The organism is Nocardia brasiliensis NBRC 14402 (assembly GCF_000308475.2).
In the GTDB taxonomy this organism is placed as follows: Bacteria; Actinomycetota; Actinomycetes; order Mycobacteriales; family Mycobacteriaceae; genus Nocardia; species Nocardia brasiliensis.
Map to the genome: position 1 here is coordinate 1 of NZ_BAFT02000068.1, position 115,343 is coordinate 115,343.

The window sequence follows — 115,343 nt, forward strand, 5'->3', positions numbered from 1 at the left end:
AGTTGTGCGTCCGCCGCCCTGTCGGCCAGCTTCGCACTCCCCAGTTACGACCAGTTGGTTCCCGCGGGCACGGTCTACCTTGCGCGGCGCAGGCGGTGAGTAGTCATGAAAGGGGTGCCGAAGAATGGGTTTTCGCTACCCGCCGCCCCACTCGGCCTGCTCGTGAAGTGAGGGGACGGCCGCCGCATCGTGTCCGCCGCGCCCCCAGTCGCGTGGCTGCCGCCCTCGCCAGCGTCGCACTCCCCAGTCGCGACCACTTGGCTCCCGCGGCCCCCGCCTGCCCCGCGCGCGCAGGCGGCGAGGTATTCATGAAAGGGTTGGCCGAACAGGGGTTTTCGCGACCCGACGGCCCCCCGGCCCGACGCCGAGTTGTGGAACGGGGATGTCCGTCGCCTCGAGCCCGCCGCGCCCCCTGTCGCGGCCGCCGTCCCCAGCCCCGTGCCGCCACGGCCGTACCTAGCACCCCGGACACCACTGAGAGACCGCCCGGTCCGAACCAAGCGACAGATAGCCCCCCGCCGCCGTTCACGCACCCCTTCCGTGTTCACGCACCCGCTGTGCCACGCCACAGCGGGTGCGTGAACACAGAACCCGTGCGTGAACACAGAACCCGTGCGTGAACACAGAACCCGTGCGTGAACACAGAACCCGTGCGTGAACACAGAACCCGTGCGTGAACGGCGGATCAGGGCGCGTGTCTGACTACACGCGCTGCAGGCGTCGGGGTGGGGTGATCAGCGGTTTTGCAAGCCGGTGAGTGCTGCCTGGAGGGTGGAGTGGACGGCGAACACCTGGTCGAGGTTGGTCATGCGGAGTTGTCTGCTGGTGGCGGGGCCGTCGGCGACGACCGCGATCGCGGTGGCCGAGCCGGCCCGCTGGTGGGTAGCCACCAGGACGGCCATCCCGGCCGAGGCCAGGAAGCTGACGGCCGTCAGGTCGATGATCAAAGCCGCGGGTTTGCCGTCGAGAATGGCCTCGATCGAGCTTTCCAGCGCCGGTGCGGTCGCCAGATCGACCTCACCGGCCACGGTCAGCACCGTCGCACCGTCCTGCGAGGCGACGGTGGTGGTCATCGTGTCCGCCACGGGGTACGCGTCTCCGGATGTATTACTCACGCGATCACAACACACAAGTAGCGGCGAATTCGCAACCTCGGCGTGTCCATAGCTGTCAACCCTACCGTAGGACGCATACCGAAGTTGCCGTTGTGGCGCTATCGGATTCGCCCATCTGGGCTGGCGCTGCCGCGGATCACCCGTGCTGACCGAGCGCCGGATGCGGCATCCGCCACCCCGCGGCCAGCCGGGACGGATACAGGCCGGCCCCGCCGCCGAAGAACTCACAGAACTTCATGATGAGCGGATCCCAGCCCACCGGATCGACGTACGCGGTGCCGGGGATGATCAGTTCCTCGGCCACGTGGGCACGGACCACCCGCACGGTGTGGGCGATCGCGCCGGTATCGACCCCGAACGGCACAGCCGAGACCAGCTCACATTCGAGCTGGATCGGGCACTCGGCCACCCGTGGCGCGCGCACCCGGTCCGCGGCGACCTCGGTGAGCCCCGCCGCGCCGAACTTGTCCGGTTCGTAGCGATACCCCTTCTCGATCCGATGCGCGGTCAGCTCGGGCGCACCGGTCAGCAGTGCCAGCCGATCCACCGCCCGCACCAGCGTCGCGGACGGCAGGTTCAGCACGCACTCGTGCTCGCGCACCATGTTCTGGGTGGTGCGCGACGACGTGCTCATCCCGAGCATGCAGTGGTCGCCGAGCCACCACGCCGACGACATCGGCGCGAGATTGCCTGTCCCATCGGGGTTTCGGGTGCCGACCAAGACCACCGGCGTCCCGAAATACAACACCTTCAGATCAACGACTCGATGCATCCCGTCACCCTCCCGCGCCGTGGCCCCCGGTGCTGGCGGCAAACGGACACCGCACCCCCGCAGCCTTCGGGTTCGGGGCACGCTGCGGCGACCGACGTAGGTCGAGTTTTCAGTTGGTGATGCGGGGGTGGGTGCCGCGCAGCGGGTTGGCTACGGGAAAGGTGATGGCGGGCAGGGTGACCGACATGCGGACGTGGGTGCCGGGGCCGGTGTGGTCGATGTCGAGTTCTTCGGTGAGGGCGCGCATCATGTCGATGCCGCGACCGCGGTAGCCGGGGTCGGCGGCGCGCGGTTTCCAGCTGCCGGTGTCGGTCACGGTGATCACGACGGTCTCGACGTTGCAGGTGGCGGTGAGGACGACGCGGTCGGCCTCGGCGGCGGGGTCGCGGGGCGGTACCAGGGCGGCGCGGCCCATGGACAGGTCCGTGCCGGCGGGCCGGCCGCTGGGCGGCGCGCCGTTGCGGTAGGCGTGCTCGATGCTGTTGCTGCACGCCTCGTTCGCGGCGGCGACGAGATCCGAGGCCAGATCGTGCGGGACCGCGGCGGCCGCCAGCCACGCTTTGAGCGTACGGCGCAGTGCCGCAAGCTCATCCGGGTGCGCGGGCACCTCCAGCCGCAGCGGCGCGGGCGGTTGCCGATACACGACCATGGCGACGTCGTCGTCGTAGCCCGCGGCGGGCCGCAGCCGGGACAGCACCGCGTCGGCCACCTCGCGCGGCAGTTTGGCCGCGGTGCCCGCGAGCACGTCGGCGATCTTGGCGAAGCTGTCGTCGATGTCGATGCCGCGCTGTTCGACCAGCCCGTCGGTGAACAGCACCAGGGTCGAACCCGGGGTCAACGCGGTGGTCGCCTCCGGTCGCCGTGGCGGATCGAAGGTGGCCAGCGGCACCGAGCGGCCACCTTCCAGCAGGCGGCCGACGGTGTCGACGTCGGCGAGGATCGGCGGCATGTGCCCGGCGCTGCTGTAGCGGACCAGTCCGCGCACCGGGTCGAGCACGGCGGCGCACACGGTGGTGCACATCGCGCCGGGGATCCGCCCGGCCACCGTGTCGAGTTCGGCGAGCAACTGCGCGGGGCCGGCCCCGCGCAACAGCAAAGCCCGTGCGGCCGAACGCAATTGGCCCATCACGACGGCGGCGGACAACCCGCGGCCGACGCAGTCGCCGACCACGACGCCGATGGTGCCGTCGCGCAGTGGAACCACGTCGTACCAGTCGCCGCCGATCTCCAGCGGGGGCAGCGCGGGTTCGTAGTGCACCGAGAACCGGGGCGGCAGTTCGATCGGCCCCAGCATGGCCCGTTGCAACGTCAACGAGGTCGAGCGGGCCTGGTCGAAGTTGCGCGCCCGCTGCACGGCGAGGCTGAGGTGGCCGATGAGCAGGGAGAACAGCGTCCAATCGGCGGCGCTGATCGCGCGCGGCGCAGCGAAGCGCAACCAGATCGCGGCGTCCCCGGTTTCGCCGAGCGGGGCGACGATCCCCTCGGAACTCTCGGTGCCTTCGGGGATGGCGAACAGGCTGCGGCCCGGCCGCCGTCTGGCTCGATCCAGCAAAGCTTGTGCGCGCGCGTCGAGTTCGGTCCGTTCGGGTCCGTCCGGTGCGCCTTCGCCGCCGGAGACGTACACCTCGGGCGCGCCCTGCCGGTTCGGCCACACCGCGACCACCGCGGTCTGCGCGCCGACCGTGCGCCGCAATTCGTCCAGGCCGACCGCGAGCACCTCGACCACGCTGGTCGCCGCGCCGACGGCCGTGGCGAGCCGGGAGGCCGCCTGGTCGCGTGCCTGCGCGTCGTGCTCGGCGGTGACGTCGCGGATGGTGCCGACGAAGATCCGTTCGTTGTTCTCCGGTTTGACCAGCGTGCTGGTGCTCACCGCGAGCCAGACCGAGCGACCGTCGCGATGCCGCACCGGAATGACGAAACGCTGTGCCGCCGTGCCCAGATCGGGATAGCGCGGGCCCTCCGAGATCGACCACGGATGCGGCAGCGGATAGGGCACATCGGCGGCGCCGTACCCGGTCAGCGCGCCGAACGCGGAGTTGACCTCGACGATGGTGCCCTGCGCGTCGGCCACGAAGAAGCCGTCCTGCAGCGACTCGACCAGTGCGGTGCGGAAGGCGTCGCGCCCGGCGAGATCGTCTGCGCGCGAACGCTGTTGCTCGTAGCGGCCGACGCCGTCCAGGTAGCCGCGGGTCGCGATGTCCAGTGCCGCAAGGGTTTGCAGCAGGAACTCGAGCCCGGCCTCCTCGAGCCGGTTCTCCTTTGTCGCCGCGGCTTTCTCGGCGGCCTGCACCACCCGGAAATGATGTTCGGTGAGGTCGAGCAGGCTGACGCCCTCGACCAGCGCCCGCCTGCCGAGTTCGTAGCCCTCGGCGAGACTGTCCTGCGCGGTCGAATCGAGATGTCGCCGTAGCGCTTTCGCGTAGGCGTCGAGGAATTCGGCCAGCAGGGCGGTCATGTCGACGCCTCGCTGCGCACAGTCGAAGTAGCGGTATGGCTCATGTCGTCGGTCCGTGGGCTGCGCCGCGGTGCCGCGCGGCGAGTACCAGCGCGTCGTCGGTGTCCTTGGCGTGTCTGGCCAGGATGTCTGCGGTGATCTCCGCGGTGGATTTGGACAGGTCGATGCCCTCGGCGGACTCGCTGACGATGCCGTCGGTGGACATCAGCAGCAGATCGCCAGGCCGAACCTGGATGGTCTGCGGTTGCAGGTTCTGCGGTAACCGGTAGCCGACGATGCCCGCGGTCAGCAATACCGTGGCGCGCACGGTGAGCCCGCCGGGGCTCACGGTGAGCACCCGCGACTCGACATTCCCGACGCCGAGCCAGCGCACTGTGTCGCTGGGATCGAACAGTGCGAGCGAGACCGCCGCGCCGCGGGTGTCGGCCATGGCCCGATGACAGAGCACCATCAGCACGTCCAGCGGTTCGGCGCGGTTCTCGGCGAGCACCTGGGTGGCCCGATCGGCAGCGTCGGCGGCCGGTGCGCCGTGCCCCAGGCCGTCGAGCACCGCGAAAAGGACTGCGCCGCCGCCGGTGTCCAGCACGACGCTGCGGTCCCCGGAGACCCGCTGGCCCGGCAGCGCGCGACCGGCCACCGCCCACTCGATTCGGCCGATGAACCCATCGTCATGCACCGTTGGGTACCCACTTCCACATCTCGACCAACGTGCCGCGGCCGGGTGCGGAGTCGATGGTGAGCCGGTCCATCAGTCTGCGGGCGCCGGGGAGACCGAGGCCCAGTCCGCGACCGGTGGAATAGCCGTCTTCGAGTGCGCGGGGAATGTCGATGATGCCGGGGCCCTGGTCTTCGGCCTGCACCACCAGCGCCTGCCTGCCTTCTCGTTCGTCCACCGTCAGGCGGATCTCGCCGCTGCCGGCGTAACTGGTGATGTTGCGGGCGATTTCGGAGATCGCCGTTGAGATCATGGTGCGGTCTGTCAGAGAGAATCCGAGCTTGGCGGCCAGTTCGTGTCCGGCCTGACGTGCGATCACGATGTCGCCCGACACTCTGACCGCGATCACCAGGTTCTCAGCGGCCACTGTCACGACCGTCTCGCTGGCGTCGGGTGGTGGTCTTGCGGTTCAACCAGGCCAGGCCCTCTTCCAGATCGAGGGCGGTGTGCATGTCTTCGAACGTGAGCCCGAGTTGCACCATGGCGAACGCGACTTCCGGTTGCAGCCCGACGATCACCGTTTCGGCGCCGCGCAGCTGCGTCATGTGCGCGATGGTACGCAACGATCTCGCCGCGAAGGAATCCATGATGTCGATCGCGGTGACGTCGACGATGATGCCGTGTGCACGGTATTTGCTGACCTGTTTCATCAGGTCGTCCTGCAGCCGTTCGGTATCGGCGTCGGTCAGCGCGGACTGGACCGAAGCGATGAGATAGGTGCCCTGTTTGAGAATCGGTACCGGCATCTGCCCGCCCTGATCTAGCGGCCGTCGCGTTCGGTGACCCGCTCGGCGACCCGGGAAACCTCGTAGCCCAGCAGACGTTCCGCTTCCTCGATACCGCCCTGGAGGTCGCCGACCGCGTTCATCTTGGACAGGTCCAAACCGATGGTCACCAGAGTGAGCGCGATCTCCGAGGACAGACCGGTGATGATCACGTTCGCGCCCATCAGGCCGGACGCGTCCACGGTCTGCACCAGGTGGTTGGCCACGGTGGAGTCGATCTGCGGGACACCGGTGATGTCGATGACGACGACCTTGGCGCGATTGGCCCGGATGGCGCGCAGTAGCTGCTCGGTGAGCTGGCGGGCGCGCTGGCTGTCGAGCACACCGATGATCGGGAGAATGAGCAGCTGTTCACGCACCTGCAGCACAGGGGTGGACAACTCGCGGATCGCCTCCTGCTGCTGCCGGATGACGCGCTCGCGCTCCTGCACGAAGGACACGCCCACGGTGTTGGCGATGCGGTTGGCGGCCGGTTCGTAGGCGTCGAGCACCGCGTTGAGCAGTTGGAAGTCCGCCTGGTACTTCTCGAACAGTGAGCGGGCCAGCACGTCACGCAGCAGCAGCACGATGCCGAGCACCTCGTCGGTTTCGACGCCTCTCGGAATGATGCGCTCGGACAGATCGCGCGCGTAGGCCTGCAGCGCCTCGACGCTACCGGTCTCGAGCACCTCGACGTAGTTGTCGTAGACGGAGGTCGCCTCGGAGAAGATCTCCTCCGGGGTCATCGCGGTGAGCAGTTGGGCGTCGGTGATGCGCCGTGCCCATTCCTCACGCAGTGCGGTGCGGTTCTGGCGCAGGTGTTCGACCAGCTGCGGCAGCAGATTGTCGACCGGTCCTGCGCGCAGCGAATCCGCCGAAAGGCTCATGGACACCTCGGACATGGAAACTCCTGCCCCTTTCGACGGTTGAAGTCGGGATCGTCGTGCGTATCGGTCGTCGGACCGACACCGAGCCTAGTCATACCCCATGGCAGTCGCTGACGAAACCTGCCGGTTGTTCTCCTGTGATTCACGGTGGGGCGGCGAAACCCTGCTCCAGACCGAGTAGCGCCTCGTCCAGATAGACGGTGAGGTCCGCGTCGGCGCGCGCGAGCCAGGCGTCGAAGGCCGCCCGGGCCGCCGCCAGTGTGGTGCGGCCGACCGCCATCGGGATCAGCGCGTCCTCGGGCCGGCCGAGCCGGCGCGCGGCGAACGCGCTGACGGCGCGCTCCCAGGCGTCGTAGTGCGCGCCCGCGGTCGCGGCCAGCGCCGGAATCGTGGCGACCAGCTGCATGCGGGTGCGCAGCTCCGGGACGTCCTCGGCCCGATAGCGATTGGCGTCCACGACAACTCGGCGCACCGCGGTCATCATCGGAACATCGTCGGGCACGGTGGCGAACGCCGAGCGCAGAGCGGCGACTTCGTCATCGAACTGGTACCAGAGCACCTCGGCCTTGGTGGGGAAGTAACGGAAGAAGGTGCGGCCGCTGATACCGGCGGCGGCCGCGATCTGTTCGACGGTGGTTTCGTCGAAGCCCTGTGCGCTGAACAACCGCATGGCGATCAGTTCCAGCTCGCGTTTGGTGGTGCCGCGGGGGCGGCCTCGGGAGTTCCGGGCGGTCACGGCTATTGATTATGTCAGTGACTGACGATAATCTCGCGGCATGTTCCAGAGTGTCGCAGGACACACCGGCGGCGCGACCGCGCCCGGTGTCGAGCGCGGCCGCCTCGATGCGCCGGACACCCGGCCCGCGGCAGATCTGACCTGGCCGGAAGCTGGTGAACGCGCTGCTGCCGGAGCCATTCTCGCGGTCGCAGTCGGGGCGACCGAACAGCACGGTCCGCACCTGCCGCTGTCCACCGACACCGATATCGCCGCGGCGCTGTGCCTGCGCCTGGCCACCCGGCGACCGGATGTGCTTGTCGCGCCGCCCGTTCCGTACGGCGCGAGCGGCGAGCACGCGGACTTCCCCGGTACGCTGTCGATCGGCCAAGCCGCGCTGGAACTGCTGATCGTCGAGCTGTGCCGCTCGGCCACCGACACTTTCGATCGCATCCTGCTGGTGAACTGGCACGGCGGCAATCTCGAACCGCTGCGGCGAGCCGAGACCCTGCTGCGCGCGGAATCTCGCGACGTGCGCGTGTATCTGCCGCGCTATCAAGGCGATCTGCACGCGGGCCGCTCCGAAACCGCCGTACAACTCGCGCTGACGCCGGATCGGGTGTCGCTCGACCGCGCCGCCGCGGGTGACCGCAGGCCGCTGCCGGAACTGCTTCCCCTGCTGCGTGACTCGGGTGTGCGGGCGATCAGCCCCAACGGTGTGCTCGGCGATCCCGCCGGTGCAAACGCCGCCGAGGGGGCCGCGCTACTCGACCAGCTGACATCCGACCTGCTCGACCGAACCCGGCTGTGGTGGCCGGATTCCGCCTGAAAGGACCTGACCATGAACCCGTGGTTCGAAACCGTTGCCGAGGCGCAGCGGCGTGCGAAGAAGCGGCTGCCGAAATCGGTATACGGCGCGCTGATCGCCGGATCCGAACGCGGCCAGACCATCGAGGACAACCAGCTCGCGTTCACCGAACTCGGGTTCGCGCCGCACGTCGCGGGGCCGATCGGCACCCGCGACCAGTCGACCACCGTACTGGGACAGCAGCTTTCGATGCCGGTCATGATCTCGCCGACCGGCGTGCAGGCGGTGCACCCCGACGGTGAGGTGGCGGTCGCCCGTGCGGCAGCGGCCCGCGGTATCGCGATGGGGCTCAGCTCGTTCGCCAGCAAGCCGATCGAAGAGGTGATCGCGGCCAACCCCGCGACCTTCTTCCAGTTGTATTGGTGCGGCGGCAAAGACGAGATCGTGCAGCGGATGGCGCGCGCGAAGGCGGCCGGTGCGGTGGGCCTGATCCTGACCCTGGACTGGTCGTTCTCGCACGGCCGGGACTGGGGGAGCCCGGTGATTCCGGAAAAGCTCGATCTGCGCACCATGCTGAAGTTCGCGCCGCAGACCCTCGCCCGGCCGCGCTGGTTGGCGACTTATCTGAAGTCCGGGCACATCCCCGATCTCACCGCGCCGAACATGGCGATCGGCGACGCGGCGGCCCCCGGCTTCTTCGGCGCCTACGGCGAATGGATGGGCACCCCGCCGCCGGACTGGGCGGACGTGCGCTGGATCTGCGAGCAGTGGGACGGTCCGGTGATGCTCAAGGGCGTGATCCGGGTCGACGACGCGCTGCGCGCGGTCGACGCCGGCGTCGACGCGATCTCGGTGTCCAATCACGGCGGCAACAACCTCGACGGCACGCCGGCCTCGATCCGGGCGCTGCCGGCGGTCGCCGCCGCGGTCGGCGATCAGATCGAGGTGGTGCTCGACGGCGGCATCCGGCGCGGCAGCGACGTGGTCAAGGCGGTGGCGCTCGGGGCGCGCGCGGTGCTGATCGGCCGCGGCTATCTGTGGGGCCTGGCCGCCAATGGTCAAGCGGGCGTGGAGAACGTCTTGGACATCTTGCGCGGCGGCATCGATTCGGCGCTGCTCGGCCTGCGCAAGACGAGCGTCACCGAACTGGGGCGCGACGATCTGGTGGTGCCGGACGGATTCGAGCGGGCGCTCGGGGTGCCGGTCGAGTCCGGTACGGCCACAACGAATTCGAGTGCGGCCAGTCCGGTCGCCGTGGGCTGAGCGGTCAGTTCTCGCTCGCCGAGCTGCGATGGTGCGCGAGCAGGGTGTCGTAGATATCGGCGAGCGCGGCCAGCTGCTGGCGGTCCAGCACGTCGATCATGTGCCTGCGCACGCTGCTCACGTGCGCGGGCGCGGCGCCGGTCAGCACCTCGGCGCCGCGCTGGGTGAGCCGCGCCGCGGTGCGGCGCGCGTCGTCGGGGATGGGTTCGCGAACGACCAACCCGCGCTTCTCCATTCGGGTGATCTGATGCGAGAGCCTGCTCTGTGACCATTCCAGTTTCAGCGCCAGGTCGGCGAAGGTGCACCGGTGATCCGGGGTGCCGCTGAGGAAGGCCAGCACCGAGTACTCGACGTAGGTGAGGTTGGACTCTCGCGTCGAGTCCCGCCCGACCGCCGCGGCGATGAGGTCGCGGGTGCGCACGAAGCCCACCCATGCGCGCATTTCGACGTCATCGAGCCAATGGGGATCGGTCACGATAGCGCTCCAAACTCTGGCGTGTCATACATTGTCGCGCGCCGTTGTACGTTCGCGTGACGGTTTGCGTGGCGACCGGACGGTCGGACGTCCGAGCGTTTTGTGTGAGACGACAGGTAGCACTACCGGGGTTGAACGTGCAACCTTTTGTGCCAACTGAACGAACGCGAGCAGCCTGGTTGTTCGCGGTGATAAGGCTTGCCTAAGCCGGGGTGGGATGCGGCCGGATGGATAGGCTCGCTCTGCTCGTGACCAGCCGTGGCTACTCGGCCCGGCCCACCTCGAAGGAGTGCGTCTCGTGACCGCGCCGGACTTCCGCTACTCAGACCTGCTGCCGATCGGCCCCGACGACACGTCGTACCGGCTGCTCACCACCGAGGGCGTGCGCACCTTCGAAGCCGGCGGCCGGACCTTCCTGCAGGTGGAACCCGAGGCGCTGCGCCTGCTCACCGCCGAGGCGATGCACGACATCAGCCACTATCTGCGCCCCGCCCACCTCGGCCAGCTGCGCAAGATCATCGACGACCCGGAAGCCAGCGGCAACGACCGCTTCGTCGCGCTCGACCTGCTCAAGAACGTGAACATCTCCGCGGGCGGCATCCTGCCGATGTGCCAGGACACCGGCACCGCGATCGTGATGGGCAAGAAGTCCGAGGGCGTGCTCACCGGCGTGGACGACGCCGAATGGATCAGCCGCGGCGTGTTCGACGCCTACACCAAGCTGAACCTGCGCTACTCCCAGCTCGCCCCGATGACCATGTGGGACGAGAAGAACACCGGTAACAACCTGCCCGCGCAGATCGAGTTGTATTCCGCGCCGGGCGATCCCGCGCATCCGGCGTACAAGTTCCTGTTCATGGCCAAGGGCGGCGGCTCGGCGAACAAGTCGTTCCTGTACCAGGAAACGAAGGCCGTGCTGAACCCCACCCGGATGCTGGAGTTCCTGGACGAGAAGATCCGTTCGCTCGGCACCGCGGCCTGCCCGCCCTATCACCTCGCGGTCGTGATCGGCGGTACCAGCGCCGAATTCGCGTTGAAGACGGCGAAATACGCCTCCGCGCACTACCTGGACAACCTGCCCACCGAGGGTTCGCTGGCCGCACACGGCTTCCGCGATCTGGAGCTGGAGGAGGAGGTCTTCAAGCTGACCCAATCCTTCGGCATCGGTGCGCAATTCGGCGGCAAGTACTTCTGCCACGATGTGCGCGTGGTCCGGCTGCCCCGGCACGGCGCCAGCTGCCCGGTGGCCATCGCGGTGTCCTGCTCGGCGGACCGGCAGGCGCTGGCCAAGATCACCGCGGAGGGCGTGTTCCTCGAACAGCTCGAACGCGAACCCGCGCACTACCTGCCGGAGCAGACCGATTCGATCCTCGGCGGCGACGTGGTGCGGGTCGACCTGAACCGCCCGATGTCCGAGATCCGGGCCGAGCTGTCGAAATACCCGGTGAAGACCCGGCTTTCGCTCACCGGGCCGCTCGTGGTCGCCCGCGACATCGCGCACGCCAAGATCAAGGAGCGGCTCGACGCCGGCGAGCCGATGCCGGAGTACCTGCGCGAGATGGCCGTCTACTACGCCGGTCCCGCGAAGACCCCCGAGGGCTATGCCTCCGGGTCGTTCGGGCCGACCACCGCGGGCCGGATGGACTCCTACGTCGATCAGTTCCAGGCCGCGGGCGGCTCATTCGTCATGCTGGCCAAGGGAAATCGCTCCGCGCAGGTCACCAAGGCGTGCAAGGAGCACGGCGGTTTCTACCTCGGCTCGATCGGCGGCCCCGCCGCGCGCCTCGCGCTCGACTGCATCAAATCGGTCGAGGTGCTGGAGTACCCGGAACTGGGCATGGAAGCGGTCTGGAAGATCGAGGTCGAAGACTTCCCGGCGTTCATCGTCGTCGACGACAAGGGCAACGACTTCTTCGCCGAGACCCAGAAGCCGATCGCGCTGCGGGTGCGCACCCGCAGCGCCGAACGCGTTTAGCTGGTCAGCTGGTCGCGCGCCGATAGGTCAGGGCGGCGCGCAACCGGCCGAGCCGGCGCGGCTGCACGTTGACCCGGGCGAGGTCGCCCTCGTAGTGGGCGAGCACGCGATGGTCCATCACGGCCCGCCACAGCGGTGGCACGGCGGCGAGCACGATCATGGTCGCGTAGCCGGCCGGTAGCTGTGGCGCCTGCGCCGAGCTGCGCAGGGTCTGGTACCGCCGGCCCGGGTTGGCGTGGTGGTCGCTGTGCCGCTGCAGATGGAACAGGAAAATATTCGTGACGAGCCGGTCGCTGTTCCAGCTGTCGCGCGGGGAGCAGCGCGCGTAGTTGCCGTTCGGGCGTCGTTCGCGCAGCAGGCCGTAGTGCTCGACGTAGTTCACCGTCTCCAGCAGCGCGATGCCGATCACCGCCTGCAGGGCCAGCCACGGCAGCACCGCGAGGCCGAACGCCGCGATCAGCCCGCCGAACAGCACCGCGGTCATCGACCAGGCCTGCAGGATGTGGTTGTCCACGTGCCACCAGCCCTTGTCCTTGCGCGCGAGGCGCTCGCGCTCCAGCCGGACCGCCGAGCGGAAACCGCCGGATACGCTGCGCGGCAGGAACTCCCAGAGGGTCTCACCGAATCGGGCGCTGGCCGGGTCCTCCGGCGTGGCCACCCGGACGTGGTGGCCGCGATTGTGCTCGACGAAGAAGTGCCCGTAACCCGATTGCGCGAGTGCGATCTTCGCCAGCCAGCGCTCCAGATGCTCCACCCGATGGCCCAATTCGTGCGCGGCGTTGATGCCGATACCGCTGACGAAGCCGAGCGTGGCGGCCAGGCCGAGTTTGTCGGCGACGCCTAGTTCGGGACCGGTCCACAGGTAGCAGGCAATGCCGAGCCCGGTGAGCTGAATCGGCAGGAAGAGGTAGGTGCACCACCGGTAATACCGGTCGTTGGAGAGCAATTCGTAGTCTTCGTCGCGCGGGTTGTCGCCGTCCTCGCCGACCACCCAGTCCAGCACCGGGATCACGATCAGCACGATGATCGGGCCGATCCACCAGAAAACGGTCGCCCCGGTGTGCAGCACGAGCTGAGAGGGGAGCAGCGCGCACGACGGCGCGATCAGGCCGAGAACCCACAGCGGGCGCTTCGAATCCTGACCTCGTGGGGGTCGACGATTGATCTTCATTCCTCTTCCGGTAACACTCCGGCGAACCGCGCGGCCGGAACCTGCTGCGCCTCGCCGCTATTCACGGATAACCCTGGTGCCTTTGACAGAAGAGTCGCCGCGAATATGTAAGTCGTTACGAGAGCGAAGTGAGTGTATTCCTAATCGGTGCGCGCCGCGACCACCACCCACCCACGGCTGGGAAGCGTTTCCTTTGCTAATTAGCAAACAGTGGGCATCCTCGGGCTTGCCTTTCCGCGGCCCGTGCCCCGTCCCGGGGAACGGGTTATGGTCGGAGCGGAAGGGAGGAACTCGGTTGCACGTCGCGATCTTCGCCGACGTATCGCTCGGCACGGTCGGTGGGTCGCACTCCGCGCTGGTCGCGCAGTGGAAGTCGTTGCGGCGGCTGGGACATCGGGTCACGGTCTTCGCACCGGCCGTCGATGCCGCCGCCGCGGACCCGGATCTCGTTGTGTTGGAAGGCGTTTCCGGTTGGCGCTCGGACGGATCGGTGCTGGTGGTGCCGAACGGTGCGAACGCCGGATTGATCGACGCGGCCTTCGCCGAGCGTGGTCCGGTCGACGTGGTGCATGTGCTCACGGCGTCCGGTGCCGGGATCGCCGGGCTGCAGGCCGCGCGCAGGCACGGCATTCCGCTGGTGCAAACGCTGCGGCGGCACGACGAGGCACTGGTCGAACGGTATTCCGTGCTGCGCTTGGTGACCGCATCGATCCGGCGGCACCTGCGTGGCGGCCACCGCGCCGCGCAGCCGCTGTCGGGCCGGGCGCAGGCCGCCGACCGGGTGGTGACGCCGTCGCGACGGCTGGCGCGCACGCTGGTCGCGGCGGGCGTGCGTCGCCCGATTCACGTGGTGCCCAACGGCATCGATGACGAACTGCTGGACGCCGCACCGGACCCGCACTTCACGCTGCCCGATCCGAACGCGGAATCCGCTGCCGCGCAACAACCCCTGCGCGTTCTCTGGTGCGGCCGGTTCGCGCTGGAGAAGCGGCCGCTCGCCGCGCTGGAGGCCGTGCGCCTGGCGCTGGACGCCGCACCAGGCGGGTGCACGCTGGACATGTACGGCGCCGGACCGCTGCTGGATCGGGCCTGGTCGTTCGTCGAACGGCACGGCCTGCGTGACCGGGTCCGGTTGCACGGCGAGGTCGGCCGGGCCGAATGCCTGGCGGCCATGCGCACCCACGACGTGCTGCTGTCCTCGTCGTTCGGCGCGGACTCCCAGCACATGGTGGTGCAGGAGGCCGTCGCCGTCGGCCTTCCTCTTCTCTACTGCGACCCGGACTTGGACGAGGCCGTGCCGGACGGCGGGGGAGTGCGCGCCCTCGGGCCGTCGATCCTGGCGCTCGCCGAAGCGCTCGGCAGGCTCGCGAACACGCCGGAACGGCTGGCCGAGATGCGGAAGGTCCTGGTCGGTTGTGCCGATGGGGTGCGGCAGTCGAATTACACGGCCGAACTCGTCTCGATCTATCGCCAAGCGATCGAGCAGGGTGCCGGATCGTGGCGGGAAACCGCGCGGGACACGACGCCGGCCACGGTCTTCGCCTGTCCGCTGTGGGTAGCCGCGGACCCGCTCATCGCGTGGCCCGGCGACGCCCGCTGACGGCTTATCTGGGCGTTCGACCTGGCTAGCGGCTTTTCGCGGACATCGCAGTGTCACCCCGATCGCCGGGGGCCGGGCGGCCGATTCGCGAGGCACCCTTAGCGATGTACGTCGTTGATTCCAGGTGCTCGAGCGCAACTGCCACTGAGGTCGAGGAGGGCAATGAGTACGTTCAGGACGGTCACGAGGACACTGCGTCTCTCGCAATCCGCCAGCCGCAGGCTGGCCGCACGCGCGGCCCGCGAAGGGACAACTTCCGCCGCGCTACTCGATCGCCTCATCCGGGAGGGCGTCGACCAGCTCGATCATCCCGGCATCATCTTCCGGGGACCCATGAGCGATCGGCGCGCGGCGCTGGTCGCGGGGCCCGATGTCTGGGAAGTCGTTGCGCGCCTACAGGAACTGGACGGTCCGGTCGAGCGGCGCATCGAAGTGCTCAGTGCCCGATCGAGTCTGCACGCGGGCAAGATCAAGATTGCCATCGCCTACGCGCGCGACCATGGCGGCGAGATCATCGAACGGATCGGCCGCAATCGGGCGGCCGCCGAGGTCATCCGGCGTGCCACGCCCGCGCGGGCGCCCGCCGTCGATCGCGAGCACCTCTCGCTGGTCACTCCGCTGCCCGAGTGATTCGGCCCAATTGTCCGGTGCCGTAGTCGAATTGTCCGTTGTAGTGGCTGTTCACATCGATGGGGAGAGAACTGTGCACACCCCGCCGGGTTGTGCACAACCCCCTCCGCCTGTGAGCGCCGGTCCCGCCGCATCCCTCCGGGGACGCCACCCGCGGCCGGATCGCCCCCGCCCGCCCAGATCGCCGGAACGGTACGTTCGTCAATCCCGCTCGAACACCGCGTATTTCGCGAATCGGACAGGGCTCAGCCGCCTTCGAGGTGTGATCCACAACACTGGAGCGGATTGTGGACAACCCGTGTTCCTTGTGGATTAAAAGATTGCCGCGCAACAGGATTCGGGTATAACGGTGCCATGTCCAATGACTATGACCCCAGGTTCCGGCCCGGTGCCGGTCGCTCGCCCGCGATTGCCGGATTCGCTGCTCGAGCTGGCGGGGGCGATCCGATTCCACCGCCGAGGAGTGGGATCGACTGTATGATTCCGGGTATGAAGGCCCGGATGACATTGAGTCTCGAACAGGCCACCGCCGACTACATCACCCGGCAGGCGGCGGCGGCGGGCGGGAATGTCTCGGCCTGGGTCGAGCGCCATTTCCGGGAGCAAGCGGTGCGCGAATCCGTAGCCTCCTATGTCGAATGGGATGCCGGGCATCCGGGTTACGCGGAGGCTGCCGCGGAAGAGGCCGAGGCGGCCGCACGCGAAGCCGGTCTCGCGTGAACCGGGGCGAAGTCTGGAACTACGAACCGATCATCAACCGCCCTGGTGCGTCGACTCGCAGGTTGATCATCAGCGCCGCGCCGATCAATGAGAATCCGCAGCTGAAGGTCGTGTTGACCTTGCATGTGCTCGATTCCGATCCGGGTGGGCTGCTGGCCGTGGAAGTGGGTTCGCACGGATGGGCCTCCGCGCTGCACCCGGAAGCGACTGTGCGCCGACGCCTCGACGAGTGTGTCGGTGTCGCGGACGCGGAGACCATGGATCGGGTTTCGGCCGCGTTGCGCGCCGCGCAGGATCTCTGAGTCGACTCGGTGGTTCCGGGCAGGCGGGCCCGGAGGCACTACCATCGCCGGCATGGTGTTGCGGAGTGGTGTGCGCAGGCGGGTGCTGGTCGGATTGCCGGTGGCGGTGTTGCCGTTGGTGGGGGTGCCGCAGGCGGTGGCGGGGCCGGGGGTGGCGATCGATCAGCGGGAGGCGTCGGGGTCGGCGGCGGGGACCGAGGGGTTGGAACCGCGTTTGGCGTTGGCGTACACGTTGGCCGAAGGCGAGGCGCACGCGCAAGGCGTACCGCTGTCGATCACCTCCGGATATCGCTCGCGTGACGAACAGCAGTGGCTGTGGAACGACGGTTTGGCGAAATACGGCAGTCCCGACGAGGCGCGACGCTGGGTGTTGCCGCCCGAGGAGTCGACGCATGTCTCCGGCCGCGCGATCGACGTCGGCCCGCAGGAGGGCGCGCACTGGCTGGAGGTGAACGGAAACACGTGGGGCCTGTGCCGCATGTTCGACAACGAATGGTGGCACTTCGAACTGGCCACCACCCCCGGCGGCGTGTGCCCGCCGACGAAACCGGACGCGAGCGTGCACTGACCGCGCGCTGACGTCCGTCCACGAGTGACCCGGCCCGACAGGGCTGGGTCACAGTCGTCTGTGCATCTGCCTCATTGTGGCGTGGCCCACGTCCGAGTACGCTCTGGAATTCGAGACCGAAGGGTTTCACTACCAGATGTTCCGGCGACGTGGCCGGAGGGGATGAGGAGCCTCGATGCGGAGGATTGCCACCCGGATTCGTTCGGGGGTCGTGATTGCGGCGGCCATGCTGACGGTGCTCGGGTGGGTGGCGCCGGTAGCCACGGCCGACCCGGGACCTACCGCGCAGGTCGTATTCAACAAGCCCGGTCCGCACCCGGTCGCGACGGCGGTCCGCACGAATCCCTGTCAGGAATCGGTCTACGGCATGTTCCAGCACATCGTCGTGCACATGCTGGGCAACCGCGACGACATGACCTGCACTCAGGCCTTCCCGAACGGACTCGAATCGCCGATCGGCGTGAACACCTATTATCCGGCCGATATCGCGGACCTGCCGAACGCTCCGCTGCTGGTCTTCACCTCCGGCTTCGACGCGAACCCCGGCATGTACGACGCGCTGGCCAAACAGTGGGCGAGCCACGGATTCGTCGTGGTGATCCCGTACGAGTTCTTCAACTCGCTGATATACGTGCCCGCGCTCGGGGTGGCGAGCGCCGTGGTGGCCGACCGCGACCCGAATTCGCCGCTGTATCAAAAGGTCGACCTGAGCCGGACGATCTTCGCGGGCCACTCGGGCGGCGGCCAGGCGGCCTTGCAGGCGGGCACCGTGTTCCCGAGTATCGCCGCCGCGATCGATCCGGCCATGCGCGTGCGCGGCGTGCTCGCCGTGCAACCGGGCCCGCTCGCGGTGGGTGCGCTGGTGTCGGTGCCGACGCTGTTCCTCACCGGCTACAACGATTTCGTGGTGCCCGATTTCGCCTGGGTGCGCTGGTGGCAGTACAACCTGACCTTCAACGCCCCGGCCTGGATCGCCAATGCCCGTGGCGTGAGCCATTTTTCACCGGTCGACGGACTGGACAACTATCTGTCCGCCGGTACCGCGGTGGCCTGGCTGCGCTATCTGGCCTTCGGCGACGAGCTCGCCCGGCAGTATTTCGTCGGTCCCGACTGGCGACTGCCCGCGGACAAGACCTATTTCAGCGTCGAACGCAACGCGCTCGCGAACGCGGTGCAGTGATCCGGAAAGAAACAGGAGTGGGACGAGGATGAAACTCCGTCGGGGATGGCCGAGCGGACTCGTGTGCATTGCGCTGGTCGCGGCCGCACTGGTGTGCCCGCGGGCGGCGGCCGCGCCGGCCGCCGAGCTGTCGTGCGCCGAACCCGCCGCGGGACAGACGGCGCAACGGGCTGATCCGGCGGCCGCGGGCGTCGATCCGGCCGCACTGGACGCCGCGCTGGATTTCGGGTCCGCCAAGGGGGCGTTCGCGATGCAGGTGTATCGGCACGGCTGCCTGATCGGCGACCGCACCGGCACCGGGAATCTGCCGATGCCGCTGGCCAGTTCGTCGAAAGGCGTCGCCTCGGTCGCTGTCGGCCGGGCGATCACGCTCGGCTACTTCGGCTTGGACGATCCGCTCGGCAAGTTCTTCCCGCACGCCGATGCCGCCCATGCCGCGCTCACCGTGCGTCAGGTGCTGAATCAGACGACGGGGCTGCGGTTCACCTGGGCCGCGGACATCGCGGGCATCGCCACCGACGAGGTGTCGCAGACCTTGCAGACCCCGTTCGAGTTCGCGCCCGGCACCACCTTCCAGTACGCGCAGGCGGTGCTCGTGCTGTTGCCGAAGATCGTGGAGATCACGACGGGCCTGGACTTCCAGGACTTCGTGCAGCGAGAAGTCATGCAGCCGTTGGGCATCGACCGCGATCAGTGGGTGTGGCTGCGCGATCGCAGCGGGAACACCGCCGTCAACGGCGGTCTCGCGATGCGCGCCGACGACCTGGCCCGCCTGGCGCTGCTGATGTTGCACGAGGGGCGCTGGGGCGCAACGCAACTCATCGATCCGGACTACATCCGGCAGGCCCGGCAGCCGACCGAGGCCAACGGCGGCTACGGTTTCCTGTTCTGGCTCAACGCCGGTGATTCGTACAAGACCGCGACGGTGCCCACCGCCAAGGTGTTCGAGCACCCGATGTTCCCGGGCGCGCCCCGTGACCTGTACGCCTTCGTCGGGGCGCTCGGCCAGTTCGCGGTGATGATTCCCAGCCGCGACATGGTGATCGTCCGGCTCGGCATCCCGGGCGGTATCGACACCGGCAATGTGCAGACTTCCCTTGCCGCCGAATCCAATCCAGATAACAAGGAGTTCCTGCGCCGGGTGGTCGCGTCCGTCGCCGATCAACCCGCCGAGCCGTTCGACGATCCCTACCGCTACGGCGACCATTTCGGCCCGATCATCAGCGATCTCGACGACCTGGCTTTCTGGGTCGATCCCGAACACCTGGCGCAGATCCTGCTCGGCGTCGGACCGTACGCGCCGTCGAACTGCAACGTCGCCTGGTGCAACGGAAAGATCCTGCCGCAGGACATCTTCGCGGCCGTGCTCGATTCCACCGGCCAGCTCGTCGCCGCGCTGCTCGGCCTCGGGCACGGGCCGCGCTGACCTAGCTGACCGGAGTGAGTTCCAGCCCGCCCTCGATGGTGGTATGGGTACGGCGGCGGTTCGGCGAACCGAGGGCGGCGGTGAGATCGGTGCCGTCGTGCTCGGCGAGCAGTTCGCCGCTGTCCCAGACCAAGAGCGTGGCGCTCACCGTGTTCTCGGCGGCGGCGTGCGCGAGATCGTAGTGGGCGCAGCCGGGCACGTGCGGGTAGGTGATCCACAGGTCATAGCCGGTCATGAACAGGTCGAGGTCGAATTGCACACTGAGGCCGAGCAATTCGCTGCGGCCGTTGTCGTCGACACCGGCGAAGGCCTCGTCCAGCGCGAGTAGGCGCGGCGCCTGCGGATCGGCCGAATCCAGCATCACGTGCGCCGCGGCGAACAGCGGTAGGTGCAGCGAGACCGACTGCTCACCGCCGGACAGCGCGCTGTGCCTGGCCACCGTCAGCTTGTCCTCGCTGCCGTCGGCGGAGATGAGGGTGAACGAGAACACCCGCCAGGTGCGGTAATCCAGCGTCGCCGCCAGGATCTCGGGGTACGAACGTTCCGGGTGCGCGGCACGCGCGGCGCGGATCTCCGACGCGAAATGCGCTCGGATCGTGGCCAATTCGTCCGCGCCGAGCACCGAGGCGTCCCGGTCGAGCAGTTTGCACATGGCGCGCGCGGGATCGGAGAGCGTATCGGCGAGCACCCAGTGCACGCCGATGGTGTTGCCCGAGGACATCCGTCGCTGCTTCATCTCCGCGCCCATCTTGGCGATGAGTTCGCGGGCGTCGCTGGTGCGTTCGTAGATCTGCTGGGCGAGCCCGGTGAGCAGCGCGTCCTCCAGGATGCGGCGCTCGGCGTCGGTGAGCAGCAGTTCCTGATCCTTGCGCGCGCTGTCGATGCGGGCGGCGAAATCGGCGAGGGCCGACATACCGTCGTCGTCCTGCACCTGCACCACGGTGAGCCCGTCGGCGGCATCCCATTGCAGGCGATAGTCCCGCCCCGAACCGGCCAGCGCGGCATCGAACTCCTGGAGCGCCGCGGTGACCGCGCTGCGGGTCGACTTGCGGGTCGCCTCGCTGGCGCGCACGGACGCCGTTGCGGTGCTGAGGTTCTCGAACAGTTCGGCGACCTCTTCGGGCAGCACCTGCGGCTCGGCCTCCGGTCCGGCCTGCGCGATCCGGTACAGCAGCTGCTCCGGGGTGGACCAGGCGGCGTCGCTGCTGGGCCAGCGGCCGTCCGCCGGTGCGCCGAGCAACCGCAGCAGGTCCGGCCGGGCATACGGGGCAAGGGCTTTCACGTCGGCGAGCACCTCGGTGAGGGCGGTGCCGAGCGATTCGTGCGCGGTCCGGTAGGCGGCCTCGGCGTCGCCGATCGCCTCGATCGCCTCGTTGGCGGCCTTGCGCGCGGCCTTCTGCTCGGCCTTGGTCGCCTCGATCTTCGCGCGGGCCTTCGCCAGTTCCTGATCGATATCGGCGGCGCCCGCCCCCAGCGCCTCGCGCAGGGTTTCCAGCTTGCGCAGCTGCTCCTGATAGCCGGACTTGGCCGCCTCGGCCTCCTCGGCGAAGGCTTCGGCGAGATCCTTGGCCTCGGCGTAGCGGTCGGCCCCCTCGCGTTCGCGTTCGCGTTCCCGCTCGTGCTCGGTGCGCAGCCGGAGTAGACCGGTGCCGGTGTTCTCGAAATGCCGGATGGCGGCGGCGAGCGCGTCGAGTTCGCGCGGGTCGCGTGGCGTCCGGTGTTTGACGGCGGCCGCGCGCAACTTCTTCTCCACCGCCGTGACCTCGGCGACCGCCTGGTCGAGGTCGCGTTCGGCCTGCGCGGCGGCCTCGGTGCGCGAGCGCATCATGCCCGCGGTCTCCGAGACCGCCCGCAGGGCCGTGGCGACCGCGGTGGCGCGCGGTAAAGCCTTACCCGCCGCGGAGATTCGCGCGAGTTCCGCCGTGGCGGCGGCCTCGTCGTTCGTGGCCGCCTGTTCGGCCGCGGCCGCGGCCTCGAGCGCGGCGGCGAGTTCGGTCAGCCGCAGCTCGCGCCTGCGCGCGCGGGCGGTGGCGCCGATGAATTCGGCATCGGTCTTGTGGTGCCTGCCGAGCTGCACGCCCTGCCGGAAGCCGCCCGCGGTGCTCACCGCGAGGCCGCCCGCCGGGTCGCCCTTGCCCTCGTGCAGCGCGATGGAGGCGAGCACGTCGGCGACGGCCTGGTGCGGCACCGTCAGCGCGTCCGAATCCTCCTCGACGACAAGGACATCGGCGAGCGTGCGGCCCTTCGGCCGGTCCGCGTCGGGCAGCGGGACGAGGAACTGATCCGAGTCGTACTGCGCGGGCGGCTCGGCGCACACCCAGCCGTCCAGGAGATCGGCGGCATGCAGCGCGGCCTCGATGCCCGCGGCGGCCGCGGGCGGCACATCGTCGGCGAACCGGACCAGCCGCCACAGCGGTGCGCCGGGGCGGTCCGCGGTGCTGCGCGCCCGCGCGGCGAAAGCCGGTGGCGCGTCATCGCTTTGCGCGGCCACGCGGTCGCGTTCGGCGGTCAGCTCGGCGATCTGCGCGGCCGCCGTCGCCGCCCGGCCCCGGGCCTCCTGGCGCCGGTTGCGGATCTCGTCCAGCAGCGGTTCGCCGCGTTCGGCGAGCACCTCCGCGACCGTCGCCTCCTCCGAACCGGCCTGCGCCAGTGCGGTGTCGAGGGCCTCGAACAAGCCGTCCTTGATGGGGGAGTACACGTCGCGGTGCTCGTCCCACCAACTGCGCAGCGCCGCTGCGGCTTCGGTGCGGGCGAGCACGACCGCAGCCTCGGCATGCGCGACCTCGGCAGCGGCCGCTTCGCTCAATTCGCGGGCGCGTTCGGCCAGGCGTTCGGCCCGGGTGCGTTCGGCGGCCGCCTTTTCCATCAGCCCGAGTGTCTGCCGGACCTGGCGCACGTCGGCGTCGCGCTCCTCGGCATGCGACCGGACCGCGGTGGTGAGCTGGTCGGCCCGTGCAGCCTCCGACAGCGGCGTCCAGGCGATGCCCGCTTCCTCTGCGGCGGAACGCAATTCGTCCTCACCGCGGGACAGCGCGGCGGCCGCGCTGTGCACCGCGGTGCGGGCCCGCTCGGCCTCCTGCGCCCGCTGGTCCAGGGTCTGGCGCGCTTTGAGCGCCTTGTCGCCGTGCACGCCCGCCGAGGTCTCCAGCCGGCGGACCGCGTCGGCCAGGTCGTCGAGCTGCTGCTTGCCCTCGTAGGCGCTGGAGCGTTGCAGGTTCTCCCGGTCGCCGAGGGCCTCCTCGTAGGCGCGGTCCGCGTCCTCGGCCCGGGTCTCGGCGGTGGCGCGTTCGGCCTCGCGACGTTCCCGCAGCGCGGTCGCGGCGAACAGCGCGGTGCTCGCGTGGGTCACCGCGTCGAGCCGGGTGCGCAGCTGGTCTACGTCGGTCTTGGCCTGCACCGCAAGGTATTTGCGGTAGACCTCGACGAAGGTCCGGGTAGCGCTGTCTGCGTGTACCAGGCCCTCCAGGGTGCGCCCGACCTCCTCCATATCGCTGAACGAGCGGGCCGCGTCCAGGATCAGTTGCTCGTCGAGCGGGCGCAGACCGTCGGTCAGCGCCTGCGAAAGCCCGCGCGGATCCAAGTTTTTGGCCAGCTGCGGGCGGCGCAGCGTGAGGATCAGATTGATCAGCTGGTCATAGCGCTGGGTGCCGAGCCCGAACATGCGGGCGTCGATGGCATTGCGGTACTCGACCGGGCGGTCGACGATGGCGTCGGTGCCGATCTGCTCGGCGAGTTGTTTGCGGGTGAGCGGCCGGTCGTCGGGACCGATCAGTGAGAAGTCCACGCCGACCCGGCCGTCGGCCACGAAGTACCAGCGGGTGACCTTGTCCGAGGAACGGGTGGCGCGCATGCCGATGCCGATGGTCACGGCCTCCGGGTCGTCCCAGTTGCCGCGCGCGAACTCCATCCAGACGTACGAGTACGCCGATTCCTGCTTGCGGTACAGCAGATTCGACTTCATCGTGCGTTCTTCACCGGCGAACGGGTTGAGCCGGCGCGCCTCGATCCGGCCGTCCAGCACGAACGGGAACAGCACCTCGAGCGCCTTGGTCTTACCGGACCCGTTGGGGCCGCGCAGCACCAATCTGCCGTCGGCGAAGCAGTATTCCTGGTCGCGGTAGTCCCACAGGTTGATGATCCCGGCGCGGGTCGGGATGAACCGCACTCCGCCGTGAATGAGCGACATCGCCTCAGTTCCCTTCCGTGCCAGTGCTGTCGGACCCGTAGGTGTCGGCCGCGGTGACGAACAGTTCCTCGGTGCGCTTGGTGCGGACGGTGACCACTGCGCCGCGATAGCGCGCCAGGGCGGGCAGGACCAGCAGCCCGTCCTCGATCGAACGGACCAGGCGCAGCCGTTCGAGCAGCGCGACCACCTCGGTGGTCAGCCCCGGCACGTCGGCCTGCCACTGGGCGGCGAAGGTGGCGCCGTAGCGATCGGCGAGCGCCTGCATGGTCTCGCGCACCCAGGCCGATTCGACCAGCGGATAGGTCGCCTCGAACGACTCGTCGCGCTCGCTCTCCGCCGCCGAATCATCCTGCGCCAGATGGTCTTCGAACACGCTGCGCAGTTCGGCGAGCGGCGCGAAGACGGTGGACTCCGGGATCGCGCCGTCCAGTTGTGCGGCGAGCGCCTCGCCCGCGTCGGGCGGCGCGGGCCGCCGGTCGAGCGGATTGTCGATATCGAGCACGCGGTCGGCGATCTCGCCCGCCAGCAGCAAGCCGACCTGGGCCAGCGTGCCGGTGCTCGGGAAGCGGATATCGGAGAGCCGGCCGGAGGTATCGATCAAGGCCACGCCCTCGGCCCGGCGTTCGGCCCGCAGTCCGGTGAACAGTTCGACATCGGCCACGATCCGGTCGTGTCCGAGCACCGGGCGTTCGGCGGGAGCGAGGTCCTCGAGATACACCACGGGGCGCTCGACGAGCGCGCGGCGCACCCGCCTGGCCAGGTCCGCAGCGGTGGGCGCGTGCGTCGCGCCCGCACCCTCCTCGGTGAGCAGCCCGCGCACGCTGTGCAGATGTTGCAGCGCGCGCGGCGGCCGGAACAGCGCGAACACCACGGGCCGGTCGATGTCGTAGAGCGCCTCGCCCGCCTCCGGATCGCTGGCCCAGCCGCCCGCGTCACCGTCGGCCAGGGTGAGCGCGCCGCGATGGGTCAGCCAGCCGACCGCGTCCACGAAGGCGTCCCGATCGGCGGCCCGGTCGGTGGACAGTTCCAATCCTTCGACCCGGCCCGCGTACGCGGCGACCTGATCGGCCAACTCCGACAACGTGGTCTGATCGCCTGCCCGGCCCAGCGCGGCCAGCGAGAGCGCGAGATAGGCGTAGCGCCTGCGATCGAACACCCGGTCGGCGGGCGTGCGCGCGGGCTTGCCCGCGTCGAGCCGATCGATGATCGGGAACACCCGGGCCGTGGTCTCGGTGACCTCGAGCCGGTAGCCGAACAGTTCGGCCAGGTCCTCGCGCAATTCCGTGGCCCAGCGCCGGATCAGCGGCAGCGCGATCCGGTCCGGATAGGTCCTGGTCACCAGATGATTGGCGAGGATGACCCGGGCGGCGCGCTGGTAGTTGTCCAGCGCGAGCGAGTCGATCTTGCGTCCGTGCATCATGAGCGCTCCAGTGTGTCACGCAGATTCCGGCCGGCCCGCGGCGTGCCGTCTCGGCGCGCGGCGGGGGTCGGCGCCGTGGTGTTCATCGAGCGTTCCGGTTCGCGCGGGTCCGCGTCGTCTCGCGCACCTCCAGCCTGCGGTTGTTCAGGTGCAGCAGTCCGTGCGCGGTGCGCACCACCGTGGAACCGGGATGCTCGGACACGGTCAGGGTCACGCCGCTGTCGGATCCCGTCGTCCCCGCGACCCGCCCGCTCACCGGCACCCACGCGGTGGACGCGGCATCCAGCAGGCGCAACAGTACTTCGGTCTCGCGCTCGTCGAGCACCCGGTTGTGCACGTCGGCACCGGCCAGGGATTTGGCCGCCTCGGCGCGGGCGCGCTGCGCGTCCAGCTGAGCCTCGCGCAGTCGTCGAATTCCCGCGTCGTTGCGATGGATTCGGGCGGGCGCGCCGGCCGAGGGCGGCCGTCCGGTCTCGGCCAGGGTGCGCGAGATCTCCAGCGGTGGCGCCTCCCACCAGGAACGCAGCGCCGGGATGACGTCCGCGTCCGGATGTTCCATCGCGAGATGCCGTGGCCTGCCCAGTCCGAAAACCGCGTCGAACAGGGCGTGCGCGCTGTCCGCGCTCGGCGCGGCCGTGAACCAGCCCGCGAGGTGCCGCAGGGCGGACTCCCGGCTCACCCCGCCGCGCCGGGTCTCGGTGACCCGCCGCAGCAGCGAGAGCACCGCCGCGATCGCGCTCATGGTGGCCTCGCGCAACCGCTCGGCCTCGGTCGTGCCCACCGACTCGCCCGCACCGGAGGCGACGAACCAGGTCCGCAACCCGTCCCAGCGCGCCTGCCAATCCGCCTGTCGCTCGGCCGGACTCAGCAGTACCCGCTCGTCGCACCCGGCGGCACGCTCGATCAGGTCCTCGACGCCGGTCTCCTCGATCTCGGCGATCGCGGCGGCCAGGCGCGGCGTGAACCGGGCCAGGTCGAGGCTGAATTCGCGCATGTGCGCGAGCAGCGCGTCCTTGTGCGCGAGAAACGATTCCGGCGTGATCTCGGTGGTGCGCACCAGATCGCCGAGGGAGAGATAGAAGTGTGCGGCGCGCGCTGCCATATCGGTGAGCGCGGCGTCGAGGCGGCGCAGCGTGCGGTAGACCCGTTCGGCGTCGCCGTCCCGGTTCGCCGCGGCGAGGGTGTGCAGATCGGCGAGCAGTTCGGGCAGCACCAGACGCGACAGCGAGGCCTCGTCGAGCCGGGCGTTGAGCACGCCGGCCACGGCGCGATAGGCCTGGAATCCGGCCTGGGAGAACTGATAGACGAAGTGCCGGTTGCGATATTCGGCCAGCGTGGCGGCGCGGGTGCCGTCGTAGCTGCGCTCCAGCACGCCCCACTGATGCAATTGGTCGAGCAGCGGGCCGATCTCCGCGGCGGTCAGGCGCGGTGCGGCCGGACGGTCGCCCTGGACATCCGACCAGGCGGCAGCGCTCGCGGGACCTTCGTCGGCGGCGTTCTCGGCAGCGCGATTGTCCTCAGTTGGTTGCTGGCGCACGACGTCAGCGGGTTCCGGCGGGGTGGTCGCGGGATCGGCGGTGAGCGTCGCGGTGGTATCGGTCCCGACGGTTCCGCGCGCGGTGACGCCGGACGTGGTGGCCGCGGGTGCGGACGATGCGCCGAGCTGGCCCGGGGTGCGCGGCGCCTGACCGTTGCGCTCGATCCACTCCGCCACATCATCGGCGTGCAGCAACACCACGTACGCGGCGCGGGCGCTGTCGAATGCGCGCAGCACCCACAGATAATCGGTGCGGCGCTCTGCGGTGGCGAAAGAGAACAGCCGCAGCCGGTCGTCCCAGAGGACGGAGGTGGCGTTCGCGGCGCCGTCGGCGGAGTCGGTCACCGGGAACAGGGTAGTAGCGGGCCGGTCGCCCACGGCACGAACGGGGCCGGTTCGGCGTGGCCATGTCCGGTTTGCCGCATGTTCGCCGCTGAATTCGGCTGTGCCGGTGCGCTCCCGGTCACTCCGTCGAGAGCGATCGCAGCTGGTCCAGGTACACGCGGGTGCGCGGATCGCCCGGGTAGCGGGCGATGATCTCGCGTGCCGCCTCGCCCGCGATCCACATCAGCGAGGGCAGCGAACGGCGTTTACCCGCGAACGCGCGCAGCCCTTCGTCGACCGCGAGTTCCAGATCGCGATTGCGGACCGCGACCACCGCGAGGGTCAGGTGCGCCTCGGACACCCGCATGGGATTACGGACGGTGCCGTCGGCCCGGGTCGAGTTGCGGATGACCTCGTTGGCGTAGGTCTCGGCGAGCCGATCCTCCCCCGCGACGCGGCAGCAATCCATCGCGTAGAAGTCGAACTTCTGCGGATCGACGACGAAATGGTTGTCCAGGTTGATCGGATGATCTAGTCGCTGCAAAATTGCCCGGCCCTCGTCGAGCGCCGTCTCGACCTCGTGCCGATCACCAAGGCGGGCCCAGGCTTTCGCTCGTTGCGCGGCCAGCTGCACCCCGACGCCCAGGTTCCGGCTGGCCTCGAGCGCCTGGTCGACGGCGTCGATCGCGCCCCGGTAGTTACCCTGGGTCAGTGCGAACCAGGCGGCCATTTCCGCACTCCAGCCGGTGATTTCGGCGTTCTCCGCCTCTTGTCCGAGCGAGTACGCGGCGCGGCGGGTGGCCTCGGCGGCGGTCCGGCGGCCCAGGTCGTAGTCGACGCACCCGACGAGCAGCGCGACCCATCCGGCGAGCACCAGGATGTCGCGGTGCTGGGCGAGAGTCAGTCGGCCGTCCAGGAGTGCGGTGATCCGGCGCAACCAGCTCGTACCCTCGGCGTGCAGCTCGTGCGGATCGGCGTAGGAGTACTCGCAGCACAGGCGCTCGGCGGTGATCCGGATGGCGTCGAGGGTGGCGGGGGAGACGTCGGACATGCGGAGTCTGCCGATGAACTCGAGGGTGTCCATGCCGGTTGCCGAGAGCACCTCGTCGTCGCGATTCGGCCTGGCTTTGGGGAAGAACGCCGCCGTGACGGTGTCGAAGGCGGCGGCGATGATGGGGGCGTAGAAATCATCCGGTCGCGACTCGCCCGATTCCCAACGGCGCCAGTTACGCAGCAGTGTACTGTCGGTCGGCAAGTTGTGAGATGACTTGGCGCGCATCACGCGGACGGCATCGGCCTGTGACCACCCCCGCGCATCGCGTTCGGAGCGCATCCGGACTGCCCAGACGGGTCGATCGTCTCCAGCGGCCACGACAGTAGTATCGCACCAGTTAACGCTCGGTGGCCGAGATAGGGCATATAGGTGTCAGTGGGTTGACATCTGCATTCGCAGTTTGGCGTTGTGCATGCTGGACATGGGAGCGGAAAGTTTGCCGGACCCGTTTCGTCCGACACAGATGCAATTGCATCTGTCCTTGCACGGCAAAGTGCTACACAATGAGATGATCCACATGAGAACAGCGGTACCCAATCCAACGGAGGTTCGGGTGGAAGCGTTGATCTATGGATACGTGCGTGACGATCTGGCCGATGGCCACAGCGAAGAGCTCGAGGATGCGATGAACACCCTCGCCCGCGAGGAAGGGCTCTGCTTCGCCGCAACGTTCCATGAATCGACTTCCGGTGACGGCACGGCATTCGTCGAGCTGACCCAGGAACTCAAGCGAGCCGACGCGCACCACGTCGTGGTCCCGTCGCTCGATCATCTTGCCGGCCAGACGATCCCGCGCGACATACTGCTCGCGAAGCTGGCGCAAGAGGCCGCGGCCCAGGTCTGGACCATCGAGACCTGAAGAGCCCGACGGCATCGCTGATCGCCGCAGCGCCACCCGCGCTCGAGCCGGTCTCCACGCCGTCAGGCCTGCGCAACCACCCTCGTCGCGACCACACCGGCCGCCAGCGAGCCGAGCAGCGCCCACCAGGATGCTGCCCGACCAGTGGAACAACCTGCCGCACGGCAGATCCCGAACAACGAGCTGATCCTCGGCACCGCCGTCGACGGCGCGCGTACCCGGATCCCGTGCAGCCGGATCGGCAGCAGCCCGGCCGCCGCCGTCGTTCCCGATCGGGAACGCCGAAAGTGCCAGGCCCCCAAGTCAACCGGCCGCTGTCGGCCAGCGGGCCCGCCACTGCCCCGGTCGCCTCGCGACCGTGCAGCCGATGGCGGGCAACCACGTGATACAGCCGAACGCCTCGGGCAGCCGGCGGTGTCATCGTCCTGCGGCGAGGAATCTTGTTGAGCAGCAGTACATTCTGCGAGCTGCCGCGAAAGGCATTGGCTGACCGGGGGACCGCTGAGGGTCAGAGGCCGAAGCTGCCCGGGCCGCGGCGGCGCAGATATTTTTCGAACTCGGCGGCGATGGCATCGCCGTCGATCTTGGCCATGGCCTCGTTCACGTCGACGGCGGCGTCGCCGCGTTCCTCGAGCGAGCGGACGTATTCGCTCACCTCGTCGTCGCCCTCGGTCATCTCGTTGACCGCGGTCTCCCAGTCTTCGGCCTGCTTGGGCAGTTCGCCGAGCGGCACCTCGATATCGAGCACGTCCTCGACCCGGTGCAGCAGCGCGATGGTGGCCTTGGGGTTGGGCGGCTGGGACACGTAGTGCGGCACCGCGGCCCAGAACGACACCGCGGGCACGCCCGCTTTCACGCATTGATCCTGCAGCACGCCGGTGATGCCGGTCGGCCCCTCGTAGCGGGTCTGTTCCAGGTTGAACCGCTCCGCCGCCTCTTTGCTGTAGGCGGATCCGGTGACCGGAACGGGACGGGTGTGCGGGGTGTCGGCGAGCAGCGCACCGAGAATGACGACGGTCTGCACGCCGAGCTGTTCGATGAATTCCAGCAGATCCGCGCAGAAGCTGCGCCAGCGCATATTGGGTTCGATGCCGCGCAGCAGCACGATATCGCGGTCGCTGCCGGGCGGCGAGCACACCGAGAGCATGGTCGAGGGCCACTGGATTTCCCTGGTCACGCCGTCGACCTGGCGTACGGTCGGCCGGTTGACCTGATAGTCGTAGTAGTCCTCGGAGTCGAGTTCGGCTAGCGGCTCGGCGTCCCAGATCAGTTCCAGATGCTCTACGGCGCCGCTCGCGGCATCGCCCGCGTCGTTCCAGCCTTCGAAGGCGGCGACCAGCACCGGATCCCGCAACGTCGGCAGTTCCGGATCGGGAGTTTCACTGGGGTTCACTCGGTCAGCATAGTGGGCAGCGCGCGGCGAAGTCCGGCATCGAATCGCGGATGGGGACGGCGCGGCGTGGGAGTGTGGCAGGGCAGACAAAGATGCGGCAGGCTGTGGTGTCGCAGCCGACCATTACCCTTGATCACATGTCTGCGTCCATTCCCGCCGAGTTCGACACCACGCTACTCGACACGCTGCGCCGTCGTGTCGTGATCGGTGACGGTGCGATGGGCACGATGTTGCAGGCGGCCGACCTGACCCTGGACGACTTCCTGGGCCTCGAGGGCTGCAACGAGATCCTCAACGAAACTCGCCCCGACGTGCTGCGCCATATTCATCGCGCGTACTTCGAGGCGGGCGCGGACGCGGTCGAGACCAACACCTTCGGCTGCAACCTGCCGAACCTGGCGGACTACGACATCGCCGACCGGATCCGGGACCTGTCCGAGCGCGGCACCCGCCTGGCCCGCGAGGTGGCCGACGAGATGGGCCCGTCGTCGGACGGGACGCCGCGCTATGTGCTCGGCTCGATGGGTCCGGGTACCAAGCTGCCCACGCTGGGCCATGCTCCTTATACCGTGCTGCGCGACGCCTACACCGAGGCGGCGCTCGGCATGCTCGACGGTGGCGCGGACGCCATCCTGGTCGAGACCTGCCAGGACCTGTTGCAGGTCAAGGCGGCGATCACCGGCAGCCGGGCGGCGATGCGCCGGGCCGGGCGCCGGATCCCGATCATCACCCACGTCACCGTGGAGACCACCGGCACCATGCTGGTCGGCAGCGAGATCGGCGCGGCACTCACCGCGCTCGAACCGCTCGGCATCGACATGATCGGCCTGAACTGCGCGACCGGTCCCGCCGAGATGAGCGAGCACCTGCGCCACCTGTCCCGGCACGCGCAGGTGCCGGTGTCGGTGATGCCGAACGCGGGCCTGCCGGTGCTGGGCGCGAACGGCGCCGAGTACCCGCTGACGCCCGAGGAGCTGGCGGTCGCGCTCAGCGGTTTCGTCTCCGAGTTCGGGCTCGCCCTGGTCGGCGGCTGCTGCGGCACCACCCCCGAGCATATCCGGCAGGTCACCGCCGCGGTGCGCGAGATCGAGCCGAAGTTGCCGCCGATCGACCAGCGCCGCCACCCGGAGCACGAGCCGAGCGTCGCCAGCATGTACACGGCGGTGCCGTTCGAGCAGGACGCCTCGATCATGATGATCGGCGAGCGCACGAACGCCAACGGCTCCAAGGCGTTCCGGGAGGCGATGCTCGCCGAGGACTGGCAGAAGTGCCTCGACATCGCCAAGGACCAGACCCGCGACGGCGCGCACATGCTCGACCTGTGCGTCGACTACGTGGGCCGCGACGGCGCCAAGGATATGGAGGCGCTCGCGAGCCGGCTGGCCACCTCCTCGACCTTGCCGATCATGCTCGACTCCACCGAGACCCCGGTGCTGCAGGCCGGCCTGGAACATCTCGGCGGTCGCTGCGCGGTGAACTCGGTGAACTACGAGGACGGCGCGGGCCCCGAATCGCGCTTCCAGCAGACCATGGCCTTGGTCGCCGAGCACGGCGCGGCCGTGGTCGCGCTCACCATCGATGAGGAGGGCCAGGCCCGCACCGCCGCGAAGAAGGTGGAGATCGCCGAACGCCTGATCGCCGACATCACCGGCAACTGGGGACTGCTGGAAAGCGACATCATCATCGACACGCTCACCTTCACCCTGGGCACCGGCCAGGAGGAGTCGCGCAAGGACGGCGTCGAAACCATCGAGGCCATCCGGGAATTGAAGCGCAGGCACCCGGATGTGCAGACCACCCTTGGCCTTTCGAACATCTCCTTCGGCCTGAATCCCGCCGCGCGGCAGGTGCTGAACTCGGTGTTCATGCACGAATGCGTCGAGGCCGGACTGGATTCGGCGATCGTGCACGCCTCGAAGATCCTGCCGATGGCGCGCATTCCCGACGAGCAGCGCGAAACCGCGCTCGACCTCGTCTACGACCGGCGCACCGAGGACTACGACCCGCTGCAGAAGCTGATGGCGCTGTTCGAGGGCGTCTCGGCGTCCTCGTCCAAGGCCTCGCGCGCGGAGGAGCTGGCGGCGTTGCCGCTGTTCGAGCGGCTGGAGCGGCGCATCGTCGACGGCGAGAAGGCCGGGATGGACGCCGATCTGGACGAGGCGATGACGCAGGTGCCGCCGTTGCAGATCATCAACGAGACGCTGCTCGCGGGCATGAAGACCGTCGGTGAGCTGTTCGGGTCGGGCCAGATGCAGTTGCCGTTCGTGTTGCAGTCGGCCGAAGTGATGAAGACCGCGGTCGCCTATCTCGAGCCGCACATGGAGGCCACCGACGACAGCGGCAAGGGCCGGATCGTGCTCGCCACCGTCAAGGGCGACGTGCACGACATCGGCAAGAACCTGGTCGACATCATCCTGTCCAACAACGGCTACGAGGTGGTGAACCTCGGGATCAAGCAGCCGATCGCGACCATCCTCGACGCGGCCGTGGATAAGAAGGCCGACGTCATCGGCATGTCCGGGCTGCTGGTGAAGTCGACGGTGGTGATGAAGGAGAACCTGCAGGAGCTCAACTCCAAGGGTGTCGCCGAACAATTCCCGGTGCTGCTCGGCGGCGCGGCGCTGACCCGCGGTTACGTGGAGAACGACCTCACCGACGTGTACGAGGGCGATGTGCACTACGCCCGCGACGCGTTCGAGGGCCTGCGGCTGATGGACGACATCATGACCCGCAAGCGCGGCGGCGGTCCCGACCCGGACAGCCCGGAGGCGATCGCCGAACGCGAGAAGGCCGCCGAGCGCAAGGCTCGCCACGAACGGTCCAAGCGGATCGCCGAGCAGCGCAAGGCCGTCGAGGTGCCGATCGAGGTGCCCGAGCGCTCCGATGTCGCGGCCGACGTGCCGGTGCCGGTGCCGCCGTTCTGGGGTACGCGCGTGGTGAAAGGCTTGGCTCTGCAGGAATACTCGGGCCTGCTCGACGAGCGGGCGCTGTTCCTCGGGCAGTGGGGTTTGCGCGGCCAGCGCGGCGGCGACGGGCCCAGCTACGAGGAACTGGTGGAGACCGAGGGCAGGCCGCGGCTGCGCGCCTGGCTGGACCGGCTCAGCACCGAGGGCGTGCTGCAGCACGCCGCCGTGGTCTACGGCTACTTCCCCGCGGTGTCCGAGGGCGACGACGTGATCGTGCTCACCGAGCCCGAACCCGATGCGCCGCAACGGTATCGGTTCACCTTCCCGCGCCAGCAGCGAGACCGGTTCCTGTGCATCGCCGACTTCATCCGCTCGCGCGAGCGGGCGAAGGAGACCGGACAGGTCGACGTGCTGCCCTTCCAGCTCGTCACGATGGGGCAGCCGATCGCCGATTTCGCGAACGAACTCTTCGCGGGCGACAGCTACCGCGACTATCTCGAGGTGCACGGCATCGGCGTGCAGCTCACCGAGGCGCTGGCCGAGTACTGGCACCGCCGGGTCCGCGAGGAACTGACCCTGGAGGGGCACGCGGTGGCCGATTCCGATCCGACCGACGTGCTGGAGTACTTCAAGCTCGGCTACCGCGGCGCGCGCTACTCCTTCGGCTACGGCGCCTGCCCGGATCTGGAGGATCGCGCCAAGCTGGTGGACCTGCTCGAGGCCGCCCGCATCGGCGTCGTGCTGTCGGAGGAACTCCAGCTGCATCCCGAGCAGTCCACCGACGCGTTCGTGCTGCTGCACCCGGAGGCGAAGTACTTCAACGCCTGACCCGCGACCCGCGCGGCTTCAGCAGGTGAAGTCCGTCCGCAGTGATCGTGGTCACGGTGGCGGAACACTGTTCGCGTCTCGACAGGGCCTTGGCTACCTGCCCATATGTCATGATGCGGGGAGATTCCGACGCGCCGACGGCATTTCGGCTCCCGGCGTGGCGGGTCGCTGACCTGGGGGATCGCCCGGGCGTTCGCGGTGAGGTGGATGTGTGTCGGGTGGGTATGCCATTGTCGGAAGCGTTGCAACTGCATCCGGGGCAGTCGGCGGATGCGTAGCCATCGCTGTTTACGGGTGCAAAGTACTTCGGCGCGTAGCAATTTCGGACATCTCCGAGCGTTGCGCGCCGGTGCGGTACAGGCTCGGGGCGTAAGCAGGAAGGCACAACACCATGACGGCGGACCGATTGATCGCGGGACGGTATCGACTCACGGATCCGATCGGCACAGGTGCCATGGGGGTTGTCTGGCGCGGCACGGATGTCCGGCTGCGCCGGACGGTCGCGGTGAAGCAGCTCATCCTCGCGCCTGGGCTGACCCGCTCGGCGGCGCTGGAGGCGAAGTTGCGCGCCATGCGCGAGGGCCGCATCGCCGCCCGGCTGCATCATCCGAACGCGATCACCGTCTTCGACGTCGCCGAGGAAGACGGCCAGCCGTGGCTGGTGATGGAGTACATGAACGCGCCGAGCCTGGCGGCCAAGCTCTCCGGCAAGCGCACGCTGGCGCCCACCGAGGTGGCCAAGATCGGCGCGCAGGCCGCGGGGGCGCTGGCCGCCGCGCACGAAGCGGGCATCATGCACCGCGACGTGAAGCCGGCGAACCTGCTCGTCGGTGACGACGGCACGGTCAAGATCACCGATTTCGGCATCTCCCGCGCGGTCGGCGATGTCACGGTGACCGCCACCGGCTTCCTCGCGGGCACGCCGGCCTACCTCGCGCCCGAGGTGGCGCGCGGCGAGAACCCGGAACCGGCCTCGGACGTATTCGCCCTCGGCTCAACGTTATACGCGGCGGTCGAGGGCCTGCCGCCGTTCGGCGAGGGGGACAACCCGCTTGCCGTGCTGCACGCCGTCGCGCGCGCGGAGATCGCGGAGCCGAAGGACGCGGGCGCGCTCGGCCCGGTGCTGATGCGGCTGCTCGCGCCCACCATCGATGCCCGCCCGACCATGCGCGAGGCGCAGCAGGCGCTGGAAGCCGTTGCGGAGGGCCGAGTTCCGACGCTCGGTCCGCCGCCTTCGACGAAGGTCATGCCCGCCCCAGGCGGGGACGGCGCGACCACCGTGCTGCCGCGCCCCGGTGCCGACAACGCGAACGCGACCGCGGCCACCACCGTGGTGCCCGCCGCCGCGCTGACGAATCCGCCTGTCGCCGAGTCCGTTTCCGTGCAGCCGCCGATTCCGCCCGGCCGGGCCGGCGCCACGCTGCCCGCCGGTTCGGGTGCTATGCCGGAACGCAACCGGGCGCTGCTGCTCGGCGCGGGCGCGTTCGTCGCGGTGCTCGTCGTGATCGGTCTGGTCGCCCTCCTGGTGCGAGGCAACGGCACCGACGGCGGCACCGCGGCCCCGCCCGGACCCAGCAGCGCGGCCCCGGCCGTCGCGGGCCCGCCGCCCGCCACCGACGCGCCCGCACCCCAACCGCAGCAGCCGCAGGAGCCGGCGCCCACCACCGAACCGACGCCCACCTCGAGCACCGGCCCGAGCCCCACGCCCACGCCGTCTTCGGCCCCGCCGTCTTCGTCGGCCAAGCCGCCGACCACCACGGTCACCGCGACCCCCTTCGGCCCGCCGACCCCGGAGAAGGTCGCGCAATTCGTGCAGGGCTACTACGGCATGCTGCCCGGCAATCCCAGCGCCGCGTGGTCCCAGCTCGCGCCGTCGTACCAGGGCGTGGCCGGTGGTTACAACGAGTACGTCCGCTGGTGGGGCACGATCAGCTCGATCACCGTCCGTTCGGTGACGCCGAACGGCGAGAACCGTGCCGTCGCGTCGCTCGTCTATGTGAAGAAGAGCGGGGAGACGGTGAACGAGACCCGCTGGTTCCAGGTCTCCTCGGAAAACGGCCGCATGCTGATCACCGCCTCGGGTACGTGAGCGGGCCGCTCGGGGCGTGGTAGAGGCCACAACTCGGCAACTGGCCACGGTGGTGGTTCGGGGGCGACGGTTATCGTGGCTACGGCCTGATCGGTAATCGGACGAGGAGATGTGTGACCGCGCGACCAGCTGCTGTTTTGTGGGATATGGACGGCACGCTCCTGGATTCGGAGAAACTCTGGGACGTCGGCGTGCGGGAGCTGGCCACCGAACTCGGGCACGAGATGACCGACGAGATCCGGCATGCGCTGATCGGCGCGTCCGGGGACGACGCGATGCGGATCATCTTCACCAGTCTCGATATCGATCCGACGCCGGTCGCCGTGCAGGAGGCCGCCGAATTCCTCGATCGGCGGGTGGCCGAGCTGATGACCGGGCCGATTCCGTGGCGGCCCGGTGCCAAGGACGCGCTCGCACTGGTGCGTGCGGCCGGTCTTCCTTCCGCCCTCGTCACCAATACCAAGCGGTCGCTCGCCGAGTTCGGACTGGACACGCTGGGCCGCGATTTCTTCGACCTCTCGGTGTGCGGTGACGAGGTGTCGCGCGGCAAACCGGAACCGGATGTCTATCTGCGCGCCGCCGAACTGCTCGGGGTCGAGCCGCGACACTGTGTGGCCGTGGAGGATTCGCCGACCGGTGTCCGGGCGGCGCACGCGGCGGGGTGCGCGGTGCTCGTGGTGCCCTGTGAGATCGCGGTTCCGGACGGACCGGGACGGATGTTCCGCGATTCGCTCGTGGGACTTACCGTCGCCGATCTGGAACGCGCTTTGTTGCTGCGCGACTGAGCATTTCGGTGCCGCAGCGGCCTCGTCGGGGAACGCGACGGCGGGTGAAACCGGCCCGCGGCGCTCGGAGTCGATCATGGTCGGCGCGCGACACACCCGAGCGCGTTTGCCGAGAGTTACTGTGCCGCAACGGTAGTGCGCCCAGCTGATACCTGTGACCGCGATCACCGGCAATCTCGGCGAATCTCGGGCGTGTCGTCCGCTCGCTCTACCAGAATGTCGCCATGGCAGCCACGGGTGTGCTCGACGAGATCGTTGATACCGCTCGGTATCCACTGGCGGATGCGGCGGACCCGGGCCGGCAGGCTGCGGTGGCAGCGGCGCGGGCGGAACTGGCCGCGAGCGGATGTACCGTACTGCGCGGTTTCATTCGGCCGGAACTCACCGAGACCCTGCGCGCGCAGGGCGCGGCGATGGCCCCGCACGCCTATTACGAAGTAGAGCGGGTCAATGCCTACAACATCCCGCTGGACACCGAACTGCCCGACGATCATCCCGGCCGGATCGTGCTGGAACGCGGCAACGCCTTCGTGCCGCGCGACCGCATCCCCGGCGACGCGCTGATCCATCGGCTCTACGTCGACGCACGGTTCCAGCGCTTCGTCGCCGACTGCTTCGACCTGGCCGAACTGCACGAGTTCGCCGACCCGCTGGCCGGCCTGTGCCTGAACGTCGTCGCGCCGGGCATGTCGCACCCGTGGCATTTCGACACCAACGAATTCACCGTCAGCATGCTCACCCAACCCGCGGAGGCGGGCGGGATCTTCGAGTACTGCCCGAACATTCGTACGCCGGAGGCCGAGCGGCTCGACGATGTGCGTGCGGTGCTCACCGGCTCGGGCGCATCGCTGATCCAGCGGCTCGAGCTGCGCCCCGGCGATCTGCAACTGTTCCGCGGCCGCTTCTCACTGCACCGGGTCTCGCCCGTCGACGGTGCGGCACAGCGGCATTCGGCGATCTTCGCCTACACCGACCGGCCCGGGGTGATCGGCACGGTGGAGCGCACCCGGCAACTCTTCGGTCGAGTACTTCCCGACCATCTGGCCGCCGCGGCCGACGTCGTCCGCGGTGACCGATTGCTCGACTGAGCCGAACGGCCCGATCGTCCACGTCGATCGGGAAACACCGCTCGACCCGAGAGGAACGACTGTGGCAGTGCCGTTACACACGACCGGGAAAGCCTCCTTCGACGATATCTACGAACGTCCCGATCCCCGCGACTACTACGCCCGCATGTCCGACCTCGACTATCGCATTCCCGAACTGGCGAAACCGATTTTCCAGCAACAGATCCGGGAGTACCGCGCGTCTGCGCGGGTGGCCACGCCCACGGTGCTCGACATCGGCTGCTCCTACGGCGTCAACGCCGCGCTGCTGCGCTTCGACACCACAATGCACGACCTCACCGAGCACTATCGCACCGCCGACGGCGACCGTGCGGCGCTGATCGCCCGCGATCGCGCGGAACTCGGCACCGCCGACGGTCTGCCCGATGTCCGCTTCCTGGGCATGGACGCCTCCGCGCCCGCGCTCGGCTACGCCGAGCAGGCGGGACTGCTGCACGACACCGTGCACGCCGATCTGGAATCCGGTGAGCCCACCGACGAGCAGCGCGAGCTGCTGGCGAGCGCGGACCTCATCATCTCCACCGGCTGTATCGGCTACGTCACCGAGAAAACTCTGGCCCGAGTCGCCACCGCCCATCCGCGCCGCCGCCCCTGGATGGCACACTTCGTGCTGCGCATGTTCGACTTCGCGCCGATCGCCGCCGAACTCGCGGCGCTCGGCTACCGGACCGAGCAGGCGCCCGGGCTGTTCGAGCAGCGCAGGTTCGCCTCCGTCGCGGAACAGACCCAGGTGCTGAACACTTTGTCCGCCAAAGGGATCGACACTACCGACCGGGAAACCGAAGGCTGGCTCTACGCCGGCCTGTATCTATCGCGACCGTTGCCGAAGCACCACGCCGACACCGAGGACCAGCATTGACCGAACGCACCTTCGCCGCCGACGACACCCTGCCCCGGGTGCCCCTGCCGACGCTGGAGGCCAGCTGCCACCGCTTTCTGGAGTGGTGCGCACCGCTGCTCACCGCCGATGAACTGGCCACCACCGAGGCAGCGGTCGCCGACCTGCTGCGCCCGGACAGCCCCGCGCGCACGCTGCACGCGGCGCTGGCCGAATACGACGCCACGCCCGGCGTCGGCAGCTGGCTGGACCTGTTCTGGCCGTCGCGCTACCTGGGCCGGCGCGATCGGATCGCGCTGAACGCGAACTTCTTCTTCCTGTTCCGGGAGGAGACCACGCTGGCCACCTCGACCGGTGCGAACCAGGTAGCGCGGGCGGCGGGGATCATCAGCGCCGCAGTCGATTACAAGCTCGCGCTGGACCGGGAAGCGATCCCGCCGGTGCTGCAGCGCGGGCAGGCGCTGTCCATGTGGCAGAACAAGTACCTGTTCTCCGAGACCCGGATTCCCGGCGCCGAACAGGACAGTGTGCGCGTCCCGTACAGCGCCGAATGGCCGGGGCCCTCGACCGCCAAGCACGTGGTGGTCTTCTTCCGCGGCAGCATGTTCCGGATGGACGTGCTCGGCGCCGACGGCGCGCCCTACTCGCTCGACGATCTCGCCGACGGCCTGCGCGAGGTGCTCAAGGCCGGCGCCCGCTCGACCCGAACCGATTCCGCGGTAGGGCATCTCACCACCAAGGCCCGCGCCGAATGGGCGGCGAGCAGGCAGTCGCTGCTCGCCGAACCGGCGAACGCGGCGGCCCTCGACACCATCGAGACCGCGCTGTTCTGCGTCTGCCTGGAGGATTTCGCGCCGCGCGACGAGCTGCACGCGTGCGATCAACTGCTGCACGGCGACAGCGCGAACCGCTGGTTCGACAAGTCGGTGTCGTTCATCGTCTTCGGCGACGGCCAGGCGGGCATCAACATCGAGCACTGCGGGCTGGACGGCACCACCATCCTGTCCTTCGTGGACGCGATGCTGGAGACCTCGGCGCAGGAGCACGCCGCCCGATCCGGCGCGCGGGCCCAGGGTTTACCGGCCGTCGAGCCGATCGAGTTCGTGCTGGACGCGGCACAGCGTAACGACATCGCCGCCGCGGGCGCCGATTTCGCGCGGTACGCCGCCGACAACGCCACGCAGACCGTCTCTTTCACCGATTTCGGTACCACGCGGGCCAAGCAGCTCGGCATCTCGCCGGACGCGTTCGCGCAGTTGAGCTATCAGCTCGCGCACCGGCGCAGCAAGGGAATCACCGGCGCCACTTACGAATCCATCGCCACCCGGCAGTACCGCAACGGCCGCACCGAGGCGATGCGGGTGATCACGCCGGAGATGGTGGCGTTCGTGGACGCGATGCAGGACGAGTCCGCCGATCGGGACGCGCGGCTCGCGGCGGCGCGGACCGCGGCCTCCGCGCACGTGGCCAGGGCCAAGCAGTGCCAGGCCGGTGACGCGCCGGAACAGCACCTGTGGGAATTGCAGTGGATCCAGCGTCGGCGCGGCGCGGAACTCGGTGTCACCGAGCCGATTCCGCTCTACGACAGCCCCGGCTGGACGATCATGCGTGACGACTACCTGAGCACCAGCTCGGCCCCGTCGGTCAACATCCGCTACTTCGGTTTCGGCTCGACCAGCCCGCGCTGTATCGGTGTCGCCTACGTCCTGCTGCCCGACCGCTGGAACCTCTACCTCGCCACCCCCACCGCGGTCGCCGACCAGATGCACGCCTTCGCCGACCACCTCCGCACCGCCGTCGCCGATCTGGAGGCACTGCTCAGCCCGAGCTGATCGGTCTCGACCCGGAACGCCGGAATCCAGCAAGGCGCCGACTGCGGTGCTCAGCTCGGTTCCGGCGTTCGTCGTCCGGCGCCGCGTCGGTCACTCGAGAGCCGACGTCATCTCGGCGCTGCGGCGGCCGGTTCAGTCAGCCGCGGTTCCGCGCACCGTTTCTAACCTTCCGCACCCCGACTCGCCGTGCGACACAACGTGTTTCGCGACGAAAGGGTGCGGGATCTCGGAACATCGGCTCAGACGTCGTCGATGTGCCGCCGCGCCGCGCGGGCCAACGCGGTGTCGGCTTCGTCGGCGATCCTGGTCAGTACGTCGGCGGCCGGTTCGATCGCAGTGATCAGGTCGACGCCCTCGCCGGCCCACACCGGGATCGCGGCGGGGTCGTCGCGGCGGACGGCGTCGAGGTAGACGTCTTGGGCGGCGGTGTCGGCGCGCAGTTCGTCCTCGCGGTCCTGCCAGCGGTCGAAGAACGGATTGCGCAGCATGCGTGCGGTGTACTTCGCGGGCCAGGGGGAGCGACGGGCGATATCGAACACCCGGTTGCGGGAGGTGTCGTCACCGCGTGCGGCCACAATCGCCTTCGCCTCCGCGGCGGAGAGTATTGCCTCGTGGGTCGCCTCGAACCGCGTGCCGATCATCGCGCCGGCCGCCCCTAACGTGAGCGCGGCGGCCAGACCGCGACCGTCCGCGATACCGCCCGCGGCCAGCACCGGAATGGGATGCACCAGGTCGGCGACGGTCGGCACCATGGTCAGTGTCGAGCGTCCCGCGCCGTGCCCGCCGGCTTCGCCGCCCTGCGCGACGATCACGTCCGCGCCGACGTCCGCGGCCCGCCGCGCCTCGTCGTGGTCGGTGACCTGCACCAGCAACGCCGCGCCCGCGGCGCGCACCGTCTCGACGAACGGCGTCGGGTCGCCGAACGAGAGCAGCACCGCTCGCGGCCGGTACTCGGCGAGCGCCCAGCGCAGCGTCGCGTCGTCGATCGCCCAGCTCAGGAACCCGATACCCCACGCCGAGCGCGCCTGCTCCGCCACGATCGCCAGCTCACGTTCGAGCCATGCCCGATCCCCGCTGCCGACCAGCCCCAGACCGCCGGCATTGGATACCGAAGCCGCCAACGCACCGCCGGCCACACCGCCCATGGGCGCCAACACCATCGGATGCCGCAAATCGAACATTTCCGTCAACGCAGTCCGCAACCCCATACCCCCATCATCCCCACCCGCGTCGCGTGCGGTCGTCGAGGGGGAACTGGTGGCGGCAACGCCCGAGTGCGCTACGCCACCAGTTCCCCCTCGCCGAAGCGGGGCTGGCAACGGCCCCGCACACCGGTCTGAAAGAATGACTTATCGTGAAGAACTTCGAATCCCTGTTCGCCGAGCTGCAGGATCGTGCGGTCAACCGCCCCGAGGGGTCCGGCACCGTGGCCGCGTTGGACGCCGGCGTGCATAGCCAGGGTAAGAAGGTGCTCGAGGAGGCCGGCGAGGTCTGGCTGGCCGCCGAGCACGAGAGCGACGAGTCGCTCGCCGAGGAGATCTCGCAGCTGCTGTACTGGGTTCAGGTGCTGATGGTGGGTCGTGGGCTGAAGCTCGAAGACGTGTACCGACATCTGTGACGGCCGTCTTGTTCCGCAGTCTCTCTCCGTGAAAGGACCTCAACCATGCTGCGCGTCGCAGTCCCCAACAAAGGCGCCCTGTCCGAAGCCGCCACCTCCATCCTGGCCGAGGCCGGTTACCGCAAACGCACCGATGCCCGCGACCTGACCGTGCTCGACCCGGCCAATCAGGTGGAGTTCTTCTTCCTGCGGCCCAAAGACATCGCCATCTACGTCGGCTCCGGCGAACTCGATCTGGGCATCACCGGTCGTGACCTCGCCCTCGACTCCGGCGCGCCGGTCAGCGAGCGGCTCGCCCTCGGTTTCGGGCGCTCCACCTTCCGGTACGCGGCGCCCGCCGGGCAGGACTGGAAGGTCGAGGACCTCTACGACAAGCGCATCGCCACCTCGTACCCGAATCTCGTGCTCGCCGATCTGCAGCGCCGCGGCATCCAGGCCGAGGTGATCCGCCTCGACGGCGCGGTGGAGATCTCGATCCAGCTCGGTGTCGCCGACGCCATCGCCGATGTGGTCGGCTCGGGTCGCACCCTGCGTCAGCACAACCTGATCGCGTTCGGCGAATCGCTCTGCGATTCCGAGGGGGTGCTGATCGAGCGCACCGGCTCGGACCAGCAGGAGAAGGCGCGTAACCAGCTCATCGCGCGCATCCAGGGCGTCGTCTTCGGCCAGCAGTACATCATGCTGGACTACGACTGCCCGAAGGAACTGCTCGACGCGGCCGTGGCGATCACTCCCGGGCTGGAATCGCCGACGGTGTCGCCGCTGGCGGACGAGAACTGGGTCGCGATCCGCGCCATGGTGCCGCGTAAGCAGGGCAACGAGGTGATGGACCAGCTCGCCGAGCTGGGCGCGAAGGCCATCCTCGCCTTCGACATTCGCTCCTGCCGCGCCTTCTGAGACCCCTCCCGTACCCGTCCCGTCCCGTCCCGTACCCGTCCCGGCCGGGACGGGTACGGGACGGGTACGGATTATCGGCGTCTGGTTTGTGATGTCGGATACCGCAGCGCGGGCAGGCATTACGGCCGAGCAGGACGAGAGCGGAACGGACGCCGCGTCTTCGGCCGCGGTGCGCTCGGAAACGGCGGCATTGCAAGCGGTTTCGCGGCCCACCGGCACGGCGATCGTGGCGGGCATCGCGGTGGTCCTCGTGCTCGGCGCGCTGACCCGCTACTTCGACACCCAGGTCCCGCGGTGGGCGGTGGGCACGCCGCTGCAGCGGGTGGCGAAGTCGATCGAGTTCCCGGTGTACGCCATCGCGATCGGCCTGCTCGGCAACTCGCGCTGCGCGACCGGCTTTCGGCCGGGTTCCGCACCGAATTCTTCATCAAGACCGGTGTGGTGCTGCTCGGCGCCTCGATCAACCTGAAGATCCTGGTGACCGCGGCGGGGCCGTCGATCCTGCAGGCTGTTGCCGATCACCGTGGTGTTCGGGTTCACCTGGTGGCTGGGCGGGCGGCTCGGGCTCGACGACAAGCTGCGGGCGCTGCTGTCCTCCGCGGTGTCGATCTGCGGCGTGAGCGCGGCCATCGCGGCGGCGGGTGCGGTGCAGGCGCGGCGCGAGCAGATCGCTTACGCGGCCTCGCTGGTGATCATCTTCGCGCTGCCGTCGATCTTCCTGCTGCCGTGGCTCGCGGACGTGCTGGGACTGTCCGACGCGGTGGCGGGCGCGTGGATCGGCGGCAACATCGACACCACGGCGGCGGTCGCGGCCTCCGGCGCCATCGCGGGGGAGCAGGCGCTGCAGATCGCCACCATCGTGAAGACCACGCAGCACGCGCTGATCGGCCTGATTCCAGTTCGCGCGCCCGGGTGTGGGGGATCGCGGTTACCGCGTCCGGCCTATTCCCCTCGACTTCACGAAATGTTCACGATGTGTCGGCAACACTGTGCGGTGTGTCGGGCGAAATACACGGAGAGAACGTCGGAGCGCGGTGGCGGATGCCGACGATGAGCTATGGGAAGGCGTCGATGGAAGCGGAGACCGAGCGGGCCGTCGGCATCGAGTACGGCAGGCCGGAATCCGTCGTCGGCGCGCCGGTGTGGCCGCGGGTGCGCAACATCCTGATCCTGGCCGGTGATGTGGTGGGCGTCGTCGTCCTGATCGTCGCGGTGGCGCTGATCGGATCACACGGCACCGCACTGGATTTCATGACGATCTTCACCGGCCACTGAACGGTCAGTCGGCGACGGCGTCGGCGAGGGTCTCGGCGGGGGACTCGTTCGCTCCGCCGTCCGGCCAGCCCGGGTAGGGCGGTGGGGTGCCGCCGAATTCGGGGCACAGCGGTTTGTAATCGCAGTACGCGCACAGCCAGCCGGGGTTCGGCTGGAACTCCCCGGTGCGGCCGGCCTCGCGGATGGCCTGCCACAGCGCGGACAGGGTGCGTTCGAAGCGCAACAGCTCCGCCTCGTCCGGCGCGTAGGTGAGGATCTGCTCGTCGGCCAGGTAGATCAGGCGCAACTGGGCGGGCACGATGCCGCGGGTGCGCAGCACCACCAGCGCGTAGAACTTGAGCTGGAACAGCGCCCTGGTCTCCTGGGTCGGCCCGGGGGAGCGGCCGGTCTTGTAGTCGACCACGCGCAGTTGTCCGGCGGGCGCCACATCGATGCGATCGACGAAGCCGCGCAACAGAACTCCGTCGTCGAGTTCCACCTCCACGCGAGCTTCCCGTGACTCCGGGTCGAAGCGCGTCGGGTCCTCCAGGCGGTAATAGGTCTGCACCAGGGCGCGCACCTCACCGAGAAATCCGTCCAGCTCGGCGTCGGTGATCAGCGTGGCCACCTCGGGATGATCCGCCGAGATCCGGGACCAGGCGGGGACCACGAGCGTGTCCGCGCGCTCCGGTCGCCGCTCGGGCGCGGGCAACCCGTACAGATCCTCCAGCACCGCGTGCACCATGGTGCCGCGCACCGCGTGCCGCGTCGGCGCCTCGGGGATCCGGTCGATCGCGCGGTAGCGGTACTTCAGCGGGCACTGCTTGAAATCCATTGCCCGCGAAGGCGACAGCGCGGGACGCGAACGACTCGCCGGTGCGCCAGGGGTGAGCGGCGGTGTGCCGTCGACAGGGGGCCTGGACACGGGCGAGCTCATACCTGGCAGGCTATCCGGCGGCACCGACAAGCCGGTGCGCGACCAGCAGAGCGTTGCTCTTCAGCGAACGGAGATACATGACGGCCAGACGGACCGGGCCATTCACCACCGGTGACCGGGTACAGCTGACCGATGCCAAAGGCCGCCTGTACACGGTGGTCTTGGAGCCGGGCAAGGAATTCCACACCCATCGCGGCGGTATCAAGCACGACAGCTTGATCGGCGCCGACGAAGGCTCGGTGGTGAATTCGACCAACGGCACTCCGTATTTGGCCTTGCGCCCCCTGCTGATCGATTACGTGCTGTCGATGCCGCGCGGCGCCGCCGTGATCTACCCGAAGGACGCGGCGCAGATCGTGCACGAGGGCGATATGTTCCCCGGCGCGCGGGTATTGGAGGCCGGCGCCGGTTCCGGCGCGCTCACCTGCTCATTGTTGCGTGCGGTCGGCCCGCAGGGTGAGGTCGTTTCCTACGAAATCCGCGAGGATCACGCCGAGCACGCCATCCGCAATGTCGAGACTTTCTACGGCGAACGCCCGGCTAACTGGTCGCTGACCGTCGGGGATGTGGCCGATTACGACGGTGCGCCCGTCGATCGCGCGGTGCTCGACATGCTCGCGCCTTGGGATGCGCTACCGGCAGTGTCGAAGGCCCTGGTCCCCGGCGGCGTGCTGATCGTTTATGTGGCGACCGTCACGCAATTGTCCAAGGTCGTCGAGGCGCTGCGCGAACAGGAGTGCTGGACCGAGCCGCGCTCGTGGGAGTCGATGGTGCGCGGCTGGCATGTGGTCGGCCTGGCGGTGCGCCCGGAGCATCGCATGCAGGGCCATACCGCCTTCCTGGTGAGCGCACGCCGCCTCGCGGAGGGCACGGTGACCCCCAAGCCGCAGCGCCGCCCGTCCAAGGGCTGACGCGCGCGCTGAGACCGCCTTCACCGCGACCGGAAGATCCCCCTTCGATCGGTATCCCTACCCGGTGAGCCGACCGATCGAAGGTCGCGGCGTGCGGCGAAGGCGGTCGCGTCGATCAGGCCGGGACGCAGGGCGCCTGGGCGAAGCCCAGCAGCAGGCAGCCGCTGGCGTCGGAGAGCTTCCAGGTGCCGCCGACGTTCTCCCACGTGAGTGGCATCGCGGGCGCGGCGCCGTGCGGCGAGGTGATGGTCACCTGCGCGGTGGCGGTGCTGCCCTGGGTTGTGACATCGGCCACTGCGTAGGTCAGGGTGCCGTATCCGGCCAAAGCCTTGTTCATCTGATCGATGTTCGCCGTACGCTTTTCGCCGTCGACGATGAGCTTGGCCTTGTCCGCGGTGGGTACCGCGGGATCGGACAATTCGACGAGCACGGCCTGCAACGAGTCGGCGGTCGGCGCGCCCGCCGCGGCGCTCGGCGCGGCACTGCTCGAGGCCACCACGCTGGAGGAAGAGGACTTGGTATCGGATTTGCCGTCATCGGAGCCGCAGCCCGACAGCCCGGCGGTAACGGCGAGCGCGGCCGCAGCGGTAGCAACAGAAACGCGCAGAATTCTGGTGGAAGGGAGCAATTTCAGCAACCTTTCGGCTCGGTCGGCGAGCGGGCTCACCGAGTTCGGGTTAGGGCAGGCTAACATGGTCATCCGGCGGTCGATCGCAGCCCAGATGTGATCACGACGAAACCATGTCGGAAAGCGAGAACGGTTCGCGCCCGGTAGCGTTGATAGACCGGGACTGGGAGGAGCAGCACATGAGCCCCATCGAGAATTCGGATTCGGCGGCCTGGAGAGAGCTCGAGGCAGTACGTGCCGAGGCCGCTGCGCTCCGAAGGCAACTCGCCGATTCGCCGGATCGCGCACGGGAATTGGAAGCCCGCATCGATTCGCTGACCATTCGCAACACGAAGCTGATGGACACCCTCAAGGAGGCGCGCCAGCAGCTGGTCGCGTTGCGTGAGGAAGTCGATCGGCTGGGTCAGCCGCCGAGCGGCTACGGCATCCTGATCGGCGTGTACGACGATCAAACGGTCGACGTGTTCACTTCGGGTCGCAAGATGCGGTTGACCTGTTCGCCGAACATCGAGACCTCGACCCTCGAATACGGTCAGACCGTCCGCCTCAACGAGGCGCTCACGGTGGTCGAGGCCGGCGTCTACGACGCGGTCGGCGAGATCGGCACCCTGCGCGAGATCCTCGACGACGGTCGCCGCGCGCTGGTGGTCGGCCACGCCGACGAGGAGCGCGTGGTCTGGCTGGCGGGTCCGCTGGCCAAGGTCGCCGAGATGGACGATCTGGAAGACCCCGACTCCCCGATTCGCAAACTGCGCCCCGGTGATTCGCTGCTGGTGGACACCAAGGCCGGCTTCGCGTTCGAGCGCATCCCCAAGGCCGAGGTCGAAGACCTTGTGCTGGAAGAGGTTCCGGATGTCGACTACGGCGACATCGGTGGCCTCGGCCGGCAGATCGAGCAGATCCGCGACGCGGTCGAACTGCCCTTCCTGCACAAGGATCTGTTCCGGGAGTACGCGTTGCGCCCGCCCAAGGGCGTGCTGCTCTACGGTCCGCCCGGTTGCGGTAAGACGCTCATCGCCAAGGCGGTGGCCAACTCGCTGGCCAAGAAGATCGCCGAGGCGCGTGGTGAGGATGCCAAGGAAGCCAAGTCGTTCTTCCTGAACATCAAGGGCCCCGAGCTGCTGAACAAGTTCGTCGGCGAGACCGAGCGCCACATCCGGATCATCTTCCAGCGGGCGCGCGAGAAGGCGTCCGAGGGCACGCCGGTGATCGTGTTCTTCGACGAGATGGATTCCATCTTCCGCACCCGCGGTTCGGGCGTGTCCTCCGATGTGGAGACCACGGTCGTGCCGCAGCTGCTCTCGGAGATCGACGGTGTCGAGGGCCTCGAGAACGTCATCGTGATCGGCGCCTCCAACCGCGAGGACATGATCGACCCCGCGATCCTGCGGCCCGGCCGGCTCGACGTGAAGATCAAGATCGAGCGTCCGGACGCCGAATCGGCCCAGGACATCTTCTCGAAGTACCTGGTCGAGGATCTGCCGCTGCACGCCGACGACGTCGCCGAGTTCGGCGGCGACAAGGCGATGTGCATCCGCGCCATGATCGATCGGGTGGTCGAGCGGATGTACGCCGAGAGCGAGGACAACCGCTTCCTGGAGGTCACCTACGCCAACGGTGACAAGGAGGTCCTGTACTTCAAGGACTTCAACTCCGGCGCCATGATCCAGAACATCGTGGACCGGTCCAAGAAGTACGCCATCAAGTCCGTCCTCGACACTGGCAACCCGGGCCTGCGCATCCAGCATCTCTACGATTCGATCGTGGACGAGTTCTCCGAGAACGAGGACCTGCCCAACACCACGAATCCCGATGACTGGGCCCGCATCTCGGGCAAGAAGGGCGAACGCATCGTCTACATCCGCACCCTGGTGACCGGCAAGAACGCCAGCGCCAGTCGCGCGATCGACACCGAGTCCAACACCGGCCAGTACCTGTAGGACACCCACGAAAAAGCCGCGCTCCCCTTGGGAGCGCGGCTTTTTCTTTCATGCCGTCAGCGGAGGCGGACGTTGGTGACGATGCCGAAGAGGCCGATGTTGGGGCTGCCTTTGCCGAGGCAGGAGACGGAGACGCCTTCGGCCAGGTTGCCGAAGGCGTATTGGGTGTAGGGGCCGATGACGGGCTGGAAGCCGTAGGTGAGGTGGAAACCGTTGCAGTCCAGGTCGACCACGCCCCAGCGGGCGGGGTCGCCGGGGCAGGTGACGGTGGCGCCGGTCAGTTGCCGGTCGAAGGCGCAGCCCTGGGCGTTCGCGGTGCCGGTTCCGGTGGCGACGGTGACGGCTGCGGCACCGAGGGCGACGCCGAAGACGGCGGCCAAGCCGCGCTGGCGCTTGTTCATATGTCCTCCTTGGTCGGAATGACCTGATCATGGCCGGTGGTCGCGGCGGGGGAGTCCTCCGAACGGACGACTGCGGGTCGGAGATCGGGGCAGACTTGGGCGCATGACCAAGGAGATGAATCTGTCGGCGATCGTCGAGACGACCTCGGGCCCGGTGCGGGGCATCGCCGAAGGTGGCGTGACGGCGTATCGGGGTGTGCCCTATGCCGAGGCGAAACGGTTCGGCACGCCGGAACGGGCCGCTTGGACAGGCGTGCTGACGGCGGACGAATTCGGCCCGGCCGCACCGCAACTCGCCTCCCGGCTGGAACGGGTGATGGGTCCGTTCGAGGTGCCGCAGGCCGAGGATTGCCTGTCGCTCAACGTGTGGGCCCCACCCGGCGACGGCCATCCCGTGCTGGTGTTCCTGCACGGCGGCGGATTCTCCAGCGGCGCAGGCAGTCTCGACTGGTACGGCGGCGCGGAGTTCGCGGCCCGCGGCGAGGTCGTCGTGGTGACGGTGAACTATCGCCTCGGTGTCCTCGGCTATCTGCGCCTGCCCGGCATCAGCGACGGCAACCTCGGGCTGCTCGATCAGGTCGCCGCCCTCACCTGGGTGCGCGAGAACATCGCCGCGTTCGGCGGCGATCCGGATCGGGTGACGGCCGCGGGCCAGTCGGCGGGTGCGATCTCGCTGGTGGCGTTGCTCTCGGGCGAACCGGGCCGCGGGCTGTTCCAGCAGGCCATCTTGCAGAGCACGCCGCTCGGCATGGTGCCGGCGACACCGGAGGAAGCCGAGCAGACGGGCGTGAAACTGTTGCAGGAGTTGAACATCGAGGCCGCCCAACTCGACGCGGTCCCGGTGGCCGACCTGCTCGCCGCGCAGTTCGCGGTCGCGAGCCGAGCCCCGTCGGGGATCCTGCCGCCGTTCCAGCTGACGGGTGACGGGACGCTGGTCGCCGCCGACCCGGTGGCTGCCGTCGGTCGCGAGGTGGACATCCCGATCCTGCTGGGCACGACGCGCGACGAGGGGGCGGCCTTCCTCCCCGACGATCGCGACGCCATGGCGGCGGCGACGGAACACGTCTTCGCCGGTCCGGCCAGGCAGCTGGCTGCGACGCTCGAGGCGCGCGGCGTGGCGCCGTGGCTGTTCCGGTTCGACTGGCAGCCGGCCGACAGCCCGTTCGGCGCCTGCCACTGCCTCGAGCTGCCGTTCCTGCTCGGCGACGCGGCGGCGTGGCGGGCCGCGCCCATGCTGCGGGGCGAGCGTCCGCAGCAGCTGGTGGACGAGATGCGGGACAGCTGGCTCGCTTTCGTCACGACGGGTGATCCGGGCTGGTCGCGCGGCGACACCCGGCACTTCACTGGCTGACCGTGTTAATATCTGGCCGTGCGGTCAGAAAATAGTACGGACGGCCAGCGAAAGTCGTTCATCGAGGAGGCGCGGCGCCGGCAGATCATCGCGTCGGCGGTGGAGGTGATCTCCGAGGTCGGGTACGGCAGCGCGTCGCTGGCGCGGATCGCGGAGCATGCCGGGATCTCGAAGGGGGTCATCTCCTACCACTTCGCGGGCAAAGACGAGCTGATGACGCAGCTGGTGGTGCAGCTGTACGTGTCCGGTGCCGAGCACATCGGCCCGCGGGTCGAGGCGGCGGTCGGGCGGCGGAACAAATTGCTGGCCTACATCGAATCCAATCTGGCTTTCATCGACGCCAACCGGACCTACGTCGCGGCGCTGACCGATGTCGTCTGGAACCTGCGTGACGCGCACGGCAGCCCGAAGTTCGCCTCGGCCGAAGGGGAACGCGAGATCATCACCCCGCTGATCGACCTCATGCTCGAGGGGCAGCAGGCCGGTGAGTTCGGCGAGTTCGACGCCGTGGCAATGGCGAAGTCCATTCGCGACGCCATCGACGGCGCGGCCGGCCGGACGATCCGGGAGTCCGGCTTCGATATGACCGCGTATGCCGCGCACATGTGCCGGCTGTTCGACCTGGCTACCCGGAAGGTGGGTGACCATGACTGATGTTGCGCAAGAACGAACGTCGCGCGTGGATGCGCGAGATCCGCTGCCGCCGTTCGCGTTCGCCGGCGTCGGGGTGATCGCGCTCGCCTCGACAGTCGGGCTGATCGCCGCGCTGAACCGGTACGGATTCTTCGGTGACGAACTGTATTTCGTGTCCGCCGGGCGCAGGCTCGCCTTCGGCTATGCCGATCAGGGGCCGCTGCTGCCCGCGATCGCCCGGCTGATGGATCTGCTCGCGCCGGGATCGGTGACAGCGCAGCGTATTCCGGCGCTGCTCGTCACCATCGCCGCGATCGTCATCAGTGCGCAGATCGCCAGGGAGTTCGGCGGCTCCCGCACGGCGCAGACGCTGACCGCCGCCGCCTATGCGACGTCGCCGTTCCTGCTGGTGCAGGGCACGCAACTGGCCACCAACACGATCGACACCGCGCTGTGGGTGCTGATCAGCTGGCTGCTCATCCGCTGGGTGCGCACCAGGCAGGACGCGCTGCTGCTGGGGGCATCGCTGGCGACCGCGCTGGACATGCAGGTGAAGTGGTTGATCCCGTTCTTCTGGATCGCCGTCGCGATCGGCGTGCTGTGCTATGGGCCTCGCGAATTGCTTCGGCGGCCCGCGCTGTGGCTGGGTGCGGCGCTGGTCCTGCTGGTCAGCATGCCGAGCCTGCTCTGGCAGGCGAGCCACGACTGGCCGCAGCTGCGCCTCGGCGCGGTGATCGCCGAGGAGCAGGCCACCATCGGCGGTCGCTACACCTGGTTGCCGCTGGCGCTCGTCATGGCCGGACTGCTCGGCGCCGTGCTGCTGATCTACGGAATCGTGGTCCTGTTCCGCTGGGAACCATTGCGGCCGTACCGGTTTCTGGCGCTGATGCCGATCGTGCTGGCCGTGGTGTTCATCGTCACCGACGGCAGGCCGTACTACGCGGTCGGGTGCTATGCCGCGATCATGGCGGCGGGTGCGGTGCACTGGACCGAGCACCGGGCGCGCTGGCGCACCTTCGTCACGGTTCCCCTGGTCGTGGTCTCCGCGGTGATCGTGTACTTCTCGCTGCCGTTCACGCCGGAGTCCGAAATCGAACCGGCGAAGAGCGACGCCGACGTCGGCCTGAACCTCTCGATCTACGGCCGGATCGGCTGGCCCGAACTCGCCGCCGACGTCGCGACCGCGTTCCGGTCGCTGCCCGAGCCGGTCCGCGCGGACACCGTTCTCATTGCCGACTCCTATTGGCAGGCAAGCGCTCTCGACGTGTTCGGCGAAGCGGACGGACTTCCCGCGGTCTACAGCCCCAACCGCGGATTCGGCTACTTCGGCACCCCGCCCGACACGGCGACCACGGTCCTCTGGGTGGGCGGCGAGGAAGCCGACCTGCACGCCCTGTTCGGCTCGGTGACGCCGATCGGCCGCGCGGACGCCCGCCTCGGCATCCCGGGCCTCACCCGGGACGCGACGATCTGGCGCTGCGAGCAGCCGCGTCGTCCGTGGTCGGAACAGTGGCCGGAGATGTTGCGGCTGAACTGATCTCGCGCCTGGCATCGGGCTCGGCGAAATTCGGTGGCGGCGCACGCCGGCGCTCTGTCACGCTTCGTCCATGGTCGACAAGGTCTTCACCGACACACGGCTGGCGGCGTTGTACGACCTGTTCAGTCCGGCCGACGGGCGGGCCGATTTCGAGTTCTACCTGCCGTTGGTCATGAGCGCGCGGTCCGTGCTCGACCTCGGCTGCGGCACGGGCACGCTGCTGCACCGGGCGCGCGCGGCCGGGCACACCGGGCGGCTCTGCGGCGTGGACCCGGCCCCGGGGATGCTCGAGGTGGCACGGTCGCGCGCCGATATCGAATGGGTGCTCGGGGATATCGCGGCCGTGCGGGACCGGGACCGGCAGTTCGACCTCGTGGTGATGACCGGGCACGCGTTCCAGGCCCTGGTGGACGACGACGAACTGCGGTCCACCGTCGCGACCGTCGCCGCGGTGCTGCGGGAGACCGGAAGCTTCGTCTTCGAAACTCGCAATCCCGCTGTGCGGGAATGGGAAACGTGGGATCGCCGATATTCGGGGGAGGTCACCGACGACAGCGGCGCGGTCGTGCGGTGCGTGTGCGAGGTGCTGGAACCGGTGGCGGGCGATCTCGTTTCGTTCACCCACACCTTCAGCAGCGCGGGGTGGGCGCGGCCGGAGGTCAGCCATTCCACCTTGCGGTTTCTCGATTCGGCAGGGTTGGCGGAGCTGCTGTGCGGTGCGGGATTGATCGTCGCCGAACAGTTCGGGGACTGGGATCGGCGGTCGCCGGCCCCCGACTGCCCGGAGATCATCACCGTTGCGCGACATCCTCGATCGCAGGCGTGACCCGGTCACCGACTTTCCGCCGTTGCAGCCCGGCAAACCTGCCGTCGCGCCCGGGTATTTCGACTGGATCCGCAACTCGACCTACACCGAATACCGGAAGCGCTGGAGCATCCGCGAGCGCTACCCGAACATGCAGGTGCCGGTGCTGCACATCGGACCACAGGTGCCGGACATGACAGTGGCGGCGCCCCGGGGGACGCCGCCACTGCTGTCTTAGTTACGAGTGGTGGCTACGGATTTCAGCACGACATTACTGACCGGTGCACCGTCCGAACCGCCCTGCGCGCCCGCGGCGGCCACCGACGTCAGGACGTCCATGCCGGCGGTGACGTGGCCGAACGGGGTGTAGTTCGGCGGCAGCTGGCTGTCCTGGTAGACGAGGAAGAACTGGCTGCCGTTGGTGTTCGGGCCCGCGTTCGCCATCGCGACCGTTCCGGCGGGATAGGTTGCGCCCGCGAGATTCTCGTCCGGGAACTCGTAGCCGGGGCCGCCCCTGCCGGTGCCCTGCGGGTCACCGCATTGCAGCACGTAGATGCCTGCCGTGGTGAGGCGATGGCACTTGGTGTTGTCGAAGTACTGCTCGTTGGACAGGAACGCGAACGAGTTGACCGTGCGCGGTGCGCGCGCAGGGTCAAGCGTGAGTTGCACGTTGCCGCAGGTCGTGTCGAGGTTCGCCGTGTAGGTCGCACCGGTGTCGATGGTCATGCCGGGCTCGGCGGGCCACTGCTTGCCGTTCGGCGCCACACCCGCATCCGCGCATTGCGCGGGTTGCTGCGTCCGGACGCTCCAGGTCTGCGCGGACACACCACCGCTGGCGAACGCCGCCAGCGCGGCGGCGACCGCTGCCACGCCGACCATTCGTAGGACCCCACGCGGTACCCCGAACCGCCAACCGTGCTTTCCGCTGTCGCTCTGCCGCCCCTGGACTTCGCTGCTCACCGCTAGAAATCTCCTTCGATCGGGTTGCGCACCGGACGATGCCGTGCCGAATCATTCCATCTCCCCGCCCAGAACGGGCCTGGACGGTGGTGATCGGCCGGAAAACATCCGACGACACCCACCCCAACAGTGGTCGCAGGGCCCGGCCCGGCCGGATGTGCACACGACGCTGACGGCGTCACCTGCACCGGGTTTCCCGCGCGGGGGTCGGGGGTTTCAGGGGCGGCGGATGCGGCGGTAGGTGGGGGCGGCGGTGGTGGCGGCCGCGAGTTCGGTGGCCAGCCAGTCCATGTCGGCGTCGGTGAGTGTCGCGGTGGTGATGCGGAGATGGTCGGTGGGCGGGAGTGGGCCGACCATGAAGGGGCCGCCGGGGGCCGCCTTGATACCGGCGGCGGCCAGCGAGATCATGGCGGCGTTCTCGTCGGCGACCGGCAGCCACAGGTTGATGCCGTCGGCGCGGGCGACGGGGACACCGCGCCTGGCCAGGGCGCGGCGCAATTCGGTCGAGCGCCTGCGGTATTCGGTGCGGGCCGCGGTGACCGTGTGAACCGCGTGCTCGTCGTCGAGCATGCTGAGCAGCACCCGCTGTAGCAGCCGGCTCGTCCAGCCCGCACCGAGCATGCGGCGTTCGATCACCGGATCGAGCAGTTCGGCGGGCCCGCCCACGGCGGCCAGGCGCAGATCGGCGCCATGTGATTTCGAGTACGAGCGGATGTGCACGGTGCGGCCGGGGAGCCTGCCGCCGAGCGATCGCAGTGGGGCGGCGGCGATTCCGGCGGAGTGGTCGTCTTCGAGCACCAGGGTGCCGTTACCTTGCAACACGTCGGCGAGTTCGCGGATGCGCCGCGCGGTGATCGAGACACCCGTGGGGTTCTGCGCCCGCGGTTGCAGGATCAGCGTCGTCGCCCCATGTGTGGCGACCGCACGATCGAGTTCGCCGGGCAGCAGCCCGGATTCGTCCATCCGCACCGGTATCGGCCGCGCCCCGAGCCCGGCCAGCAGATCGAGAAACGGTGGGAAACAAGGATCTTCGACCGCGACCGCATCGCCGAGCCGCACATGCGCAGTCAATATCCGGTCGACCGCGTCCAGCGCACCGTCGAGGATCGCGAACCGTTCGGCCCGAAACGGCCAGTCCGCCCGCACCTTCGCCGCCAGCTCGGGCAGGACCGCTTCACCGAGATAGTCGGCCCCGAGATCGCTCGCCCCGTCCCGGGTGAGCCGCCGCAACGCCGCGCCGAGGTCGGGCAGCAGTTCCGGATCCGGCGTGCCCCGCGACAGATCGACCCGAAAAGCGCTGTAGGACGGCGGATGCAAGCGCTGATACCGCCCGCCGGTCATCGCGGCGGGCCCACTGCTCGCCGTGCTCACGAACGTCCCCGCCCGCCCCCGCGCGACGATCACCCCCGCGGCCGCCAGCGCCCGCCAAGCCTGATTCACCGTCGCGGGTGAAACCTTCCACTCCCGCGCCACCTCCCGCACCGTAGGCAGCCGCGCCCCCGGCCCCAACTCCCCGGACCGGATCAACCGGCTCACCGCCGCCGCGATCCCCGCCGCCGACCGATCCGTCAAGTCCGCAATGAACGCCCCCTCACCCACCACCGGCTCAACGCTCACACCCACCCCCTCCCAACCCCGTCCCCCCGCCAACACCCACACGACACCCCGAAACGCGCACTGCCCCAAGGTCCCGCGCACGTATCGCCCTCCCGCGCGCGTGCCGGTCGAATGACACACACGCGGCGTGCCAACAAATGCGCGGCGATCCGAGAGGTGCGCACCGGAGCACGAAGTGTGCGGTAGTGGTCGAACCGCGTCCGCAGCTTCGGAAGGCTCGTTGCCGCCAGGGATCTGGGCACGCTGGTGCCGGAGTGGGCGCCTCGCAAGCCCGGCCCCGCCAGTCCTCCGGCTCCGGCCGAGGTGCACAGCAAGCCAGACGCACCCTTTCTGCGGCTTCGCACCCCTTGCGGCCTGCCACAGCGGGTGCGAAGCCGCAGAAAGGGTGCGTCATCCTTCGAACGGCGTCGCGGCTGCCGCCGCCCGCCAACTGGCGCATCGCACGTCGCCGATCCGCCAACTGGTGCATGGCACGTCGCCGACCCGTCAACTGGCGCACGGCACGTCGCCGACCCGCCGACCGCCACACCGCACCTCCCTGAACGCGAACCCGCGTGCGGAACCGTGGGGGGTGTGGAGGGCGGGTTCGGCTTGCTCACATGGTCATTCTGCGTCGGGGGCGGGGGCCGAGGGGCAAGGTTTACGGCAACGAAATTGTTTCCGCAATTCTGTAACACAACCGAATTGGTCGGGAGTGAAGTATAACAAAGCATGGGAATCGTTCGAGCGGCGCTCGTCCAGACCAACTGGACCGGCGACAAAGAGTCCATGATCAAAGCGCACGAGGATTACGCACGGCAGGCGGCCGCGCAGGGCGCGAAGGTGATCTGCTTCCAGGAGTTGTTCTACGGCCCGTACTTCTGCCAGTTGCAGGACGCGAAGTTCTACGAGTACGCGGAGTCGGTGCCGGGCCCGACCACGGACCGATTCGCCGCGCTGGCAAGGGAATTGGGCATGGTAATGGTCCTGCCGGTGTACGAGCAGGAACAGCCGGGCCTGCTGTACAACACCGCGGCGGTGATCGACGCCGACGGCACGTATCTCGGCAAGTACCGTAAACATCATATTCCGCATGTCAATGGGTTCTGGGAGAAGTTCTACTTCCGTCCGGGCAATGTGGGCTGGCCGGTGTTCGACACCGCGGTCGGCAAGGTCGGCGTCTATATCTGTTACGACCGGCATTTCCCGGAGGGCTGGCGCGCGCTGGGTCTGGCGGGCGCCGAGATCGTGTTCAATCCGTCGGCGACCTCGCGTGGTTTGTCGGCCTACCTGTGGAAGCTGGAGCAGCCCGCGTCGGCGGTGGCGAACGAGTACTACATCGGCGCGATCAACCGGGTCGGCATCGAGGAGTACGGCGACGACGATTTCTACGGCACCAGCTATTTCGTCGATCCGGAGGGCAAGTTCGTCGGGGAGGTCGCCTCCGATACCGACCCGGAGCTGGTCATCCGTGATCTCGACCTGGACCTGATCAAGACGGTGCGCGACCGGTGGGCGTTCTATCGCGACCGCAGGCCCGACGCCTATGGCCCGCTGGTGGCGCCCTGAGGCCGGTGACGCTCCCATGACGCTGACATTCATCCACGGCGGCACGGTGGTCTCGGCCACCGGTTCGCAACTGCTCGATGTGCTGGTGGACGGCGAAACCATCGCCGCCGTACTGCAACCCGGCACCACGACCCTCGGCGCGGACCTCGCCGCGACCGCCGATGTCGTCCTCGACGCGACCGGCAAGTACGTGATTCCCGGTGGCGTGGACGGGCATACGCACATGCAGATGCCGTTCGGCGGCACCGAGGCCTCGGACACGTTCGAGACCGGCACCCGTGCGGCCGCCTGGGGCGGCACCACCACGATCGTCGATTTCGTGGTGCAGACGCCGGGGGAGCGGTTGCAGGACACGCTCGGCGCCTGGCATCAGAAGGCGGGCGGCAAGTGCGCCGTCGACTACGGCTTCCACCAGATCATCGGCGAGGTGAACGACGAATCCCTGAAGGGGATGAGCGAACTGGTGTCGGAGGGCGTCACCAGTTTCAAGCTGTTCATGGCCTATCCGGGCGTCTTCTATTCCACCGACGGCCAGATCCTGCGCGCGATGCAGGCGGCGGGCGATCTCGGCGCGCTGCTGATGATGCACGCGGAGAACGGGATCGCCATCGACGTGCTGGTCGAGCAGGCCATCGCCCGCGGCGACACCGCCCCGTACTTCCACGGGACCAGCCGGCCGTGGCAGATGGAGGAGGAGGCCACCCATCGCGCGATCATGTTGGCGCAGTTGACCGGTGCGCCGCTGTATGTGGTGCACGTGTCGGCGAAGCAGGCGCTGGAGCAGATCGCGACCGCACGCGGCAACGGCCAGAACGTGTTCGGCGAGACGTGCCCGCAATATCTGTACCTGTCGCTCGAAGAGCAGTTGGGCGCACCGGGTTTCGAGGGCGCCAAGTGGGTGTGCTCGACGCCGCTGCGGGCCAGGGCGGAGGGTCATCAGGACGAGCTGTGGCGCTACCTGCGCACCGGCGACGTGACCACGGTCAGCACCGATCACTGCCCGTTCTGCATGAAGGACCAGAAAGAAATGGGCGTCGGCGATTTCAGCAAGATCCCGAACGGGATCGGCGGGGTCGAGCACCGGATGGATCTGATGTTCCAGGGCGTCAAGAGCGGCCGGATCTCGCTGGAACGCTGGGTCGAGGTCTGCTGCACCACGCCCGCGCGCATGTTCGGCATGTATCCGCGCAAGGGCGTGATCAGCCCGGGTGCGGACGCCGACATCGTGATCTACGACCCGAACGGGCACACCAGCATCGGGCTCGGCAAGACCCATCACATGAACATGGATTATTCGGCGTACGAGGGCTTCGAGATCGACGGTCACGTCGATACCGTGCTGTCGCGCGGCCGGGTGATCGTCGACGCCGGCGAGTATCGGGGCAGCGCCGGGCACGGCCGGTTCGTCAAACGCGCGCTGTCGCAGAACCTGATCTGATTCCGCGGCTGGCCCCGCCCAGCCGCATCCGACTTCGAAACGGAGAGTGCCGCATGGACATCGGTGTGGTGCTGCAATGCACGCCGCCCGCCTCCCGGGTGGTCGAACTGGCCCGGCAAGCCGAGACGCACGGCTTCTCCCACGTCTGGACCTTCGACTCCCATCTGCTGTGGCAGGAGCCCTACGTCATCTACAGCCAGATCCTGGCGGCCACCAGGAAGGTCGTCGTCGGCCCGATGGTGACCAACCCGGCCACCAGGGACTGGACCGTGACCGCGTCCACCTTCGCCACGCTGAACGACATGTTCGGCAACCGCACCGTCTGCGGGATCGGCCGCGGCGATTCGGCGGTCCGCACGCTCGGCGGCAAACCGAGCAACCTGGCGACGCTGCGCGAAGCCATCGAGGTGATCCGGGAACTCGGCAACGGGCGCAGCGCCCGAGTGGACGACACCATCGTGCGTTTCCCCTGGGCGGCGAGTTCCCGGCTCGAGGTGTGGGTGGCCGGATATGGTCCGCGCGCACTGGATCTCACCGGCGAGGTGGCCGACGGGTTCATCCTGCAGCTGGCCGACCCGGATATCACCGCGTGGACCATCGCCCGGGTGCGCGCCGCCGCCGAACGGGCCGGTCGCGATCCGGACGCGGTGCGGATCTGTGTCGCCGCACCGGCTTACGTCACCGACGGGTCGGCGGCCGCGCTGGCGCACGCTCGCGAGCAGTGCCGATGGTTCGGCGGTATGGTCGGCAACCATGTGGCCGATATCGTCGCGAAATACGGTACGGGCAGCGATGTTCCGGCCGCGCTCACCGAATACATCGCGGGCAGGCAGGGGTACGACTACAACCAGCACGGGCGCGCGGGCAACACGCACGCGGAGTTCGTCCCCGATGCCATCGTGGACCGTTTCTGCCTGCTCGGCACGCCCGACGATCAGCTGGCCCGGCTGCGCGAACTGGAGAAACTCGGCGTCGATCAGTTCGCGGTGTATCTGCAGCACGATGCGAAGACGGCCACGCTCGAGGCCTACGGCGAATCGGTGCTGCCCCGGCTGGTGCACCCGGTGACCGCCACGGAGGGCGCTTGATGTCGCCGTGGTCCGCTGAGCGGTCCGCGGGCTACCCGGTGCGCGCCGGTTCGAGTACATCTGCGGTGCGGGTGATCGGCGTCGGCGGAGTGGCGCACCGGTGCGGTGGCTGCGGCCACCGGTCCGGCCGGGGATCGGTGCCGTCCGGCGGCGGTCTTCGTCCCGGCCGGTCGGGCGGCCGTTGCGCGGGGACGGCGGTACGAAGGCGCGCGGTGCCGACGGGAATGTACGGGTTGCCGTCCCTGATCGGTGACCGGCGGATCGGGTCGGGCCGAAACCGGCTGCGCGAGTACATGAGCGAGGTTCGATGAGGGGTCGTTGGGTGCGGGCCGGCTATGCGGCAGCGGTGTTCTTACTGGTCGTCGGGGTATGGGAGCTGGTCAAGTTCGCGGTGCCCGAACGCGGGGTGAGCATCGGCGAGCAGCGGATCCTGCCGCGCACGGGTGACGGTGCGTTGCCGCACGTGTGGTCGGTGGTGACGGTGCTCGGCGAGCGCGACGGCGCGGGCACAGTAGGCGAAACATTATTGCGCACAGCGGGATTCACGCTGGGACTGGCGTTGCTCGCGCTGGCGATCGGGGCGGTGGTCGGGGTGCTGCTCGCGGTGCTGATGCAGCGCTTCGCCTGGGTCGAGCGCGGGCTGCTGCCCTACATCATTGTGTCGCAGACGGTTCCGCTGATCGCCCTGGCGCCGCTGGTAGCGGGCTGGGGCGGCAAGATCGTGATCGCGGGCGAGCCGTGGCGGCCGTGGATGAGCATCGCGGTGATCGCGTCCTATCTGGCCTTCTTCCCGGTGGCGGTCGGCATGCTGCGCGGCTTGCAGGCTCCGTCGAAGGCGTCGGTGGAGCTGCTGCACAGTTATTCGGCCGGCTGGTGGGAGACGCTGGTGCGCTTGCGTTTTCCCGCCGCCGTACCGCATCTGCTGCCCGCGCTGCGGTTGGCCGCGGCGGCCTCGGTGATCGGCGCGGTCGTCGCCGAGATCTCCACCGGCACCGCGGGCGGCATCGGCCGCCAGATCATCGTGTTCGCCCAGCAGGCCACCGGTGATGCCGCGCGGCTGTACGCGGCCGTGCTGGCCGCGGCCCTGCTCGGCGTCGTGATCACCGCCGTCGTCGGCCTCGCCGAATGGACGCTGCGCCGCTACAGCCGGCCGCCCGGTTCGGTCGACGCCGCGAAGACCGGCCGATGATCGGCCCGCACTCTCATCACCGCCTGCACGGATGGGCAGGCAGCTTTTCAGGAGGTATCCATTGACCGCCAAAGCAAGACCGGCCGTCGCCACCGCGGCGCCGGAACCGGCGGACGAGCAGGTGGGTGCCGCCGATCTCGCCGGACCGGCCACCCAGCGGCTCGCCGCGGTCGAACTCGGGCACGTGGGCAAGATCTTCGCGGCGGGCTCGGTCACCGCGCTCTCGGACGTCTCGCTGACGGTGGCCGCGGGTGAATTCGTTTCGCTGATCGGCCCGTCCGGCTGCGGTAAGTCGACCCTGCTGCGGATCGTCGCCGACCTGGAGCAGCCGACCAGCGGCACCGTGACCGTGCACGGCAAGAGCGCGCGGCAGGCCCGGTTGGATCAGGACTACGGCATCGCGTTCCAGCAGTCCGGCTTGCTCGACTGGCGCACCGTGCAGGCCAATGTCGAACTGCCGCTCGAATTGCACAAGGTGCCGCGCGCTGAACGCCGTTCGCGCAGTGCGGAACTGCTCGAGATGGCCGGGCTGAGCGAGTTCGCCAAGCGCTATCCCGCCGAGCTGTCCGGGGGCATGCAGCAGCGGGTCGCGATCGTGCGGGCGCTGGCGCCCAAGCCGTCGCTGCTGCTGATGGACGAACCGTTCGGCGCGCTCGACGAGATGACGCGCGAGCGGATGCAGACCGAGTTGCTGCGGATCGCGGGCGAGACCGAGGCGGCGGTGGTGTTCGTGACGCATTCCATCCCGGAGGCGGTGTTCCTGTCCGATCGGGTGGTGGTGATGTCGCCGCGGCCGGGGCGGATCACCGAGATCGTGCCGACCGGCGGCTGGGGCCGTCGCGACGCCGCCGAGGCCGCCGACGACGTGCGTTCCAGCGCGGCGTTTTTCGAGGCGGTGGCCGCGGTACGGGAGGCGCTGCGCGGCGGGTCGGGCGATACCGGTGCCGTCGCGGGGCGGGACGTGCGATGACGTCCTGGAAGTCGCTGCTGCCGTGGCGAATGGTGCTGCCGCCGTTGCTGTTCGGCGTCGCCGGATTGCTGCTGTGGCAACTGCTCACCACCGTGGCCGGGGTGCCCTCGTTCCTGTTGCCCGCGCCGAGCGCGATCGCGAGCGAGTTCACCGGGAATTTCGACCGCATCCGCGACGCGTCGACCGCGACCGGCACCAACGCGCTGCTCGGTCTGCTGGCCGGCGCCGTGCTCGGCATCGTCGCCGCCATGTTCGCCGTGCGGTTCCAGCTGGTGGACGGCCTGCTCACGCCGCTCGCCGCCGCGGCGGCCGCGGTGCCGATCGTCGCCCTTGCGCCGCTGCTGAATTCGATGTACTCGACCACGACCGACACCCCGCGCCGGATGGTCGTCACCATCGTCGTGTTCTTCCCGATGTTCGTCAGCACGGCGCGCGGCCTGCGTCAGGTGCCGCAGGTGCACACCGACCTGATGACCTCGTACGCGGCGGGCGGCTGGCAGGTCACCCGCACGGTCCGGCTGCCCGCGGCGCTGCCGCACCTGTTCACCGGGCTGCGCATCGCCGCGCCCGGCGCGGTGATCGCGGCCGTCATCGCCGAGTATTTCGGCGGCCTGCAGAACGGGCTCGGCAGCCGGATCACCTCGGCCGCCGCCAATACCGCCTATCCACGCGCATGGGCCTACGTGGTCGGCGCCATGCTCGTCGGCCTGCTGTTCCTCGCCGCCGTACTGGTCCTCGAACAACTCACCCGTAAACCCCGCACCACCCTCTGGAGAACCCGATGACCCGATCCACCAAGCGATTCCGTGCCTGTCTCGCGCTGGTCACGCTGGCCGCGGCCGCGCTGACCGGCTGCAGTACCACCGACGGCGGCTCGACCACCACGGCCGACGGCCGCACCAAGGTCCGGCTCCAGTTGCAGTGGTTCAAGCAGGGCCAGTTCGCCGGCTATCTGGCCGCGGTCGATCAGGGCTTCTACCAAGAGCAGGGCTTGTCGGTCGAAATCCTGGACGGCGGAACGGATATCGTGCCGCAGACCGTGCTGGCGCAGGGACAGGCCGACTACGCGATCGCCTGGGTGCCCAAGGCGCTCGCCTCCCGCGAGGCGGGGGCGGGCATCACCGAGGTCGCGCAGATCTTCCAGCGCTCGGGCACCAAACAGGTGTCGTTCAAGTCGGAGAACATCGCGGGCCCCGCCGCGCTGCGCGGCAAGACGGTCGGAAACTGGGGCTACGGCAACGAGTTCGAGCTGTTCGCGGGCATGACCAAGGCGGGCATCGACCCGGCGAAGGACGTCAAACTGGTGCAGCAGCAGTTCGACATGAACGCCTTCCTCGCCAAGGACATCGCCGCCGCCCAGGCCATGTCGTACAACGAGTACGCCCAGCTGCTGGAGACGAAGAACCCGGCGACCGGAAAGCTCTACACCGCAGACGATTTCACCACCATCGACTGGAACGAGCAGGGCGTCGCGATGCTGCAGGACGCCATCTGGGCCAACACCGAGAAGCTGCAGGACCCGAAATACCAGGAGCAGACCACGAAATTCGTCGCGGCGTCGCTGAAGGGCTGGGCCTTCTGCCGCGACAACGTCGACAAGTGCCGCGACATCACCGTCGCCGCGGGCAGCACCCTGGGCGCCTCCCATCAGCAGTGGCAGATCAACGAGGTGAACAAGCTGATCTGGCCCTCGCCCGCCGGCATCGGCATGGTGGACAAGGCCGCGTGGGATCGCACGGTGCAGATCGCCAAGGACACCAAGAACCAGGAGGGTGTCACGGTCCTGAAGCAGGATCCGGACGCGAGCGCGTACACGAACGAATACGTCACCAAGGCACTGGAACTGCTGAAGTCCGGTGGCACCGACGTGACCGGCGCGGGCTACGCGCCGAGCCCGGTCACGCTGAACGAAGGAGGCAAATAACTTGGTAGATCACGTCTTCTATCCGTGGAGCGCACAGGCCGAGCTGAATCCGGTGCCGATCACGGGTGCCTCCGGCGCGTATTTCTGGGACGACCAGGGCAACCGCTACCTCGACTTCTGCTCGCAGATGGTCAATGTCAATATCGGGCACCAGCATCCGGACATCGTCGCGGCGATCGTCGCGCAGGCGCAGGTGCTCACCACCATCTCACCGACCATGGGCAACGAGGTGCGCAGCGAACTGGCCCGGCTCATCGTCGAGCGGGCGCCGGGCGACCTGAACCGCATCCTGTTCACCACCGGCGGCGCGGAGGCCATCGAGCACGCGGTGCGCCTGGCGCGCAGTTTCACCGGCCGCACCAAGATGTTGTCCGCGTACCGCTCCTATCACGGCGGCACCGGCACCGCGATCGGTCTGACCGGGGAGCCGCGGCGCTGGGGCGCGGAGCCGACGAACGTCGACGTGGTCCGGTTCTTCGGGCCGTATCCGTACCGATCCCCTTGGGGCACAAGCTCTCCCGAGGAAGAGACGGCCGCCGCGCTGAACCACCTGCGGCAGGTGATCGAGCTGGAAGGCCCGCAGAACATCGCGGGCTTGATCCTGGAAACGGTGGTCGGCACCAACGGTGTGCTGATCCCGCCGCCGGGTTACCTGGCGGGTGTGCGCGCGCTGTGCGACGAGTTCGGCATCGTCTACATCGCCGACGAGGTGATGGTCGGCTTCGGCCGGATCGGGGAGTGGTTCGCGGTGCGCGCCTTCGACGTCGCGCCCGACCTCATCACCTTCGCCAAAGGCGTGAATTCGGGCTACGTTCCGCTCGGCGGTGTGCTCATCGCCGAACGGATCGCGCAGCGCTACGACCACACCGTCTATCCCGGCGGGCTCACCTATGCGGGACATCCGCTGGCGTGTGCGGCCGGGGTCGCCTCGATCGGGGTCTTCGAACGAGACGGTATCCTCGAGCATGTGCGCTCGGTCGGTGCGGACGTGCTCGGAAAAGGCCTGCACGAGTTGGCTACCCGGCATCCCAGCGTCGGCGAGGTGCGCGGGCTCGGCTTCTTCTGGGCGCTGGATCTGGTCCGCGACCCGCAGACCCGGGAACCGTTGATCCCGTTCGCCGCTGCGGGGGCGGCCGCCGAGCCGATGGCGAAGGTGACCGCCGCCGCGAAGGCGCGGGGGCTGTGGCCGTTCAACGCGGGCAACCGTTTTCAGATCGCGCCACCGCTCACCACCTCGGCGGACGAACTGCGCCTCGGCCTGGAGATCGTCGACGAGGTCCTGGAGGTCGCCGACGCCTACGTGCGGTGAGCGGTCCGCGCGGCGTCCCCGCCGCGCGGCCGTTTCCCGCTAGATTCGAGCAGTCCCGTCCCGGAAGTCTTCCAGGAGCCGGCATGACTGATACCGCAGCACGGCCCGAGCTCGAACCGGCCGCCGACTACCGCCCGCCGCTCGCGACGGCATGGCTCACCGTCCTCGGCGCGGTCTCGACGGCCGTGCTGCTGTTCGCCACGAGCCGCTACGACTATTTCGGCGACGAGCTGTATTTCCTGGCGGCCGGGCGGCACTTCTCCTTCGGCTATGCCGATCAGGGCCCGGTGCTGCCGCTGCTGGCCCGGGCGATGGACATTCTCGCGCCGGGCTCGTTCTTCGTACTGCGGCTGCCCGCCGTCGTGCTCACCGTGCTGGCGATCGTGCTCACCGCGGCGATCGCGCGCGAATTCGGCGGCGGGCGCAGCGCGCAGCTCGGTGCTGCGATCGCATACGCGACCTCGCCGTTCCTGCTGCTGCAAGGCAAGATGCTGACGACCAACGCGGTGGACACGGCGCTGTGGGTGATCATCACCTGGCTGGTGGTGCGCTGGGTGCGCACCCGGCGCGACGCCCTGCTGCTGTGCGCCGCCCTGGTGACCGCGGTCGACATGCAGGTGAAGTGGTTGATCCCGTTCTTCTGGCTCGCGGTCGCGGTGACCTCGCTGGTCTGCGGACCGCGCGAGCTGGTGCGCAGGCCGCTGCTGTGGCTCGGCGGCGCGATCGTGGTGCTGGCGACGGTGCCGACGCTGATCTGGCAGTCCCGCCACGACTGGCCGCAGCTGGCGATGGGCGGGGTGATCAGCGGCGAGCAGGGGATCCTCGGTGGGCGGCTGATGTTCCTACCGCTCGCCGTGCTGACCGCGGGTTACCTGGGCGCGGTGGTGCTGCTCTACGGCGTGTGGTCGCTGCTGCGCAATCCCCGGTTGCGGCCGTACCGATTTCTCGGCTGGACCCTGGTGCTGCTGGTCGCGCTCTTCTTGGTGATCGGCGGCCGGATCTACTACGTGGCCGGAATGTACGGCGTGGTGCTGGCCGCGGGCGCGGTCGGGTTGGCCGAGCTGGTGCGGGGGCTCGGCCCGGCCGGGCGACGGGCCGCAATCGTGGCGGGGGCGGCGCTCGCGCTCGCGGCGACGATGTTCGTGCTGTGGTCGACGCCGTGGCGTGCCGCGTCGGCGATCCGCCCGCCCGCCGACGACGCCGAGGCCACGATCAACATCGGCGTCTACGGCGAGTTCGGCTGGACCGAGCTGACCGACGCTGTCACCGGGGTGGTTCGATCGCTACCGCCCGCAGCGCGTGCCGGAGCGGTGATCGTCACCGACACCTATTGGCAGGCAAGCGCTTTGGACCAGTTCGCGCGAGCCGAACTGCCGCCCGTCTACAGTCCGAGCCGGGGTTACGGCTATTTCGGCACGCCGCCGGACGACGCGACGGTGGTGATCGCCGTCGCGCTCAACGAGGCCTTCCTGCGCTGGGACTTCGACCGGGTCGAGCCGGTCGCCAAGGTCGATTCGCGGATCGGCTACCCCGGCAACACCCAGAACGTCGTCGTCTGGAAATGTGCCGGGCTACGCCATCCGTGGTCGCAGGTGTGGCCGACGCTGATGCACCTGTAGCTGCGCGGGATCAGCGCTGCTCGTCCGGCTCCCGGAACACCGCCAGTGCGGCGGGACGGCTGGCGAAGGCCAAATGCTTTGCCCGGTGGTTTACTTCGCCGTCGGTGGCCAGCGAGACCGGCGCGCCGTCGACCTGCACATCGAGCCGCGCGACGCGGCGGTGCACGTAGGTGGTCGAGCGGTCCAGCGTGCCGGTGAACGTGGCCCAGATCAGGCGTGTGCGCGAAAAGCGAAGGTCCGCACGCAGATACCGGATATCCATGGTGCCGTCGTGCAGCCGCGGTCGCGACATCGGGATCTGATCCGCCGGGTGGTACGCGCCGTTGCCGACGAACAGCATCCACAGCGCGCTGCGCTTGCCGTCGATCTCGGCGTGCAGCGGGGCGGCGCGGAACAGCACGCGCAGCATCGCGAAACCGGCCGCGGGCCACTTGCCGATCCGGCGTTCCCACCGTTCCCGCAGGCGCACGAAATCCGGGTAGCCGCCGAGGCTGGCGGTGTTGACGAACATCCGATCCTGCTCGTCGTCCAGCTGGACGCGCGCGGTGTCGACGAGCACGACCTGGCCGGAGTCCAGGGCGGTGAACGTGGTCTCCGGATCCTCCACGCCGACGTCGCGGGCGAAGTGGTTGAGCGTGCCGCCCGCGAACACGGCCAGTGGAAGACCGTGCTGCACAGCGGTTTCCGCGAGCGCCGAGACGGTGCCGTCACCACCGAGCACGCCGAGTGCGGTGACGCCGTGCCGCCGTACCCGGTCCTCGATCGCCGCGTCCAGATCGCCGTCGCCGACCTCGAGCACCTGCGCCTCGGGCAGGCGGGCGCGCAGCTGATCCAGCGATTCGGTGCCGGTGCCGCTGCCCGAGGCCGGGTTCACCACCAGCAGCAGCCCCCGCCCGGCGGGCAGCGGCTCGAGCCGTTTCGCCGGGCCCAGCGAGGCCGGTTCGTCCGCGCGCACCGCCCACCAGCGGCGGGTGGCCAGCGCGACACCGGAACCGAGCGCCGCCCCGACCACCACGTCGGAGGGCCAGTGCACGCCGATGTGCACGCGCGAGTACGCCACCGCCGCGGCGACCGGCGCGAGCACCGCGGCGGTCGCGGGCGATTCCAGCGCGACCGCGGTGGTGAAGGCCGCCGCGGACGCGGAGTGACCCGACGGGAAGGACGAGGACCGCGGCGGTTTGACCAACCGGCGCAACTCGGGCACCGCGTCGACCGGCGGTCGCCGGCGCGGGAACAGCGGTTTGGCGACGCCGTTGGCCAGTGCGCTGGCCAAGCCGACCGCCACCAGTCCCCGGACCGCGCCGCGCCGCTGCGCGCGCCCGCCCGCGACGAAAAGCCCTGCGGCGACGGCCATCCAGAGCTTGCTGTGGTTGGCGCTCAGGCTGAGCTCGCGCAGCAGATCGTCGGCGGGGCTCGGCGGAATCTGGGCGGCGTGCTCGACGAGCCTGCGGTCCAGTGCGTTGATGGATTTACGTCTGTGCGGCATCGAGGCGAGTGTATCCAGCGACGCGGCGCTCAAACGGTGTCGCCACGCACCGTCCACGACGCGTGCTGGGTAGCCTGCCGGTATGACTTCTGGACAGACCGAGATCTGGCACAACCCGCGGTGCACCAAGAGCCGCAACGCCACCACGCACCTGGACGAGGCGGGCGTCGAATACAAGGTGCGGCGCTACCTCGACGAGCCGCCCACCGCCGAGGAATTGCGCGCGGTGCTGGCGCGGCTCGGCGCCGAACCGTGGGATATCACGCGCACCGGCGAGCAGGTGGCCAAGGACCTCGGCATGGCGCAGTGGGGCCGCACCGCTGCCGACCGGGACCGCTGGATCGCGGCGCTGGCCGAGCACCCGAAACTGATCCAGCGGCCCATCGTGCTCACCGCCGACGGCGGCGCGGTCGTGGCCCGCGACGAGGACACGTTGCGCTCGCTGGGCTGATCCGACCCACCCCGTCGGCTCCGCCTCCTGCCATCCCCTGGGACCCACTGAATTCCGGGTCCCTACCGGGGCGAATCAGGCGGTAGGGTCGCCATTCATGAAGGTACAGTTGCGCCACAACCCGGCCTCGACCATCGCGCGGTGCTTCCTCGCGGGTGGCGAGCCGATGCGGGTCGAGAGCGGCGCCATGGTCGCCCACTCGGCGGGAGTCACGTTGCAGGCCAAGGCCGAAGGCGGCATCTTGGCGGGGCTGAAGCGGTCGGTGCTGGCGGGTGAATCGTTCTTCGTCTCCACGTTCACCGCGCCGCAGCAGGGCGGCTGGGTGGACGTGGCGCCCGCGCTGCCCGGCGACATGCTGAACTTGCAGATCACCCAGGATCGGCCGTTCTTCATCAGCCGTGGCGGCTGGATCGCGAATTCCCATGGCGTGCAGGTGGAAAGCAAGTGGGGCGGTTTCGCGAACCTGTTCGGCGGCGAGGGCGGCTTCGGTCTGCGCGCGCACGGCGACGGTGAGATCGTGGTCGGCGTGTTCGGTGCGATCGATGTCATCGATCTGCAACCGGGCGAGCCGATCACCATCGACACCGGGCACGTGGTGGCCTACGACCTGTCGATGAACTTCACCATCCGGCGCGCGGTGGTGGGGCGGTCGATCCAGTCGATGAAGTCCGGCGAGGGCTTCGTGTTCGACTTCGTCGGTCCGGGCCGGGTGCTGCTGCAGACCCGCAACCCCGGGGCGTTCGCCGCGTGGGCCAGTTCGGTAGCCTCCTCCGGATAACCGGGCGGCGACATCGCGGTCGTCGATGCTCCGGTGCCCAATGACAGCGCCAACGTTCGGAGAATCATGGAATTGCTCGAGGTCGTCGCCAACATCTTCACCAACATCCTGTCGCTCGGCAGCGGCAGCGCGGCCTGATCGCACAGTCGGAGTAGGGGTGCGCGTCAGCGCACTCAGGTGAGCAGGTCGTCGACGAGGATCCGGGTGTCCGGCACGAAGGGCCAGTCCGGATCGGCCAGGTGGGCGCGCAGTTGCGCATCGGTCCACCACCACCCGTCGGCGATCTCCTCCGGCTGGTGCCGGATCGGTCCGTCGGAGCGGATCTCGTAGGCGAACAGGTGACAGCGCATCGGGCGTCCCTGCCATTCGCCGTCCCAGGACACCGTGCCCGCCGGCTCGGCGGGCAACGCCACACCCGTGATGCCGAGTTCTTCGGCCAGTTCGCGCACCGCCGTCTCGCGCGGCGTTTCCGCCGGCCCCACCACGCCGCCCGCGAGGCAGTCGTGCATGCTCGCGAAAACCATCTTGGTGTCGGTGCGCCGATGCACGTAGATCCGGGTGCCGTCGCCGGAGCGGACCAGTACGCCCGCGCTGGCGTGCCAGAGTCCGTCCCGATACACCTCGGCCCGGTCGGCGGCGCCGACCGAACGACCCGCCGCGTCGTAGACGGCGATCATCTCGGACTTCTGCTGGACCCGTTCGGCTGCCACCGCTCGAGGGTAACGTGAGCGCAGCAGGCTATCCGCAGAGAGGATCGCGCACATGGTGCTTCCCCGCACGCTGGCGAAATTCAACCGATCCGTCACCAATCGCGTCGCCGGGCGGTTCGCGGGCCGAGCGCCCGGGTTCGCCATCCTGCAGCATCGGGGCCGCAAGTCCGGGCGGCTCTACCGCACCCCGATCTCGATCTTCCACGCCGACGGCGTGTACCGCATCGCCATGACCTACGGGCGCGAGGTCGACTGGGCCAAGAACATCTGTGCCGCAGGCGAGTTCAGCGTCGAGACGCGCGGTCGGGTGCTCGACCTGACCGACCCGGTGGTGCACCGCGATCCCACCGCCGCGTGGGCGCCCGTCGTGGTACGGCCTTGGCTGCGGGTGCTCTCGGCCGAGTACTACGTCGAGGCTCGCGCCGTAGCTCGCTGAGCCGCTCGCTGCCACCGAAAAGCTTGCGCCGCAAAACTTGTCGGTGCCTCCCGATACGCTGAACGGGCGTCGGCGATGATCTTGAAAGTGATTCGCCGCCCCGTCCGCGCGGGGGTACGCACGTTTGGGAAATGGGAGGGAATCATGAGCAACATCTGTGTCGCAATGGGTTTCGCCGTGCTGGCGGCCACGGGCATCGCGATCGGAGCCGGTCCGGCGCAGGCCGCGCCGCAGAGCCAGACCTATCCGGGGCTGACGTCGAGTGAATGCCGGAAACTCACCGACGACGCGCGCCGCGCCGGCGCGACCAGCGCCATCTGCTACCCGGACAAGGGGGACAAGAAGAAGGCCGTAGTCACCTACCGCTAGTGACCAGCTGGGGCGGAGGCTGCGAGACAGGTTCCGCCCCAGTGGTTTTCAGATCACTTCCGGCGGCGGACGGGTTTGGCGCCCGGTTTCGGGGCGGTCGCCGCGCGGGCGGCCGCGACGAGTTTCGCCTCGGTGGCCGCTTCGGCATCGAGCTTGCGGTAGACGAGGTGCTGCTGGGCGAGGGTCCACGCGTTGTTGGTGACAAAATAGAGCAGGATCGCCACCGGCAGCAGCGCGCCGCCGACGAGGGCCGCGGCGGGGAACGCCCACAGCGACAGCGGGCGCATGAACGCGAACTGGGCGGGGGTCTCCTGCCGTCCGAGAGAGGCGCGCGCGGTGAAGTGGGTGGCGATCGCGGCGATCAGCATGAGCGGGATGGCGACGGCGGCCACCGTTGCCAGCAGCTCGCCGGCGCCGACTACGGTCCGGGACAGGGGTGCGCCGAACAGATCGGCGTGCAGGAAGGACCGCACGTCGGCGGCGCTGAACACGTAGTTGGGGGTGGCGGCGTTCTGTTCGGGACTCATCGGCGTCTTGATGGCCTGGAACGGGAGATGGCCGAGGTTGGCCGTGCGATCGAAGGATCGTAGGACATGGAACAGGCCGAGGAAAACGAATAGCTGCACGATGATCGGAATCAAGGTGGCGAAGGTTTTGACGCCGTTGTCTTTATAGAGTTTCTGGAGTTCGGTGGCCTGGCGCGTCCGGTCGGATGCGTATTTTTGTTTCAAGCTCGCAACCTTGGGTTGCAATTTTTTCACAATAGCTTGGTTGCGTGCTTGCTCGAGAAAAGGGATGAAAAGGGCGGCACGCAATGTGAGGACGAGAAAAATCACGGCGAGGACCCAGGACAGGCCGCTGGCGGGTCCGAATACGAAGCCGAAGGCGTTGTGCCAGAACCAGAGAATGGCCGACACCGGGTAGTAGATGAAGTCGAGCATGAGAGCACCTGACTGTGGGCGTGCGAGCGCGCACGAGAACGGAAGGGATGCGGCGACAACGCCGAACGCCCGTCCACCACAGGGGGGACCGGCGTCAGGCGGGCGCGCAGCCCGGTGCTCGTGGGCGCGGACGGCCCGGGGTGTCAGGATTGCTCTGGCGCAGGAAAGAACCACGTCGGCGGCGTTGCGCGGACGGTGGCGGGCCGGAGTCGAGGACCGCGACCGGCAGCACGACCGCGGGATGCAGCGTGGCGAAGGCGACGATCAGCGAGGCCGCGACCACACCGACCACGGCGACCGACCCGGGCTCACCGGCCGGGATCGCCAGCAACGTGAGCACGGGCAGCACGAGTGCGACAACCGCACACGTCAGCACCCGAACCCGCGTGATCATGCCTAGAGAATACGTGGTGTGGCGCCGTCTCGGTGCGGCGTGCGCACCGAGACGACGGTCACCACTGCTCAGAGCGCGATATCCCACTCCACATCGCGGCTCAGCATCGACGGCGGCAGCCCGAAGGTCCGCCGGCAGGTACGGGTGAGCTGGGCGCAGTCGGCGAAGCCCGCGGCATCGGCGGCGGCGGCCACGTCGTCGCCGGCCATCACCCGCGTCATCGAGATGTAGAGCCGCAGCCAGAGGATGTAGCGGCGCAACGGAATCCCGACCTGCTCGGTGAACAGGTGGGTCAGCCGAGTCGCCGAAATGCCCAGCTGGCGCGCCACATCCGAGCCGCGCACCGAACCGTCACGGACCAGCTCGGGCAGCAGTTGCAGGGCCGCGGTGACCACGCCCTGCGGACCTTCCGAACAGGTCCCGTTGTCCGGCAACAGATCCGAGAGCACGTCGTGGACGTGACCCGCGAGCCCGCCGTGCGCCGGATCGACCCCGAGCGCGTGCACCCAGCCGTGCAGATGCGCCCGCCGGTCGGCGGCGGCGCCCGCGGTGGTCTCCGGATCGAGATAGAGCGCGATGCCGTGCACGGCGCCCTCCGCGACCCGGTGCGGCGCGTCGGTGGGCACGATGATGTGGGTGCCCTGCCTGCGCACCCCGCTGCCGTCCACGACGACGATCGGGGTACAGGCGGCGACGATCTGCACGGCGTGATGGGCGTGCAGTTCGGTGGGCCAGATCTCGCCTTCGAAGGCCAGGATCCCCGGCCGCAGTAGCGCGGTGCCCGTCCAGGGGTGCTCGTCGGTGGTTTCGGCGTCCGCTGACGTCGAGAAGTCGTTGGTGACCAGAGCCTTCATCGTCGGATGCTCCCGGCTGACACGAACAGTTCCTCGGTGGATCCTGTGCTGAGACTAACGGGTTCGGCTCCCCGGCCGTCATGCTTTGTCGATCGCAGGGGGCCGAACCATGCCATGGTTCCGATCTGCGCGCGCACCGTCGCCGCGGCCGCCGTTTCGACGGCCGGCGACGGGTGCGCGCAGCTCGGGTACCGCCCGGTCATACCCGGACCGAGATCGCCGCGGACAAGGTGGCGGCGACCCGATCGAGGAACTCGCCGAGCAACGGTCCCGCGGTGGGTGTCACCGGGAAGCGGGTGCGCAGGGCGAGCCCGTCGTCGGTGCGGGTGAACCACATCTGCACGTCGTCCAGCGGTGCGCTGCGGCTGAATTGGGCCGGATTGCGCGGCACCGTGCGGGTGGTGTCGCTGCGCGAGCCGCCGGGCAGCCGCCGATAGTCGGTGTAGGAGACGCTGAACAGGTCCTTCCTGGTCCGGCGCAGGTCGCTGCCCATCGCGGCGAGGAACTGGGTGGCGGGCACCTGAGCGAGCCGCTGACCGGTGCGGATCGCCTGGTCGGCGCCCTGCGCGGTGGCGCAGAAGTCGTGCGCCACCGGCACATGCGCCGGTGCGTTGGACACCAGCCAGCCGAAGGTGTTGTGGTGGCGCGGTTCTCGCCGGGTGTGCACCGGGAACACCAGATCGGTGCCCGCGCGCCCGCCGAGTTCGGCGGCGGCCAGCGCCACCGCCGCGAGCAGGGCCGCGAACATCGAATATCCGTCCGCGCGCGACTTGCGGTGCAGCGCATCGGTGGCCATCGCGCCGAGCAGCAGGCGGCTGTCGCTGCCGAACGGCGCCAGCGTGCCCGCGGGCACGCCGAGATCGAGCGGGAAGTGCGGCAGGTCGTTGCCCGCGGCGTGCAGGAAATCGCGCCAGGCCCGGATGAGCGGGCCCGTGCCCGCGGCAGGGACCGCGGCCTCCCTGGTGGCGTAGGACAGGAAACTGCCCGGCTCGGGGAGCCGGTCGGCGGCCGCGGCCGCGCCGTCGGGTCCGTCCTCGAGCGCGGCCCGATACAGCACGTCCAGTTCGGTCACCGCGATGGTGATCGACCAGGCGTCGCAGACCGCGTGATCGAAACCGCAGACCACGGTGGAGGTTTCGGGCCTGCTGATGGCGCCGAGGAAATACGGCGCGAAACTGAACGGCGCGCAGGCCGCGTCGAGTCGAGTGCCGAGGACGGTGCGCAGGTCGTCGGTGCTCGAGGTTTCGACGGCGGGCCGGGGGATGAGCCGGATATCGGTGTCCACCACCACGTGGACCGTCGGCGGGTTGCCCTCCGCGGGTGGTTCGAAACTGCAGTGCAGCGCGTCGTGACGTGGCAGCCACACCGAGAACGCGGTCTGCAGGGCGGATTCGTCGATCGGGCCCGCCACGTCGAAGGTGGCGGCCAGCCAGGTCGTCGGTCCGCCCGAGGACAGGTGGATGGTCTGGTTGGACGAAGCGGGTGTCGCGTCCGGCGTGGGGCCGGGTTCGGCGAGCGCGGTCCACTCGAGCAGGGTGCCCGGTGGTGCGCTCAGGTGTTCGAGAAAGAGCAACTGCATCAGGACCTCGCGAAATCCGGGGCGGCCGCCACGTATTCGCCGGTGGTGGCGATGGCGCGCAGAGCGGTGCGAATCGAGTCGAGATAGGCCGCCGCGGACGCCGCGGCGGTGGGGGTGTCGGGGAACATCATGCTGACGTGCAGGCGGTCCAGTTCCCGGCTGAACCACATCGGCGAGGTCTGACCCATCCGGGCGCGTGAGCCCAGCCCGTTGATCCCGGACACGTTGGGCAGCGCGTTCTCCAGTGCCGCACCGGAAATCGCGCGGACGTCCATGTAGGACACCCACGGCCATTCGGTGGTCACCGGCAGCGGCGCGCCGGTGAGTTCGGCGGCCCGCTGTAGGGCGGCGTGGATCGGCACGCTCGCAAGGGGTTTCACCCAGTCCAGCGCGACGCCCGCGCGGCCGACGAGATCGGTGAAGCTGTCGGTCGGGTCGAGGTCGAACGAGATCGGTAGCAGGTTGATGAACCAGCCCTGGGCGAGCTGATACTGCGGTTCCTGCCGGGTGCCGACCACGTTGAGCCCGAGATAGTGCGTGCGCCCGGCGAATTGGAGTTCGGCCAGCGCGATCGCCGCGAACAGGCCCGCGGAGAACGAGCCGCCCGCCGCCTTGCACGCGTCCGAGAACGCCTCGCACTGCGCGGCATCGAGCAGGTCGACCTTGGTGCCGCGGCTGTCGGCCAGCTCGCCGGGCGCCAAGCCCAGGTCGATGGGCAGCGGCCGCACATTGTCGGCGTTCTCGGCCAGCACCGAGGCGAGCCGGTCTAGTTCCGGCGGGTTCGCGGCCACCGCGGCCCGTTCGGCCCTGGCGAATTCGACATAGCTGCCGACGGGCAGCAGCACCGGATCCTGACCGGTCGCGTACGCCGTGTACAGCGCGTTCAGCTCGAAGATCGCGGTGACCAGCGAGAGACCGTCGCTGAACGCGTGATCGGTGTTGTAGACCAGGGTGAAGCCGTCGCTGCCGTGGTCGATGGCGCCGCAGAGGAATGCGGGCCACTTGGTCGGTTCCGCGCTCTCGTGGAACTTCTCGACCAGCAGGTCACGCAGTTCCTCACCCGAGTCGAACGTGCCGACGGTGCTGGTCTCGAGCTCGACCGCGGCCGGATCGAGCAGGTAGCGGGTGAGCTCGAACCGGCCCTCGGTCTCGTCCAGGGCGAACCACGAACGCAGGCTCTCGTGCCGCTGCAGGAACGTGGTGAACGCGCGGCGCAGCGCGTCCGCGTCCAGCGGGGTGGCGACGGTGAAGCACAGCGACAGTTCCGAGGCCAGCGGATCGTCGGTATGCCGACGCGCGGCCCAGCGGCGAATATGCGACTCCTGCACGTAGGTCGGCGGTGCGTCGGAGGGCGCGGTCGCCGCGGTCGCGGCCTTGCTCGCCGCCGTGGTGGTGAACTCCAATAGGACCCCCGGTTTCGGCAACCAGTCTTCGGTGAGGGTCATCTCCATGACAGCGGCGCTCCTTCGATCGGGCGGATTCGAGCATCTCCGTAGCGGGTGAATTCGGCCAGCAGATCGCGCATGCGCAGCACGTGCCGGTGGATGTCGCGGGTGGCCTTGCTGGTGCCGGGGTAACGCATGTTCAGCGTCACGCCGGTGGGCGTGCGAACGAACCAGAAGAAGAACTCCTCCGGCGACACGTTGCGGCTGCGCAGCCAGCGGGTGCCGGTGTCGACCCAGGTGTCCGCCGCCTGGGCCGAACGAACGTCCATGTAGGACACCATGAAAGAGATGCGCGGCCGCTCGCCGAGCAGTTCGCAGACCCGGGCGAACGGCACCGTCGCTGCGCTGCGGGTGCGCCGCAGTTCTTCCCCGGCCGGGGTGATCAGCTCGGCGAGCGTGCGGGCGGGGCCGCAATCCAGTTGGAACGGCGCGAGTCCGACGAACCAGCCGAGGGTATCGGCCCACTGCGGTTCGGAGCGGGTGTGCAGCGGGATCACCGTGCGGAAGTCCCGGCCCGCGCCGAGTTCGGTGGTCGTCACCGCGAACGCGGCGAGCAGTGCGGCGAACAAACCCTGGCCCTGCTGCCTGGCGACGGCCGAAGCGGCATCGGCCGCGTCGGCGTCGAGCACCTCGACCGAGAGATTGCGCTGCGGCACCCGGCGCGGCGGCGCCTCGGCGGGGCCGGTGAGCTGGATCGGCGCGGCCGCGACCTTGCTGAGTGTGCCGCTGGGCAGCGAGTTCTCGGTGCGGTCGGGAAAGAACGTCCGCCAGGTCGCCACCGCCGGGGTGTCCGCGGTGGCGTCGGCCGCGCGGACGCGTTCGTCCTGGCAGAAGTCGACATAGCTGCCGGTGTCGGGCAAGCGGGCCGGTTTCCCCGCGCGCACGGCCTGATACAGCGCGTGCAGCTCGCCGCCGGTGGAAACGGTGGAGTAGCCGTCCATGATCGAGTGGTCGGCCGCGAACACGACGGTGAAGCCGTCGCGGTTCGCGATCGTCACGCAGACGTAGGCGGGCCAGCGCAGCGGTGAGGTTCCGTCGTCGAGCAGCCCGTTGACCAGCCGATAGGTGGCCATCGTCGAGGCAGGCGCGCCCGCGTCGACCGGCTGCACCCGGATTCCACCGGGCGGCAACGTGTATCGAGCGGGCCGGCCACCCTCGATGGTGACGTGCGAGCGCAGCCCTTCGTGCCGGTCGATCCAGGCGTCGAAGGCCGTGCGCCAGGCCTGCGGGTCGAGCGGTCCGTCGATCCGGAACGCATGGCCGAGCCAGTAATGTCGGCGATCTCGTATTCGACTGTGCTCCACCGCGTCCCGGAGGTGGTGCTCGTGGTTATAGGAGACGGCCCGCGTATCTCGTGGCCAGTCGGCCCAGTGCGAAGTGGCCGTCGGGAGCCACTCGATCACCCGGCCGCTCGGCAACGGATAGTCGGCCAGTTCGATGAATTCCATGACACACCTTCAGCTGCCCATCGGCAATCCCCGTGCGCGGTAGGGGAATTACCGATCCGAATAGTGACAAGAATTTCGGCCTGCATCCGAGAACTTTGTCCGAACGGTCCCGGGACGTCATCGTCGGACCGGGACGAGACAAACTGTAGAAGAAATTCCCGGCGAATGTGTCGGTGAGGTGAGTCACCGGTATTTGCCGGAGGTTGCCGGACAACGGTGTTGCGGGCCACGCAACCGCGAGCGGCAGCGCCGCAGCCTGCGGATATATGAAATACTTAATGTTCAGATAGCTGAGAGATAGCGTGACAATGTGTCTCAAAGCACCTGGAATTCATCCTAGGTTTTCGCGATCTTTACAGGTCGAGGGTCTGAAGGTGGGCTAAACGTGACCTGCGGCATACCTGGGCCGGTCGGTTCGGCCCAGGTATGCCGGGCGGTCAGCCGGTGAACGCGGACGCCGGCGCCAGCGGAACTATGAGGCTGGACGGTCGTACGGCGTCCCGGTGGATCTGCTGGGACGAGCCGAGCAGGCGGGGCAGGTCGGTGGGGATCGGCATGGTCGACGGGAACGTGCCGCTCGTGATGCGCACGCGCAGCGCGTGCCCGGGTTCCAGGCGATAGAAGGTCGGGCGGATCTTGATCGCCAGTTCGGTCACCGCGCCCGGCGTGAGCAATTGCTCGGCATCCTTGCGCACCACGTGTTCCGGTGCGTAGATCGTGCCATCCGTTGTGCGCCAGGTCTTTTCATCGTTCAGGGTGCGCTGGCTGGCCAGCTGGGAGCCGCCGGTGATATTCACCGCCGTGCCGTCGGGGGCGACATCGTCGAGCCAGACCTGGAAGGCGGCGTCGTTGCTCGTCGAGGACGCGTAGAGCTCGACGCTGCTCGGTCCGGCCAGCACGGTCGGTTCGGTCACCGGGTCCATCGTGTAGCGCAGGCCCGCGGTCGGCTCCTGCACCCACTCTGTACAGGGGTTGTAGGCGTTGAACAGCCGGAACAGGAAATCGAACAGGCCGGCGCTGTACTGGCCGAGGCTCTGCCGGTTGCAGATGGTGTCGATGCCGGTGTAGTCCAGCCGATCCGAGGCGTCGGCGGCCGCGGGCGGCTGCGCCACCAGGCGGTTGCCGTCGAAATAGCGCCGCTGAATCGCGGCCTGTTCGAACGGATACCGCGCGGTGGCCACCGCCATATTGTTCGGATCGATCACATGTAATGGCGTGTCGGTTTTGTCTATTCCGTTCGGAATGTCCTTGAGCCACCGGTCGAACCATGCGACGGTGATCATGTCGGTATCCAGCCGGGAGCCGGGACCGAAGCCCAGACCCACGTGGTACCAGGGGCCCATCAGCAGCTGATACCGGCCGTCGGTGGCCTGCCCCGGCGCCATCGGCGCGAACTGATCCTTGCCCGCGGCGATGTTCTGCAGCTGGGAGTAGTTGCGCCACGGCCCTTCCTGGTACAGATCCCAGAGGCCGCCGACCTGGTACATCGCGATGTCGTTGTCCACCACCCGGCGCAGCTCGGTTTCGAAGCGCCGGTCCTGCCACCACTGGCCGTCATAGGCGAGCGGACCGCCCGCATACGCCTCGAGCAGCAGTTTGATGGTGCTGTCGGAAGAGACCACGGCTTGCAGATGATCGACCAACGACCTGATGAACTGCTGCGGCGACACCACGGCGGTCATGAACGGGCCGATCAGACTGAGATAGGGCACCAGCACCGAGATCGCGGTCAGCAGGATCGGGCTCATCATGCCGTCGTGGCCGAGCACCTCGTTGAAGATGTTGTTGGGCATGGCCATCGGCACGATCGCCTTCAACGGCGAACCGGGCGAAACGGATTCGGCGGTCCGCAGCGCCGACAGCGCGGGGAACGAGTAGCCGTACATGCCGACCTTGCCGTTGGAGCCCGGCAGCTTCGCGGCCCAGTCGACCAACTGCGCGCCGTCCACACCGTCCTGCTGCGAGGCCGGATTCCACGCGCCGGTCGACCCGCCCGTGCCGCGCACATCCGCGATGACCTCGATGTACCCGCGGCGCACCAGCATGTCCTGGGCGCTGGTGCCCTGGTTGATGATGCGCCGGGCGTCCTTCAGCTGATCGGGCAGCGGAATGTGGAAAGTGTCGATCACGCTGGTGACCGCCGCGGTGAGCGCGCTCGTCACCGCGCCGTAGGTGGTGAAGTTGACGACGACCGGGAATTCGCCCGCGGCGCGCTGCCCCGTCGCGGGGTCGGTCGGATAGCGCACCTCGGTCTGCAGTTGGGTGCCGTCGGCGAGCGGCACGATATGTCCCAATTCATAAGCGACGCCGTAGCGTTCGGGCGTTGGCTGGTAGCCGGCGGGCAGGCCGAAATCGGCGGGCGCGTTCGGGACCGGGCCCGAACTGGGGACCGCGTGCGCGGCGGGAGTGAACTGGATGATCAGTCCGACGGCGGTGCACGCGGCGGCGACCGTCACGGTGCGGCGGGAGACCCGCGTCCGGGAAGCAATTCTCAACTACCTGAACCTTTGCTGGGCGGTGGTCGAGGTCAAACGGCCTGCTACCCGTCCATCGGCTGGTGCGCGGATCGAGTGCGGAGAACAGTGGCCACCGCGTCCCGGATTGTGTCCAGGCGAGTCGGCGCCACGCCTGACCTCATCGTCGGTACCCAGCACAACGCATAGGCGGGGTACCGCAACACTGGCAATTCGCAAGAGCGCGCGAACGGTCTTTGGAAAAGTGCCTAAAAGGTTGGGTGCGAGCGGGTTACGGAGCGAACGCCGCGGACTCCAGCCGCCGGGCCAGCCGCGCGGCGGACAGCGTCATCGCGTCGGCGGGACGATGCGGGTCGAGCCCGGTCAGCTCGTGCACCCGGGAAAGCCGGTAGGTCACCGTATTCCGGTGCACGTTGAGCTGGCGGGCCGTCGCCAGCTGGTTGAAACCGCTGTCGACGAACACCTCCAGCGTTTCGGCCAGCATCGGCTGCGCGTCCAGCGGCGCCAGCACCGCGGCCAGGCCGGGACGCGCGGCATCGCTCACCGCGACGGTGTATTCGAACTGCAGATTCTGTCTGCGGCACAGGATTTCGCGCTTCGTCAGGCACCGGCCCAGTTCGGCGAGCACCCTGGCCTCGGCGTACATCGCCGGGATGGCGTCCTTGCTGCGGGCGGCGCCGACGCCGACCCAGTACGGCGGCGGCTCGGTGGGCTCCTGCACGGGCAGTCGTGCGGTGAGCCCGCCGAGCGTGGCCGAACCGTCGTCACCCGGCTGCAGCGGGATCAGCGCGGTCCAGCCGCCGGCGTCCAGGCGCAGGAACACGCCCGGAATCGCCTCGACCCGGTGCCGCAGCGCCGACGCGGGCCCGCCGCGGGTACCGCACAGGCGGAACACCGCGACGAGGAACGCGTCGGCCACCGGGATCACCGGATCGTTGGCCCATTCCACCGGATCACGGCCGGTGAGCAGCGCGTCGGCGATGCCGCGCCTGCGCTCCATCAGTTCCCAGCGGGGGTCGTGCACCCGCTGGGTGGCCGCGCCGGCGATCCGCGAGGTGACCAGCGTGACGTACTTCAACAGCACCAGCGACGCGTCCAGCAGCAGCTCGCGCTCCGGCGGACTCGCCGAGGCGCGCAACCGTTCCCAGATGAACGCCGCGCCGAGCCGGTAGCGCTCCAGCACCTCGGGCAGTGGGGTGCCGTCGCGCAACCGGTCCATCGCGAGTTCGACGAGTTCCCGGGTGTCCTCGTCGGTGGGTTCTTCGCCGCGGCGCAGGTATTCGAAGAACAGGTCGACGTTGAGCTTGGTGCCCCGGGCGAAGTCCGTTTCGACCAGCGACTGGGGCAACCGCTCGTAGGGCGGGATCGACGCGTAGAACCCGTCGAGCATCGACGCGGTCCGTCGATGGAGGTCGTCGAACACCCGTGTCCGCGATGGCATCATGCTGGTCTTCTTCCCGGACTAGGTCGAGTACAGGGCCTCGATCGTATCTGTGTAACCGCTGGAAATCGGCTTGCGCTTGAGTTTGCCGGTGGCCGTCAGATAGTCACTGCCGTTCTCCCACACCTCGGGGAGCACGATGTACTTCTTGATCTGTTCCACCCGGGAGAGTTTGCTGTTCGCCGCCGCGATGCCCTCCTCGATCGCGGTGAGGATCACCGGGTCCTTCGCCAGCTCCGCGACCGTGGTCCCGGTCAGGTTGTGCCGCTGGGCGTACGCGGCGGCCAGGTCGGGGTCGAGCAGCAGCAGCGCGGTGTTGAACGGACGTTGCTCGCCGATCACGACGACCGTGGACACCAGCGAGCAGTTGTCGGTGACGGTGTTCTCGATGTTGGCCGGGGACATGTTCTTGCCCGCCGCGTTGATGATGAGTTCTTTCTTGCGGTCGATGATCGACAGGTAGCCGTCGCTGTCGATGGTGCCGATATCGCCGGTGTGCAGCCAGCCGTCGGCGTCGATCGTCTCCGCGGTCTTGGCCGGGTCGTTGCGGTAGCCGCGCATCACCATCTTGCCGCGGATCAGCACCTCGCCGTCCTCGGCGAGCATGATCTCCGCGCCGGGCAGCACGGTGCCCACGGTGCCGATCTTGATCCGCTCCGGCGGGTTGAGCGTGGCGCCGGCCGTGCACTCGCTCATGCCGTAGCCCTCGCACAGCGGCAGACCCAGGCCGAGGAAGAACTCGTGCACCTCCGGCGGGATCGCGACCGAGCCGGTGACCGCGACGCGCACCTTGTCCAGGCCGAGCCGTTCCCGAATCGGCGCGAGCACAAGGCGATCCGCGAGACCGAGCTGTATGCGGTCGAGCGTGCCCAGGGTGCGGCCGTCGGACACGGCGCGGGCCTGCTTGCGGCCGATGTCGATCGCCCAGCGCACCAGCCTGCGCCTGACCGGAGCCTCCGCGGCGAACCTTTCTTCCAGTGCGCCTTTGACTTTCACCCAGACCCGGGGCACGCCGAGGAACACGCTCGGGTGCACCTCGCCGAGCGCGGCGGCGACCTGCTTGAAATCGGGCACCGTGGTGATCTGCGCGCCGGTGAGCATGGTGAGGTAGTGCGCGAACCAGCGGTTCGCGGCATGGGCGTCGGGCAGGTAGGAGATCACCCGGTCCTCGGCGGTGCCGCCGCCGAATTGGTCTAGCACCCTGGCGTTCTCGATGAAATTGGTGTGGGTGAGTTCCACGCCCTTCGGCGGCCCCGTGGTGCCGGAGGTGTAGACGATGGTGAGCAGATCCTCGGGCCGCACCTTGCGCCAGGTGTCGTCGAAATCGAAGCCGTCGGCCGTGCGCTGCTCGACCTCGGCGAGCGAGAGAGTGCCCTCGGGCGCCGCGTCCACGCTGATCACGTGCTGGACGTGGATGCCCTGCTCGGCAGCCTTGGCGACCGCCTCCAGGATCTTCGGGGCGAACTGCTGCTCGCAGATGACGACCTTGGCGCCCGAGTTGTCGAACTGGTAGGTCAGTAGGTCGACCGGGTTGGTGTTGTAGACCGAGAACGGGGTCGCGCCGGTGTGCAGCACGGCGGTGTCGCAGAGGTGGAACTCCGGGCGGTTGGTCAGCATGATCGCGACCGTGTCGCCGGGCGCGACGCCCAGCGCGGCGAGCCCGGTGGCGATGGCGCGGACCCGCTCGCCGTATTCCCGCCACGTGATCGAGACGGCGCCACCGAAGGTGCGCAGCGCGACCGCGTCGGAGTATTTGGCGACATTCGCCTGGAATGCCGCACACAGCGTGTCGGGCGGCCGGTGACCGCCGGGACTGTCGTTGAAACCAAGACCTAACCTCTGCTACCGAAGGGCTGAGGCCCGCGCCGCTCGTTCGGGGAGACGGAGATGACCTCATCGTCACTATTAAGCACAACGCATGAGTGAGCGTCTTCGCTAGCGGCAAACGCGCAGAGTGTGGCGCGCCGCCTTGTGCAATTGACCAAGTTTCTTCCTCACTGGCACAGCGGCCACGAGCCGGGATGGTCGACCGGCAGGCTCGGCGCGGCCAGGTCGGTCTCGGTGGCGGGGGAGAAGCAGTTCGCCCCGGCGCTGCCGAGGCGTCCGCCGCCGAAATCGATGACCGATCCGGCGCCGAGGGTGCCGGTGCTCTGGGTCAGGACCACGTCGCCGCCGAAACGTGAGCGCTCGACCTTACCGGTGAGTTCGGCCAGGTCGCCGACGGTGTGCACGTGCAGGTCGGCGACCGCCGCGTCGGTCACCGTGGTGTCGGCGATCTCGAACGTCATGCGCGCCCGGGCCGGCGCGGGACCGCTGGGGGAGTAGGCGTAGACGCCGATACCGTCGGCGCTGCACTGGCTGAGCTGCGCGTTGCGCAGCGTGAGCGCGGTGGTGTTGTCCCGGCCGAAACTGGCCGAGAACAGGCAACTGCCGAGGTTGCCCGGCACCACCGGATTCAGCACCGCGGCCAGGAAACTGGAGCGGGCGGCGGAGAGCCCGTCGATGGTCATCACGTGGCGCGCGCCCTCGGCGCTCAGATTGAGATTTTCGACGATATCGCCTGGCACGTCGATGAATTCGCTGTTGGTCAGGGTCACCTCACTGTCCGGAGTGCCATTGCTGGTGACGAATTCGATGCCGTTGGCCGAGAAATGGCCGCCGCCGTGCCGATAGCTGTTGCGGTCGATGGTGATTCGCATGCGAGCGCGGTCGGCGGCGTTGACGAACAGGCCCTCGCTGTCGGCCGCGGCGTTGAGCGGGTCGTGCTCGGGCACCGCGATATCGCGCTGGGTGTTGCCGCGCAAAGCCGCGGTGAGCGAGGAGGTTCCGGTGCTCTGCAGGCCGACGGCCAGGACCGACAGCTTCGCGAGCCCCTGATTGATCCGCTCGGTCAGATTGCCGGTGAGGGTTGCCGACACCTGCGCCGTGCCGGTGGTGCGGACGTCGATGCCGTCGCCGCACGGAGTGTCGTGCACGGTGTTGCCCTCGATGGTGAGCGTGCTCGCGCCCGCGTCGGAGTCGACCATGATGGCGGCCCAGCCGTTGTTGAGCGCCACCACATTCGGTGCGACCGGCAGCGACGTGCCGAACGGAACGCCGAGCATCGGCGGGAACGGCTGCACCAGGAAACCGTCGTGACAGGCCCGGTTGGTCGCGGTCACGGTGTTGCCGCTCAGCGTGGTGTTTCCGACGTTGCGACCGTAGATCCCGCCGCGCTGGGCCGCGGTGACGGTGAGATCGCGGACCTCGGTGTCCGGGGCCAGCCGGATCGCGTCGCCGTCCAGCGCGCCGGTCGTATTGGCCACCGCGGCAACGCTTCCCGGCGCCCGGCCGCCGATCAGGTGCTGGCCGCGTTTGAGCGCCAGACCGCCGTCGAGCGGCGCTGTCCCGGGCGGTGCGGGCAGCACGACGATGGTGTCGCCCTCGCCGGAAGCCTGCTGCACCGCCGCCAGACTGTTGAAAGGCGCTGTCTCGGTGCCGCTTCCGTCTGCCGCGGCGGTCGCGCTCACATACCAGGTGCGGCCCTGGTCGGCGGCCGCCTGCGTGGGTACCGCGGCGAAAGTGAGCAGGCAGCAGCAGGTGCCGATCGCGGCGAGCTGCGGCGAGGTGAGTTTCATGGGGCCTTCCGGATCGATCTGGTTGATCCAGCCCACCCGATGTGCGGCGCGCGGGGTATCGGCAGAATGCCGAACCTGACGTCGCTTCTTTGTGCCTTTGCCCGGTCCGGTCAGTGTGCCACCGCGGTCGCCAGCGGATACGGCGGATCGCCGATGCCGACGATGCGCAGGTTGCCCCAGGGGTCGCGCTCCTGTAACCGGCCGGCGGTGGGGTAGCGGCCGGGCAGCGCGAGGAACACCTCCGCGCGCCCGGGATCGGGGAGTTCGTCGCCCGCCGTCGCAGTGATCCGGCCGTACCAGTGATATCGGCCGTCGATCGGGTCGGCGTGCCCGCTGAGCGCGACCGTCACCGGTAGCAGCGCGCCGGGGGCGTCGAGCATCGCCGGACCCGAATACTCGTATGCCGGTTCCCGGTCCGCGGCCACGGTGAGGTCGTAGTGGCCGGGATCCGGATGCCGCATGGCCCGCCAGTAGGACACGCTGGAGCCGGGCCACGCGGCGCGGTTGACCCCGTGCTCGTCCAGATACCAGCTCTGGCAGCCGCCCGAATTCCACACTGTCCCGGCGAGTTTCGCTTGGGTGCGGCGGTTGAACTCGTGCTGGGTCGCTGAACGCACTTCGATCCGGGTGTTGCCGGTCTTGCGCAGCAGTTCGACGCACTGGCGGAGGTAGCGCGCCTGTGCCTCGATCATGAAGATGATCGACTGATGCCCGCCACCGGAATTGGGGCCGACAATGAGGAACAGGTTCGGGAACCCGTGCACGGCGACGCCGAGGAAGCCCTCCATGCCGTTGCGCCAAGCGTGCGGCAGTGTGAGCCCGTTCGCGCCGACGATGTGCTGGTCGGCGAACCGGTCGGAGATCTTGAAACCGGTGCCGTAGACGATGGCGTCGAATGTTTCCTCGGCTCCGTCGACGGTGGCGATGCCGGTCTCGGTGAGCCGGGCGATCGGCGTGGTCTGCAACGTGACGTTTTCCCGCTGCAGCGCGGGATAGTAGTTGTTGGACACCAGGATTCGTTTGCAACCGAGCCGATAGTCCGGAGTGAGCCGCAGCCGCAGTTCGGGATCGCGTACCTGCCTGCGCAGGTGGCCGCGCGCGACCGACTCCACCCGGCGCATCAGCTCCGGATGCATGAACGCGGGGATCATCGACTCGTAGCCCCAGTAGATCGCCCATCGGTAGAGTCGTTGCGCGCCCGGCAGATACCGGAACGCGCCGTGCTCCAGCGCGGACAGTGGGCGGTCGGGTTTCGGCACGATCCAGTGCGGGGTGCGCTGGAAGACCGTCACCTGCGCGGCATCCTCGGCGATCCGCGGCACGAACTGCACGGCGCTCGCGCCGGTGCCGATCACCGCGATGCGCTTACCGCGCACGTCGTAGTCGTGCTCCCACTGCGCAGAGTGAAAGCTCTTGCCGCGGAACTCTTCCCGGCCGGGAAAGGCGGGGATCGAGGGCTCGTGCAGCGGACCGGACGCCAGCACGACCAGGCGTGGCCGGAATCGCCGCCCGTCCGCGAGCCCGACGGTCCAGCGGTCCTCGGCATCGTCGAAATCGAGTGTCACCACCTCCGCGTGGAATCGCAGATGGGTGCGCAGGTCGTACTTGTCCACGGTGTCGCGCAGATAGTCGAGGATCTCCGGCTGCCGCGCGAACATGCGTGTCCAGCGCTGATTCTGCTCGAAAGAGTACGAGTACATCAGCGACATCACATCGCAGCCCGCGCCCGGATATGTGTTCTCCCGCCAGGTTCCGCCGATTTCACCGGCCTTCTCCAGCACGACGAAATCGTCGATGCCCGCCCGGCGCAATTCGATGGCCATGCCGAGGCCGCCGAAACCCGCACCGACGATGACGATATCGGGTTCGGGGTTCATCCGAGCAACCCCCGCTGCCGCCAGATCCACTCGCCGATCGGGCCGATGAGTCCTTGTTTCTGCAGGAACGCACCGAGATTCGCGGCACCGATGCCGAGCGCCTTCTTGGCATCGGGGTTGCTCGCCGCGATCCGGCGGGCCGCCCGGCCGTCGAGGCCGGCGCGGTCGTACATGTGCCGGTTGGTCAGCAGGTAGACGAACAGCGGGGCCGCGACCGCGACACACAGCCGGGTGTAGGCGAGTTCGGCCCGCGACATGGTCGGCACCCGCCTGGCCAGCGCGTCCCTGGCGAAACCGATATGGCGTGCCTCCTCGGTGACGTGGATGCGCATCGCGCGAGACACCAAGGGCTGCAACTCCGGATCGTCGAGTGTGCGGCGCTGGATGGCGTCGAAGATCTCCTCACCGACCAGCGCGCCGACCCAGGTCATGGAGCCGCGCAAGAAGAGCGGCAGCACCCCGATGGCCATCCGGCCCGCCCGGCGCGGCCAGTACGGCCGGGCCTCGATGCGATCGATCAGCTTGCCGAACATCATCATGTGCCGGCACTCGTCGCCCATTTCGACGAGCGTGTAGTGCGAGTGCCTGGTGGTCGGGTCGTCGGCCATCAGCTCGCGCAACAGCAGCCGGTTGAGCAGGTTCTCGAACCAGATGCCCACGGAGAGCACGTTCGCGAGTTCCTGACGGGACAGTTCGCGGCGCTGCTGCGGGGTCATCGATTCCCAGAGCGCGGTGCCGTACAGCGAGACCACCTCGGCGGGCAGGAAGAGTTTGTCCGGATCCAGGGGCGCGTCCCAGTCCATGTCGATCACCGGGTCGTAGGACTTCTTGACCGATCCGGTCAGCAGGCGCTGCGCGAAGGACTCCTGGGGGATCAGTGCGGCGTCGTTGCCCATGACTGCTCCAACATTGTCGATTTAACCGATACAAACTGTTACATACAGGTTAGTGAGACAATATGTCGCAGTCAATCGTGCTGCGGGTATCGTGATGAGGTGACCACGACGAGTGCCCAGTCCGAGCCGCCCGCCGCGGACGGCCGCGCGACTCGCTGGAACGGGCACAAGGCCCGGCGGCGGGCCGACGTGATCGACGCGGCGATCACCGTCATCGAGGAAAACGGCGTCGACGTGTCCGTCCAGCAGATCGCCGACCGGTTGAAGCTGCCCCGCCCGGTGGTCTACCGCCACTTCGACGGCCGCACCGATCTGGACGAGCAGATCCGCCGCCAGATCCTGGAATCGCTACTGGCACAGATCATGCCGACGCTGCACCCCGACGGCACTGTGCGCGACGCCGTGCGCGGCGCGATCGGCACCTACGTCCGCTGGGTCGAGCGGCACCCGAACCTGCACCGCTTCATCGGCGGCGCGGCGCCGCAGGGCGAAACCTCGCTGGCCGGGGCCAGGGACCGGATCGGTGGCCGGCTGGCCGACATGTTCGCGCTCTGGCTGTCCGGCTTCGGCATCGACCAGGCCCGCGCGCGGCCGATGGCCTTCGGCATCATCGGTTTCGTCGACGGGGTGGTGAACAGCTGGCGCGCCGATGCCGGCACGACGCTCACCTCCGACCAGGTGGAAGGCATCCTCACCGAATCGGTGCTGGCGCTCTTCGAGGGCAACGCACGCAGTCTCGGCGTGCCGCTGGAGCGCGATCTGGTCGTGCGGGACCTGCTGGTGGCACCGGAAGCGCTGAGCGCCAGGTGATCAGCAGGCGCGGCTGCTCACGGCCGGTGTAGTTCGACTGCGAGACGGATCAATTCGGGCACGTGCTCGCCGTCGGTGCGGGCGTGCCGCACCGCCTCCTCGATCGGAAAAGCCCGCACCTCCACGATCTGCTCGGCGTCGTCCGGATTGGTCGGCGCGGCGTCGAGCGCCACGTCGGCTGCGCACCACAGCCAGGCCTTGTGCGGATGCGGTTGCCAATCCCGAAACGGCGCAGCGCGATTGCTGGTGGCGTAGTGTGCGCCGAGCCACCGCACCGGACCGGTAAGGTAGGCGCCCGCCTCTTCCCGAAGTTCGCGGCGGAGGCAAGCGTCGATGGACTCGTCCTTTTCGCGGGTGCCGCCGGGCAGCAGCCAGACGTCGCGTTCGTCGCGGCACAGCACGACGGTGTCGCCGACGAAGCCGACGACGTGGATGTTGGTGACCAGCTCGTCGGGGGGTGCGGCGGTGCGGAACTGCACGTCCATCTCGCCCCACGCCCAGTGGGTCGGGGTGTGCAGCAACGGATATCGATCGGCGAAGGTCACGACACGAAACTAGCGGGGCGAGACGGTACGGAGGAGGGGGACCACGTTGACTACGCTGAGGCCGGTGTCCGAACCTGTGCCATTGACGAGGCTGCTCGACGACGCGGGATTGCTGTCGCTCGAACATCGCCTGCACGTCGAGGAGGTGCTGGGTTCGCATCGGTGGCAGGCCGATATGGAGGCGGGGCGGCTGGAATTCATCGGTGCCGAACGCACGGTGGTCTGTACGAAGTTCCATCTGCTCGGGACCGCGGACGCCGAATCATGGCTGTGGGCCTGGGCGAACCCGTGGGGTTTCGGCAAACCGCTGATCGCGGTGGCACGGATGGTGCGCGAGTTCGGGATTCGCTACGGCGTCGCCGAATTGTGTGCCGCGGAGATGCCGGTCGCGCTCGGCCGGGCGCAGCCGGAACCGCACCAGGTGGCGAACCTGCTGGCCGATGCCGCGAAAGTGGTGTCGGGGCACTGGAGTTCCTACTGCGGTGTCACCGACGGCACGTGTGTCGCGTTTCTGGTCGAGCATCCGGACTTCCGGCTGCCGCCGCCCACCGCGGCCGGGCTGGCCCGGGTGCTCGCGCACGGGGTGAACGCCCTGCCGCTGGTCGACTACCGCCGCGCGATGCAGAGCTACCTCAGCAGGCGGGGCATGGTCACCGAGTTCGTGGAGCGCCAGCGCCTGCTCGAATTCAGCGGCTCCGGCGTCACGGGCACCATCGAGTTCGATGATGGCGGTCACGTGGTCAATCTCGAGGTCGGCGTCGCGATCGATCGCATCGAGCTACCGTCCGCACCCGCCACGCGTACGGCGAACATCGAGATGTGCTGAGCCGCAGGCGGTCAGCCTTTCGTGCCCGTCAGCAGTTGGTAGCCGCGGTGCCAGGCCCATTCCACCGGCCCGCGCTCGAAGCGGCGCAGCCACAGATGCGCGCTCGTCACGATGATCGCCGACACCAGCAGATACATGCCGACCGTGAACGGCACGTACAGGTCGGGCGCGACCCGCGCGGCGAGGCCGAAACCCCAGCCGTAGCACAGGATCGACGCGACGAGATTCTGCAGGATGTAGCAGCTGAGCGCGGTCCGCCCGACCTCGGTGAGGCGGCGGCCGACGAACCCGGCCTGCGTGCGGCGCAGGTAGAACTGCGCGACCAGCGCGAGAATACCCAGCGCGACGAAAGGCGCGGTGCCGTAACGGGTGTAGAGGAACAGGTGGCCGCCGCCGAAGACGCCCGCGAGCAGATCGAGCGGCGCGGCGACGCCGAAACCGATGATCATCAACCGTTTGCGCAGCACGGCGCCCTCCGGCCGGAAGACCCCGGCCCGGAACAATCGGGCGCCGAGCAGGAACAGCGCGATCGACATCGCGAAGACGAACAGCGTCTCCACCCGGAACGGGCCCACCTCCTGCACCCGGAACACCACGAGATCCCAGAACGACCCGTCCGCATAGGGATTCGCGCGTTGCTGCGGTATCTCGGGCCCGCTGTCGTCCGGCGCGAAGATCGTCGCGAGCGCGATGAGCGTGAGCATCGCGACATGGATGCTCGCCGTGCCGATCAGCCAACGGCGTTGTGCGCGTTCACTTGTCACGAGCAGATAGGCGACGACCAAACCGGTGACGGCGTAACCCATCAGCACGTCGAATTCCGCGACGAACAGATAGTTCAGCACACCGTCGAGCAGCAGCAGTCCCGCGCGCACCGGGTAGGTGCCCGGCCACTTGCGGCCGCCGCGCTGCGCGGAGGCCTGCTGGATCGCCAGGCCGATGCCGAACATGATGGTGAGCAGGCCGAGGAACTTGCCCTGCGCCAGCTGCTGCAGCACTCGCTCGGTCCAGAGCCAGCCTTCGGCCTGGCCTTTGAGCTCGGTGAGATAGCCGAGAATGCCGCGGCTGTTGGTCATGATCCAGATATTGGTGCCGAGGGTGCCGAGGATCGCGATGCCGCGCAACACATCCAGCGCGACCAGCCGCGGGCGTGCGGGCACAACGGGGCCTTGCGCGCCGGCGGCGCGCGGATGGGCGAGAGAATCGGTCATGTATCGAGAATCGGCCCTCGGGCCGCGCGCGCAGATCCTTCGGAAGTACCACGCGCAGGATGAATTCACGGGTCGTCCGGCCCATCCTTCGGCGTAACCCGGCACCCGGAGCGCGGCCGATCGGAGGGTGCTCCGACGCGCTGCGCAGCGTCCGGGGAGGGCGGTGCACGGACCGCAGTCGGCGACGCCTACTAGGCTCGACCCATGCAGCGCATCATCGGAATCGAGGTCGAGTACGGGATTTCGACCCCAACCGAGCCGTCGGCCAACCCGATCCTCACCTCCACCCAGGCCGTCCTCGCCTACGCCGCCGCCGAGGGTGTGCCGCGGGCGAAACGCACCAGGTGGGACTACGAGGTGGAGTCGCCGCTGCGCGACGCGCGCGGCTTCGACCTGAGCCGGATGAACGGCCCGGCCCCGGTGATCGACGCCGACGAGGTCGGCGCGGCCAACATGATCCTCACCAACGGCGCGCGGCTCTACGTCGACCACGCGCACCCCGAATATTCCGCGCCCGAGGTCACCGATCCGCTGGACGCGGTGATCTGGGACAAGGCGGGGGAGCGGGTGATGGAGGCCGCCGCGCGGCACGCGTCCAGCGTGCCCGGCGCGCCGCGCCTGCAGCTGTACAAGAACAACGTCGACGGCAAGGGCGCCTCCTACGGCACCCACGAGAACTACCTGATGAGCCGCGACACCCCGTTCAACCAGATCATCCTGGGCCTGACCCCGTTCTTCGTGTCCCGTCAGGTGGTCACCGGCTCCGGGCGGGTCGGCATCGGCCAGTCCGGCGATCACGCCGGGTTCCAGCTCTCCCAGCGCGCCGACTACATCGAGGTCGAGGTCGGCCTGGAGACCACGCTCAAGCGCGGCATCATCAACACCCGCGACGAGCCGCACGCCGATGCGGACAAATACCGCAGGCTGCACGTCATCATCGGCGACGCGAACCTGGCCGAGATGTCGACCTACCTCAAGGTCGGCACCACCGCGCTGGTACTGGATCTGATCGAGGCGGGCGAGGACCTGTCCGATCTGCAACTGGCCCGCCCGGTCACCGCCGTGCACACGATCAGCCACGACCCGACCCTGCGCGCCACCGTCGCGCTCACCGACGGCCGCGAGCTCACCGGCCTCGCGCTGCAGCGGATGTACCTGGATCGGGTGATCAAGTTCGTGGATCGCACCGGCAACGACGACAAGCGCGTCCAGGACATCATCGAGAACTGGGCGATGGTGCTCGACCTGCTCGAACGCGACCCGATGGAATGCGCGAGCCTGCTCGACTGGCCGGCCAAGCTGCGCCTGCTCGAGGGCATGCGCCAGCGCGAGGGCCTCAGCTGGGCCGCGCCCAAGCTGCACCTGATGGACCTGCAGTACTCCGACGTCCGGCTGGACAAGGGTCTCTACAACCGCCTGGTGGCACGGGGCTCGATGAAACGGCTCGTCACCGAGCAGCAGGTGCTCGACGCGATGACCAACCCGCCCACCGACACCCGGGCCTACTTCCGCGGCGAATGCCTGCGCCGCTTCGGCGCCGATATCGCCGCGGCGAGCTGGGATTCGGTGATCTTCGACCTGGGCGGCGACTCGCTGGTCCGCATCCCGACCCTGGAACCGCGCCGGGGCACGAAAGCCCATGTCGGCAAGCTGCTCGACGGCGTGACCTCGGCCGCCGACCTTGTGGAACAGCTCACAACCTAGGTATCAACACAGTTCCACATCGGTACGGAATACGACATCGCGTCGGTTCTGCTGGGTAGTGTTGAAGAACGGGCACGGACATTGCTCATGATCGGGGCCGTGCTCGCAAGTGAGCTCCGGTCATGATGAGGACAGAGGAGGTCGGCTGCCATGGCACAAGAGCAGACCAAGCGCGCCGGGGGCGGCGACGAGGATGAGGGCCCGGACGGTGTGGACGCCGCCGGTCAGGAGCGCCGCGAAAAGCTTGCGGAGGAGACCGACGACCTACTCGACGAGATCGATGATGTGCTCGAGGAGAACGCCGAAGACTTCGTCCGCGCGTACGTTCAGAAAGGCGGCCAGTGACAGTAGGTGACCCCTCGCGTCTCCACCTGGGGTACGCCCTCTCGTCCTTCTCCGAATACCTTCGCATGCACGCGCCGGACCTGTTGCCCGCCAACAAGTTCGCCGCGATGGACGGCGCCGGGCTCGGCGCCGCCGCGAAGGATCTCGCGCCGCATGGAACCACCATCGTCGCGATCAGCTACCGCGGTGGCGTGCTCATCGCGGGTGACCGGCGGGCCACCCAGGGAAACCTGTTGGCCAGCAGGGACATCGAGAAGGTCTACATCACCGACAGCTTCTCCGCGGCCGGCATCGCGGGTACCGCGGGCATGGCCGTCGAGATGGTGCGGATCTTCGCGGTGGAGCTGGAGCACTACGAGAAGCTCGAGGGCGTGCCACTGACTTTCGACGGTAAGGCGAACAAGCTGTCGAAGATGGTGCGTGAGAATCTGCCTGCGGCCCTGCAGGGTCTGGCGGTGGTACCGATGCTGGTCGGCTACGACCACAACGCCACCGATCCGGACCGGTCGGGCCGCATCGTGTCCTTCGATGTGGTGGGTGGACGCAGTGAAGAGCGGTTCGGTTACGCGGCGGTGGGATCGGGTTCGGTCTTCGCCAAGGGATCGCTGAAGAAGCTGTACACCAAGGGAATTGATCAGGAGCGGGCGTTGCGCGTCGCCGTCGAGGCGCTGTTCGACGCGGCCGACGACGACACTGCGACCGGCGGTCCCGATCTGCTGCGCGGGATCTACCCGACGGCGATCGTGATCGACGACGACGGCGCGGTCGAGGTGACCGAGGATCGTCTGGCCGAGATCGCGCGGGCGATCGTCGCCGACCGTGAGGCTGCGGAAGAAGGGAGCGCTCGCGCATGACACTGCCGTACTACGCGTCGGCCGAGCAGATCATGCGCGACAAGACCGAGCTCGCCCGCAAGGGCATCGCTCGGGGTCGCAGCGTCGTGGTCCTGGTGTACGACAAGGGTGTCGTGTTCGTCGCGGAGAACCCGTCCGCGACGCTGCACAAGGTGAGTGAGCTCTACGACCGGGTCGGGTTCGCCGCGGTCGGCAAGTACAACGAGTTCGAGAATCTGCGCCGGGACGGCATTCTCCGGGCCGACCTGCGTGGATACTCCTACGACCGCCGGGATGTGACCGGGCGGGCGTTGGCCAACGGGTACGCGCAGCTGCTCGGCACCATCTTCACCGACCAGCTCAAGCCGTACGAGGTGGAGATCTGTGTCGCCGAGGTGGGGTATCCGGAACAGCAGCCGACCTCGGTGCTGTATCGGATCACCTTCGACGGGTCGATCGTGGACGAGCGCGAATACGTGGTGATGGGCGGCACGACCGAGCCCATCGTCACGGCGCTGAAGGCGTCCTACCAGCCCGGCCTGGACCTGGCCGCCGCGATCAAGGTCGCGGTGCAGGCCCTGCAGGCCGGGGTGCCCGAGGGCGCGGAGAAGGAGAAGCGCGTGCTCGGCGTGAGCTCCCTCGAGGTCGCCACGCTGGAGCAGGCGCGGCCGCGGCGGGCGTTCCGCCGGGTCACCAACTCCACCCTCGAGCAGCTGCTCGAGCCGCCGAAGAAGGCCAAGAAGGCGGAGGAGCCGCCGGCCGCGGAGACCCCGGCCGCGGAGTAGCCGGAAAGCCGGTATCGGGCCCGTAGCGGACAAACGCCGCTACGGGCCCGAGTCGGGTCCGGGTGTCGAGCGAACCGGGCATAACGGGCCGAATCGTTGTGAACCCGTATGCGTTCGTGTTGTCCGCAGCCCCACGCGAGTGCATGACATGGCTGTAATGTCGATGGTGTGCAGCGACGAATCATGGGGATCGAGACCGAGTTCGGTGTGACATGCACCTTCCACGGTCACCGTCGGCTGTCCCCCGACGAGGTGGCCCGGTATCTTTTCCGCCGGGTGGTGTCCTGGGGCCGTAGCTCGAACGTGTTCCTCCGCAACGGTGCTCGGCTCTACTTGGATGTCGGGTCCCATCCGGAGTACGCGACTGCCGAATGCGACAGCCTGCACCAATTGGTGACCCACGACCGAGCAGGCGAGCGGGTCCTCGAAGAGTTGTTGATCGATGCCGAGCAGCGGCTCGCCGAAGAAGGCATCGGCGGCGACATCTACTTGTTCAAGAACAACACCGATTCCGCGGGCAACTCCTACGGCTGCCACGAGAACTTCCTCGTGGTGCGGGCCGGCGAGTTCTCCAGGATCTCCGACGTGCTGCTGCCGTTCCTGGTCACCCGCCAGTTGATCTGCGGCGCGGGCAAGATCCTGCAGACGCCGAAGGCGGCCACGTTCTGCCTGTCGCAGCGGGCCGAGCACATCTGGGAGGGCGTCTCCTCGGCGACCACCCGTTCGCGGCCGATCATCAACACCCGCGACGAGCCGCACGCGGACGCGGAGAAGTACCGCCGCCTGCACGTCATCGTGGGCGATTCGAACATGGCCGAGACCACCACCATGCTCAAGGTCGGCACCGCCGCCCTGGTGCTGGAGATGATCGAGGCGGGCGTCTCCTTCCGTGACTTCGCGCTGGACAACCCGATTCGCGCGATCCGGGAGGTCAGCCACGACCTGACGGGTCGCCGTCCGGTGCGCCTGGCGGGCGGCCGGCAGGCCAGCGCCCTCGACATCCAGCGCGAGTACTACGCCCGCGCGGTCGAGCATTTGCGCAACCGGGACCGGGATCCGCAGATCGACCAGGTCGTCGACCTGTGGGGCCGCACCCTGGACGCGGTCGAGGCGCAGGACTTCGCCAAGGTGGACACCGAGATCGACTGGGTGATCAAGCGCAAGCTCTTCCAGCGCTACCAGGATCGCTACAGCATGGAGCTGTCCGATCCGAAGATCGCCCAGCTGGACCTGGCCTACCACGACATCAAGCGCGGCCGCGGCGTGTTCGACCTGCTGCAGCGCAAGGGGCTGGCCAAGCGGATCACCGAGGACGAGGCCGTGGACGCCGCGGTCGACACCCCGCCGCAGACCACCCGGGCCAAGCTGCGCGGCGATTTCATCACCGCGGCGCAGGAGGCGGGGCGCGACTTCACCGTCGACTGGGTGCACCTCAAGTTGAACGATCAGGCGCAGCGCACGGTCCTGTGCAAGGATCCGTTCCGCTCGGTCGACGAACGCGTGGACCGGCTGATCGCCTCCATGTAGAACGGGGCGACCGAACCCGATCCGTCGGGTCTCGGTCGCCGTCGGATCTCGGCGCTGACGTGCGCGCCGATCGTGCCTACCGTGGAGGCATGGCAGATACCGAACTCTTGAACGAGCTGCTCGCCGTCGAGCGGCGGGGCTGGGACTCGCTCTGCGACGGCACCGGCGCCGATTTCTACGGCGCCCTGATGACCGGCGACGCGGTCATGGTGCTCGCCGGCGGCATGATCCTGGACCGTCCCGGAGTCGTTGCCGCCCTGAAAGATTCACCGCCCTGGCGCACCTACGAGATCCGCGACCCGCGCCTGGTCGACGTCGGCGTGCACAGCAAGATCCTCGTCTACACCGGCGTCGCCTACCGCGCCGCCCCCGAACCCGCCTTCACCGGCCGCATGTCCAGCGTCTACCTCCGCGCCGGCGGCGAATGGAAACTGGCCCTCTACCAGCAAACCCCACTCACCGACTGAGTTCGTCTTCGGCGAGGTAGCGTTCTACGGTCGCGATCTTGGCGGTCATGGCGTCGGTGACGCCGGGGCGGATATCGGCTTTGAGGACCAGGCTGCAGCGGGGGGCGACGGCGATCACGGCGTCGGTGGCGGCTTTGACGACGGCCATCACCTCGTCCCATTCGCCCTCGACGGTGGTGAACATGGCATCGGTGCGGTTGGGCAGGCCGCTGGCCCGCACCACGCGGACCGCCTCGGCCACCGCCCGGCCCACGTCGACGCCGGTCCCGAGCGGCGTCACGGAAAACGCGATGATCATGTACTCCATAGTGCCCAAGGGTTTGGCTGGGCGCGGAATCGCGCGCCGCCGCGCACGGCGGGCGCGCCGCCCATTACCCTCTATCGGGTGGCGATATCCAAGGTCGAGCGGCTGATGAATCTGGTCATCGCGCTGCTGTCGACCCGGCAGTTCCTGACCGCGGAGCGGATCCGGGACAGCGTCGCGGGGTACGAGGATTCCGTCAGCGACGAGGCGTTCAGCCGAATGTTCGAGCGGGACAAGAACGAACTGCGTGACCTGGGCATACCTCTCGAGATCGGACCGGTGAGCCGGTACTCGTCGGTGGAGGGCTACCGGATCAACCGCGACGCCTACGAACTGCCCGAGATCGATCTGTCCGACGAGGAGGCGGCCGCGGTCGCGGTGGCCGTGCAGATGTGGGAGTCGCCGGAACTGGCCGCCGCCGCGGACGGCGCGCTGCTCAAGCTCCGCGCGGCGGGCGTGCACGTGGAGACCGACGCCACGGTGGCCGCCGTGCCCGCGGTCCCGGCCCGCACTCGCGGCTCCGAACCGGTGCTCGGCAAACTCCTCGCCGCCATCGACGCGGGCCAAGCGGTGCGGTTCGAGCATCGCGGCGCGATCAACGCCCCCTATCTGATGCGCGACGTGGAACCGTGGGGTGTGGTCACCCATCACGGCCGCTGGTATCTGGTGGGGCACGACCGGGACCGGGACGCGGTGCGCAGCTTCCGCCTGTCCCGGATCGGGGACGACGTCACGCCCTACGGTCCGGCGAACACGGTGCGCAAGCCCGACGGCATCGACCTGCGCGCGATCGTCTCGCAGGTGACCAGCTCGGCGCCGGTCAGCGGCACCGCGACGGTGTGGGTGGCCGACGGCCGGGGCCGCGAGCTGCGCCGGATCGGCCAGGTCACCGGCGAACGCACGATCGGCGGCCGGGCCGGCGCGGTGGTCGAGCTGCCGGTGCGCTCACGCGACTGGATCGCCCGCCTGATCACCGGACTGGGCCCGGACGCGGTGGTGCTCGCGCCCGAGGAGTTGCGCACCGACGTGGTCAACCGGCTGCGCTCGGTGTTCGATCGCACGGAGGTCACCGCGTGAATTCCCGGCTTTCCGTGCGGCTTTCGCGGCTGCTCAACATGATCCCGTACTTCATCGCGCATCCCGGCATCAGCGCCGCGGAGGCCGCCGCCGACCTGGGCGTCACCTCCAAACAGCTGATGAGCGATCTCAACCAGCTGTGGATGTGCGGGCTGCCCGGCTACGGTCCCGGCGACCTGATCGACCTCTCGTTCTCCGAGGAGAGCATCGAGGTCACCTTCTCCGCGGGCATCGACCGGCCGCTGCGGCTGACCTCGACCGAGGCGACCGCGCTGCTGGTGGCGCTGCGTTCGATCGTGGAGATGCCGGGCATGGTCGATCCGACCGCGGCGCACGCCGCCATCGCGAAGATCGAGTCGGCGATCGCGGGCGGCTCGGGCGCCGCACCGGAGCAGACCCGCACGCCGCCGCTGGAGGCGCCCGCCGTCGCCACGGTGCGTTCGGCGCTGGCCCGGCAGCGCGCGTTGCGCCTGGTCTACTACTCCGCGAGCCGGGACGTGGTGTCCGAGCGGGTGGTCGACCCGATCCGAATCGTCCTGGTGGACAACAACAGCTATCTGCAAGCCTGGTGCAGGCAGGCCGAGGGCGTGCGCCTGTTCCGGTTCGACCGGATCGAGGACGCCACCGAACTCGACGAGCCGGCGCGCCCGCCGAGCCACGCCACCGAGGAGTCCGCCGCGCTCGACCTCTTCCAAGACGATCCCGCGGTTCCCTTGGCGCGCTTGCGCATTCACCCCGACTACGCCTGGGTGCTCGATCAGTACCCGATGAACCGGATCGCGGTGCACGCCGACGGCAGCCTGGAGGCGACGATGCGGTTCGCCACCCTGGACTGGATGGCGCGGCTGCTGCTCGGCTTCGGCTCCGGCGTGACCGCGCTGGGGCCGCCGGAACTGGTCGCCGCGGTGCGCGAACGTTCCAACGCCGCCCTGGCCGCCTATGCCGCAGCGGGATTCGAGCCGACATGACCAGCCGGGTCATGGTGATCGGTGCGGGCAGCATCGGCATCTTCGTCGGCGGCAAACTGGCCGTCGCGGGCGCGGACGTCACCTTTGTCGGCCGGCCGCGGCTGCTCGACGAGATCGCCGCGTCCGGTATCCGGCTCACCGACCTGGACGGCGGGGACGACGCACTGGCGGCCGACCGGTTCCGGGTGGCCACCGAGCCGGACGATATCGGCTCGGCCGAGTTGGTGCTCGTCACGGTGAAATCGGCGGCGACCGCCGACGCGGTGCGCGAGCTGGCGGGCAAGATACGCCCGGGCACCGTGGTGCTGAGCCTGCAGAACGGGATCGGCAACGACACCGTGATTCGGGAGATCCTGCCGCACTGCGTGGTGCTGGCGGGCATGGTCATGTTCAACGTGGTGCATCACGCGGCAGGCAGGTTCCATCGCGGTACCGAGGGCGGCCTCGCGGTGCAGGACGATCCGGAGCTCGCGCCGTTCCTCGGCGTCTTCGAGCAGGCCGGGCTGGCGCTGCGCCGCTACCCGGACCTGCGCCCGGTGCAGTGGGCCAAGCTGCTGCTGAATCTGAACAATCCGATCAACGCGCTGTCCGGGCGTCCGCTGCGCGAACAGCTCGCCGACCGGGACTATCGCCGCTGCCTGGCGCTCACCCAGCGGGAGGCGCTCACTGTGATGAACAAAGCGCGAATTGCGCCCGCGCGGCTGACCCCGGTACCGCCGCGCGTCATGGCGACGCTGCTGACCGTGCCCGACGGGATCTTCCGGCGGGTGTTCGGACAGGTGCTCGCCGTGGACCCGATGGCGCGCTCGTCCATGTCCGACGATCTGGCTCTGCGGCGCAAAACCGAAATCTCTTGGCTGTGTGGGGAAATCGTGGGACTGGGGGCCATGGTCGATCTTCCGACACCGGTCAATCAGCGGTTGATCGAACTGGTCGTCGCGGCGGAGCAGGGGGATCGGCGCACGTGGACCGGGCCGGAGCTGCTCGCGCAACTGCGCGCCGCGCGGGCGGCGATCCGGTGACCCGGCCCGGCCGGCCCGGCTGAACACCGGACAAACGCGGCGGACAGTGGCGTTCGCGCATGTCACCCTCCGGTAGCATCAGAACCATCACCAGTCTTGGGAGGTATTAATCATGGGCAGTCTGAGCATCTGGCACTGGCTGATCATTGCGGTCGTTTTCGTGATGTTCTTCGGTGCCAAGCGGATGCCCGACGCGGCCCGCAGCCTGGGTCGGTCGCTGCGCATCTTCAAGAGCGAGGTCAGCCAGATGCAGCACGAGGGCAAGGACGCCAAGGACGCCGACGCGCCCGCTCCGGCGCAGCCCGCGCAGCCGCAGCAGCTGCCGCCCGCGCAGCCGGTGACGCCGACGGCCACGCAGCAGCCCCACGCCGAGCCGAAGTCGCTCTGAGCTAGACCGAGTCATGCGGAGCGGGCCCGGGTCGCGCGGCCCGCTCATGGCGGAGTGCGGAAACTCACTCCGGGCCTAGTGCGCCGTCGCCTAGCGGGGCACTCCTACCCAGGGGCAATCACCAACCATGCGAATCCCGTTCGATCCCCGGCGCAGCAAGCGCAGGACCAACCCCGACGGCACCATGTCGTTGGTCGAGCATCTGCAGGAACTGCGGTACCGGCTGCTGGTCTCGATCGCCGCGGTCATCGTCACCACGGTGCTGGGATTCATCTGGTACGAGTACGGCTTCCTCGGGGTCTCCAGCCTGGGCGATATCCTGCGCGGGCCCTACTGCTCGCTGCCGGATTCGGCGCGTGCCGCGCTCAGCCCCGACGGTTCCTGCAAGCTGCTGGCCACCGCGCCGTTCGAGCAGTTCACCCTGCGGTTGAAGGTCGGCATGACGGCGGGCATCGTGCTCGCCGCGCCGATCTGGCTGTATCAGCTGTGGGCGTTCATCACGCCCGGCCTGTACGCCAAGGAACGCAAATACGCGGTCGGCTTCGTCTCGATCGGCACGGTGCTGTTCCTCACCGGTGCGGTGCTGGCCTACGTGGTCGTGGCGCACGCGTTGAGCTTCCTGCTCTCGATCGGCAACAACGTCCAGATCACCGCGCTCAGCGGTTCGCAGTACTTCAGCTTCATCATCGAGCTGCTGGTGATCTTCGGTGTGAGCTTCGAAACTCCGCTGCTGATCATCGGATTGAACCTCATCGGGGTGCTCACCTATCAGCGGCTGAAGGCCTGGCGGCGCGGAATCACGTTCGGGCTCTTCGTGTTCGCGGCCATCGTGACGCCGCAGGACCCGTTCTCCATGCTCGCGCTGGCGTTCGCGCTGACGGTGCTGTTCGAGTTCGCGATCCAGTTCTCCCGGATCAACGACATCCGCAAGGCGCGCAAGGAAGCCGAGAATCTGGCCGCGCTCTCCGACGAGGAGGCGTCCGCGGTGAGCGGCCCGGAGCCGATCGCACCGGCCGAATCGATCGTGACACCCCCGGATAAAACTGCGCGCTCGATGTCGGACTACTCCGATACCCTCTGACGGTGACACATCACCGGTCGCACACGGGCGAGCTAGCGAAGTTCTCCACCGAGCTGAAATTCAGTCTCGATCCCTTCCAGCGCACCGCCTGTGCGGCACTCGAAGAAGGCCACAGCGTCCTGGTCTGCGCGCCTACCGGCGCCGGCAAGACGGTCGTCGGCGAATTCGCGGTACACCTGGCGCTCGCGGCGGGCGGCAAATGCTTCTACACCACGCCGATCAAAGCGCTGTCGAACCAGAAGTTCGCCGACCTGACCGAGCGCTACGGCCGCGAGAGCGTCGGCCTGCTCACGGGTGACCAGTCGATCAACTCCGACGCGCCGGTGGTCGTGATGACCACCGAGGTGCTGCGCAACATGCTGTACGCGTCCTCGGATGCGCTGCGCGGCCTGTCGTACGTGGTGATGGACGAGGTGCACTACCTGGCCGACCGTTTCCGGGGCGCGGTGTGGGAGGAAGTGATCCTGCACCTGCCGCCGGACGTGCGGCTGGTCAGCCTGTCCGCGACGGTCAGCAACGCCGAGGAGTTCGGCGCGTGGATGGAGACCGTGCGCGGCGACACCGCCGTGGTGGTGGACGAGACCCGGCCGGTTCCGCTGTGGCAGCACGTCATGGTCGGGCGGCGGATGTTCGACCTGTTCGACACCGACTCCACCGATCAGAAGGTGCTCGTCGACGAGGACCTGGTGCGGTTCATAAAACAGCGCGAACTCGCCGACCGGGCGAACAGCTGGGGCGGTCCGCGCAACGGTCGCGGCGGGCCGCGGCGCGACTTCCGGCCGCTCCCGCGCCCCGAGGTGCTGGCCAAGCTGGACGAAGAGGGCCTGCTGCCCGCGATCACCTTCATCTTCAGCCGTGCGGGATGCGACGGCGCGCTGGCCCAGTGCCTGCGGTCGCGGTTGGACCTGGGCCGGGACGAGGATCGCGCCGAGGTCGACGCCATCATCGAGAAGCACACCGGCGATCTGCCCAAGGCCGATCTCGAGGTGCTCGGCTATTGGGAGTGGCGCGAGGCGCTGCACCGCGGGCTGGCCGCGCATCATGCCGGCATGCTGCCCGCGTTCCGGCACACCGTCGAGGAACTGTTCGTCAACGGGCTGGTGCGGGCGGTATTCGCCACGGAGACACTGGCTCTCGGCATCAACATGCCCGCCCGCACGGTGGTGCTGGAGCGGTTGGTCAAGTTCAACGGCGAGTCGCACGCCGAACTCACGCCTGGGGAATATACCCAGCTGACCGGTCGCGCCGGCCGGCGCGGCATCGACGTCGAGGGGCACGCGGTGGTGCTGTGGCAGCCCGAGGTGGACACCAGCGCGGTCGCCGGCCTGGCCTCCACCCGGACCTATCCGCTGCGCAGTTCATTCCGTCCCGGTTACAACATGTCCATCAACCTGATCGACCGGATGGGCGCCGCCGAATCGCGGGCGCTGCTGGAGCGTTCCTTCGCCCAGTTCCAGGCCGACCGGTCGGTGGTCGGGCTGGTGCGCGGCATCGAACGCAACGAGGCCGCGCTGCGCAAGCTGCGCGATCAGCTCGGCGGCACGGAAGGCGGCTTCCTGGAATACATTTCGCTGCGCGAGCGGATCAAGCAGCGGGAACGCCAGCTGGAACAGCAGGGCCGGTCCGACCGGCGCGGCGCCGCCGTGGAGGCGCTGGTCGCGCTGCGCCGCGGCGACGTGGTCGCGATCCCGTCCGGGCGGCGCGCCGGGCTCGCGGTGATCCTGGAACCCGATGCGACGCCGGGTGATCCGCGACCGCTCGTGCTCACCGCGGACAAGTGGGCGGGCCGGATCTCGGTGGCCGACTTCCCGGTGCCGGCCGAACCGCTGGGCCATATGCGCCTGCCACGCCGGGTCGATCACCGGACCGCGCAGGCCCGCCGCGATCTGGCCTCGGCCCTGCGTAGCACCGGCATCTCCGCGCCGGGCCGGCCACGCCGCGGTAAGCGGTCCGGGGCCGCCGACGACCGGGAACTGGCGACGCTGCGCCGCAGCCTGCGCTCCCATCCCGCGCACACCCGCCCGGACCGGGAACAGATGGCCCGCATCGGCGAGCGCTACAACCGGCTGCTCCGGGAGACCGAGACCATGCGCCAGAAGGTTGCCGCGACGACGAACTCGCTGGCCCGCACCTTCGACCGGATTCTCAGCCTGCTGCAGGAGCGCGGGTTCGTGCACGACTCCGAGGTCACCGCGGACGGGCGCAGGCTCGCCCGCATCTACTCCGAAAGCGATCTGCTGGTCGCCGAATGCCTGCGGCAAGGGCTGTGGCGTGGGCTCGGTCCGGCCGAACTGGCCGGTGTCGTATCCATTCTGGTGTTCGAATCGCGCCAGGACGGCGGCTATCTCGGCGCGAGCGGGCCCACGGCGCCGATCCGCCGGGCCGTCGGCGAGACCATCCGGGTCTGGGGCGAGCTGCGTTCCGACGAGGCCCGGCACAAGCTGCCGCCCACCAGAGAGCCCGATCTGGGCTTCGTCACCGGCGTGCACAAGTGGGCGCGCGGCGACGGGTTGGCCGAGTCGTTGCTCGCCAGCGGTGACCAGGCCGCGCCGCTGTCCGCGGGCGATTTCGTGCGCTGGTGCAGGCAGGTCATCGATCTGCTGGATCAGATCCACGGCAACGCCGACGATCCGGAGGTCGCCGCGACCGCCGCGAAGGCGGTGCGGGCGATCCGGCGGGGTGTCGTCGCGGTGGATGCCGCATAACGGGCAAGTCGGTCCCTAGACTGCGCAGAGCGAAGCGACAGCACGCGCGCAGCCGAGGCGGCGGCGGGAGCTACGCGTACCGGATTCGATTGTGATTTGATTTCTTTCGCGTACCGACCGTGGCGGAGGAGTCGAGTTATACGACGGTTCCCACGCGGGGGGCTACCGTGTGTACAACGATGCGAGTGGAGGCAACCAGATGAGCGGCCCGTTTGGACCCAGCGAACCCGGGGAGGGGCGCAACGATCCCACCCAGCAGTGGGGCGGCCAGCAGCCACCCGGACAACAGTGGGGTGGCCAGCCGCAGACGCCCGCGTCGGCGCAGCCGACCCAGCACTGGGGTGACCAGCAGCCGCAACAGCAGTGGGGCCAGCAGCCCAGCCAGCCGCAGTGGGGTCAGCAGCCCGCGCAGCAGTGGAGCCAGCCCGGTCAGCCGCAGCCGCAGCAGCAGTGGGGTCAGCAGCCGCAGGATTGGCAGCAGGGACAGCAACCGCAGTGGGGCCAGCAGCCCGGTCAGCCGCAGTGGGGTCAGCAGCCCGGACAGCAGCCGCCGCAGGGCGGTAAGGGCAAGGGCCTGATCATCGGCTTGGTCGTGCTCGGTGTGGTCGTCATCGGCGCCGTCGTCGCCCTCATCCTGGTGCTCACCGCTCAGGACAAACTGGACCAGGCTGCGGTGCAGGACGGCGTCAAGAAGGTGCTCTCCGACTCCTACGGCATCCAGGACGTCAGCGACGTCACCTGCCCCTCCGGCGAGGCGGTCAAGGTCGACGCCACCTTCACCTGCGACGTCAAGGTCAGCGGCGAAGCCAAGAAGGTGACCATCAAGATCACCAAGGAGGACGGCACCTACGAGGTCGGCCGCCCCAACTAGTTCCCCCCGCCCGGCCGCACGCTCTCTCCGCCGAGCGTGCGGCCGAGCCGTATCCGGGGTCCGGGCGCCCTTTCCGCGCCGCGCGCCGGGCGAAGTCCCCACTCTCGTCCGGCCGAAGCCATCCGCTGCGGTTCGCGCACCCCTTCTGCGTTCCCGCACCCGCTATGGCATGCCATAACGAGTGCGGGAACGCAGGACGGGTGCGGGAACGCAGGACGGGTGCGGGAACCAGGGGGCTTCGCGGGTGCTCAGGCGGGGCGGGTGAGGGCGGTGATGAGGCGGGTGATGGGGCTTTCCGCGTTGTAGGTCTTGGCGAGTTCGTGCAGGCGGTCGGGGTCGGCGGGGGTGGTGGGGAGGGTGTCGGGGCGGGAGAGTTCCACGTCGGCATCGCAGACGACGCGGACGACCGGGGCGGCGGCTTTCAAATAGTCTTCCGCGGCACGGAGTTTGGCGCGCACGCCCTGCGCGAGGTCGGCTTCGGGGTCTTCGACCGCGGCGACGAGTGCTTCCAGGGAGCCGAAGCGGGAGATCAGCATGGACGCGGATTTCTCGCCGATGCCCGCCACGCCGGGCAGGCCGTCGGAGGCGTCACCGCGCAGGGTCGCGAGGTCGGCGTAGGCGCGGCCCGCATTCTCCAGTGGCACACCGTATTTCGCGGCGACTTCGGCGGGCCCGAACAGTTCCGCCTTGGCCAGCCCGCGTCCGGCGTAGAGCACGCGCACGGGTGGCTGCGGGGTGTCGCGGACGAGTTGGAGCAGATCACGGTCGCCGCTGACGACGACCACCGGGTCGGTGCGTTCCCGGGTGGCCAGCGTGCCCAGCACGTCGTCGGCCTCCAGTCCGTCGGCACCGCCGGTCGCGATACCGGCCGCGGCGAGGACCTCCAGGATCATCTCGACCTGCGGAGTCAGCGTGTCGGGGACCTGTTCCGCGCCCGGTCCCGCGTCGGCGGAGGTGTCGAGCCGATGCGCCTTATACGAAGGCACCAGTTCGACGCGGAAGGCGGGCCGCCAGTTCAGGTCCAGGCACACGACCAGCCGGCTCGGCGCGTGTTTGGTAATCAGCGAGGCGACCATGTCGGTGAATCCGCGCAGGGCGTTCACGGATCGGCCGTCGGCCGCCGTGATCTTCTCGGGGATCGCGTGAAAAGCACGGAACCACAGGCTCGCTCCGTCCAGGAGCAGCAACGGTCCACCGGAGTGCGCAGCAGAAGTCACGCGGGTCACGCTACCTGGCCACTCCGACAAATCAGCGCGTAACACCGACCCAGACGGATCCGCGGCGGGGACGCGCGTCGCGCTCGGGCGCAGCTGCTGGCCGCGGAATTCCGGCAATTAACTGGCCCAGACAGATCGCGCACGAGGGGTTGACAACATCTATCTGTGACACCCATTCTGAACACAGTTCAATTCGAACCGTGTTCAGAATAGGTGAGTCGATGGCGACAGATAGTTCGGGCCGCTGGGCGGCGGACCGGTGAGCGACCTGCATCCGGTGGCCCGGGTCACCCGGGTGGCCCTCGACCGCGTGGTGAATCCCGCTCGCCTGTCCGATCAGCGGCAACTGCGCGACGCGGTCGCCGGCAAGACGGTGCTCGTCACCGGCGCCTCGTTCGGGTTGGGCGCGGCGACCGCACATGGCTTGGCCGCGGCGGGTGCCCGCGTCCTGCTGGTGGCGCGGACGGCCGAGCGGCTGGACGAGGTCGTCGCGGAGATCGAGGCGGCGGGTGGTCAGGCGTTCGCGTTCGCGGCGGATCTGTCGGACGAGGCGGCGGTCGCGGCGTTGATCAAGACCATCGTCGAGCGGCACGGGGCGCCGGACGTGATCGTCAGCAACGCGGGCAAGTCGATGCGGCGGTCGCTGCACCTGCAATACGACCGGTTCCACGATTTCGAGCGCACCATCGGGGTGAACTATCTGGGTCCGGTGCGGCTGCTGCTCGGCCTGCTGCCGTTGATGCGCGAGCGCGGCAGCGGTCAGATCGTCAACATCTCGACGATCGGCGTGCGGATCGCGCCGGGTCCGCGCTGGGGCGCCTACCAAGCGTCGAAGGGCGCCTTCGACGTCTGGTTGCGCAGTGTCGCACCGGAATTGGCGGCCGACGGGATCACCGTGAGCACCGTGTACATGGCGCTGATCTACACGCGGATGAGCGCGCCCACGCCGATCATGCGCATGCTGCCCGGCCTGTATCCGGCCGAGGCGGCGGGCATCGTGGCGCGGGCGATCGTGCGGCGACCGCGGGCGATCCAGCCGTGGTGGGTACGCCCGGCCGAGGTCGGCTCCGCGGTGCTGCCCGGATCGACGGCATTGTTCATGCGGGCGTGGGCGCGCTGCACCCGCGACACCGACGCCGCGCTCGGAGGTGGGCAGTCATGAATCTGCCGCGCTTCAGTCCGGCGGTGTCCGCCGTGCTCGGAGGTGGGCAGTGATGAGCCTGCTGCGCTTCAGTCCGGCGGTGTCCGCCGTGCTCGGAGGTGGGCAGTGATGAGCCTGCTGCGCTCCAGTCCGGCGGTTGCCGCCGCGTTCGTACGGTCGCGGGTGGTGTGGCCGGTCGGTCCGGCGTCCGCCGCCCGGATGGGTGCCGCGGTCCTGCGCAACGGATTGAATCCCGCTGTGCTGCTGTCGGTCTCGTCCGCTCGATGGCCGGACCGCACCGCGGTCGTCGACGAGCGGGGCGCGCTCACCTACGCCGAGCTGTCCGCAATGGCCGACGCGATCGCGGGCGGACTGCGGGCCGACCACGGTATCGGCCCGGGTGCCGCGGTGGCCGTGCTGTGCCGCAACAGCCGCTACTACGCGGCGGGACTGTTCGGTGTGCTGGCCACCGGCGCGGACGTCGTACTGCTCAATACCGGTTTCGCCGCAGAGACGCTCGCCCGCTCGCTGACCGGGCAGTCCGTCGCCGTGGTGCTCTGCGACGCGGAGTTCGTGCCGGTCGTGCGCGCCGCGGGATACGAAGGCCCCGTGGTGATCTGCTACGCGGAGCAGGAGGCGGCGGGGGACTCGGTGGCGGCCCTGGTGCGCCGCGGTCTGCGCGCACCGGTGCGAGTTCCGGCCGGGCGCTTGGTGATTCTGACCTCCGGCACCACCGGCACGCCCAAGGGAGTGCCCCGCGACCCGGCGGCGACGGCGGTCGTCGGCACGGCCACGAGTCTGTTGCGCCGCACCGGGTTGCGCACCGGGACGGCTGTCGCCGTGGAGATCCCGCTGTTCCACGGGTTCGGTCTCGGTGTGCTGCTGCTGGGCATCGCGCTGGGCGGCAAGCTGATCCTGCGTCGCCACTTCGACGCGGCCGCCACTCTGGCCGCGGTGCCCGAACATCGGGTCCGGATGCTGGCCGTCGTCCCGGTCATGTTGCAGCGGATCCTCGCGGTTCCCGCGGCGGATCGCGAGCGGTTCGATCGATCGTCGCTGACCGTGGTGCTCTGCGGTGCCGCGCCGTTGCGTCCCGCGCTGGCAACGGAATTCATCGAGGCGTTCGGCGAGGTGCTGTACAACGGATACGGCTCGTCCGAAGTCGGGATCGGTTCGCTGGCTACTCCGGCGGATCTGCGCGCCGCTCCGGGCACCGTCGGCCGGCCTGTAATCGGTACCGAGGTGCGCGTCCTCGACGACGCGGGCCGACGCGTGCCGCCGGGCGTGGTCGGGCATGTGTTCGTCGGCAGCGCACTGGGTTTCACCGGTTACTCCGGTGGCGGGGACAAGGGCCGGGTCGACGGCCTGATCAACAGCGGTGATCTCGGCTCGCTCGACGCGCACGGGCGCCTGTTCCTCGCGGGCCGCGAGGACGACATGATCGTGTCCGGCGGCGAGAACGTCTATCCCCAGGAGGTGGAGGATGTCGTCGCCGCGCATCCAGAACTGTCCGATGTCGCGGTGATCGGGGTGGACGACGACGAATTCGGCCAGCGGCTCGCGGCGTTCGCGGTGCCCGAGCCCGGTAGCGCGCCGAGCGTCGATGACATCCGGGAATACCTCCGGCACAACGTGTCTCGGTTCCAGCAGCCGCGCGATATCCGGCTCGTCGCCGAGATACCGCGCAATCCGTCCGGCAAGGTCGACCGTCCCGCTCTGCGCTCGCTGCTGCTCCAGCCACCCGGCTGAGCGCCATGTCGCGGGAGAAAGAAGAACCCATGCACCCACCGGTTCCCGCCGATCGCCCGGGACAGCTGCTGTCCGCCGAACCGATGACCGCCTACCTGGTGCCCGGCGTGCGAATGCCTGGCCGCGCCTGGCGGATTCGCTATACCTCCACCACCGCTACCGGCGGCCGCACCGAAGTCACCGGCACCGTCCTGGTGCCGCACCGGCGGAGTCGGCCGGACAACCCGCTCATCGGATATGCGGTCGGCACCCAGGGGCTCGCCGATCGGTGCGCGGCGTCCTGGCAACTCGCGCGCGGGGTGGAATACGAAGCGCCCTTCCTGGCCATGGCTTTGCGGCGCGGCTGGACGTTGGCCGTCACGGACTATCCGGGCCTCGGCACCCCGGGTGAGCACCCGTACGTGATCGGCCACGCCCTCGGTCCTGCGGTGCTCGACTGCATGCGGGCCGCCCGCGCGCTCCCCGAGGCCGGGCTCGATCCTCAAGGGCCGGCGGCGATCCACGGCTACTCCGAAGGCGGCTGCGCCGCCGGTTGGGCACTGCAACTGCAGCCGACGTACGCGCCCGACATTCCTTTGGCCGCAGGCGTTGTCGGTGCCGCGCCCGCCGATCTGGCAGCGATGATCAACCGGCACGAGGGCGGAATGTTCGCCTTCCTGCTCGTCTACGGCCTCCTCGGCCTGGACGCCGCCTATCCGGAACTCGATGCGTTGTCCTATCTCACCGGTTACGGCCGTGCCGCCGCGGCGGTGTTGCGTCGCACGCATATCGTGCCCGCCGTCCCGCTCGGCTGGCTCGCGCCCAGCAAGCGCATCGACCGCTACGTCACCCGGCGGCCGCAGGATGTCCCCGCCATCCGGGCCCGGCTGCGGGAGAACCGGCTCGGCGACCGCGCACCCGCCGCTCCGGTGCTCCTCGGCTCGAGCACGTGGGAACAGATCACCCCGCACAGTCAGATGGTCCGGCTGGCCGCCGACTGGGCGTCGCTCGGCGTGCCCGTCACCCTGCACATTATGCCCTATCGCGAGCACCTCACCGGAGCACTGTGTCTGGCCCCCAGAGCATTCCGGTTTCTCGACCACCACCTCGCGCGGCCCGCGAACCCGATCACGCAACGCATCGCCTGAACCCGGCTCGCCGCAGCGTCGGCCCTGCTTGACACCCGCGCCCACAGTGCACCACCCTCGGGTCAGGCAAATTGAACCCGGTTCGGAACGGCAGGTGCATGGCCACCAAGTGGGGCGACCGCGAGACCCGGCGACGAGACATCCTCGTCGCGGGGCGGCGACTGCTGACCGAAAAGGGTTACGCGGCACTGCAGATGCGCGATGTCGCCAGGGGCGCGGGCATCAGCCCGGGCACGGTCTATACCTACTTCGCGACCAAAGAAGCGCTCTACGCAACCCTGTATGCCGAACGGCTGGAGGAATTCGTCGGCAAGGTCGAACCGAGTTGCGCCGACGCCGAGGATCTCGAGGAGCTGTTCGTCCTCGTCGCGACCGAGTATCTGGAGATGTACCGGGTGTACGGGCGCGAACTCGATATCTGGGCCGTGCTGGCCGGCGAGGTCGACCTGAGCGACGAATCCGGCGCGCAGCTGATCACCGCGGCGGCCCGCGCCTACGACCTGATCCTGCACACCGTCGAACGCCTGGATCTCGGGGACGACCCCGGCATGACCGTGACGGTCCTGTGGTCGGTCATCACCGGCCTGGCCGACCACTTCACCAGCGTGCGTCGCTACCTGCACCCGCACGACTGGGACGAAACGGTCCGATTCACCGCCCGCAAACTGATCTCCGGGGGCGGGAGTTCGGGTTCGCCGGGCCGGGCCGGGCGGGTAACGTCGGACGAATGAGCTCGCATACGGATGCCAGGTTCGCGGCGGATGTCTACGGTGAACGGTTGGAGCGGGCGGTGGCGCTGATGCGCGCCGCTCACCTGGACGCTTTGTTGATCACCCCGGGGCCGGATCTGCGGTACCTGATCGGTTCGGCGGCCGATTCGTTCGAGCGGTTGACCTGCCTGGTCATCCCCGCCGACGGAGCGACGCCGTCGGTGGTGATCCCGAAGATGGAACTGGCCGCGCTGGAAGGTTCCGCGGCGGCCGAGCTCAATCTGCAGGTGCTCGATTGGGTCGACGGCGTCGATCCGTACGGACTGGTGAAGTCCGCGCTGCACGTCGGCTCCCGGGTCGCGGTCGCCGAGGCGATGCCCGCGCTGCACCTCATCCCGCTGGCCCAGTCGTTCACCGGCCTGCCCTCCTCGGCCACGCCGGTGCTGCGGGAGATGCGCATGATCAAGGACGCCGCGGAGATCGACGCGCTGCGCCGGGCCGGCGCGGCGATCGACCGGGTGCACGCGCGAATGGGCGAGTTCCTCCAGGTCGGCCGGACCGAAGCCGAGGTCGGCGCCGATATCTCGGCCGCCATCCTCGAGGAGGGCCATACCGCCGCCGCGTTCGTCATCGTCGGCAGCGGACCGCACGGCGCCGACCCGCACCACGGTGTCTCCGAGCGCCGCATCGAGGCGGGTGACGTGGTGGTCATCGATATCGGCGGCCCCGTCGAGCCCGGCTACTACTCCGACTCCACCCGCACCTACGCGATGGGCGCACCCGATCCCGAGATCGCCGCCCGGATCGCCGTCCTCGAACGGGCACAAGCCGCGTCCGTTGCCGCCGTCCGGCCCGGTGTCACCGCGGCCTCGGTCGACGCCGCGGGCCGAGACCTGTTGGTGGAAGCCGGTTTCGGCCCGAACTTCGTGCACCGCACCGGTCACGGCATCGGGCTCTCGGTGCACGAGGAGCCCTACATCATCGAGGGCAACGACCTCACCCTGCAGGCCGGCATGGCGTTCAGCATCGAACCCGGCATCTACTTCCGTGGCGCATGGGGCGCCCGCATCGAAGACATCGTCGTGGTCACCGAAGACGGCTGCGAATCGATGAACCAGCGCCCCCACGGCCTGACCATTCTGTAGTCCCTGGATGCGCACCCGCCTCGTCGCGAGGTGGGTGCGCATGCCGAGCGCCGGTGCAGCCGCGTTCCTACCGGCCGAGACCGGGCTGCGCCGATCCGCCCTCATCGAACTGATCGAGGTCGACCTTCAGCACCGCGGACGAGCAACCGGCGACGGCAAACGTGCCGACGGGCATCGGCCGCGACCGACGCGAAAACCAGGTGAGCTGAGTTGTGCGGCAAGGTAATTCCCGTAGCTCGCGCCTAGGGCTCCAGGGCCGGGGCGAGCAGGGTGCGGCTGGAGAGAACGCGGCGGACGTCGATGGCGATGACCACGCGGGTGGGGTTCTCGCGGGGGACGCGGTAACGCCCGGCGTAGCGTCGTTCGGCTTCGGCGACGTCCTCGGGTGCGTCGAGGACCGTCGCCGGGCCCTCCAGTGTGAGCCACCGCCGCCCTTCGACCTGGCTCACCGCCGCGTAACCGCCGCGCCGGACGTTGCGCACCTTGGCCGACCCGCCGTCGGTGATCACTCGGACGAGCCCCGCCTCCGGATCCCAGGTGAAGCCCACCGCGGTGACGTGCGGTGTCCCGTTCGCCCGCACCGTGGTGAGGGTCGCGAGGTGCCGTTCGGTGACGAACTCGAGCGCGGCGGGGGACAGCTCGGTGCTGGGGGTGGGCATCCCATGACGGTAGCGGTTGTGCCCATATCCGAGGCGCACGGGCACTGCGAACCGGCCTGGTTTCCGCCGGCCGGCACCCGGCAGGACGTGCGGACACGCGTCGAGCACGGGACGCGCGGGGCGGTACGCGCCAAATGGCTCGGCGATGTCGGGTCGCGCGCGATGTTGCTGTAAGACTGGGCGCATGGGATCGCGTGGGATTGCGGACGGGACGGTGTTGTTGCTCGGTGGGCGCAGTGAGATCGGACTGGAGGTGGCGCGGCGGCTGGCACCGGGACAGACGGTGATCCTCGCGGCGCGCCGCAGCGGTGAGCTGTCCGAACAGGTCGCCGAGATCATGGCCGCCGGTGCGGAAGTCGTGCACTGCGTGGAGTTCGACGCGGACGACACGGCCGCACACCCCGCGCTTTTCGAGAAGCTGGCGGCCGAGCACGGCCAGATCGGCGTCGCCATCCTCGCGTTCGGCGTGCTCGGCGATCAGGCCAGGGCCGAACAGGATCCGGCGCACGCGCTCGCCGTGGTGCACACCGACTACGTCGCTCAGGTCAGTGCGCTCACCACGCTCGCGAATATGCTGCGCGCACAAGGGGATGGGCAGCTCGTCGTGTTCAGTTCGGTGGCGGGCATGCGGGTCCGGCGGGCCAACTATGTGTACGGTTCGGCGAAGGCGGGGCTGGACGGTTTCGCCGGTGGTCTCTCGGATGCGTTGCACGACACGGGAGTTCACCTGCTCCTGGTGCGCACCGGCTTCGTGATCGGCCGGATGACCGAGGGCATGGAGCCCGCGCCCTTCTCCAGCACGCCGTCCCGGGTGGCCGACGCCGTGGTCAAGGGTCTGCACAAGCGCACCAGGCTGGTCTGGTACCCCCGCATCCTGCAACCGGTCTTCTTCGCGATGCGCCTTCTGCCCCAATCGATCTGGCGTCGGATGCCCCGGTGAGCCGACCGGAGATCGCGCACCGCCGCAGTGATTCGCCCGCTTTTCGGCCCGGTTGCCGCGGCGGCCCGGTTGCGCTACGGCGCTTCGCTTTTCCGGAGGAGCCGTCGCTGGGTCGTGTGAAGACCTTGTGTATCGGCGCGCCGCGGGCAAGAGCACTGGGGTTTGCCGCGCAGACGGTGGACTTCGATCCGCTGCCGGGACGGGCACGATGACTCAGGCGTGGGCGGGACCGCCGGTGGCAGTCGTCGGCATCGGGGCCGACGGATGGGCCGGGTTGGGTACCGCGGCACGGGACGCGGTACTGAGTGCGGAGGTGATCTTCGGGTCGCCGCGGCAGCTTTCGCTTGTGCTGGAAGGGGATTCGCAGCGGGTGGCGTGGCCCTCGCCTCTGGTGCCCGCCCTGCCGGAGCTGTTCGCGCGCTACGGCGGGGCACGGGTGTGCGTGCTCGCCAGCGGGGATCCGATGTTCTACGGGATCGGCGTGACTCTGGCGCGGCTGCTGGGTCCGGCGGCGTTGCACGTACTGCCGCAGCCGTCCTCGGCATCGCTGGCGTGCGCGCGCCTGGGCTGGCCGCTGGCCGGGACGCCCGTGGTGAGCGTGGTCGGGCGGGCACTGGCGACCGTACTGCCCGAGTTGGTGCACGGCAGGCGCGTTCTCGTGTTGAGTGCCGACCAGGACACCCCGGCCGCTCTCGCG

103 protein-coding genes and 1 pseudogene (1 of these 104 running past the window's edge) are annotated in these 115,343 nt (G+C 68.9%); 64 read left to right on the forward strand and 40 right to left on the reverse strand.

Translation table 11 applies throughout. From position 1 onward, the window contains the following. Positions 1–734 precede the first annotated feature (734 nt). From TY25_RS24710 to mftR, 8 genes are all read right to left on the reverse strand, one after another. Positions 735–1,073, reverse strand: a complete 339-nt coding sequence (locus TY25_RS24710) for an STAS domain-containing protein (protein WP_029892966.1) — start codon at positions 1,071–1,073, stop codon at positions 735–737. Positions 1,074–1,251: 178 nt separating this feature from the next. Next, positions 1,252–1,887: a flavin reductase family protein gene (locus TY25_RS24715; RefSeq protein ID WP_042259739.1), complete on the reverse strand. Its 636-nt coding sequence runs from the start codon at positions 1,885–1,887 to the stop codon at positions 1,252–1,254. 109 nt (positions 1,888–1,996) lie between these two features. Continuing rightward, positions 1,997–4,342, reverse strand: a complete 2,346-nt coding sequence (locus TY25_RS24720) for a SpoIIE family protein phosphatase (RefSeq protein ID WP_042259741.1) — start codon at positions 4,340–4,342, stop codon at positions 1,997–1,999. Between the two features lie 40 nt (positions 4,343–4,382). Next, positions 4,383–5,018: a SpoIIE family protein phosphatase gene (locus TY25_RS24725; RefSeq protein WP_042259743.1), complete on the reverse strand. Its 636-nt coding sequence runs from the start codon at positions 5,016–5,018 to the stop codon at positions 4,383–4,385. Further along, the gene (locus TY25_RS24730) at positions 5,011–5,424 is read right to left on the reverse strand and encodes an ATP-binding protein (RefSeq protein ID WP_029892962.1); all 414 of its coding nucleotides are present in this window, start codon (positions 5,422–5,424) and stop codon (positions 5,011–5,013) included. The genes TY25_RS24725 and TY25_RS24730 overlap by 8 nt, the downstream gene beginning before the upstream one ends. Then, positions 5,414–5,803, reverse strand: coding sequence for an STAS domain-containing protein (locus TY25_RS24735; protein WP_029892961.1), 390 nt, complete (start codon positions 5,801–5,803; stop codon positions 5,414–5,416). Before TY25_RS24735 ends, TY25_RS24730 begins: the two co-directional genes overlap by 11 nt. A 14-nt stretch (positions 5,804–5,817) precedes the next feature. Beyond that, on the reverse strand, positions 5,818–6,723 hold the full coding sequence (locus TY25_RS24740) for an STAS domain-containing protein (RefSeq protein ID WP_042259746.1): 906 nt from the start codon (positions 6,721–6,723) through the stop codon (positions 5,818–5,820). Between the two features lie 127 nt (positions 6,724–6,850). After that, positions 6,851–7,444 carry a mycofactocin system transcriptional regulator MftR gene (mftR, locus tag TY25_RS24745; protein WP_042259748.1) on the reverse strand — a complete coding sequence of 198 codons (594 nt, stop codon included), beginning with the start codon at positions 7,442–7,444 and terminating at the stop codon, positions 6,851–6,853. A 40-nt stretch (positions 7,445–7,484) separates the two neighbouring features. Here mftR and mftE point away from each other — a divergent pair, with 40 nt between their 5' ends. Together mftE and mftD are read left to right on the forward strand one after the other, a co-directional pair. Then, positions 7,485–8,252 (forward strand): mycofactocin biosynthesis peptidyl-dipeptidase MftE, encoded by a 768-nt coding sequence (gene mftE, locus TY25_RS24750; RefSeq protein ID WP_081869085.1) that lies wholly within the window; start codon positions 7,485–7,487, stop codon positions 8,250–8,252. A 12-nt stretch (positions 8,253–8,264) separates the two neighbouring features. Beyond that, positions 8,265–9,494 (forward strand): pre-mycofactocin synthase MftD, encoded by a 1,230-nt coding sequence (mftD, locus tag TY25_RS24755; RefSeq protein ID WP_042259750.1) that lies wholly within the window; start codon positions 8,265–8,267, stop codon positions 9,492–9,494. Positions 9,495–9,498: 4 nt separating this feature from the next. On the opposite strand, the gene TY25_RS24760 is transcribed toward mftD, so the two are convergent. Further along, positions 9,499–9,969: a MarR family winged helix-turn-helix transcriptional regulator gene (locus TY25_RS24760; RefSeq protein WP_036562273.1), complete on the reverse strand. Its 471-nt coding sequence runs from the start codon at positions 9,967–9,969 to the stop codon at positions 9,499–9,501. Between the two features lie 298 nt (positions 9,970–10,267). On the opposite strand from TY25_RS24760, the gene TY25_RS24765 reads away from it, so the two are divergent. After that, the gene (locus TY25_RS24765) at positions 10,268–11,944 is read left to right on the forward strand and encodes a fumarate hydratase (RefSeq protein WP_042259751.1); all 1,677 of its coding nucleotides are present in this window, start codon (positions 10,268–10,270) and stop codon (positions 11,942–11,944) included. A gap of 4 nt (positions 11,945–11,948) precedes the next feature. Here TY25_RS24765 and TY25_RS24770 read toward each other — a convergent pair whose 3' ends face one another. Continuing rightward, the gene (locus tag TY25_RS24770) at positions 11,949–13,115 is read right to left on the reverse strand and encodes an alkane 1-monooxygenase (protein WP_042259752.1); all 1,167 of its coding nucleotides are present in this window, start codon (positions 13,113–13,115) and stop codon (positions 11,949–11,951) included. 295 nt (positions 13,116–13,410) lie between these two features. Here TY25_RS24770 and TY25_RS24775 point away from each other — a divergent pair, with 295 nt between their 5' ends. The 7 genes from TY25_RS24775 (at position 13,411) to TY25_RS24805 (ending at position 19,541) form a co-directional block, all read left to right on the forward strand. Then, positions 13,411–14,715, forward strand: a complete 1,305-nt coding sequence (locus TY25_RS24775) for a glycosyltransferase (RefSeq protein WP_052383171.1) — start codon at positions 13,411–13,413, stop codon at positions 14,713–14,715. A gap of 162 nt (positions 14,716–14,877) precedes the next feature. Next, positions 14,878–15,345, forward strand: coding sequence for a hypothetical protein (locus TY25_RS24780; RefSeq protein ID WP_042259754.1), 468 nt, complete (start codon positions 14,878–14,880; stop codon positions 15,343–15,345). A gap of 501 nt (positions 15,346–15,846) precedes the next feature. Continuing rightward, on the forward strand, positions 15,847–16,065 hold the full coding sequence (locus tag TY25_RS24785; protein WP_146153930.1) for a hypothetical protein: 219 nt from the start codon (positions 15,847–15,849) through the stop codon (positions 16,063–16,065). Next, on the forward strand, positions 16,062–16,367 hold the full coding sequence (locus TY25_RS24790; RefSeq protein ID WP_042259758.1) for a putative type II toxin-antitoxin system PemK/MazF family toxin: 306 nt from the start codon (positions 16,062–16,064) through the stop codon (positions 16,365–16,367). The genes TY25_RS24785 and TY25_RS24790 overlap by 4 nt, the downstream gene beginning before the upstream one ends. A 52-nt stretch (positions 16,368–16,419) precedes the next feature. Further along, on the forward strand, positions 16,420–16,935 hold the full coding sequence (locus TY25_RS24795) for a M15 family metallopeptidase (RefSeq protein WP_081869087.1): 516 nt from the start codon (positions 16,420–16,422) through the stop codon (positions 16,933–16,935). A 175-nt stretch (positions 16,936–17,110) separates the two neighbouring features. After that, positions 17,111–18,115: a poly(ethylene terephthalate) hydrolase family protein gene (locus TY25_RS24800; protein ID WP_146153931.1), complete on the forward strand. Its 1,005-nt coding sequence runs from the start codon at positions 17,111–17,113 to the stop codon at positions 18,113–18,115. Positions 18,116–18,143: 28 nt separating this feature from the next. After that, positions 18,144–19,541: a serine hydrolase domain-containing protein gene (locus TY25_RS24805; protein ID WP_081869088.1), complete on the forward strand. Its 1,398-nt coding sequence runs from the start codon at positions 18,144–18,146 to the stop codon at positions 19,539–19,541. Position 19,542: 1 nt separating this feature from the next. Here TY25_RS24805 and TY25_RS24810 read toward each other — a convergent pair whose 3' ends face one another. The 4 genes from TY25_RS24810 to TY25_RS24825 form a co-directional block, all read right to left on the reverse strand. Beyond that, positions 19,543–23,727, reverse strand: a complete 4,185-nt coding sequence (locus tag TY25_RS24810; protein WP_042259762.1) for a TIGR02680 family protein — start codon at positions 23,725–23,727, stop codon at positions 19,543–19,545. 4 nt (positions 23,728–23,731) lie between these two features. Beyond that, complete coding sequence (locus TY25_RS24815) at positions 23,732–25,144, reverse strand: TIGR02678 family protein (protein ID WP_042259962.1); 1,413 nt, start codon at positions 25,142–25,144, stop codon at positions 23,732–23,734. Positions 25,145–25,229: 85 nt separating this feature from the next. After that, the gene (locus TY25_RS24820) at positions 25,230–26,972 is read right to left on the reverse strand and encodes a TIGR02677 family protein (protein WP_342448146.1); all 1,743 of its coding nucleotides are present in this window, start codon (positions 26,970–26,972) and stop codon (positions 25,230–25,232) included. A 175-nt stretch (positions 26,973–27,147) separates the two neighbouring features. Then, positions 27,148–28,263, reverse strand: coding sequence for an NsdA family TPR-like regulatory protein (locus tag TY25_RS24825; protein WP_342448139.1), 1,116 nt, complete (start codon positions 28,261–28,263; stop codon positions 27,148–27,150). Positions 28,264–28,615: 352 nt separating this feature from the next. On the opposite strand from TY25_RS24825, the gene TY25_RS24830 reads away from it, so the two are divergent. After that, complete coding sequence (locus tag TY25_RS24830) at positions 28,616–28,921, forward strand: hypothetical protein (protein WP_029902050.1); 306 nt, start codon at positions 28,616–28,618, stop codon at positions 28,919–28,921. Between the two features lie 508 nt (positions 28,922–29,429). On the opposite strand, the gene TY25_RS24835 is transcribed toward TY25_RS24830, so the two are convergent. After that, on the reverse strand, positions 29,430–30,314 hold the full coding sequence (locus TY25_RS24835; protein WP_029902048.1) for a PAC2 family protein: 885 nt from the start codon (positions 30,312–30,314) through the stop codon (positions 29,430–29,432). Positions 30,315–30,451: 137 nt separating this feature from the next. On the opposite strand from TY25_RS24835, the gene metH reads away from it, so the two are divergent. The 6 genes from metH (at position 30,452) to TY25_RS24865 (ending at position 40,719) form a co-directional block, all read left to right on the forward strand. Continuing rightward, a complete protein-coding gene (gene metH / locus TY25_RS24840) occupies positions 30,452–34,048 on the forward strand; it encodes a methionine synthase (protein WP_088606749.1) in 3,597 nt (1,198 codons plus the stop codon). A gap of 391 nt (positions 34,049–34,439) precedes the next feature. Beyond that, entirely contained in the window at positions 34,440–36,137 is a 1,698-nt protein-coding gene (locus TY25_RS24845) for a serine/threonine-protein kinase (RefSeq protein ID WP_042259765.1), read from the forward strand. 146 nt (positions 36,138–36,283) lie between these two features. Then, the gene (locus TY25_RS24850; protein ID WP_042259766.1) at positions 36,284–36,922 is read left to right on the forward strand and encodes an HAD family hydrolase; all 639 of its coding nucleotides are present in this window, start codon (positions 36,284–36,286) and stop codon (positions 36,920–36,922) included. Between the two features lie 224 nt (positions 36,923–37,146). After that, complete coding sequence (locus TY25_RS24855) at positions 37,147–38,010, forward strand: HalD/BesD family halogenase (RefSeq protein WP_042259768.1); 864 nt, start codon at positions 37,147–37,149, stop codon at positions 38,008–38,010. A gap of 61 nt (positions 38,011–38,071) precedes the next feature. Next, positions 38,072–38,908 carry a class I SAM-dependent methyltransferase gene (locus tag TY25_RS24860; RefSeq protein WP_201773701.1) on the forward strand — a complete coding sequence of 279 codons (837 nt, stop codon included), beginning with the start codon at positions 38,072–38,074 and terminating at the stop codon, positions 38,906–38,908. After that, entirely contained in the window at positions 38,905–40,719 is a 1,815-nt protein-coding gene (locus TY25_RS24865; RefSeq protein WP_042259771.1) for a choline/carnitine O-acyltransferase, read from the forward strand. The genes TY25_RS24860 and TY25_RS24865 overlap by 4 nt, the downstream gene beginning before the upstream one ends. Positions 40,720–40,958: 239 nt before the next feature. Here TY25_RS24865 and TY25_RS24870 read toward each other — a convergent pair whose 3' ends face one another. After that, entirely contained in the window at positions 40,959–41,927 is a 969-nt protein-coding gene (locus tag TY25_RS24870; protein ID WP_042259774.1) for an NAD(P)H-dependent flavin oxidoreductase, read from the reverse strand. A 146-nt stretch (positions 41,928–42,073) separates the two neighbouring features. Here TY25_RS24870 and TY25_RS24875 point away from each other — a divergent pair, with 146 nt between their 5' ends. The 4 genes and pseudogenes from TY25_RS24875 (at position 42,074) to TY25_RS24890 (ending at position 44,509) form a co-directional block, all read left to right on the forward strand. Further along, complete coding sequence (locus TY25_RS24875; RefSeq protein ID WP_014986213.1) at positions 42,074–42,337, forward strand: phosphoribosyl-ATP diphosphatase; 264 nt, start codon at positions 42,074–42,076, stop codon at positions 42,335–42,337. Positions 42,338–42,382: 45 nt separating this feature from the next. After that, on the forward strand, positions 42,383–43,234 hold the full coding sequence (hisG, locus tag TY25_RS24880; protein WP_042259776.1) for an ATP phosphoribosyltransferase: 852 nt from the start codon (positions 42,383–42,385) through the stop codon (positions 43,232–43,234). A 91-nt stretch (positions 43,235–43,325) separates the two neighbouring features. Continuing rightward, positions 43,326–44,135: pseudogene (locus tag TY25_RS24885) on the forward strand (YeiH family protein); the annotation flags it as partial. Between the two features lie 149 nt (positions 44,136–44,284). Next, a complete protein-coding gene (locus tag TY25_RS24890; RefSeq protein ID WP_088606750.1) occupies positions 44,285–44,509 on the forward strand; it encodes a hypothetical protein in 225 nt (74 codons plus the stop codon). A gap of 4 nt (positions 44,510–44,513) precedes the next feature. Here TY25_RS24890 and TY25_RS24895 read toward each other — a convergent pair whose 3' ends face one another. Beyond that, on the reverse strand, positions 44,514–45,425 hold the full coding sequence (locus tag TY25_RS24895) for a RecB family exonuclease (protein WP_042259780.1): 912 nt from the start codon (positions 45,423–45,425) through the stop codon (positions 44,514–44,516). A 77-nt stretch (positions 45,426–45,502) separates the two neighbouring features. Between TY25_RS24895 and TY25_RS24900 the strand changes: the two genes are divergently transcribed. Continuing rightward, on the forward strand, positions 45,503–46,336 hold the full coding sequence (locus TY25_RS24900) for a tRNA (adenine-N1)-methyltransferase (RefSeq protein ID WP_014986208.1): 834 nt from the start codon (positions 45,503–45,505) through the stop codon (positions 46,334–46,336). A gap of 115 nt (positions 46,337–46,451) precedes the next feature. Here the strand turns inward: TY25_RS24900 and TY25_RS24905 are convergent, their stop codons facing one another. Next, a complete protein-coding gene (locus tag TY25_RS24905; RefSeq protein WP_226887285.1) occupies positions 46,452–47,036 on the reverse strand; it encodes a WKL family lipoprotein in 585 nt (194 codons plus the stop codon). 107 nt (positions 47,037–47,143) lie between these two features. Here TY25_RS24905 and arc point away from each other — a divergent pair, with 107 nt between their 5' ends. Continuing rightward, positions 47,144–48,904, forward strand: coding sequence for a proteasome ATPase (gene arc, locus TY25_RS24910; RefSeq protein ID WP_014986206.1), 1,761 nt, complete (start codon positions 47,144–47,146; stop codon positions 48,902–48,904). A 56-nt stretch (positions 48,905–48,960) separates the two neighbouring features. Here arc and TY25_RS24915 read toward each other — a convergent pair whose 3' ends face one another. After that, positions 48,961–49,305: a hypothetical protein gene (locus TY25_RS24915; protein ID WP_042259783.1), complete on the reverse strand. Its 345-nt coding sequence runs from the start codon at positions 49,303–49,305 to the stop codon at positions 48,961–48,963. 103 nt (positions 49,306–49,408) lie between these two features. On the opposite strand from TY25_RS24915, the gene TY25_RS24920 reads away from it, so the two are divergent. From TY25_RS24920 to TY25_RS24940, 5 genes are all read left to right on the forward strand, one after another. After that, positions 49,409–50,656 (forward strand): carboxylesterase/lipase family protein, encoded by a 1,248-nt coding sequence (locus tag TY25_RS24920; RefSeq protein ID WP_052383173.1) that lies wholly within the window; start codon positions 49,409–49,411, stop codon positions 50,654–50,656. 18 nt (positions 50,657–50,674) lie between these two features. Next, complete coding sequence (locus tag TY25_RS24925; protein ID WP_042259784.1) at positions 50,675–51,310, forward strand: TetR/AcrR family transcriptional regulator; 636 nt, start codon at positions 50,675–50,677, stop codon at positions 51,308–51,310. Then, entirely contained in the window at positions 51,303–52,826 is a 1,524-nt protein-coding gene (locus TY25_RS24930) for an ArnT family glycosyltransferase (protein WP_042259786.1), read from the forward strand. Before TY25_RS24925 ends, TY25_RS24930 begins: the two co-directional genes overlap by 8 nt. 70 nt (positions 52,827–52,896) lie before the next feature. After that, complete coding sequence (locus TY25_RS24935; protein WP_042259789.1) at positions 52,897–53,652, forward strand: class I SAM-dependent DNA methyltransferase; 756 nt, start codon at positions 52,897–52,899, stop codon at positions 53,650–53,652. Then, positions 53,624–53,869 carry a hypothetical protein gene (locus TY25_RS24940; protein WP_042259790.1) on the forward strand — a complete coding sequence of 82 codons (246 nt, stop codon included), beginning with the start codon at positions 53,624–53,626 and terminating at the stop codon, positions 53,867–53,869. The genes TY25_RS24935 and TY25_RS24940 overlap by 29 nt, the downstream gene beginning before the upstream one ends. Here TY25_RS24940 and TY25_RS24945 read toward each other — a convergent pair. Together TY25_RS24945 and TY25_RS24950 are read right to left on the reverse strand one after the other, a co-directional pair. Beyond that, entirely contained in the window at positions 53,866–54,591 is a 726-nt protein-coding gene (locus TY25_RS24945; protein ID WP_226887286.1) for a peptidylprolyl isomerase, read from the reverse strand. The two genes, TY25_RS24940 and TY25_RS24945, sit on opposite strands and share 4 nt — an antisense overlap. Before the next feature lie 216 nt (positions 54,592–54,807). Beyond that, entirely contained in the window at positions 54,808–56,208 is a 1,401-nt protein-coding gene (locus tag TY25_RS24950) for an aminotransferase-like domain-containing protein (protein WP_042259981.1), read from the reverse strand. Between the two features lie 711 nt (positions 56,209–56,919). Here TY25_RS24950 and TY25_RS24955 point away from each other — a divergent pair. The 9 genes from TY25_RS24955 to TY25_RS25000 all read left to right on the forward strand — a co-directional run bounded on the left by TY25_RS24955 (position 56,920) and on the right by TY25_RS25000 (position 67,293). Beyond that, positions 56,920–57,756, forward strand: a complete 837-nt coding sequence (locus TY25_RS24955; protein ID WP_042259795.1) for a nitrilase-related carbon-nitrogen hydrolase — start codon at positions 56,920–56,922, stop codon at positions 57,754–57,756. Between the two features lie 16 nt (positions 57,757–57,772). Next, on the forward strand, positions 57,773–59,194 hold the full coding sequence (gene hydA, locus TY25_RS24960; RefSeq protein WP_042259983.1) for a dihydropyrimidinase: 1,422 nt from the start codon (positions 57,773–57,775) through the stop codon (positions 59,192–59,194). 53 nt (positions 59,195–59,247) lie between these two features. Next, on the forward strand, positions 59,248–60,282 hold the full coding sequence (locus tag TY25_RS24965) for a TIGR03842 family LLM class F420-dependent oxidoreductase (RefSeq protein WP_042259799.1): 1,035 nt from the start codon (positions 59,248–59,250) through the stop codon (positions 60,280–60,282). Positions 60,283–60,589: 307 nt separating this feature from the next. Beyond that, positions 60,590–61,471: an ABC transporter permease gene (locus TY25_RS24975; RefSeq protein WP_042259804.1), complete on the forward strand. Its 882-nt coding sequence runs from the start codon at positions 60,590–60,592 to the stop codon at positions 61,469–61,471. A 61-nt stretch (positions 61,472–61,532) separates the two neighbouring features. Then, positions 61,533–62,441 carry an ABC transporter ATP-binding protein gene (locus TY25_RS24980; RefSeq protein WP_081869093.1) on the forward strand — a complete coding sequence of 303 codons (909 nt, stop codon included), beginning with the start codon at positions 61,533–61,535 and terminating at the stop codon, positions 62,439–62,441. Further along, the gene (locus tag TY25_RS24985) at positions 62,438–63,226 is read left to right on the forward strand and encodes an ABC transporter permease (protein ID WP_042259806.1); all 789 of its coding nucleotides are present in this window, start codon (positions 62,438–62,440) and stop codon (positions 63,224–63,226) included. The genes TY25_RS24980 and TY25_RS24985 overlap by 4 nt, the downstream gene beginning before the upstream one ends. Further along, positions 63,223–64,365, forward strand: coding sequence for an ABC transporter substrate-binding protein (locus TY25_RS24990; RefSeq protein ID WP_042259809.1), 1,143 nt, complete (start codon positions 63,223–63,225; stop codon positions 64,363–64,365). The genes TY25_RS24985 and TY25_RS24990 overlap by 4 nt, the downstream gene beginning before the upstream one ends. Position 64,366: 1 nt before the next feature. After that, positions 64,367–65,674: an aspartate aminotransferase family protein gene (locus TY25_RS24995; protein WP_042259811.1), complete on the forward strand. Its 1,308-nt coding sequence runs from the start codon at positions 64,367–64,369 to the stop codon at positions 65,672–65,674. An 83-nt stretch (positions 65,675–65,757) separates the two neighbouring features. After that, on the forward strand, positions 65,758–67,293 hold the full coding sequence (locus TY25_RS25000; protein WP_042259814.1) for a glycosyltransferase family 39 protein: 1,536 nt from the start codon (positions 65,758–65,760) through the stop codon (positions 67,291–67,293). Positions 67,294–67,303: 10 nt separating this feature from the next. Here the strand turns inward: TY25_RS25000 and TY25_RS25005 are convergent, their stop codons facing one another. Next, a complete protein-coding gene (locus TY25_RS25005; protein ID WP_042259989.1) occupies positions 67,304–68,779 on the reverse strand; it encodes a bifunctional phosphatase PAP2/diacylglycerol kinase family protein in 1,476 nt (491 codons plus the stop codon). 82 nt (positions 68,780–68,861) lie between these two features. Between TY25_RS25005 and TY25_RS25010 the strand changes: the two genes are divergently transcribed. After that, a complete protein-coding gene (locus TY25_RS25010) occupies positions 68,862–69,230 on the forward strand; it encodes an arsenate reductase family protein (RefSeq protein WP_042259816.1) in 369 nt (122 codons plus the stop codon). A 97-nt stretch (positions 69,231–69,327) separates the two neighbouring features. Then, positions 69,328–70,008 carry a TIGR00266 family protein gene (locus tag TY25_RS25015; RefSeq protein WP_014986186.1) on the forward strand — a complete coding sequence of 227 codons (681 nt, stop codon included), beginning with the start codon at positions 69,328–69,330 and terminating at the stop codon, positions 70,006–70,008. Between the two features lie 173 nt (positions 70,009–70,181). On the opposite strand, the gene TY25_RS25020 is transcribed toward TY25_RS25015, so the two are convergent. Further along, a complete protein-coding gene (locus TY25_RS25020; protein WP_042259991.1) occupies positions 70,182–70,685 on the reverse strand; it encodes an NUDIX hydrolase in 504 nt (167 codons plus the stop codon). Between the two features lie 85 nt (positions 70,686–70,770). On the opposite strand from TY25_RS25020, the gene TY25_RS25025 reads away from it, so the two are divergent. Both TY25_RS25025 and TY25_RS25030 read left to right on the forward strand, forming a co-directional pair. Beyond that, entirely contained in the window at positions 70,771–71,154 is a 384-nt protein-coding gene (locus TY25_RS25025) for a nitroreductase family deazaflavin-dependent oxidoreductase (protein WP_042259818.1), read from the forward strand. 144 nt (positions 71,155–71,298) lie between these two features. Beyond that, positions 71,299–71,523 carry a hypothetical protein gene (locus TY25_RS25030; protein ID WP_146153932.1) on the forward strand — a complete coding sequence of 75 codons (225 nt, stop codon included), beginning with the start codon at positions 71,299–71,301 and terminating at the stop codon, positions 71,521–71,523. A 53-nt stretch (positions 71,524–71,576) separates the two neighbouring features. Here TY25_RS25030 and yidC read toward each other — a convergent pair whose 3' ends face one another. The 12 genes from yidC to TY25_RS25090 form a co-directional block, all read right to left on the reverse strand. Continuing rightward, on the reverse strand, positions 71,577–72,464 hold the full coding sequence (gene yidC, locus TY25_RS25035) for a membrane protein insertase YidC (protein ID WP_042259822.1): 888 nt from the start codon (positions 72,462–72,464) through the stop codon (positions 71,577–71,579). A gap of 94 nt (positions 72,465–72,558) precedes the next feature. Then, positions 72,559–72,858 (reverse strand): DUF6412 domain-containing protein, encoded by a 300-nt coding sequence (locus TY25_RS25040; protein WP_029895741.1) that lies wholly within the window; start codon positions 72,856–72,858, stop codon positions 72,559–72,561. 68 nt (positions 72,859–72,926) lie between these two features. Continuing rightward, the gene (locus tag TY25_RS25045) at positions 72,927–73,712 is read right to left on the reverse strand and encodes a helix-turn-helix domain-containing protein (RefSeq protein ID WP_052383174.1); all 786 of its coding nucleotides are present in this window, start codon (positions 73,710–73,712) and stop codon (positions 72,927–72,929) included. A gap of 199 nt (positions 73,713–73,911) precedes the next feature. Beyond that, positions 73,912–75,291: a condensation domain-containing protein gene (locus tag TY25_RS25050; RefSeq protein WP_042259825.1), complete on the reverse strand. Its 1,380-nt coding sequence runs from the start codon at positions 75,289–75,291 to the stop codon at positions 73,912–73,914. Continuing rightward, entirely contained in the window at positions 75,291–76,742 is a 1,452-nt protein-coding gene (locus tag TY25_RS25055) for a condensation domain-containing protein (protein WP_042259826.1), read from the reverse strand. The genes TY25_RS25050 and TY25_RS25055 overlap by 1 nt, the downstream gene beginning before the upstream one ends. After that, positions 76,733–78,184, reverse strand: coding sequence for a condensation domain-containing protein (locus TY25_RS25060; protein WP_052383175.1), 1,452 nt, complete (start codon positions 78,182–78,184; stop codon positions 76,733–76,735). The genes TY25_RS25055 and TY25_RS25060 overlap by 10 nt, the downstream gene beginning before the upstream one ends. Positions 78,185–78,621: 437 nt before the next feature. Continuing rightward, positions 78,622–80,679: a CocE/NonD family hydrolase gene (locus TY25_RS25065; protein WP_081869094.1), complete on the reverse strand. Its 2,058-nt coding sequence runs from the start codon at positions 80,677–80,679 to the stop codon at positions 78,622–78,624. A 250-nt stretch (positions 80,680–80,929) separates the two neighbouring features. Further along, positions 80,930–82,102, reverse strand: a complete 1,173-nt coding sequence (locus tag TY25_RS25070) for a PucR family transcriptional regulator (protein ID WP_014986175.1) — start codon at positions 82,100–82,102, stop codon at positions 80,930–80,932. Between the two features lie 18 nt (positions 82,103–82,120). Then, complete coding sequence (locus TY25_RS25075) at positions 82,121–83,884, reverse strand: AMP-dependent synthetase/ligase (RefSeq protein ID WP_042259833.1); 1,764 nt, start codon at positions 83,882–83,884, stop codon at positions 82,121–82,123. A 209-nt stretch (positions 83,885–84,093) separates the two neighbouring features. Beyond that, positions 84,094–85,716: a right-handed parallel beta-helix repeat-containing protein gene (locus TY25_RS25080; protein ID WP_146153933.1), complete on the reverse strand. Its 1,623-nt coding sequence runs from the start codon at positions 85,714–85,716 to the stop codon at positions 84,094–84,096. 110 nt (positions 85,717–85,826) lie between these two features. Continuing rightward, positions 85,827–87,593: a DUF4873 domain-containing protein gene (locus TY25_RS25085; protein ID WP_042259839.1), complete on the reverse strand. Its 1,767-nt coding sequence runs from the start codon at positions 87,591–87,593 to the stop codon at positions 85,827–85,829. Further along, complete coding sequence (locus TY25_RS25090; RefSeq protein ID WP_042259842.1) at positions 87,590–88,489, reverse strand: AurF N-oxygenase family protein; 900 nt, start codon at positions 88,487–88,489, stop codon at positions 87,590–87,592. Before TY25_RS25090 ends, TY25_RS25085 begins: the two co-directional genes overlap by 4 nt. A gap of 99 nt (positions 88,490–88,588) precedes the next feature. On the opposite strand from TY25_RS25090, the gene TY25_RS25095 reads away from it, so the two are divergent. Continuing rightward, positions 88,589–89,299: a TetR/AcrR family transcriptional regulator gene (locus TY25_RS25095; protein WP_029895718.1), complete on the forward strand. Its 711-nt coding sequence runs from the start codon at positions 88,589–88,591 to the stop codon at positions 89,297–89,299. Positions 89,300–89,316: 17 nt separating this feature from the next. Here the strand turns inward: TY25_RS25095 and TY25_RS25100 are convergent, their stop codons facing one another. Then, positions 89,317–89,844, reverse strand: a complete 528-nt coding sequence (locus TY25_RS25100; RefSeq protein WP_201773702.1) for an NUDIX hydrolase — start codon at positions 89,842–89,844, stop codon at positions 89,317–89,319. Positions 89,845–89,908: 64 nt separating this feature from the next. Between TY25_RS25100 and TY25_RS25105 the strand changes: the two genes are divergently transcribed. Next, on the forward strand, positions 89,909–90,670 hold the full coding sequence (locus TY25_RS25105) for a DUF6882 domain-containing protein (protein ID WP_042259846.1): 762 nt from the start codon (positions 89,909–89,911) through the stop codon (positions 90,668–90,670). A gap of 11 nt (positions 90,671–90,681) precedes the next feature. On the opposite strand, the gene TY25_RS25110 is transcribed toward TY25_RS25105, so the two are convergent. Further along, complete coding sequence (locus TY25_RS25110; RefSeq protein WP_042259847.1) at positions 90,682–91,881, reverse strand: DUF418 domain-containing protein; 1,200 nt, start codon at positions 91,879–91,881, stop codon at positions 90,682–90,684. Between the two features lie 204 nt (positions 91,882–92,085). On the opposite strand from TY25_RS25110, the gene dop reads away from it, so the two are divergent. From dop to TY25_RS25140, 6 genes are all read left to right on the forward strand, one after another. Continuing rightward, positions 92,086–93,585 (forward strand): depupylase/deamidase Dop, encoded by a 1,500-nt coding sequence (gene dop, locus TY25_RS25115; RefSeq protein WP_014986167.1) that lies wholly within the window; start codon positions 92,086–92,088, stop codon positions 93,583–93,585. A 150-nt stretch (positions 93,586–93,735) separates the two neighbouring features. Beyond that, positions 93,736–93,930, forward strand: coding sequence for a ubiquitin-like protein Pup (locus TY25_RS25120; RefSeq protein WP_014986166.1), 195 nt, complete (start codon positions 93,736–93,738; stop codon positions 93,928–93,930). Between the two features lie 65 nt (positions 93,931–93,995). After that, a complete protein-coding gene (gene prcB, locus TY25_RS25125; protein ID WP_370466246.1) occupies positions 93,996–94,784 on the forward strand; it encodes a proteasome subunit beta in 789 nt (262 codons plus the stop codon). Further along, entirely contained in the window at positions 94,781–95,548 is a 768-nt protein-coding gene (gene prcA / locus TY25_RS25130; RefSeq protein WP_042259853.1) for a proteasome subunit alpha, read from the forward strand. Before prcB ends, prcA begins: the two co-directional genes overlap by 4 nt. Before the next feature lie 168 nt (positions 95,549–95,716). After that, a complete protein-coding gene (gene pafA, locus TY25_RS25135; protein ID WP_014986163.1) occupies positions 95,717–97,075 on the forward strand; it encodes a Pup--protein ligase in 1,359 nt (452 codons plus the stop codon). 89 nt (positions 97,076–97,164) lie between these two features. After that, positions 97,165–97,542, forward strand: coding sequence for a nuclear transport factor 2 family protein (locus TY25_RS25140; RefSeq protein ID WP_042259854.1), 378 nt, complete (start codon positions 97,165–97,167; stop codon positions 97,540–97,542). On the opposite strand, the gene TY25_RS25145 is transcribed toward TY25_RS25140, so the two are convergent. Next, complete coding sequence (locus TY25_RS25145) at positions 97,532–97,840, reverse strand: MTH1187 family thiamine-binding protein (RefSeq protein WP_029895696.1); 309 nt, start codon at positions 97,838–97,840, stop codon at positions 97,532–97,534. The genes TY25_RS25140 and TY25_RS25145 overlap by 11 nt on opposite strands. A gap of 87 nt (positions 97,841–97,927) precedes the next feature. Here TY25_RS25145 and TY25_RS25150 point away from each other — a divergent pair, with 87 nt between their 5' ends. The 7 genes from TY25_RS25150 to TY25_RS25180 all read left to right on the forward strand — a co-directional run bounded on the left by TY25_RS25150 (position 97,928) and on the right by TY25_RS25180 (position 105,958). Next, positions 97,928–98,923, forward strand: a complete 996-nt coding sequence (locus TY25_RS25150) for a helix-turn-helix transcriptional regulator (protein WP_141691999.1) — start codon at positions 97,928–97,930, stop codon at positions 98,921–98,923. Beyond that, complete coding sequence (locus TY25_RS25155) at positions 98,920–99,891, forward strand: helix-turn-helix transcriptional regulator (RefSeq protein WP_042259856.1); 972 nt, start codon at positions 98,920–98,922, stop codon at positions 99,889–99,891. Before TY25_RS25150 ends, TY25_RS25155 begins: the two co-directional genes overlap by 4 nt. Beyond that, positions 99,888–100,913 carry a 2-dehydropantoate 2-reductase gene (locus TY25_RS25160; protein ID WP_042259858.1) on the forward strand — a complete coding sequence of 342 codons (1,026 nt, stop codon included), beginning with the start codon at positions 99,888–99,890 and terminating at the stop codon, positions 100,911–100,913. The genes TY25_RS25155 and TY25_RS25160 overlap by 4 nt, the downstream gene beginning before the upstream one ends. Positions 100,914–101,025: 112 nt before the next feature. Continuing rightward, positions 101,026–101,301 (forward strand): Sec-independent protein translocase subunit TatA, encoded by a 276-nt coding sequence (tatA, locus tag TY25_RS25165; protein ID WP_014986157.1) that lies wholly within the window; start codon positions 101,026–101,028, stop codon positions 101,299–101,301. A gap of 127 nt (positions 101,302–101,428) precedes the next feature. Next, positions 101,429–102,382, forward strand: coding sequence for a twin-arginine translocase subunit TatC (gene tatC / locus TY25_RS25170; RefSeq protein WP_042259859.1), 954 nt, complete (start codon positions 101,429–101,431; stop codon positions 102,380–102,382). A 2-nt stretch (positions 102,383–102,384) separates the two neighbouring features. Further along, on the forward strand, positions 102,385–105,087 hold the full coding sequence (locus TY25_RS25175; RefSeq protein ID WP_088606751.1) for a DEAD/DEAH box helicase: 2,703 nt from the start codon (positions 102,385–102,387) through the stop codon (positions 105,085–105,087). A gap of 199 nt (positions 105,088–105,286) precedes the next feature. Beyond that, a complete protein-coding gene (locus tag TY25_RS25180) occupies positions 105,287–105,958 on the forward strand; it encodes a DUF4333 domain-containing protein (RefSeq protein ID WP_042259863.1) in 672 nt (223 codons plus the stop codon). A 248-nt stretch (positions 105,959–106,206) separates the two neighbouring features. On the opposite strand, the gene TY25_RS25185 is transcribed toward TY25_RS25180, so the two are convergent. Further along, a complete protein-coding gene (locus TY25_RS25185) occupies positions 106,207–107,175 on the reverse strand; it encodes a 5'-3' exonuclease (RefSeq protein ID WP_042260001.1) in 969 nt (322 codons plus the stop codon). A gap of 259 nt (positions 107,176–107,434) precedes the next feature. Between TY25_RS25185 and TY25_RS25190 the strand changes: the two genes are divergently transcribed. From TY25_RS25190 to TY25_RS25210, 5 genes are all read left to right on the forward strand, one after another. Next, the gene (locus TY25_RS25190) at positions 107,435–108,337 is read left to right on the forward strand and encodes an SDR family NAD(P)-dependent oxidoreductase (RefSeq protein WP_042259866.1); all 903 of its coding nucleotides are present in this window, start codon (positions 107,435–107,437) and stop codon (positions 108,335–108,337) included. Positions 108,338–108,445: 108 nt separating this feature from the next. After that, a complete protein-coding gene (locus TY25_RS25195; protein ID WP_042259868.1) occupies positions 108,446–110,065 on the forward strand; it encodes an AMP-binding protein in 1,620 nt (539 codons plus the stop codon). A gap of 29 nt (positions 110,066–110,094) precedes the next feature. Further along, the gene (locus tag TY25_RS25200) at positions 110,095–111,192 is read left to right on the forward strand and encodes a lipase family protein (protein WP_052383183.1); all 1,098 of its coding nucleotides are present in this window, start codon (positions 110,095–110,097) and stop codon (positions 111,190–111,192) included. A gap of 98 nt (positions 111,193–111,290) precedes the next feature. Next, the gene (locus TY25_RS40740; protein WP_052383177.1) at positions 111,291–111,923 is read left to right on the forward strand and encodes a TetR/AcrR family transcriptional regulator; all 633 of its coding nucleotides are present in this window, start codon (positions 111,291–111,293) and stop codon (positions 111,921–111,923) included. After that, positions 111,920–113,047 carry a M24 family metallopeptidase gene (locus TY25_RS25210; RefSeq protein WP_042259873.1) on the forward strand — a complete coding sequence of 376 codons (1,128 nt, stop codon included), beginning with the start codon at positions 111,920–111,922 and terminating at the stop codon, positions 113,045–113,047. Before TY25_RS40740 ends, TY25_RS25210 begins: the two co-directional genes overlap by 4 nt. A gap of 242 nt (positions 113,048–113,289) precedes the next feature. On the opposite strand, the gene TY25_RS25215 is transcribed toward TY25_RS25210, so the two are convergent. Beyond that, the gene (locus TY25_RS25215) at positions 113,290–113,706 is read right to left on the reverse strand and encodes a pyridoxamine 5'-phosphate oxidase family protein (protein ID WP_042259875.1); all 417 of its coding nucleotides are present in this window, start codon (positions 113,704–113,706) and stop codon (positions 113,290–113,292) included. Between the two features lie 3 nt (positions 113,707–113,709). On the opposite strand from TY25_RS25215, the gene TY25_RS42865 reads away from it, so the two are divergent. The 3 genes from TY25_RS42865 to TY25_RS25225 form a co-directional block, all read left to right on the forward strand. Next, entirely contained in the window at positions 113,710–113,880 is a 171-nt protein-coding gene (locus TY25_RS42865) for a hypothetical protein (RefSeq protein WP_156055132.1), read from the forward strand. Between the two features lie 10 nt (positions 113,881–113,890). Beyond that, positions 113,891–114,646 (forward strand): decaprenylphospho-beta-D-erythro-pentofuranosid-2-ulose 2-reductase, encoded by a 756-nt coding sequence (dprE2, locus tag TY25_RS25220; protein WP_042259878.1) that lies wholly within the window; start codon positions 113,891–113,893, stop codon positions 114,644–114,646. 208 nt (positions 114,647–114,854) lie between these two features. Then, a protein-coding gene (locus tag TY25_RS25225) for a bifunctional cobalt-precorrin-7 (C(5))-methyltransferase/cobalt-precorrin-6B (C(15))-methyltransferase (protein WP_042259880.1) crosses the window boundary here: on the forward strand, positions 114,855–115,343 show its 5' end (the start). 768 nt of this gene lie beyond the right edge of the window; only the first 489 of its 1,257 coding nucleotides appear in the window; the start codon lies at positions 114,855–114,857; its stop codon lies beyond the right edge, outside the window.

Coding starts and splice junctions, on each gene's coding strand:
- TY25_RS24955 (WP_042259795.1), top strand. CDS start 56,920: ATGGGAATCGTTCGAGCGGCGCTCGTCCAGACCAACTGGACCGGCGAC.
- TY25_RS25085 (WP_042259839.1), bottom strand. CDS start 87,593: ATGAACCCCGAACCCGATATCGTCATCGTCGGTGCGGGTTTCGGCGGC.
- TY25_RS25200 (WP_052383183.1), top strand. CDS start 110,095: ATGCACCCACCGGTTCCCGCCGATCGCCCGGGACAGCTGCTGTCCGCC.
- TY25_RS24785 (WP_146153930.1), top strand. CDS start 15,847: ATGACATTGAGTCTCGAACAGGCCACCGCCGACTACATCACCCGGCAG.
- dprE2 (WP_042259878.1), top strand. CDS start 113,891: ATGGGATCGCGTGGGATTGCGGACGGGACGGTGTTGTTGCTCGGTGGG.
- TY25_RS24805 (WP_081869088.1), top strand. CDS start 18,144: ATGAAACTCCGTCGGGGATGGCCGAGCGGACTCGTGTGCATTGCGCTG.
- tatC (WP_042259859.1), top strand. CDS start 101,429: ATGCGAATCCCGTTCGATCCCCGGCGCAGCAAGCGCAGGACCAACCCC.
- TY25_RS25015 (WP_014986186.1), top strand. CDS start 69,328: ATGAAGGTACAGTTGCGCCACAACCCGGCCTCGACCATCGCGCGGTGC.
- TY25_RS24815 (WP_042259962.1), bottom strand. CDS start 25,144: ATGCACGGACGCAAGATCGACTCGCTCGCGCTGGACAACTACCAGCGC.
- TY25_RS24740 (WP_042259746.1), bottom strand. CDS start 6,723: ATGTCCGAGGTGTCCATGAGCCTTTCGGCGGATTCGCTGCGCGCAGGA.
- TY25_RS24895 (WP_042259780.1), bottom strand. CDS start 45,425: ATGAGCTCGCCCGTGTCCAGGCCCCCTGTCGACGGCACACCGCCGCTC.
- prcB (WP_370466246.1), top strand. CDS start 93,996: ATGCACGCGCCGGACCTGTTGCCCGCCAACAAGTTCGCCGCGATGGAC.
- TY25_RS24850 (WP_042259766.1), top strand. CDS start 36,284: ATGGACGGCACGCTCCTGGATTCGGAGAAACTCTGGGACGTCGGCGTG.
- arc (WP_014986206.1), top strand. CDS start 47,144: ATGAGCCCCATCGAGAATTCGGATTCGGCGGCCTGGAGAGAGCTCGAG.
- TY25_RS24890 (WP_088606750.1), top strand. CDS start 44,285: ATGAGCTATGGGAAGGCGTCGATGGAAGCGGAGACCGAGCGGGCCGTC.
- TY25_RS24735 (WP_029892961.1), bottom strand. CDS start 5,803: ATGCCGGTACCGATTCTCAAACAGGGCACCTATCTCATCGCTTCGGTC.
- TY25_RS24715 (WP_042259739.1), bottom strand. CDS start 1,887: ATGCATCGAGTCGTTGATCTGAAGGTGTTGTATTTCGGGACGCCGGTG.
- TY25_RS24990 (WP_042259809.1), top strand. CDS start 63,223: ATGACCCGATCCACCAAGCGATTCCGTGCCTGTCTCGCGCTGGTCACG.
- TY25_RS24810 (WP_042259762.1), bottom strand. CDS start 23,727: ATGTCGCTCATTCACGGCGGAGTGCGGTTCATCCCGACCCGCGCCGGG.
- TY25_RS25020 (WP_042259991.1), bottom strand. CDS start 70,685: ATGATCGCCGTCTACGACGCGGCGGGTCGTTCGGTCGGCGCCGCCGAC.
- TY25_RS25055 (WP_042259826.1), bottom strand. CDS start 76,742: ATGGAGATGACCCTCACCGAAGACTGGTTGCCGAAACCGGGGGTCCTA.
- TY25_RS24920 (WP_052383173.1), top strand. CDS start 49,409: ATGACCAAGGAGATGAATCTGTCGGCGATCGTCGAGACGACCTCGGGC.
- TY25_RS24800 (WP_146153931.1), top strand. CDS start 17,111: ATGCGGAGGATTGCCACCCGGATTCGTTCGGGGGTCGTGATTGCGGCG.
- TY25_RS42865 (WP_156055132.1), top strand. CDS start 113,710: ATGACGGTAGCGGTTGTGCCCATATCCGAGGCGCACGGGCACTGCGAA.
- TY25_RS24780 (WP_042259754.1), top strand. CDS start 14,878: ATGAGTACGTTCAGGACGGTCACGAGGACACTGCGTCTCTCGCAATCC.
- TY25_RS24930 (WP_042259786.1), top strand. CDS start 51,303: ATGACTGATGTTGCGCAAGAACGAACGTCGCGCGTGGATGCGCGAGAT.
- TY25_RS25090 (WP_042259842.1), bottom strand. CDS start 88,489: ATGGGCAACGACGCCGCACTGATCCCCCAGGAGTCCTTCGCGCAGCGC.
- TY25_RS25195 (WP_042259868.1), top strand. CDS start 108,446: ATGAGCCTGCTGCGCTCCAGTCCGGCGGTTGCCGCCGCGTTCGTACGG.
- TY25_RS25215 (WP_042259875.1), bottom strand. CDS start 113,706: ATGCCCACCCCCAGCACCGAGCTGTCCCCCGCCGCGCTCGAGTTCGTC.
- TY25_RS25080 (WP_146153933.1), bottom strand. CDS start 85,716: ATGAAACTCACCTCGCCGCAGCTCGCCGCGATCGGCACCTGCTGCTGC.
- TY25_RS24795 (WP_081869087.1), top strand. CDS start 16,420: ATGGTGTTGCGGAGTGGTGTGCGCAGGCGGGTGCTGGTCGGATTGCCG.
- TY25_RS25030 (WP_146153932.1), top strand. CDS start 71,299: ATGAGCAACATCTGTGTCGCAATGGGTTTCGCCGTGCTGGCGGCCACG.
- mftE (WP_081869085.1), top strand. CDS start 7,485: ATGTTCCAGAGTGTCGCAGGACACACCGGCGGCGCGACCGCGCCCGGT.
- hydA (WP_042259983.1), top strand. CDS start 57,773: ATGACGCTGACATTCATCCACGGCGGCACGGTGGTCTCGGCCACCGGT.
- TY25_RS24855 (WP_042259768.1), top strand. CDS start 37,147: ATGGCAGCCACGGGTGTGCTCGACGAGATCGTTGATACCGCTCGGTAT.
- TY25_RS25180 (WP_042259863.1), top strand. CDS start 105,287: ATGAGCGGCCCGTTTGGACCCAGCGAACCCGGGGAGGGGCGCAACGAT.
- hisG (WP_042259776.1), top strand. CDS start 42,383: ATGCTGCGCGTCGCAGTCCCCAACAAAGGCGCCCTGTCCGAAGCCGCC.
- TY25_RS25070 (WP_014986175.1), bottom strand. CDS start 82,102: ATGATGCCATCGCGGACACGGGTGTTCGACGACCTCCATCGACGGACC.
- TY25_RS25050 (WP_042259825.1), bottom strand. CDS start 75,291: ATGCAGTTGCTCTTTCTCGAACACCTGAGCGCACCACCGGGCACCCTG.
- TY25_RS25160 (WP_042259858.1), top strand. CDS start 99,888: ATGACCAGCCGGGTCATGGTGATCGGTGCGGGCAGCATCGGCATCTTC.
- TY25_RS25145 (WP_029895696.1), bottom strand. CDS start 97,840: ATGATCATCGCGTTTTCCGTGACGCCGCTCGGGACCGGCGTCGACGTG.
- TY25_RS24870 (WP_042259774.1), bottom strand. CDS start 41,927: ATGGGGTTGCGGACTGCGTTGACGGAAATGTTCGATTTGCGGCATCCG.
- TY25_RS24915 (WP_042259783.1), bottom strand. CDS start 49,305: ATGAACAAGCGCCAGCGCGGCTTGGCCGCCGTCTTCGGCGTCGCCCTC.
- TY25_RS25140 (WP_042259854.1), top strand. CDS start 97,165: ATGGCAGATACCGAACTCTTGAACGAGCTGCTCGCCGTCGAGCGGCGG.
- yidC (WP_042259822.1), bottom strand. CDS start 72,464: ATGCTCGACTTCATCTACTACCCGGTGTCGGCCATTCTCTGGTTCTGG.
- mftD (WP_042259750.1), top strand. CDS start 8,265: ATGAACCCGTGGTTCGAAACCGTTGCCGAGGCGCAGCGGCGTGCGAAG.
- metH (WP_088606749.1), top strand. CDS start 30,452: ATGTCTGCGTCCATTCCCGCCGAGTTCGACACCACGCTACTCGACACG.
- TY25_RS24985 (WP_042259806.1), top strand. CDS start 62,438: ATGACGTCCTGGAAGTCGCTGCTGCCGTGGCGAATGGTGCTGCCGCCG.
- TY25_RS25120 (WP_014986166.1), top strand. CDS start 93,736: ATGGCACAAGAGCAGACCAAGCGCGCCGGGGGCGGCGACGAGGATGAG.
- TY25_RS24975 (WP_042259804.1), top strand. CDS start 60,590: ATGAGGGGTCGTTGGGTGCGGGCCGGCTATGCGGCAGCGGTGTTCTTA.
- TY25_RS25040 (WP_029895741.1), bottom strand. CDS start 72,858: ATGATCACGCGGGTTCGGGTGCTGACGTGTGCGGTTGTCGCACTCGTG.
- TY25_RS24935 (WP_042259789.1), top strand. CDS start 52,897: ATGGTCGACAAGGTCTTCACCGACACACGGCTGGCGGCGTTGTACGAC.
- TY25_RS25045 (WP_052383174.1), bottom strand. CDS start 73,712: ATGAAGGCTCTGGTCACCAACGACTTCTCGACGTCAGCGGACGCCGAA.
- TY25_RS25060 (WP_052383175.1), bottom strand. CDS start 78,184: ATGGAATTCATCGAACTGGCCGACTATCCGTTGCCGAGCGGCCGGGTG.
- TY25_RS40740 (WP_052383177.1), top strand. CDS start 111,291: ATGGCCACCAAGTGGGGCGACCGCGAGACCCGGCGACGAGACATCCTC.
- TY25_RS25025 (WP_042259818.1), top strand. CDS start 70,771: ATGGTGCTTCCCCGCACGCTGGCGAAATTCAACCGATCCGTCACCAAT.
- TY25_RS24720 (WP_042259741.1), bottom strand. CDS start 4,342: ATGACCGCCCTGCTGGCCGAATTCCTCGACGCCTACGCGAAAGCGCTA.
- TY25_RS25000 (WP_042259814.1), top strand. CDS start 65,758: ATGACTGATACCGCAGCACGGCCCGAGCTCGAACCGGCCGCCGACTAC.
- tatA (WP_014986157.1), top strand. CDS start 101,026: ATGGGCAGTCTGAGCATCTGGCACTGGCTGATCATTGCGGTCGTTTTC.
- TY25_RS24710 (WP_029892966.1), bottom strand. CDS start 1,073: ATGACCACCACCGTCGCCTCGCAGGACGGTGCGACGGTGCTGACCGTG.
- TY25_RS24770 (WP_042259752.1), bottom strand. CDS start 13,115: ATGAAGATCAATCGTCGACCCCCACGAGGTCAGGATTCGAAGCGCCCG.
- prcA (WP_042259853.1), top strand. CDS start 94,781: ATGACACTGCCGTACTACGCGTCGGCCGAGCAGATCATGCGCGACAAG.
- dop (WP_014986167.1), top strand. CDS start 92,086: ATGCAGCGCATCATCGGAATCGAGGTCGAGTACGGGATTTCGACCCCA.
- TY25_RS24900 (WP_014986208.1), top strand. CDS start 45,503: ATGACGGCCAGACGGACCGGGCCATTCACCACCGGTGACCGGGTACAG.
- TY25_RS25005 (WP_042259989.1), bottom strand. CDS start 68,779: ATGCCGCACAGACGTAAATCCATCAACGCACTGGACCGCAGGCTCGTC.
- TY25_RS24965 (WP_042259799.1), top strand. CDS start 59,248: ATGGACATCGGTGTGGTGCTGCAATGCACGCCGCCCGCCTCCCGGGTG.
- TY25_RS25210 (WP_042259873.1), top strand. CDS start 111,920: ATGAGCTCGCATACGGATGCCAGGTTCGCGGCGGATGTCTACGGTGAA.
- TY25_RS25110 (WP_042259847.1), bottom strand. CDS start 91,881: ATGACCGATTCTCTCGCCCATCCGCGCGCCGCCGGCGCGCAAGGCCCC.
- TY25_RS24845 (WP_042259765.1), top strand. CDS start 34,440: ATGACGGCGGACCGATTGATCGCGGGACGGTATCGACTCACGGATCCG.
- TY25_RS24905 (WP_226887285.1), bottom strand. CDS start 47,036: ATGACCATGTTAGCCTGCCCTAACCCGAACTCGGTGAGCCCGCTCGCC.
- TY25_RS25010 (WP_042259816.1), top strand. CDS start 68,862: ATGACTTCTGGACAGACCGAGATCTGGCACAACCCGCGGTGCACCAAG.